This is a genomic window from Rossellomorea aquimaris (assembly GCF_000935355.1).
Lineage (GTDB): Bacteria > Bacillota > Bacilli > Bacillales > Bacillaceae_B > Rossellomorea > Rossellomorea aquimaris_B.
Genome location: NZ_JXZC01000001.1, coordinates 286,488 through 401,830, shown reverse-complemented (window position 1 = coordinate 401,830; position 115,343 = coordinate 286,488). Strand labels below are relative to the sequence as shown.

The 115,343-nt window shown below is 40.8% G+C and carries 123 protein-coding genes, 1 other RNA gene, 1 pseudogene and 3 riboswitches (2 of these 128 cut by a window edge); of the genes and pseudogenes, 31 read left to right on the top strand and 94 right to left on the bottom strand.

Annotated features, from left to right (window positions below):
* Both TV75_RS02145 and TV75_RS02140 read left to right on the top strand, forming a co-directional pair.
* On the top strand, nucleotides 1-361 hold the 3' portion of the coding sequence (locus TV75_RS02145; protein ID WP_044336996.1) for an acyl-CoA thioesterase. The gene continues 56 nt to the left of window position 1, outside the view; only the last 361 of its 417 coding nucleotides appear in the window; its start codon lies beyond the left edge, outside the window; the stop codon is at nucleotides 359-361.
* A 67-nt stretch (nucleotides 362-428) separates the two neighbouring features.
* A complete protein-coding gene (locus TV75_RS02140) occupies nucleotides 429-737 on the top strand; it encodes a hypothetical protein (RefSeq protein WP_044336995.1) in 309 nt (102 codons plus the stop codon).
* Between the two features lie 33 nt (nucleotides 738-770).
* Here TV75_RS02140 and TV75_RS02135 read toward each other — a convergent pair whose 3' ends face one another.
* On the bottom strand, nucleotides 771-1,061 hold the full coding sequence (locus TV75_RS02135) for a HesB/YadR/YfhF family protein (protein ID WP_044336994.1): 291 nt from the start codon (nucleotides 1,059-1,061) through the stop codon (nucleotides 771-773).
* A gap of 130 nt (nucleotides 1,062-1,191) precedes the next feature.
* Between TV75_RS02135 and TV75_RS02130 the strand changes: the two genes are divergently transcribed.
* On the top strand, nucleotides 1,192-1,452 hold the full coding sequence (locus TV75_RS02130) for a hypothetical protein (protein ID WP_044336993.1): 261 nt from the start codon (nucleotides 1,192-1,194) through the stop codon (nucleotides 1,450-1,452).
* A gap of 119 nt (nucleotides 1,453-1,571) precedes the next feature.
* Here TV75_RS02130 and TV75_RS02125 read toward each other — a convergent pair whose 3' ends face one another.
* Nucleotides 1,572-2,738 (bottom strand): CapA family protein, encoded by a 1,167-nt coding sequence (locus tag TV75_RS02125; RefSeq protein ID WP_044336992.1) that lies wholly within the window; start codon nucleotides 2,736-2,738, stop codon nucleotides 1,572-1,574.
* A gap of 276 nt (nucleotides 2,739-3,014) precedes the next feature.
* Entirely contained in the window at nucleotides 3,015-3,599 is a 585-nt protein-coding gene (plsY, locus tag TV75_RS02120) for a glycerol-3-phosphate 1-O-acyltransferase PlsY (protein WP_437176693.1), read from the bottom strand.
* 196 nt (nucleotides 3,600-3,795) lie between these two features.
* Here plsY and TV75_RS02115 point away from each other — a divergent pair, with 196 nt between their 5' ends.
* The 10 genes from TV75_RS02115 (at nucleotide 3,796) to TV75_RS02070 (ending at nucleotide 16,275) form a co-directional block, all read left to right on the top strand.
* Complete coding sequence (locus TV75_RS02115; protein ID WP_044336990.1) at nucleotides 3,796-5,094, top strand: purine/pyrimidine permease; 1,299 nt, start codon at nucleotides 3,796-3,798, stop codon at nucleotides 5,092-5,094.
* A gap of 190 nt (nucleotides 5,095-5,284) precedes the next feature.
* The gene (locus tag TV75_RS02110) at nucleotides 5,285-6,262 is read left to right on the top strand and encodes an ABC transporter ATP-binding protein (RefSeq protein WP_044336989.1); all 978 of its coding nucleotides are present in this window, start codon (nucleotides 5,285-5,287) and stop codon (nucleotides 6,260-6,262) included.
* Nucleotides 6,259-6,915 carry an ABC transporter permease gene (locus TV75_RS22240; protein WP_044336988.1) on the top strand — a complete coding sequence of 219 codons (657 nt, stop codon included), beginning with the start codon at nucleotides 6,259-6,261 and terminating at the stop codon, nucleotides 6,913-6,915. Before TV75_RS02110 ends, TV75_RS22240 begins: the two co-directional genes overlap by 4 nt.
* Before the next feature lie 24 nt (nucleotides 6,916-6,939).
* Nucleotides 6,940-7,839: an ABC transporter substrate-binding protein gene (locus TV75_RS22235; RefSeq protein ID WP_044336987.1), complete on the top strand. Its 900-nt coding sequence runs from the start codon at nucleotides 6,940-6,942 to the stop codon at nucleotides 7,837-7,839.
* Between the two features lie 194 nt (nucleotides 7,840-8,033).
* Complete coding sequence (locus TV75_RS02095; protein ID WP_044336986.1) at nucleotides 8,034-8,441, top strand: CoA-binding protein; 408 nt, start codon at nucleotides 8,034-8,036, stop codon at nucleotides 8,439-8,441.
* A 297-nt stretch (nucleotides 8,442-8,738) separates the two neighbouring features.
* On the top strand, nucleotides 8,739-10,709 hold the full coding sequence (gene parE / locus TV75_RS02090; protein ID WP_301280407.1) for a DNA topoisomerase IV subunit B: 1,971 nt from the start codon (nucleotides 8,739-8,741) through the stop codon (nucleotides 10,707-10,709).
* 3 nt (nucleotides 10,710-10,712) lie between these two features.
* Complete coding sequence (gene parC / locus TV75_RS02085; RefSeq protein ID WP_044336984.1) at nucleotides 10,713-13,148, top strand: DNA topoisomerase IV subunit A; 2,436 nt, start codon at nucleotides 10,713-10,715, stop codon at nucleotides 13,146-13,148.
* 263 nt (nucleotides 13,149-13,411) lie between these two features.
* Nucleotides 13,412-14,839 carry an alanine/glycine:cation symporter family protein gene (locus TV75_RS02080; RefSeq protein ID WP_044336983.1) on the top strand — a complete coding sequence of 476 codons (1,428 nt, stop codon included), beginning with the start codon at nucleotides 13,412-13,414 and terminating at the stop codon, nucleotides 14,837-14,839.
* Between the two features lie 144 nt (nucleotides 14,840-14,983).
* Nucleotides 14,984-15,751 (top strand): hypothetical protein, encoded by a 768-nt coding sequence (locus tag TV75_RS02075; protein ID WP_044336982.1) that lies wholly within the window; start codon nucleotides 14,984-14,986, stop codon nucleotides 15,749-15,751.
* Between the two features lie 65 nt (nucleotides 15,752-15,816).
* A complete protein-coding gene (locus TV75_RS02070) occupies nucleotides 15,817-16,275 on the top strand; it encodes a staygreen family protein (RefSeq protein WP_044336981.1) in 459 nt (152 codons plus the stop codon).
* A 670-nt stretch (nucleotides 16,276-16,945) separates the two neighbouring features.
* Here the strand turns inward: TV75_RS02070 and TV75_RS02065 are convergent.
* The gene (locus TV75_RS02065; protein ID WP_044336980.1) at nucleotides 16,946-17,341 is read right to left on the bottom strand and encodes a VOC family protein; all 396 of its coding nucleotides are present in this window, start codon (nucleotides 17,339-17,341) and stop codon (nucleotides 16,946-16,948) included.
* A 376-nt stretch (nucleotides 17,342-17,717) separates the two neighbouring features.
* Here TV75_RS02065 and TV75_RS02060 point away from each other — a divergent pair, with 376 nt between their 5' ends.
* Complete coding sequence (locus tag TV75_RS02060; protein ID WP_253275456.1) at nucleotides 17,718-18,200, top strand: ribonuclease H-like YkuK family protein; 483 nt, start codon at nucleotides 17,718-17,720, stop codon at nucleotides 18,198-18,200.
* 440 nt (nucleotides 18,201-18,640) lie between these two features.
* Here TV75_RS02060 and TV75_RS02055 read toward each other — a convergent pair whose 3' ends face one another.
* The 51 genes and pseudogenes from TV75_RS02055 to TV75_RS01820 all read right to left on the bottom strand — a co-directional run bounded on the left by TV75_RS02055 (nucleotide 18,641) and on the right by TV75_RS01820 (nucleotide 64,176).
* Nucleotides 18,641-18,826 (bottom strand): hypothetical protein, encoded by a 186-nt coding sequence (locus TV75_RS02055; RefSeq protein WP_044336978.1) that lies wholly within the window; start codon nucleotides 18,824-18,826, stop codon nucleotides 18,641-18,643.
* Nucleotides 18,827-19,109: 283 nt separating this feature from the next.
* Complete coding sequence (menC, locus tag TV75_RS02050) at nucleotides 19,110-20,219, bottom strand: o-succinylbenzoate synthase (protein WP_044336977.1); 1,110 nt, start codon at nucleotides 20,217-20,219, stop codon at nucleotides 19,110-19,112.
* Entirely contained in the window at nucleotides 20,194-21,036 is an 843-nt protein-coding gene (locus TV75_RS02045; RefSeq protein WP_052504392.1) for a GNAT family N-acetyltransferase, read from the bottom strand. The genes menC and TV75_RS02045 overlap by 26 nt, the downstream gene beginning before the upstream one ends.
* 13 nt (nucleotides 21,037-21,049) lie before the next feature.
* Nucleotides 21,050-22,171 carry an amidohydrolase gene (locus TV75_RS02040; protein WP_044336976.1) on the bottom strand — a complete coding sequence of 374 codons (1,122 nt, stop codon included), beginning with the start codon at nucleotides 22,169-22,171 and terminating at the stop codon, nucleotides 21,050-21,052.
* A gap of 17 nt (nucleotides 22,172-22,188) precedes the next feature.
* On the bottom strand, nucleotides 22,189-23,568 hold the full coding sequence (locus TV75_RS02035) for a YjiH family protein (protein ID WP_044336975.1): 1,380 nt from the start codon (nucleotides 23,566-23,568) through the stop codon (nucleotides 22,189-22,191).
* Nucleotides 23,569-23,588: 20 nt separating this feature from the next.
* Nucleotides 23,589-24,446, bottom strand: coding sequence for a MurR/RpiR family transcriptional regulator (locus TV75_RS02030; protein WP_044336974.1), 858 nt, complete (start codon nucleotides 24,444-24,446; stop codon nucleotides 23,589-23,591).
* A gap of 174 nt (nucleotides 24,447-24,620) precedes the next feature.
* Nucleotides 24,621-26,183, bottom strand: coding sequence for a fatty acid--CoA ligase (locus TV75_RS02025; RefSeq protein ID WP_044336973.1), 1,563 nt, complete (start codon nucleotides 26,181-26,183; stop codon nucleotides 24,621-24,623).
* 176 nt (nucleotides 26,184-26,359) lie between these two features.
* Nucleotides 26,360-27,664 carry a nucleobase:cation symporter-2 family protein gene (locus TV75_RS02020; RefSeq protein ID WP_044336972.1) on the bottom strand — a complete coding sequence of 435 codons (1,305 nt, stop codon included), beginning with the start codon at nucleotides 27,662-27,664 and terminating at the stop codon, nucleotides 26,360-26,362.
* Entirely contained in the window at nucleotides 27,664-28,251 is a 588-nt protein-coding gene (locus TV75_RS02015; protein WP_044336971.1) for a xanthine phosphoribosyltransferase, read from the bottom strand. The genes TV75_RS02020 and TV75_RS02015 overlap by 1 nt, the downstream gene beginning before the upstream one ends.
* A 122-nt stretch (nucleotides 28,252-28,373) precedes the next feature.
* Nucleotides 28,374-28,475: riboswitch (purine riboswitch) on the bottom strand.
* Nucleotides 28,476-28,593: 118 nt separating this feature from the next.
* Nucleotides 28,594-29,145, bottom strand: a complete 552-nt coding sequence (locus TV75_RS02010) for a precorrin-2 dehydrogenase/sirohydrochlorin ferrochelatase family protein (protein ID WP_044336970.1) — start codon at nucleotides 29,143-29,145, stop codon at nucleotides 28,594-28,596.
* The gene (locus TV75_RS22230; RefSeq protein WP_052504391.1) at nucleotides 29,126-29,557 is read right to left on the bottom strand and encodes a CbiX/SirB N-terminal domain-containing protein; all 432 of its coding nucleotides are present in this window, start codon (nucleotides 29,555-29,557) and stop codon (nucleotides 29,126-29,128) included. Before TV75_RS22230 ends, TV75_RS02010 begins: the two co-directional genes overlap by 20 nt.
* A gap of 36 nt (nucleotides 29,558-29,593) precedes the next feature.
* A pseudogene (locus TV75_RS22225) lies at nucleotides 29,594-29,656 on the bottom strand (hypothetical protein); the annotation flags it as partial.
* Nucleotides 29,631-29,882, bottom strand: a complete 252-nt coding sequence (locus TV75_RS22220; protein ID WP_052504390.1) for a CbiX/SirB N-terminal domain-containing protein — start codon at nucleotides 29,880-29,882, stop codon at nucleotides 29,631-29,633. The pseudogene TV75_RS22225 and the gene TV75_RS22220, both read right to left, overlap by 26 nt.
* Nucleotides 29,883-30,659 carry a uroporphyrinogen-III C-methyltransferase gene (gene cobA, locus TV75_RS02000; protein ID WP_044336969.1) on the bottom strand — a complete coding sequence of 259 codons (777 nt, stop codon included), beginning with the start codon at nucleotides 30,657-30,659 and terminating at the stop codon, nucleotides 29,883-29,885.
* Nucleotides 30,660-30,672: 13 nt separating this feature from the next.
* Nucleotides 30,673-30,897, bottom strand: a complete 225-nt coding sequence (locus TV75_RS01995; protein ID WP_044336968.1) for a DUF3906 family protein — start codon at nucleotides 30,895-30,897, stop codon at nucleotides 30,673-30,675.
* A gap of 13 nt (nucleotides 30,898-30,910) precedes the next feature.
* Nucleotides 30,911-32,521, bottom strand: coding sequence for a nitrite/sulfite reductase (locus tag TV75_RS01990; RefSeq protein WP_044336967.1), 1,611 nt, complete (start codon nucleotides 32,519-32,521; stop codon nucleotides 30,911-30,913).
* A 12-nt stretch (nucleotides 32,522-32,533) separates the two neighbouring features.
* Nucleotides 32,534-33,136 (bottom strand): adenylyl-sulfate kinase, encoded by a 603-nt coding sequence (gene cysC, locus TV75_RS01985; RefSeq protein WP_044336966.1) that lies wholly within the window; start codon nucleotides 33,134-33,136, stop codon nucleotides 32,534-32,536.
* A gap of 13 nt (nucleotides 33,137-33,149) precedes the next feature.
* Complete coding sequence (gene sat, locus TV75_RS01980) at nucleotides 33,150-34,295, bottom strand: sulfate adenylyltransferase (RefSeq protein ID WP_044336965.1); 1,146 nt, start codon at nucleotides 34,293-34,295, stop codon at nucleotides 33,150-33,152.
* A 41-nt stretch (nucleotides 34,296-34,336) separates the two neighbouring features.
* Nucleotides 34,337-35,359, bottom strand: coding sequence for an inorganic phosphate transporter (locus TV75_RS01975; RefSeq protein ID WP_044337960.1), 1,023 nt, complete (start codon nucleotides 35,357-35,359; stop codon nucleotides 34,337-34,339).
* A gap of 57 nt (nucleotides 35,360-35,416) precedes the next feature.
* Complete coding sequence (locus TV75_RS01970) at nucleotides 35,417-36,115, bottom strand: phosphoadenylyl-sulfate reductase (protein ID WP_044336964.1); 699 nt, start codon at nucleotides 36,113-36,115, stop codon at nucleotides 35,417-35,419.
* A 99-nt stretch (nucleotides 36,116-36,214) separates the two neighbouring features.
* On the bottom strand, nucleotides 36,215-36,370 hold the full coding sequence (locus TV75_RS22460; protein ID WP_113967891.1) for a YezD family protein: 156 nt from the start codon (nucleotides 36,368-36,370) through the stop codon (nucleotides 36,215-36,217).
* 86 nt (nucleotides 36,371-36,456) lie between these two features.
* Nucleotides 36,457-36,562: riboswitch (SAM riboswitch) on the bottom strand.
* Between the two features lie 163 nt (nucleotides 36,563-36,725).
* A complete protein-coding gene (locus tag TV75_RS01965; protein WP_044336963.1) occupies nucleotides 36,726-37,127 on the bottom strand; it encodes a MaoC/PaaZ C-terminal domain-containing protein in 402 nt (133 codons plus the stop codon).
* Nucleotides 37,124-37,573, bottom strand: a complete 450-nt coding sequence (locus TV75_RS01960) for a MaoC family dehydratase N-terminal domain-containing protein (RefSeq protein ID WP_044336962.1) — start codon at nucleotides 37,571-37,573, stop codon at nucleotides 37,124-37,126. The genes TV75_RS01965 and TV75_RS01960 overlap by 4 nt, the downstream gene beginning before the upstream one ends.
* Before the next feature lie 21 nt (nucleotides 37,574-37,594).
* The gene (gene fabG / locus TV75_RS01955; protein ID WP_044336961.1) at nucleotides 37,595-38,353 is read right to left on the bottom strand and encodes a 3-oxoacyl-ACP reductase FabG; all 759 of its coding nucleotides are present in this window, start codon (nucleotides 38,351-38,353) and stop codon (nucleotides 37,595-37,597) included.
* Nucleotides 38,354-38,374: 21 nt separating this feature from the next.
* A complete protein-coding gene (locus TV75_RS01950) occupies nucleotides 38,375-39,550 on the bottom strand; it encodes an acyl-CoA dehydrogenase family protein (protein ID WP_044336960.1) in 1,176 nt (391 codons plus the stop codon).
* A 45-nt stretch (nucleotides 39,551-39,595) separates the two neighbouring features.
* A complete protein-coding gene (locus tag TV75_RS01945) occupies nucleotides 39,596-40,576 on the bottom strand; it encodes a quinone oxidoreductase family protein (RefSeq protein ID WP_044336959.1) in 981 nt (326 codons plus the stop codon).
* An 11-nt stretch (nucleotides 40,577-40,587) separates the two neighbouring features.
* Complete coding sequence (locus tag TV75_RS01940; protein ID WP_044336958.1) at nucleotides 40,588-41,364, bottom strand: enoyl-CoA hydratase/isomerase family protein; 777 nt, start codon at nucleotides 41,362-41,364, stop codon at nucleotides 40,588-40,590.
* 23 nt (nucleotides 41,365-41,387) lie between these two features.
* A complete protein-coding gene (locus TV75_RS01935; protein ID WP_044336957.1) occupies nucleotides 41,388-42,464 on the bottom strand; it encodes a phosphotransferase family protein in 1,077 nt (358 codons plus the stop codon).
* 15 nt (nucleotides 42,465-42,479) lie between these two features.
* Nucleotides 42,480-42,896: an acyl-CoA thioesterase gene (locus tag TV75_RS01930; RefSeq protein WP_044336956.1), complete on the bottom strand. Its 417-nt coding sequence runs from the start codon at nucleotides 42,894-42,896 to the stop codon at nucleotides 42,480-42,482.
* A gap of 78 nt (nucleotides 42,897-42,974) precedes the next feature.
* Entirely contained in the window at nucleotides 42,975-43,541 is a 567-nt protein-coding gene (locus tag TV75_RS01925) for a TetR/AcrR family transcriptional regulator (RefSeq protein WP_044336955.1), read from the bottom strand.
* A gap of 44 nt (nucleotides 43,542-43,585) precedes the next feature.
* Entirely contained in the window at nucleotides 43,586-45,184 is a 1,599-nt protein-coding gene (locus TV75_RS01920; protein ID WP_044336954.1) for a long-chain-fatty-acid--CoA ligase, read from the bottom strand.
* Between the two features lie 51 nt (nucleotides 45,185-45,235).
* Nucleotides 45,236-45,985 carry an SDR family NAD(P)-dependent oxidoreductase gene (locus TV75_RS01915; protein ID WP_044337959.1) on the bottom strand — a complete coding sequence of 250 codons (750 nt, stop codon included), beginning with the start codon at nucleotides 45,983-45,985 and terminating at the stop codon, nucleotides 45,236-45,238.
* A gap of 18 nt (nucleotides 45,986-46,003) precedes the next feature.
* Nucleotides 46,004-47,233 (bottom strand): acyl-CoA dehydrogenase family protein, encoded by a 1,230-nt coding sequence (locus tag TV75_RS01910; protein ID WP_044336953.1) that lies wholly within the window; start codon nucleotides 47,231-47,233, stop codon nucleotides 46,004-46,006.
* 44 nt (nucleotides 47,234-47,277) lie between these two features.
* A complete protein-coding gene (locus TV75_RS01905; RefSeq protein ID WP_044336952.1) occupies nucleotides 47,278-48,051 on the bottom strand; it encodes an SDR family oxidoreductase in 774 nt (257 codons plus the stop codon).
* A gap of 182 nt (nucleotides 48,052-48,233) precedes the next feature.
* Nucleotides 48,234-49,619: an L-cystine transporter gene (locus tag TV75_RS01900; protein WP_044336951.1), complete on the bottom strand. Its 1,386-nt coding sequence runs from the start codon at nucleotides 49,617-49,619 to the stop codon at nucleotides 48,234-48,236.
* A gap of 119 nt (nucleotides 49,620-49,738) precedes the next feature.
* Nucleotides 49,739-50,380, bottom strand: coding sequence for a thiamine phosphate synthase (gene thiE, locus TV75_RS01895; RefSeq protein ID WP_044336950.1), 642 nt, complete (start codon nucleotides 50,378-50,380; stop codon nucleotides 49,739-49,741).
* Nucleotides 50,377-51,186 carry a bifunctional hydroxymethylpyrimidine kinase/phosphomethylpyrimidine kinase gene (thiD, locus tag TV75_RS01890; protein ID WP_044336949.1) on the bottom strand — a complete coding sequence of 270 codons (810 nt, stop codon included), beginning with the start codon at nucleotides 51,184-51,186 and terminating at the stop codon, nucleotides 50,377-50,379. The genes thiE and thiD overlap by 4 nt, the downstream gene beginning before the upstream one ends.
* 15 nt (nucleotides 51,187-51,201) lie before the next feature.
* Nucleotides 51,202-52,221, bottom strand: coding sequence for a thiazole biosynthesis adenylyltransferase ThiF (locus TV75_RS01885; protein WP_044337958.1), 1,020 nt, complete (start codon nucleotides 52,219-52,221; stop codon nucleotides 51,202-51,204).
* Nucleotides 52,221-52,985, bottom strand: coding sequence for a thiazole synthase (locus tag TV75_RS01880; RefSeq protein WP_044336948.1), 765 nt, complete (start codon nucleotides 52,983-52,985; stop codon nucleotides 52,221-52,223). The genes TV75_RS01885 and TV75_RS01880 overlap by 1 nt, the downstream gene beginning before the upstream one ends.
* A 1-nt stretch (nucleotide 52,986) precedes the next feature.
* Nucleotides 52,987-53,190, bottom strand: coding sequence for a sulfur carrier protein ThiS (gene thiS / locus TV75_RS01875; protein WP_044336947.1), 204 nt, complete (start codon nucleotides 53,188-53,190; stop codon nucleotides 52,987-52,989).
* Between the two features lie 4 nt (nucleotides 53,191-53,194).
* Nucleotides 53,195-54,292 (bottom strand): glycine oxidase ThiO, encoded by a 1,098-nt coding sequence (thiO, locus tag TV75_RS01870; protein WP_044336946.1) that lies wholly within the window; start codon nucleotides 54,290-54,292, stop codon nucleotides 53,195-53,197.
* Between the two features lies 1 nt (nucleotide 54,293).
* Complete coding sequence (locus TV75_RS01865; protein WP_044336945.1) at nucleotides 54,294-54,917, bottom strand: thiamine phosphate synthase; 624 nt, start codon at nucleotides 54,915-54,917, stop codon at nucleotides 54,294-54,296.
* The gene (locus TV75_RS01860) at nucleotides 54,907-55,710 is read right to left on the bottom strand and encodes an energy-coupling factor transporter transmembrane component T family protein (protein WP_044336944.1); all 804 of its coding nucleotides are present in this window, start codon (nucleotides 55,708-55,710) and stop codon (nucleotides 54,907-54,909) included. Before TV75_RS01860 ends, TV75_RS01865 begins: the two co-directional genes overlap by 11 nt.
* Entirely contained in the window at nucleotides 55,707-57,134 is a 1,428-nt protein-coding gene (locus TV75_RS01855) for an ABC transporter ATP-binding protein (RefSeq protein ID WP_044336943.1), read from the bottom strand. The genes TV75_RS01860 and TV75_RS01855 overlap by 4 nt, the downstream gene beginning before the upstream one ends.
* Nucleotides 57,135-57,148: 14 nt before the next feature.
* Nucleotides 57,149-57,727: an ECF transporter S component gene (locus TV75_RS01850; RefSeq protein WP_044336942.1), complete on the bottom strand. Its 579-nt coding sequence runs from the start codon at nucleotides 57,725-57,727 to the stop codon at nucleotides 57,149-57,151.
* Nucleotides 57,720-58,418, bottom strand: coding sequence for a thiaminase II (tenA, locus tag TV75_RS01845; protein ID WP_044336941.1), 699 nt, complete (start codon nucleotides 58,416-58,418; stop codon nucleotides 57,720-57,722). Before tenA ends, TV75_RS01850 begins: the two co-directional genes overlap by 8 nt.
* Before the next feature lie 117 nt (nucleotides 58,419-58,535).
* Nucleotides 58,536-58,643: riboswitch (TPP riboswitch) on the bottom strand.
* A 289-nt stretch (nucleotides 58,644-58,932) separates the two neighbouring features.
* Nucleotides 58,933-59,532: a response regulator transcription factor gene (locus TV75_RS01840; RefSeq protein ID WP_044336940.1), complete on the bottom strand. Its 600-nt coding sequence runs from the start codon at nucleotides 59,530-59,532 to the stop codon at nucleotides 58,933-58,935.
* The gene (locus TV75_RS01835) at nucleotides 59,529-60,665 is read right to left on the bottom strand and encodes a sensor histidine kinase (RefSeq protein WP_044337957.1); all 1,137 of its coding nucleotides are present in this window, start codon (nucleotides 60,663-60,665) and stop codon (nucleotides 59,529-59,531) included. The genes TV75_RS01840 and TV75_RS01835 overlap by 4 nt, the downstream gene beginning before the upstream one ends.
* 147 nt (nucleotides 60,666-60,812) lie before the next feature.
* Nucleotides 60,813-61,010, bottom strand: a complete 198-nt coding sequence (locus tag TV75_RS01830) for a hypothetical protein (protein WP_044336939.1) — start codon at nucleotides 61,008-61,010, stop codon at nucleotides 60,813-60,815.
* Nucleotides 61,011-61,164: 154 nt separating this feature from the next.
* Nucleotides 61,165-63,696 (bottom strand): cyanophycinase, encoded by a 2,532-nt coding sequence (locus TV75_RS01825; protein WP_253275455.1) that lies wholly within the window; start codon nucleotides 63,694-63,696, stop codon nucleotides 61,165-61,167.
* A gap of 198 nt (nucleotides 63,697-63,894) precedes the next feature.
* A complete protein-coding gene (locus tag TV75_RS01820) occupies nucleotides 63,895-64,176 on the bottom strand; it encodes a DUF6509 family protein (RefSeq protein ID WP_044336938.1) in 282 nt (93 codons plus the stop codon).
* 168 nt (nucleotides 64,177-64,344) lie between these two features.
* Between TV75_RS01820 and TV75_RS01815 the strand changes: the two genes are divergently transcribed.
* On the top strand, nucleotides 64,345-64,653 hold the full coding sequence (locus tag TV75_RS01815; RefSeq protein WP_044336936.1) for a hypothetical protein: 309 nt from the start codon (nucleotides 64,345-64,347) through the stop codon (nucleotides 64,651-64,653).
* A gap of 68 nt (nucleotides 64,654-64,721) precedes the next feature.
* Here TV75_RS01815 and TV75_RS01810 read toward each other — a convergent pair whose 3' ends face one another.
* The 8 genes from TV75_RS01810 to speD form a co-directional block, all read right to left on the bottom strand.
* Nucleotides 64,722-65,300, bottom strand: a complete 579-nt coding sequence (locus TV75_RS01810) for a hypothetical protein (protein WP_044336935.1) — start codon at nucleotides 65,298-65,300, stop codon at nucleotides 64,722-64,724.
* A gap of 43 nt (nucleotides 65,301-65,343) precedes the next feature.
* Complete coding sequence (locus TV75_RS01805) at nucleotides 65,344-66,093, bottom strand: exodeoxyribonuclease III (protein WP_044336934.1); 750 nt, start codon at nucleotides 66,091-66,093, stop codon at nucleotides 65,344-65,346.
* Nucleotides 66,094-66,268: 175 nt separating this feature from the next.
* Nucleotides 66,269-67,648, bottom strand: coding sequence for a DEAD/DEAH box helicase (locus TV75_RS01800; protein ID WP_044336932.1), 1,380 nt, complete (start codon nucleotides 67,646-67,648; stop codon nucleotides 66,269-66,271).
* Between the two features lie 133 nt (nucleotides 67,649-67,781).
* A complete protein-coding gene (locus tag TV75_RS01795; RefSeq protein WP_044336930.1) occupies nucleotides 67,782-68,177 on the bottom strand; it encodes a DsrE/DsrF/DrsH-like family protein in 396 nt (131 codons plus the stop codon).
* 80 nt (nucleotides 68,178-68,257) lie between these two features.
* Nucleotides 68,258-68,557 (bottom strand): rhodanese-like domain-containing protein, encoded by a 300-nt coding sequence (locus TV75_RS01790; protein ID WP_044336928.1) that lies wholly within the window; start codon nucleotides 68,555-68,557, stop codon nucleotides 68,258-68,260.
* 131 nt (nucleotides 68,558-68,688) lie between these two features.
* A complete protein-coding gene (locus tag TV75_RS01785) occupies nucleotides 68,689-69,783 on the bottom strand; it encodes a PRK06851 family protein (protein WP_044336926.1) in 1,095 nt (364 codons plus the stop codon).
* Between the two features lie 326 nt (nucleotides 69,784-70,109).
* Nucleotides 70,110-70,907 (bottom strand): TIGR00266 family protein, encoded by a 798-nt coding sequence (locus tag TV75_RS01775; RefSeq protein WP_044336922.1) that lies wholly within the window; start codon nucleotides 70,905-70,907, stop codon nucleotides 70,110-70,112.
* A 154-nt stretch (nucleotides 70,908-71,061) separates the two neighbouring features.
* Nucleotides 71,062-71,874: an adenosylmethionine decarboxylase gene (speD, locus tag TV75_RS01770; RefSeq protein WP_044336920.1), complete on the bottom strand. Its 813-nt coding sequence runs from the start codon at nucleotides 71,872-71,874 to the stop codon at nucleotides 71,062-71,064.
* A 196-nt stretch (nucleotides 71,875-72,070) separates the two neighbouring features.
* Between speD and TV75_RS01765 the strand changes: the two genes are divergently transcribed.
* Nucleotides 72,071-73,201 carry a CAP domain-containing protein gene (locus tag TV75_RS01765; protein WP_253275454.1) on the top strand — a complete coding sequence of 377 codons (1,131 nt, stop codon included), beginning with the start codon at nucleotides 72,071-72,073 and terminating at the stop codon, nucleotides 73,199-73,201.
* Nucleotides 73,202-73,242: 41 nt separating this feature from the next.
* Here the strand turns inward: TV75_RS01765 and TV75_RS01760 are convergent, their stop codons facing one another.
* The 4 genes from TV75_RS01760 to TV75_RS01745 all read right to left on the bottom strand — a co-directional run bounded on the left by TV75_RS01760 (nucleotide 73,243) and on the right by TV75_RS01745 (nucleotide 78,167).
* A complete protein-coding gene (locus TV75_RS01760) occupies nucleotides 73,243-73,977 on the bottom strand; it encodes a DsbA family oxidoreductase (RefSeq protein WP_044336918.1) in 735 nt (244 codons plus the stop codon).
* An 82-nt stretch (nucleotides 73,978-74,059) separates the two neighbouring features.
* On the bottom strand, nucleotides 74,060-76,642 hold the full coding sequence (locus tag TV75_RS01755) for a helicase-related protein (protein ID WP_044336916.1): 2,583 nt from the start codon (nucleotides 76,640-76,642) through the stop codon (nucleotides 74,060-74,062).
* 179 nt (nucleotides 76,643-76,821) lie between these two features.
* The gene (locus TV75_RS01750) at nucleotides 76,822-77,268 is read right to left on the bottom strand and encodes an SRPBCC family protein (RefSeq protein WP_044336915.1); all 447 of its coding nucleotides are present in this window, start codon (nucleotides 77,266-77,268) and stop codon (nucleotides 76,822-76,824) included.
* Nucleotides 77,269-77,378: 110 nt separating this feature from the next.
* Nucleotides 77,379-78,167 carry an HAD family hydrolase gene (locus tag TV75_RS01745; protein ID WP_044336913.1) on the bottom strand — a complete coding sequence of 263 codons (789 nt, stop codon included), beginning with the start codon at nucleotides 78,165-78,167 and terminating at the stop codon, nucleotides 77,379-77,381.
* Nucleotides 78,168-78,322: 155 nt separating this feature from the next.
* On the opposite strand from TV75_RS01745, the gene TV75_RS01740 reads away from it, so the two are divergent.
* Complete coding sequence (locus tag TV75_RS01740) at nucleotides 78,323-78,619, top strand: DUF948 domain-containing protein (RefSeq protein ID WP_044336912.1); 297 nt, start codon at nucleotides 78,323-78,325, stop codon at nucleotides 78,617-78,619.
* Nucleotides 78,620-78,767: 148 nt separating this feature from the next.
* Nucleotides 78,768-79,418, top strand: a complete 651-nt coding sequence (locus TV75_RS01735; RefSeq protein ID WP_044336910.1) for an MtnX-like HAD-IB family phosphatase — start codon at nucleotides 78,768-78,770, stop codon at nucleotides 79,416-79,418.
* Between the two features lie 244 nt (nucleotides 79,419-79,662).
* Here the strand turns inward: TV75_RS01735 and ssrS are convergent.
* Nucleotides 79,663-79,851: non-coding RNA, 6S RNA (gene ssrS / locus TV75_RS21320), on the bottom strand.
* 106 nt (nucleotides 79,852-79,957) lie between these two features.
* A complete protein-coding gene (locus TV75_RS01730; protein ID WP_044336908.1) occupies nucleotides 79,958-80,395 on the bottom strand; it encodes a peptidylprolyl isomerase in 438 nt (145 codons plus the stop codon).
* Between the two features lie 244 nt (nucleotides 80,396-80,639).
* On the opposite strand from TV75_RS01730, the gene TV75_RS01725 reads away from it, so the two are divergent.
* Nucleotides 80,640-80,936: a phage holin family protein gene (locus TV75_RS01725; RefSeq protein ID WP_044336906.1), complete on the top strand. Its 297-nt coding sequence runs from the start codon at nucleotides 80,640-80,642 to the stop codon at nucleotides 80,934-80,936.
* Nucleotides 80,937-81,003: 67 nt separating this feature from the next.
* Here TV75_RS01725 and TV75_RS01720 read toward each other — a convergent pair whose 3' ends face one another.
* The gene (locus tag TV75_RS01720) at nucleotides 81,004-81,525 is read right to left on the bottom strand and encodes a type 1 glutamine amidotransferase domain-containing protein (RefSeq protein ID WP_044336904.1); all 522 of its coding nucleotides are present in this window, start codon (nucleotides 81,523-81,525) and stop codon (nucleotides 81,004-81,006) included.
* A gap of 360 nt (nucleotides 81,526-81,885) precedes the next feature.
* Between TV75_RS01720 and TV75_RS01710 the strand changes: the two genes are divergently transcribed.
* Nucleotides 81,886-82,515: a peroxiredoxin gene (locus TV75_RS01710; RefSeq protein ID WP_253275453.1), complete on the top strand. Its 630-nt coding sequence runs from the start codon at nucleotides 81,886-81,888 to the stop codon at nucleotides 82,513-82,515.
* A 36-nt stretch (nucleotides 82,516-82,551) separates the two neighbouring features.
* Here TV75_RS01710 and TV75_RS01705 read toward each other — a convergent pair whose 3' ends face one another.
* Nucleotides 82,552-83,433 carry an NAD(P)-dependent oxidoreductase gene (locus TV75_RS01705; RefSeq protein WP_044336899.1) on the bottom strand — a complete coding sequence of 294 codons (882 nt, stop codon included), beginning with the start codon at nucleotides 83,431-83,433 and terminating at the stop codon, nucleotides 82,552-82,554.
* 167 nt (nucleotides 83,434-83,600) lie between these two features.
* On the opposite strand from TV75_RS01705, the gene TV75_RS01700 reads away from it, so the two are divergent.
* Nucleotides 83,601-83,861, top strand: coding sequence for a hypothetical protein (locus TV75_RS01700; RefSeq protein WP_044336898.1), 261 nt, complete (start codon nucleotides 83,601-83,603; stop codon nucleotides 83,859-83,861).
* 43 nt (nucleotides 83,862-83,904) lie between these two features.
* On the opposite strand, the gene TV75_RS01695 is transcribed toward TV75_RS01700, so the two are convergent.
* The 5 genes from TV75_RS01695 to TV75_RS01675 all read right to left on the bottom strand — a co-directional run bounded on the left by TV75_RS01695 (nucleotide 83,905) and on the right by TV75_RS01675 (nucleotide 86,941).
* A complete protein-coding gene (locus TV75_RS01695) occupies nucleotides 83,905-84,261 on the bottom strand; it encodes a YidH family protein (RefSeq protein WP_044337954.1) in 357 nt (118 codons plus the stop codon).
* 135 nt (nucleotides 84,262-84,396) lie between these two features.
* Nucleotides 84,397-85,524 (bottom strand): MBL fold metallo-hydrolase, encoded by a 1,128-nt coding sequence (locus tag TV75_RS01690; protein ID WP_044336896.1) that lies wholly within the window; start codon nucleotides 85,522-85,524, stop codon nucleotides 84,397-84,399.
* A gap of 137 nt (nucleotides 85,525-85,661) precedes the next feature.
* On the bottom strand, nucleotides 85,662-85,958 hold the full coding sequence (locus tag TV75_RS01685; protein WP_044336894.1) for a rhodanese-like domain-containing protein: 297 nt from the start codon (nucleotides 85,956-85,958) through the stop codon (nucleotides 85,662-85,664).
* A 79-nt stretch (nucleotides 85,959-86,037) separates the two neighbouring features.
* The gene (locus TV75_RS01680; protein WP_044336892.1) at nucleotides 86,038-86,400 is read right to left on the bottom strand and encodes a rhodanese-like domain-containing protein; all 363 of its coding nucleotides are present in this window, start codon (nucleotides 86,398-86,400) and stop codon (nucleotides 86,038-86,040) included.
* 139 nt (nucleotides 86,401-86,539) lie between these two features.
* A complete protein-coding gene (locus TV75_RS01675) occupies nucleotides 86,540-86,941 on the bottom strand; it encodes a hypothetical protein (RefSeq protein ID WP_044336890.1) in 402 nt (133 codons plus the stop codon).
* Nucleotides 86,942-87,179: 238 nt separating this feature from the next.
* On the opposite strand from TV75_RS01675, the gene TV75_RS01670 reads away from it, so the two are divergent.
* Both TV75_RS01670 and TV75_RS01665 read left to right on the top strand, forming a co-directional pair.
* Nucleotides 87,180-87,866: a response regulator transcription factor gene (locus TV75_RS01670; protein ID WP_044336888.1), complete on the top strand. Its 687-nt coding sequence runs from the start codon at nucleotides 87,180-87,182 to the stop codon at nucleotides 87,864-87,866.
* Nucleotides 87,863-89,266 carry a sensor histidine kinase gene (locus TV75_RS01665; RefSeq protein WP_044336886.1) on the top strand — a complete coding sequence of 468 codons (1,404 nt, stop codon included), beginning with the start codon at nucleotides 87,863-87,865 and terminating at the stop codon, nucleotides 89,264-89,266. Before TV75_RS01670 ends, TV75_RS01665 begins: the two co-directional genes overlap by 4 nt.
* Nucleotides 89,267-89,326: 60 nt before the next feature.
* On the opposite strand, the gene TV75_RS01660 is transcribed toward TV75_RS01665, so the two are convergent.
* From TV75_RS01660 to TV75_RS01605, 12 genes are all read right to left on the bottom strand, one after another.
* Nucleotides 89,327-90,247 (bottom strand): DUF1002 domain-containing protein, encoded by a 921-nt coding sequence (locus TV75_RS01660; RefSeq protein ID WP_044336884.1) that lies wholly within the window; start codon nucleotides 90,245-90,247, stop codon nucleotides 89,327-89,329.
* Between the two features lie 265 nt (nucleotides 90,248-90,512).
* Nucleotides 90,513-91,289 carry a sulfite exporter TauE/SafE family protein gene (locus tag TV75_RS01655; protein ID WP_044336882.1) on the bottom strand — a complete coding sequence of 259 codons (777 nt, stop codon included), beginning with the start codon at nucleotides 91,287-91,289 and terminating at the stop codon, nucleotides 90,513-90,515.
* An 84-nt stretch (nucleotides 91,290-91,373) separates the two neighbouring features.
* Nucleotides 91,374-92,501: an MBL fold metallo-hydrolase gene (locus tag TV75_RS01650; protein WP_044336880.1), complete on the bottom strand. Its 1,128-nt coding sequence runs from the start codon at nucleotides 92,499-92,501 to the stop codon at nucleotides 91,374-91,376.
* A gap of 32 nt (nucleotides 92,502-92,533) precedes the next feature.
* The gene (locus tag TV75_RS01645) at nucleotides 92,534-93,106 is read right to left on the bottom strand and encodes a sulfurtransferase TusA family protein (protein ID WP_044336878.1); all 573 of its coding nucleotides are present in this window, start codon (nucleotides 93,104-93,106) and stop codon (nucleotides 92,534-92,536) included.
* Between the two features lie 50 nt (nucleotides 93,107-93,156).
* The gene (locus TV75_RS01640) at nucleotides 93,157-93,636 is read right to left on the bottom strand and encodes a DsrE/DsrF/DrsH-like family protein (RefSeq protein ID WP_044336876.1); all 480 of its coding nucleotides are present in this window, start codon (nucleotides 93,634-93,636) and stop codon (nucleotides 93,157-93,159) included.
* 49 nt (nucleotides 93,637-93,685) lie between these two features.
* A complete protein-coding gene (locus tag TV75_RS01635) occupies nucleotides 93,686-93,913 on the bottom strand; it encodes a sulfurtransferase TusA family protein (RefSeq protein ID WP_044336874.1) in 228 nt (75 codons plus the stop codon).
* Nucleotides 93,914-93,992: 79 nt separating this feature from the next.
* A complete protein-coding gene (locus TV75_RS01630; RefSeq protein WP_044336871.1) occupies nucleotides 93,993-94,253 on the bottom strand; it encodes a metal-sensitive transcriptional regulator in 261 nt (86 codons plus the stop codon).
* 233 nt (nucleotides 94,254-94,486) lie between these two features.
* Entirely contained in the window at nucleotides 94,487-95,740 is a 1,254-nt protein-coding gene (locus tag TV75_RS01625; RefSeq protein WP_044336869.1) for a M24 family metallopeptidase, read from the bottom strand.
* A 140-nt stretch (nucleotides 95,741-95,880) separates the two neighbouring features.
* Nucleotides 95,881-96,840 carry an ArsA family ATPase gene (locus tag TV75_RS01620; RefSeq protein ID WP_044336867.1) on the bottom strand — a complete coding sequence of 320 codons (960 nt, stop codon included), beginning with the start codon at nucleotides 96,838-96,840 and terminating at the stop codon, nucleotides 95,881-95,883.
* Between the two features lie 23 nt (nucleotides 96,841-96,863).
* Nucleotides 96,864-97,133: a cory-CC-star protein gene (locus tag TV75_RS01615; RefSeq protein WP_044336864.1), complete on the bottom strand. Its 270-nt coding sequence runs from the start codon at nucleotides 97,131-97,133 to the stop codon at nucleotides 96,864-96,866.
* Between the two features lie 454 nt (nucleotides 97,134-97,587).
* Nucleotides 97,588-99,327, bottom strand: coding sequence for a carbon starvation CstA family protein (locus TV75_RS01610; RefSeq protein WP_044336862.1), 1,740 nt, complete (start codon nucleotides 99,325-99,327; stop codon nucleotides 97,588-97,590).
* 182 nt (nucleotides 99,328-99,509) lie between these two features.
* Entirely contained in the window at nucleotides 99,510-99,914 is a 405-nt protein-coding gene (locus TV75_RS01605) for a sporulation protein (RefSeq protein WP_044336861.1), read from the bottom strand.
* Nucleotides 99,915-100,043: 129 nt separating this feature from the next.
* Between TV75_RS01605 and TV75_RS01600 the strand changes: the two genes are divergently transcribed.
* From TV75_RS01600 to TV75_RS01565, 8 genes are all read left to right on the top strand, one after another.
* Nucleotides 100,044-100,373 carry a DUF2680 domain-containing protein gene (locus tag TV75_RS01600; protein ID WP_044336859.1) on the top strand — a complete coding sequence of 110 codons (330 nt, stop codon included), beginning with the start codon at nucleotides 100,044-100,046 and terminating at the stop codon, nucleotides 100,371-100,373.
* A gap of 254 nt (nucleotides 100,374-100,627) precedes the next feature.
* Nucleotides 100,628-101,884, top strand: a complete 1,257-nt coding sequence (locus TV75_RS01595) for a helix-turn-helix transcriptional regulator (RefSeq protein WP_044336857.1) — start codon at nucleotides 100,628-100,630, stop codon at nucleotides 101,882-101,884.
* A 322-nt stretch (nucleotides 101,885-102,206) separates the two neighbouring features.
* Nucleotides 102,207-103,439: an aminopeptidase gene (locus tag TV75_RS01590; protein WP_044336855.1), complete on the top strand. Its 1,233-nt coding sequence runs from the start codon at nucleotides 102,207-102,209 to the stop codon at nucleotides 103,437-103,439.
* Nucleotides 103,440-103,670: 231 nt separating this feature from the next.
* Nucleotides 103,671-104,504 carry an alpha/beta hydrolase gene (locus tag TV75_RS01585; RefSeq protein WP_052504389.1) on the top strand — a complete coding sequence of 278 codons (834 nt, stop codon included), beginning with the start codon at nucleotides 103,671-103,673 and terminating at the stop codon, nucleotides 104,502-104,504.
* A gap of 129 nt (nucleotides 104,505-104,633) precedes the next feature.
* Nucleotides 104,634-105,827 carry a class I SAM-dependent rRNA methyltransferase gene (locus tag TV75_RS01580; RefSeq protein WP_044336851.1) on the top strand — a complete coding sequence of 398 codons (1,194 nt, stop codon included), beginning with the start codon at nucleotides 104,634-104,636 and terminating at the stop codon, nucleotides 105,825-105,827.
* Nucleotides 105,828-106,072: 245 nt separating this feature from the next.
* Nucleotides 106,073-106,600 carry a D-glycero-alpha-D-manno-heptose-1,7-bisphosphate 7-phosphatase gene (locus TV75_RS01575; protein ID WP_044336849.1) on the top strand — a complete coding sequence of 176 codons (528 nt, stop codon included), beginning with the start codon at nucleotides 106,073-106,075 and terminating at the stop codon, nucleotides 106,598-106,600.
* Nucleotides 106,601-106,811: 211 nt separating this feature from the next.
* Nucleotides 106,812-108,728 carry a DUF294 nucleotidyltransferase-like domain-containing protein gene (locus tag TV75_RS01570; protein ID WP_044336847.1) on the top strand — a complete coding sequence of 639 codons (1,917 nt, stop codon included), beginning with the start codon at nucleotides 106,812-106,814 and terminating at the stop codon, nucleotides 108,726-108,728.
* Nucleotides 108,728-109,483 (top strand): 3'-5' exonuclease, encoded by a 756-nt coding sequence (locus TV75_RS01565; protein ID WP_044336845.1) that lies wholly within the window; start codon nucleotides 108,728-108,730, stop codon nucleotides 109,481-109,483. Before TV75_RS01570 ends, TV75_RS01565 begins: the two co-directional genes overlap by 1 nt.
* Before the next feature lie 76 nt (nucleotides 109,484-109,559).
* Here TV75_RS01565 and TV75_RS01560 read toward each other — a convergent pair whose 3' ends face one another.
* The 6 genes from TV75_RS01560 to TV75_RS01530 all read right to left on the bottom strand — a co-directional run.
* Entirely contained in the window at nucleotides 109,560-110,822 is a 1,263-nt protein-coding gene (locus TV75_RS01560; RefSeq protein ID WP_044336844.1) for a glutamate-5-semialdehyde dehydrogenase, read from the bottom strand.
* 74 nt (nucleotides 110,823-110,896) lie between these two features.
* Entirely contained in the window at nucleotides 110,897-112,012 is a 1,116-nt protein-coding gene (gene proB / locus TV75_RS01555) for a glutamate 5-kinase (RefSeq protein ID WP_044336842.1), read from the bottom strand.
* Nucleotides 112,013-112,131: 119 nt separating this feature from the next.
* Nucleotides 112,132-112,977, bottom strand: coding sequence for a pyrroline-5-carboxylate reductase (gene proC, locus TV75_RS01550; protein ID WP_044336840.1), 846 nt, complete (start codon nucleotides 112,975-112,977; stop codon nucleotides 112,132-112,134).
* A 452-nt stretch (nucleotides 112,978-113,429) separates the two neighbouring features.
* Nucleotides 113,430-114,383 carry an LCP family protein gene (locus TV75_RS01540; protein WP_044336836.1) on the bottom strand — a complete coding sequence of 318 codons (954 nt, stop codon included), beginning with the start codon at nucleotides 114,381-114,383 and terminating at the stop codon, nucleotides 113,430-113,432.
* 167 nt (nucleotides 114,384-114,550) lie between these two features.
* Complete coding sequence (locus tag TV75_RS01535; RefSeq protein WP_044336834.1) at nucleotides 114,551-115,270, bottom strand: hypothetical protein; 720 nt, start codon at nucleotides 115,268-115,270, stop codon at nucleotides 114,551-114,553.
* On the bottom strand, nucleotides 115,267-115,343 hold the 3' portion of the coding sequence (locus tag TV75_RS01530) for an ECF transporter S component (protein ID WP_253275452.1). It continues 343 nt past the right edge of the window; the window shows 77 of its 420 coding nt (coding positions 344-420); its start codon lies beyond the right edge, outside the window — the gene reads right to left on this strand; the stop codon is at nucleotides 115,267-115,269. Before TV75_RS01530 ends, TV75_RS01535 begins: the two co-directional genes overlap by 4 nt.

The window sequence follows — 115,343 nt, the reverse complement described above, 5'->3', positions numbered from 1 at the left end:
AGTTGTGTATCACGCCAATTATCTTGTATGGATGGAATTAGGAAGAACGCAACTTATCGAAGATCTGGGCTTTAAGTATGCTGATATTGAAAAAGAAGGGATTCTTTCACCTGTTATCGACCTGAATGTCAGCTATAAATCACCGGTTCGTTACGGGGAAAAAGCGTTTATCAAAACGTGGATTGAGGAATATGACGGGCTTCGCATTACATATGCTTACGAAATTTATAACGGTCAAAACCAGCTGGCCATCACGGGACAATCGAAACATGTTTGCGTCAAGCAGGAAAACTTCCGTCCAATATCGATTAGAAAGATGTTCCCTCATTGGCACGAAGCATACGAAAAGGCTAAGAAGTGATTTCTACAAAGAGGAGTTGATCCTTTTAAAATCCCATACTGAAGCATGATAGAAAGGAAGATCTTCCATGGCATTCGGGGTTACAAAACATGAATTACATGCATGGAAGCAGCGTGTAAAGCGTGGAGAGATTGCATTTCTCACTCATTACTGGCTTGATGACCGGTTTCCCCATGCACGCTCTGTAACGAAAGTCGGCTGTTGTGACATCGATACATTAATTGGGTGGGGTAAGAAATATGGTTTAAAAAAAGAATGGATCCACCAGAGGGAAGACGGTTTTCCTCATTACGATCTTTTAGGAGATATTCAATATGACATTCTCCTTACCGAGGGACTGCACGACCATATTGAACGTTTTCTGAACCGGACATAAAAAGGCTGGCATATGCCAGCCTTCCATACTTCCTTATTTTTTGTACTCATATGAAGGTTCTTCTAGCTTATCGTCGTACTCAACGTACAAATCATGACCATCAAAAAACCATAAATCTCTTTCTTCAATAAAAAATTCCCGATTCTCGACTTCGACCCGTTCCCCGATATCCACCGGTTCTTCTTTATTCACTCCTAATGAAAAACTATCATGCAGAGGACTGGAACCTCCATAGCGCACATAAAAACGGACTTGATCGCCTACCTCTACAAGCATTTCGTCTTTAAACCATGTAAGAGCTTCTTTTGAAATATGTATCTTCATCGATGAGACTCCTTTCTCTACAGGTATTCTCCCAGAGGGTTCATGTAACTTTACAAAAAAGGGTTCATTTCATATTATATACATATAGAAGACGGAACTTCTACTATTACGATCATAAAGGATGAGACAAATGAATACACAAACATTATTATATTACATAGGTGCATTTATATTTGCCGGATTAAGTGTATTAACATTCCTGCAATTGCATGAAGCCAAATATCAAATTGAAGCCGGAACTTTCATAATCATTGCTGCACTCATTTACTATGGTATGGTCACCCTATTCTTTAAGGCGAGCCGCAGTACTTTTTTCATGGCCAATGCTTTATTGGCTATTTTAGCCCTTGGAGGCATATTCTTTAATTCATTGCTATTTGGTGGACATTAAAAAACGAGCTTTCCATTGTGGAAGCTCGTTTTTTTGTATTTGAGAAAATCACGGTTAATACATTGGGACTTTTCTTCAAAACAGCATAGATTGAAGGCATAGGATCACTTTGCTTTTTATTATTCAGGTAAGCCATTCACCATATGTGAAACCATTTCTTCTTCTGAATATCTGATCATACCGTTGTTATTAGCAAAATCTAGAGGGTATATCCTGTAATTATTGTAATGATTCTCTGACACAAAGGTGGGCTGAAATTCAATGGAAGGGTACGTGACCTTAGAGCCGCCAGGGTTCATCGTTTTTTCTACTTGGACCGTAACCATTCCTCCAATGTCTTTGAAATCATCTTTCTGTCCTGAAAGAAAATTCCCTAAAGAGTAAATGACAACGGCATCACGACCATCACTCGTTTTATACGTTTGGATGGGCTGCAGGACGTGTGGATGATGACCAAAAATGATATCAACCCCGTTTTCGGTTAAGACATTTGCCAGTCTTTCCTGTTCCTCGGTAGGGAAGCGTTGATATTCATTCCCCCAATGCAAACTCAATACGACTAAATCAATGTTCATACCTTTTGCTTTCTTAATTTCTTGTATCATGTTTTGTTCGTCGATCAGGTTGACTAAATAATCTTTCCCCTTTGGAACCGGTATTCCATTTGTTCCATATGTATAGGAAAGCAGGGCAAACTTGATTCCATTCACCTTGAAGGTACGAATCCGTTCCTTATCTTCCTGACTTTTGAACGCACCCACATACGGCATGGATATCTTCTCATAATAGTCGATTGCACTTAGAAGCCCTTTTTCACCTTGATCCAATGAATGGTTATTGGCAGTCGTGACCGCATCAACCCCCACGTCCTGTAAAGATTTCACAATCTCTTTAGGACTGTTAAAAAGGGGATAACTGGAGACTCCAAGCTCCACACCGGCCGGAGTTGATTCCTGATTGGCAATCAGAAAATCAGGGGCTGCCAGCATGTCCTTAATCGGAGAGAACATAGGCGTGAAATTATATCCGTTTTCATCTTTCGCATCATTATACACTGTGTCATGGAGAAGGATATCACCGATGGCGGCAATTGAAGCACTGGACTTCATCGACTTCCCTGAGGCTTGAACTTCTCTCGTCGTATGCAGCAAAGAGTAAAGGTTCTCCTCCTGCAATCCTTCTGCAGAGGTTCTCCAGTCTGAGTATTGATTATTTACAAGATACCCAATCACTAAGAGTAAAGGTATACAAAGGAATAACCCTGCCATTAATCGCTTTTTATTCATAATCATCATCCTTTATTTAAATCTACCTCTATTTTACAAAATAATAGGGGAAAGCGGGGAATATTTAAGAAAATATTGAAGAATATTATCGTATTTTGTGAATATTAAACTATTCCGGCAATCCTTATCATTACTTGCCTTTTTATATCCATCATCTTTCTCTAACGAATCAAAGGGTATACCTATTCCATTTAACAAGCCATAAAAAAAGCGACCTATACAGCCAGGATCTCCCACATAGGATAAAGGGAGCCTGGTGCTTTGGTCGCTTTTTTTTTACAGCCATTTAATTTTTGGTTCGGTTTTATTTCTTATCCTAACTATATTCGCCCGGTGTCTGTAAACAACGAAAATGGTCAGAATCCCTACGACGATAATAAGTGGAATATCCCCAGTGAAGATCGAGTACGCAAAGGCAAGTACCGCTGCCAGCATAGAAGAGAGTGACACATACTTGGTTGCATACAAGCAAACAAAAAATACGGCCAGTAGGATTAAAAATAAGATGTAATTATAGCCTAGAAGAACACCAGCAGAGGTTGCTACTGCTTTTCCTCCTCTGAAGTTTGCAAAAACAGGGTACATATGGCCGATAACAGCAAATACCCCTGCTAATAACATATGTACATCACTCTCAAATAGCAATGGCAGGAGAGTCGCTACCGTTCCTTTTAAAATATCCATGATTGTAACAATCATACCGGCTTTCACACCCAGGGTTCTGAATGTGTTGGTTCCGCCCAGATTTCCGCTTCCGTGCTCACGAATGTCTTTTCCGTAGAACGTCTTCCCGATCAGTAATCCTGAGGGAATGGAGCCTAATAAATATGCTAATACGAGTATAAGGGCAAAAATCATCATCACTGCTCCTTTTAAATGAACTAATCCGTTCTTATTTTAACATGTTTTCCAAAGGTTGGGGAGAAAATAAGCAAAAAAATTAGTACCTGTTCATAAAAGTAGATAATATATTTAATTCCTCATAAACCTGATTCAGAAGGAGTGATGTATGTTAAAATAGACACACTTTACATAGTTGAAATGAAGGTGTACACGTATGCAATTACTTTTATCGGCGTTCCAATGGGTTGCCTTTATGGTCGCAGGCTCAATTGCCGCTCCTATTGCCATAGCTGACCTGTTTCAATTGTCTCCCGCAGACACGGCAGGATTTATTCAGCGGACCATCTTTGTTTTAGGTGCCGCCAGTCTTATTCAAGCATTAGTTGGTCATAAACTACCCATCAATGAAGGACCCGCTGGACTATGGTGGGGGGTATTCGCCATCTATGCAGGGTTTTCAGGAACTCTTTACAGCAGTCATGAAGAAGTGCTGACCGTTTTACAGGGCGGTATGATTGTAAGTGGTGTGATTTTCTTTATTCTTTCTGCAACAGGACTATTAAAGAAGTTGTCATCTTTATTTACACCAACAATCACATTTATTTACTTAATGCTATTGATTCTCCAATTAAGCGGATCTTTTATCAAGGGAATGTTCGGCATACAGCATGAAGGACATTCTCTTCAGCCGCTGGTCTTACTCGGAAGTGTGCTGACCATACTTGTGGCATTATACTTCTCAGGCCATAAACGAAAGTGGGTTCAACAATACTCCATTATTCTTGCCCTGTTCTCTGGCTGGTTAATCTTTATCCTTATGGGATTAGGTGAAAGCACGACTGTTTCTGACAGCTGGTTTTCGTTACCTGATGTGTTCGTCTTTGGACCTCCGGTGTTCGATACGGGTGTCATTGTGACATCGATCTTTATCACATTCCTGTTAACCACCAATATGATTGCTTCCATTCGAGTGATGGAAGAGGTTATGAAGGGAAAGGGGCAGCCAACGTATGAAAGATATACAAAGAGCGGCTTTGCTTCAGGATTGAATCAATTGTTCGGTGGAGTATTCTCAGCAATTGGATCTGTTCCCATTTCCGGTTCTGCCGGGTTTGTTGCCGCTACAGGAATGTACTCCGTTATCCCTTTTATTCTTGGTAGTGTGATGATCATTATCATCAGTCTGATCCCAAAAGTAATGAATCTTTTCGCAAGCCTGCCAGCTCCTGTCGGCTATGCTGTGACCACGGTCATTTTCATCAAAATGGTCGGTCTTGCTCTAGGAGAATATCGAAAAGAAAAGGACCTCGATAAAATCCATTTTGTCGCAGGTATCTCTCTCATTGTGGGTGTAGGGGCCATGTTTGTTCCCCCATCCGCTTTTAGAGACATGCCTGTAGTGGTGGCGTCCATATTAAACAATGGATTGATACTCGGAACCATCACAGGAATCATCGTAGAACAATATATCCTGTTAAAGCACAAACAACATCCTGAAACCAGTAAACATTAGTTTGCTGGTTTTTATTATCTGCTGCAGACTTTACACGATTCTTAAAAATAATATCTTGTATGCAGATTCCACATTATTCATAAACTAAAAGACAAACGCAATTTCTTGGACAACATGTTTACCTCTTGTATAATGAGGGTATCCCTTCTATGTTTAGAAAAATTTCTCAGTTCATAAAGCAGGTGGAAAAATGATTGAATTTAAGGACGTCACGAAAGTCTATGAAGATGGTACAGAAGCAATAAAGGGGATCAACCTGACGATACCAACAGGAAAACTTGTCGCCTTGATTGGTCCAAGCGGATGCGGGAAAACGACCACGATGAAAATGATCAATAAGCTTATTTCACCTAGCAGTGGAACGATCCTGATTAATGGAAAGGATACTTCTGACACCGATGAAGTTGAGCTCAGGCGTAATATTGGCTATGTGATTCAGCGTATTGGGTTGCTTCCCCATATGACTATAGAAGAAAACATCAGCCTGATTCCACGATTAAAGGGATGGAAAAAGGAACAGTACGAAGGTCGGGTGGACGAGCTCCTAAATCTTGTCGGACTGGATCCTAAAGTATACCGTAAGCGATATCCACTTGAATTAAGCGGAGGACAGCAGCAACGGGTGGGCGTTATTCGTGCCTTGGCAGCGGAACCGCCGATCATTCTCATGGATGAACCATTCAGTGCCCTGGATCCGATCAGCCGGGAGCAGCTTCAGGATGAATTGAAGAGCATTCAAAATACGATACATAAAACGATTGTGTTTGTCACACATGATATTGACGAAGCGTTGAAAATCGCTGATGAAATTGCCGTCATGCGTGACGGTAAAATTGAACAGATCGCTACCCCAGCAGAGCTCATTAAAGATCCTGCGAATGAATTCGTACGTGCATTTATCGGAGAGGACAGACTAAATGTTCAACAGCACCAAAAGCGCGTTTTTGACATCATGGATGAAAACACAACCTATTTGCTTTTGGAAGGATCAGAATACTCATCGATTCCATATGACGCGTCCATCCAGGAAGCTGCAAGAATACTTCTGAAGTCAGAAAAACATTATCTTATGGTTACAAAAGACGGCAGGAATGTCGGCAGCGTAACGGCTAACGGGATTCTTCGTGCAGTGGCCTCGGAAGGAAAAAAGGAGGTGCGTTCTGTATGAATTCATTCTCGTTTTTGTTTATCAACACGATATCAAACCGTTCTGATGCAATCTTAAATGGATTATTTGAGCATCTATATTTATCATTCGTATCTATTTTCATTGCGATTGCCATTTCTTTGCCGCTGGGTATATACATATCACGGAAAAAACAAACGGCTGAATTTTTCATCGGAATAACTGCCATTTTCCAGACGATCCCTAGTCTGGCCCTATTTGGATTTCTCATTCCCCTATTAGGTACAGGTAGTATTACAGCGATCATTGCCCTGACTGTGTATGCACTCTTACCGATACTCAGGAACACGTACACAGGGATCATCGGAGTCGATGAGGGAGTCATAGAAGCAGGCAGAGGGATGGGGATGACAAGCTCACAGCTTCTGTTTAAAGTGGAGCTTCCACTCGCCCTGCCTTTCATAATGGCCGGTATCCGTACTGCTACTGTCTTGACGGTTGGAGTCGCGACCCTTGCAACCTTTGTTGGAGCAGGTGGACTTGGAGACCTCATCTATCGGGGACTTTCTACTTGGAATAATTCTTTAGTACTTGCAGGCGCCATTCCAGCTGCATTACTTGCATTATCTTTCGACTTTTTACTAAAGCTTCTCGAAAGGATGACAACACCTAAAGGACTAAAAGCACGGAAATAAACCACATTTCAAAGGAGAGTAAGAATGAAAAAGAAACTAAAACCCTTTATTTTATTTATAGCCCTAACTATTGTGATCGCCGGTTGCGGAAATGGCGGGGGGAAGGACACGATTACGGTTTCAGGTAAGATGTGGACCGAGCAGTTTATATTAACTCAAATGATGGCAGAGCTTCTCAAAGAGAAAACAGATCTCGATGTTAAAGTGGAAGAAGGATTGGGAGAAGTATCGATTCTGACACCCGCTCTTGAAAAAGGCGATATAGATGTATATATCGAGTACACAGGAACCGGACTGGAAGCGGTTCTAAAAGAGCAAGCGGCAGAAGGAGCTTCAGCTGATGAAATTCTGTCACAAGTCCGTAAAGGATACGAGGAAAAGTTTAATGTGACCTGGTTGAAACCACTTGGATTCGAAAACACGTATACTCTTGCTTATACTCAAGATCAGGAATTCGATGCCAAAACCTTCTCTGACCTTGTACCCCTATCGAAAGATCTAAGTTTTGGTGCGCCTCATCAATTTTATGAACGTGAAGGCGATGGGTACGATGCATTTGCTGAAGCTTACGGATACGAATTCAAAGCAAAAGAAAGCTTCGATCCTAACATTATGTATGAAGCGGTGAAGAACGGGGACGTCGATATTATTCCGGCCTTTACCACCGATGGAAGAATACAACGTTACAGCCTGAAAACGACTACTGATGACAAAGGGTTCTTCCCACCATATGATGCCGCTCCAATCATCCGTCAGGAAGTCCTGGAAGAGCACCCTGAAGTAGAGGAAGTCCTGAATGAATTAGCAGGACAAATCTCTGAAGAAGAGATGAGTGAGATGAATGCCAAAGTGGATATGGATAAAAAAGATCCAAAAGAAGTCGCACGGGAATTTCTTATTTCCAAAGGATTAATTGAAGAGTAAGATGTTAAAAAAGTGTCAGGCAGGATATAGGAGGAGGAACACTTCCTTTTGTCCATCTGACACTTTGTTCTTATTCGAATAAATTTATAAAATTTTGAAAAGTTAAAGGGAAATATGGTATAAAAGAAGAATAGGACTTAAGGAACAGTCAAAGTATGAATGGATAAGGATCGATGAAGGAGTTGTAAGCACCCATGGAAAACCCATCCCGACAAGAAATCGGAAATATTCTTAAACAATCAAAACGAATTGCGGTTATCGGATTAAGTGATAATCCAACACGAACATCTTATATGGTATCAAAAGCCATGCAGGATCAAGGCTATGACATTATTCCTGTGAACCCAACCATTGAATCGGCATTAGGCGTTAAAGCCGTATCCAACCTTAAAGAGATTGAAGGACCGATTGATATTGTCAATGTATTTCGCCGCTCAGAATTTTTGCCTGAGATCGCGAAAGAATTTGATGAAATCGATTCTAACGTGTTTTGGGCGCAACTTGGTGTAATGAACGAAGAGGCTTATCGCTTTTTGAAAGAACGTGGGTATACAGTCATTATGGATCGCTGTATAAAGGTTGAACATGCTTTAACCAAATAAGCCTCACTCGTAACAAGCGGCTCTTACCGCTTGTTTTTTTTCGGATGGAAGGTTCTCCATTACCACTGAAAATAACATGCTACATAAAAGAAATCCAGGCCTCATTTAGGTCAGTCACAGGAATTACATTTGCGAAAATCAAATAAAACGCTACAATAAGCAATAGTGGTTTACCTAAAGAATGATCAAAACAGGTAAACGAACAAACGTTCTTGTGTTATAGTAAACATATACATAACCAATAATACCGTACAAGTACTAGTTTACGGTTAGAGAAGTTTTGAAAGGGGAATGTTCGTGGCCAACCAGAATAAGACCATGGATTACAATGATGATGCCATTCAAGTATTAGAAGGTCTAGAAGCCGTCCGTAAGAGACCTGGAATGTATATAGGCTCTACAGATTCAAGAGGTTTGCATCATTTAGTATACGAAATTGTCGATAACTCGGTGGATGAAGCATTAGCCGGCTTCGGAAATGAGATAATCGTTACGATACATAAGGATAATAGCATCTCTGTTCAAGATAAAGGCCGGGGGATGCCGACTGGTATGCATAAACTAGGAAAGCCGACTCCAGAAGTTATTTTGACTGTGCTTCATGCCGGAGGGAAATTCGGACAAGGCGGGTACAAGACCAGTGGTGGATTGCATGGTGTAGGTGCCTCAGTCGTAAACGCCCTCTCTGAATGGCTTGTTGTGACGATTGAAAGAGATGGAACAAAATATGAGCAGCGTTTTACAAAAGGTGGAAAACCTGAAACCACGCTTGAGAAGATCGGGAAAACGAAAAAATCAGGAACTTGTATCCATTTCAAACCTGATCCGGAGATTTTCAGCAATACGACGTATAATTACGAAACGCTATGTGAGCGTCTAAGGGAATCTGCCTTCCTGCTAAAAGGATTAAAAATCGAAATCATTGATGAGCGTCATGATCAGAAGGAAGTCTTTCACTTTGAAAGCGGCATTCAGGCCTTTGTTCAATACCTTAACGAAGAAAAAGATGTACTTCATAACGTTGCTTTCTTTGAAGGGGAACACCATACGATTGAAGTGGAATTCTCTTTTCAGTTTAACGACGGGTTCTCGGAAAACATTCTGTCTTTCGTAAACAATGTTCGTACAAAAGACGGAGGTACACACGAAGCCGGAGCAAAGACAGCGATGACCCGTGTCTTTAATGAGTACGCCCGTAAAGTCGGGATTTTAAAAGATCGGGACAAAAACCTTGAAGGGACCGACATTCGTGAAGGACTTGCCAGCATCGTCTCTGTGCGTATACCGGAGCATCTCCTACAGTTTGAGGGGCAGACGAAAGGAAAGCTTGGTACGAGTGAAGCGCGTTCAGCTGTGGATGCGGTTGTTTCTGAGCATCTTCTTTATTTCTTAGAAGAAAATCCAGATACAAGTTCCCTTCTTATCAAGAAATCCATTAAAGCCGCTCAAGCCCGTGAAGCGGCACGTAAAGCAAGAGAAGATGCACGTAACGGAAAGAAACGAAAGCGTTCTGAAACCGTTCTATCTGGTAAATTAACACCGGCTCAATCGAGAAACCCTCAGCGTAACGAGCTTTACCTGGTGGAGGGTGATTCAGCAGGAGGTTCGGCTAAGCAAGGTCGTGATCGTAAATTCCAAGCCATTCTTCCACTTCGGGGGAAAGTCATCAATACGGAAAAAGCCAAGCTTCAGGATATTTTCAAAAATGAAGAAATCAATACGATCATCCATGCCATCGGTGGCGGGGTCGGCCCTGAATTCAATGTCGACGATATCAATTATGACAAAATTGTCATCATGACCGATGCCGATACGGATGGAGCCCACATCCAGGTTCTGCTATTAACCTTCTTCTATCGCTACATGAAACCATTATTAGAAGCAGGGAAAGTTTATATTGCCCTTCCTCCTCTCTACAAAGTGAGTAAAGGAGCAGGGAAGAAACAGAAACTTGAGTATGCTTGGACGGATGAAGAGCTTCAAGGAGCCATTTCTAAAGTCGGTAAAGGCTATATGATCCAGCGCTACAAAGGTCTTGGAGAAATGAACGCCGATCAGCTGTGGGAAACGACAATGGATCCTGAAACACGTGCACTGATACGTGTCCGCATTGATGATGCGGCCAGAGCCGAGCGTCGCGTCACCACTCTCATGGGTGATAAAGTAGAGCCGCGCCGTAAATGGATAGAAAGCAATGTAGCGTTCGGTTTGGAAGAAGATGGTAGTATTCTTGAAAATGAAAACATAACGGTCGCAGAGGAGGGGTAATACATGACAACTGTAGAAAGATATCAAGACTTGCCTCTGGAGGAGGTACTTGGCGACCGATTTGGACGTTATAGTAAATACATCATCCAGGAACGTGCATTACCAGATGCACGCGACGGATTGAAACCTGTACAAAGACGTATTCTTTACGCCATGTATGTGGATGGAAACACCCAGGAAAAAGGATTCCGTAAATCAGCGAAAACCGTCGGTAACGTTATCGGTAACTATCACCCACATGGTGACACATCGGTGTATGATGCCATGGTGCGTATGAGTCAAACGTGGAAAGTGCGAAAATATTTAGTCGAAATGCATGGAAATAACGGAAGCATTGACGGAGATCCGCCTGCTGCCATGCGTTATACAGAGGCACGGCTTTCTGCGATCTCCATGGAGCTCTTGCGTGATATAGATAAGAAAACCGTGGACTTTGTACCGAACTTTGATGATACATCCAGTGAACCCACTGTTTTGCCGTCACGTTTTCCGAACCTTTTAGTCAACGGATCTACCGGTATCTCAGCAGGATATGCAACTGACATTCCACCTCATCACCTTGATGAAGTCATTGATGCGACAATCATGCGTATGGAAAAGCCACAAAGTACGGTGGATGATTTAATGACGGTCTTAAAAGGACCTGATTTTCCAACAGGTGGCATCATTCAAGGGGTAGACGGTATTAAAAAAGCCTATGAAACCGGAAAAGGAAAAGTGGTTGTTCGTGGTAAGGCTGACATAGAAAATATCCGTGGAAGCAAACAACAGATCGTCATAACGGAAATTCCCTATGAGGTAAACAAAGCGAACCTCGTTAAGAAAATGGATGAATTCCGCGTGGATCGCAAAGTGGAAGGAATTTCAGAAGTTCGTGACGAAACAGACCGCGATGGAATGCGCATCGTTATTGAGTTAAAGAAAGATGCAGATGCCACAGGCGTCTTAAACTATCTCTATAAGAACAGTGATCTTCAAATCGCCTATAACTTTAATATGGTTGCGATACATAACCGTCGTCCTAAACTGATGGGACTTCGTGAACTATTGGATGCTTATATTCAACATCAAAAAGAAGTGGTGACAAATCGTACCAAGCATGATCTAAACAAAGCGAAGGATCGCCAGCATATTGTCGAAGGCTTAATGAAGGCTCTGTCAATCTTAGATCAAGTGATTTCAACGATTCGTGCCTCGAAAGATAAACGAGATGCGAAGGATAATTTAATCCAGCAATTTCAATTTACAGAAGCACAGTCAGAAGCAATCGTCAGCCTACAGCTATACCGCTTAACGAATACAGACATAACAGCTCTACAGGCAGAAGCGGAAGAATTATCGAATACGATTGCTGAATTAACGGCTATCCTGGAAAGTGAAAGTAAGCTTTACAGTGTAATCAAAAAAGAATTGAAGGGCATTAAAAAGCAGTTCTCCGATGCTCGTCGCACTAAAATTGAAGATGAGATTGAGGAAATTAAAATCAACCTTGAAGTACTCATTGCAAGTGAGGATGTCATGGTTACCGTTACCCGTGATGGGTATATGAAACGGACAAGTCTCCGTTCCTATTCTGCTTCAAACGGGCAGGATCTAGCCATGAAAGAAACAGACAGGTTGCTTGGTCAATATGAGATGAATACGACGGATGTCCTTTTAGTATTCACGAACAAAGGAAATTACATCTATTGCCCTGTACATGAGCTCCCGGATATTCGCTGGAAAGATCTTGGTCAGCACGTGGGGAACATCGTACCGATTGATCGAGATGAACAGGTTCTAAAAGCAATACCGATCAAAGAATTTGATCCGGCCCATTATTTATTGTTTGTAACGAAGAATGGAATGATCAAGAGATCTGAGCTTCCTCAGTACAAAGCACAACGATACTCCCGTCCTCTAGTAGGAATCAATTTAAAAGGAGACGATGAGCTGATCGATGTACATTTGACCGATGGATCGCACGATGTATTCATTGCCACACACTTAAGCTATGGACTTTGGTTCTCGGAAGAAGATGTGAACATCGTCGGACCGCGTGCGGCTGGAGTGAAAGGGATTAACCTTAAGGATGACGATTATGTCGTATCGGGGAAAATCATAAAAGATCCAATGAAGGATTATATTTTCTTAGCTACACAGCGTGGGGCAGTGAAGAAAATGAAATTAGCAGAATTCGAAAAAACATCCCGTGCCAAGCGTGGAGTCATCATGCTGAGGGAATTGAAATCAAATCCACATCGCGTGGTTAGTATAGAAGTAGTAAAAGACACAGATAAAGTAGGACTGATCACAAAAAAAGGAAAAGCAGAAGAGGTGCTCCTTACAGACCTTAGACCGAATGACCGATATTCAAATGGATCATTTGTGATTGATGAAGGGGATAGCGGATCAGTTTGTGAAACGTGGACAGAATCACTGCTTGAAACAAAAGAATAGCATGCAATAAAACGACCAGAACTGCTTCTGGTCGTTTTTTATATCCGTATAGAATCATTAATGAATAATAATTGTATAATCATTCGGCATTGTTGTACAATACCCGTAAAAAATTGTACAACAATTAATATTATTTCAAAAAGATGAATTTATCAGTTGAATAGGCAATTTTTTTTTGATAGATTAAGAAAGTGTCTGAATGGGTAAACATACATAGGTTTAAACATTATTTGTCATAAATACAACATCTAGGGGGAACAATTATGGAGTTATTCACAAGTTTAGTAGGTACCTTGAATGATTATATGTGGTCATACATCCTTATTGTGGCGCTGATCGGATTGGGATTATATTTCTCATTCCGAACACAATTTGCACAGTTTCGTTACTTAGGAGAAATGGGAAGGTTATTAACAGATAAGACCACGATTTCAGCAGAAGGAAAACGAGGCATCTCTTCCTTCCAGGCTTTCACAATCAGTACCGCATCCCGTGTCGGTACTGGTAACCTGGCTGGGGTAGCGACAGCGATTGCCGGCGGTGGACCAGGAGCAGTATTCTGGATGTGGCTGATCGCCCTTTTGGGAGGAGCGACCAGCTTCGTGGAGAGTACACTTGCTCAAATTTACAAAGTGAAAGACGGAAAAGACGGCTACCGTGGTGGTCCCGCTTACTATATGGAAAAGGGATTGAATGCCCGCTGGATGGGGATCCTATTTGCAGTTATCATCACATTCTGTTTCGGCCTTGTATTTAACTCAGTACAATCCAATACGATTTCACTTGCAATGGAAGAAGCGTATGCATTTGATCGTATGACTGTCGGCATCATCCTCGCCGTATTAACGGCTCTTGTCATTTTCGGTGGAGTAAAACGAATCGCCAGTGTAACTCAAATTGTGGTACCGATCATGGCTGTTCTTTATCTGATTCTAGCTTTCTTTATTCTGATCACCAACATTACCATGCTGCCAAATATGTTTGTGATCATTTTTGAAAATGCATTTGGTATCCGGGAAGTAGCAAGTGGTGGGGTCGGTGCAGCCATCATGATGGGAATCAAACGTGGTTTATTCTCAAATGAAGCCGGAATGGGTAGTGCACCGAACGCAGCAGCATCTGCTGGTGTCACTCACCCTGTTAAACAAGGACTTATTCAAACTCTAGGTGTTTTCACTGATACATTACTAATTTGTACAGCAACAGCCTTCATGATCATCCTGTCTGACCAATACACAACAGGAATCGATGGCATTCAGCTGACGCAAGCAGCATTAAGTTTCCATGTAGGGGAATGGGCAGATACATTTGTCGCTGTCGCTATCTTCTTATTTGCATTCAGTTCGATTATCGGAAACTATTACTACGGAGAAACAAATATCGAGTTTATTAAATACAGCCCTGTCACTCTATTCATCTACCGAATGGCCGTTCTTGGCATGGTGATTTTCGGAGCGGTTGTCAAACTTGATATTGTGTGGAGCCTGGCAGATTTATTCATGGGTCTAATGGCGATCATCAACTTAATCGCTATTACGCTATTAGCTAAGATCGCCATATCCGCACTAAAGGATTACCGTGAACAGAAGAAACAAGGGAAAGATCCTGTTTTCTACTCCAACTCTATTAAAGGCTTAAAAGGAATTGAGAGCTGGGAAGCAAAACCTGAAACGACAACAGAACAAAAATAGCATGAAAGGACCAACCTTATTCGTGGTTGGTCCTTTTTGAGTTTTTTTGCTAAGAAAGATGCGAAAAGTAAGGATTTGATTACATAGATTTTCCTTCTTTGGTGAAAATAAAAGGGAATCATTTTCTATCGAGGAGAGAGAATCATGAGAAAAGAATTACTATTTGCTTTCGGTGCTTTCTTTGTTATGTCCCTCCATGCCATAGCTGGGAACTTTTCCAGTGAACCTCTTGAGAAACAGCCTGTGAATGAAATGACCGTTAATGTTTATAAAAAAGATGTAACCGGAGATGGTAAAAAGGATACGATTACACTTAAGGCGATACCGTTTTCTCCTGATGCCCTGTTCCTGAAACAAATCTGGGCGGATATTAAAACGTCTGAAGGCAGTGAGATTCGAATTGATTACGAGGGTGGCTATGAGCCGAAAATCCAATTCGTGGATCTAAATCATGATGGAGTAAAGGACATGCTTTATTCTTCAGCTACAGGGGGAAGCGGTGGACTCTATAATGTAGCGCTCCATACATTAGCTGATAATAAATTGGTCGATATCGGGTTACCTGAGCCATTAACGATTCAGGCTCAATTTGAAGATGATTACAAAGCTTCTATTACCTTTGTAGATACAAATCAATCCTACACTGTCGATTTACGTGACCGCAAAGAAGATTACGATCGATTGGGGATTTACACGGACGGAACCTTAAATGAACCTATGGAATTAATGGTTCTACCTTATGCATTTTTTGAGCCGACGAAAATCATCGGCAAACCTGGTAAGGGTTTAAAAGGTTATCAGCAAATAAGCGGTGCCTATAAGGCGGATGGTATCGGAACGGCCACATCTTATTGGTATTATGAAAATGATCAATGGAACCTGATGAAGATAAAATGGAAAGCAAATAAATAGCTGAACCATTTCTAGGCTTTTATCATACTCTGTTGTAAGCCCATTTTTGTAAAGGAGGCTTAAACATGAGTGAATTCAAGCCTGAAAAGCTAGCTGTTACGTATTTGCCACCAGCTTCAATCTTCAATCCCATTGATAACCGAAAATACACATTGACTCATTCTGATACTACGGGTGAACTATTTTTGAGCGTCGGTTGTCACTTTGATCTGGAGAAGATCAATCCATCCATGAGAGACGAAGTGTTAGGAGAATGGAGAAGAGACCTTGGTCAATACACCCTTCGAGGAACCGTGTATGTGAGTGGGGGGGAATTTGATCAACAGCTTTCCAAAGTACGGTTTATGATTTTCAAAAAGGAGCTCCCATTGGCGCTGGCAGCAATGGTGAACGGGGATAAAGGGTTTTACACGTATTATCCATGGCTTCTGGATGCACCCATCATCATCTGCTTTGAATCCGTATTCACGGAATTTCAGCAAACGCTTTATTTCGGGACACCAAGACAATATTTATTGAAATAGTGCTCAAGCACTCAAGCATAAAGAGGTTCAGAAATGTGAACTCTTTATGCTTTTTCTTTGGGTTGTACATGAAGAGGAGGGAGGTAGTTAGATTTATTTAGTAATAATCGTTATTAGTTCAGGTCGTAACAACCAAAAGATTGCTTAATATGATAGAAAGTCGATAGCAATGAAATAGACAATCAACGTTTATATTATGTAAACTAATTCAAAAAATGGATTAACAAACAGCTGGATTGGAATGTTAGTTAGCAAATTGATATCTTAATACCAAAAATGAATTATCAGACAAATCAAGATAAAAATTGAAAATAGTTATATTAGCAATCAAATTGAAAATAATCTTACAGAGATCAAGTAATTCTTAATATAAATAATGAAATCGCTGATCAGACTAAGTTCATCAGAAAACATAACGAATAGATAACATTAGAATCAAATGAATGATAATTAAAGAACAGATTAAATCGGTCTTATTTTTTTCTTTTGTCTCATTATTAACAGTATACTTTTGATACGAGACGGAAATATATTATTTTATTTGGGTACCGATAATAGATATTATGTAAACTATAAACAAATCTTAAGCAAACGAAAGATAACGTTATCCTCTACCTCCCGTTTTCGATATAACTCTGTGCAACTCACTTTTCCTTATAAGCTTGAATTATTATGGGGCCACAAGTTCGACTTTAATTCTGTCAGGGTCTTCAAAGTAAACAGCATAATAATCATCTCCACCTGCAAATGGATGCTGGTCTGTATATAGAATGTTTATTCCCTTATTTTTTAATTTCATAGTCATATCATCAATGTGTTCTCGTGACTCTGCATGAAATGCTAAATGATTTAAACCTACTCGACATCTATGATATGGAACGTCCAGAAACCGTTCTTCTGTTTGTACAAAAACAATATATGTATCTCCTAATCTCCAACTTTGACCACTTTCCCATTCTTGGAAAAGACTATAGCCTAGTTCCTCAAGAAGCCAACTCCAAAAATCAATTGAACTTTTTAAATCCGATACATATATTTCAATATGATGAAGCAATCCTTTTGGCATAAAGCCTCCCCCTTTTTTCTATTTTAAAACCTTTTCTTGAATTACTGAAAGATGACCTCTAATTCAGCAATCGTATTCTTTTATAGAAAGATCAAAAATATCTACCACTTATTTAATTCGAGACTTCCTTGCTCAAACCCTTCTTGCCTTGCTCAAACCCTTCTTGTTTCATGTGGGTGTTGTTGTAAAGGACAAAGGCTTTGGCCAAAACAGATCCGCCTGCATTTTTTTCCTCACACGATAATAAATTCTTATCATAGAATATTGATAAGATCTTATCTCTCCATTCACAAATTGGTTAAGAAAGCTGTGATTTGACAAGATGAAAAACTGTAATGATAATTACTTCTCATTTCAAAATCTACAGGAAAATGGTATGTCATTTGACAAGGTCTTTGAACATATTGTAAAGTTCATGCGAGTGGAGCCAAATGGTAACTATCGATTAATGGTGGGGACTGATTCTCAAGTTCATCAATCACATACCACCTTCATAACAGGAATTGTGATATTAAATGAAGGAAATGGTGTGTGGGCATGCATTAGAAAAGTGTTAATCCCCAGGAGAATGCTGCAATTGCATGAGCGGATTTCCTACGAATTGTCTTTATCCGAGGAAATAGTTTCGTTATTTACTGAGGAAAGAAAAAATCAGTTGATTGATATAATCCTTCCATTTCTTTATGAAGGAGCTACATTTTCAATGGAAGGACATATTGATATTGGAGCTGGAAAACAGAATAAAACAAGCAAGTTTGTTAAGGAAATGGTCGCAAGGATGGAAGCAATGGGTGTGGAGCCGAAAATTAAACCCGATGCCTTCGTCGCTTCCAGTTATGCCAACCGTTACACAAAATAAGAGACATACTATTACATTTACAGCTAATTTTTTCTCATTTTCGTTGATGTTGTGCATTATAAAATAAATCATTCTGATTCCGGCCATATAAAAAGGATCTGCAGTGATGTCCTTTTCCGAACACTTGAGTTTGGTGATGCCCCCTCTCCCCTCCTCGATATATTCCCGTCTATATTGATTTCAGTTTTTTCATCTAATCTTCAAACAAATGAGCATCTCCTCTCACATAATCTGATTAAAACACATAGAAATTATGACTCCTGCCCAAGCACAGTGGACAAAGTTGCATAGTATAGAGTAAGTCGAGGTCTACCTTGACAATTTTATATAAGTTAGGGGGATTTAGTATGTGGTTCCCATTTTTTAATCAGTGTGAAAGAAGCAGAAGAGATGATTTTCATCGTTGCCGTTTTTGGGACAACTTGATGTTCATCCACTGTTCATGCGATGATGACTATGATGTTTGCGATAAGCCAAGAAGAAGAGAATTCGAAGAACAAGAAGTGAAATGTTTTAAAATAATGGACAAACACGACTGTAAATGTCATAAAAAAGATCACCATCGCGATTGCGGATGTAAAATGCATGAACACCATTGTGGATGCCATAAGAATAATCATCACCATAAATGTAATTGTCCTAAATGCAACCGCAATTTCTAAGTGAAAACCCCTATTCCACTGATCGTTTTATCTGATAAAGGGGTTAGTTAATTACTCACTCTCTATGAGCATGGGGCTCCCCATGCTCAATTTTTTCGTGTAGTTTGTGATATATTTTCAAGTTAACGCTTTTTAATATCTTTGTTTTTCTCGATTTTACGGCCATTTCCTCACCAACTTGCCTAATAATACATTAAAGAACAAGTGTTCGCTTAATGATATCTGTTTTGAAATTCGACTGATCTCATTAAAAATGAAAAACTTTACTATACATAGTCAACGCTTCGATCTGGTCCAAGTCCGGTTTGTATCCAATACCGGGCGCTTCAGGTACAACTATATATCCATTCTCCATTTCCACCTCAGGTTGAATGATATCCCGCTTCCAATAATGAGAAGATGGTGCCGTATCGCCAGGCAGGGTGAAATTCCCTAATGACGTGATGGCAATGTTGTGAGACCTTCCTATTCCTGCTTCAAGCATCCCCCCGCACCACATAGGTATATCGTGCTCTATGCATAGATCATGGATTTTCCTTGATTCAGTAAGTCCTCCTACACGTCCTATTTTCAAATTAATGATTTTACAGCTTCCGAGTTCAATGGCTTTTCTTGCATCCTCAAAGCTGTGAATACTCTCATCTAAACAGATAGGCGTTTTAAGTTGAGACTGCAGCTTAGCGTGATCAATGATATCATCATGATCCAACGGCTGTTCAATCATCATCAGATCGAATTCATCCAGAGCTTTGAGGATTTCAATGTCATTCAGTGAATAAGCGCAGTTTGCATCGGCCATGAGTGGAATCTTCGGAAATTCCCGTCGAATCGACCTGATGATCCCGACATCCCATCCTGGTTGAATTTTCACCTTGATCCTTTTATAACCTTCTTTCAAATAGTCTTCAATTTGTTTGAGCATACGGGTCTCGGATTGCTGAATGCCTACACTTACTCCCACTTCTATTTTATCTTTCGTCCCCCCTAGTGCTTTTGCTAACGGGAGGTTGTTTTCCTTTGCATATAGGTCCCAAACAGCACCTTCGATGGCCGCTTTCGCATTATAATTGCCTCTGATTTTCTTAAATCTTCCGGACACCTCATCAGGATGTTGGACCGCTTCCCCCTGAAGAAGAGGAATCAAGTGGTCACACATCATATGCCAGTTGGTTGCCACCGTTTCTTCGTTATAGATCGGCTGGGTGATCGCGACCGACTCCCCCCATCCTGATAAACCTGATGCTGATTTCACTTCAACGAGAATAATCGTTTTATCCGTTTCTGTCCCTACACTCGTCGTAAAAGGATTCAGTAAATCCATCTTGATCTGTCTAAGAATGATTCGTTTGATTTCCATTATGATGATCACCTTTCTCCATGAGGTATAGGTATTGTCCGTGGTGTTCTTTATCTTTAACGAGGTCTGTCACGATCCAGCCATGATTTAGATAGTGAGAAAAGACGTCTCTTGTATTTTTTCGCCAATCCATAGAAAGTGAAAGGTCAGCCCTTTTAATCTCCTGGAAATGGCCCGGAACCGAAACGGAAATGTGAGTATGGGTGAGGGATAAATTCACCTTATCTACAAGCCAACCAAGCTCACATTCTTTTAAGTCAATAGCAGAAGCAAAATGTAGGTCATTTCCTCCCACGTTATTACTCTTCGATTGACGTAACCGCCACTCTACAAGAAACCGGTCCGTCGCTATTCCTGCATTCAATTGATCGGACATTTCTCCATATATATTGGGGATATACGTACGCACAACAGCTCCAAGTTTATGTAAGTTCAGGTTACCGTTCACAGTTTCCAACGGATCATACGTCCAGGTAATGACATCATACCCCATCTCAGCAGCCGTATTTTTTTGTGCTCTTTTCAGCATTTCTCCAATCCCGAATTTCCTGAAGTCGGAATGGATCCCTAAACTATGGGATACAAGATACACTTTTTTTCCATCAAAACCAGGAAAACTATATTGAAAGCCAATGAGCTTATCCTGATAATAGGCTCCAAGAATGAACCCGCCGTTCTTCACCACGGCTACACTCTGATTAACCGGTACAGAATCTTCAAAACTCCACACAAGTGACTCTAATCTTCTGACATCTTCTAGATCCTCTACAGAGTGCAGTGTCCGGATCTTCAATGATGCTTGCACTTCATGTTTCACGATCTTTACCTCCTCATTCCCAGTCTTGCCGATCAGCTACTACTAACATCTGTATCAATATCTTTGTTCCATAAACCAGAGATTCTTGATTAAATCGCATGGAAGGATGATGCAATCCTGGTGAAAGGCCACATCCCAGCCCAATCATAGTAGAACATAACTCAGGATTCCTGATGGAATAAAAATGAAAGTCTTCTGCGCCAGGAGAGATACAGTCTGATGTCACATTCTCCTCTCCAAGGACCAGACGAATGGCGTCACGGGCAAGCTCTATTGCCCGTTGATCCTTTACAGCCGATGGCAGAAATTCTTCCACTTGATAGGTGATGGTGGTATCCGACTCTTGTTGTATACCTGAAATCGCCTGTTCCGCCTGTTCCAATAATGCTGTCATGGTGTCATTCGATTCAGCTCTTAAATCGAAGGTGAAATGCGCATGTTCAGGAATCGAGTTGGATGATTCGCCTCCGTGCAGCTCAGTGATCTTAATGGAATAATGATCGTTGACATTCAATCTGATTTGCTTGATCGTTTGAATCAATAAAGAGGCTGCCTCCAGTGGATTGTTCCCTTGTTCAGGCCTTGCTGCATGTGCAGGAATTCCTTTAATGGTTCCCTTCAACGTCGCAGTAGAGCTATGAACGATGACGGGAGCAGCCATTCCATAAGGGACTTCCATTTCAGGTCGAAGATGAATTCCACCAAGAAACTTTACATCATTGAGTACATTTTCTTCCATCATTTTCAATGCCCCCGCTGCCTTTTCTTCAGCAGGTTGAAAGATGAAGCGAACAGTATGCTTCAGTGGTTTCTTCGATAGAGCAAGAGCTGTATACAATACCATCGTGCTATGGGCATCATGGCCACAAGAATGATTCGGTTTAACCACTCCATCCACTTCTTGAAGCAATGCATCCATGTCGGCACGAAGAGCAATGACATTTGACTGCTCACCCTCTAATTCAGCAATGAATCCGTAATGACCTTCGAACGTTCTAATAATAAAGCCTGATTCTGAAAGTTTTGTTTTCAGATAGGTGGATGTTTTTTCTTCCATCCAGCTCGGTTCAGCCAGTTGATGGAGCTCCTCATATGTTTTTAGAATCTCATCATGATGTTCATCTACAAAGTTCATTGTGTTTCTTCCTCCTATCAAAAAATCATGTGTGCAATCACTACCACAATAGGCAAAGTGATGCATGTCCGGATTAAAAAGATCAAAACCAAATCTACGATACTGACAGGAAGCTTCGAACCAAGAAGCAATCCACCCATTTCAGACATATAGATTAATTGCGTAACAGATACACATGCAATTACGAATCGGGTAAGTTCACTTTCAATTCCACTACCGATGACAGCCGGAAGGAACATATCAGCAAAGCCGACGACCATTGTCTGGGCCGCTTCACTTGCTTCAGGAACCTGCATGATGGAGAGAATTGGTTCAAAAGGTTTCCCGAGATAAGTGAATAAAGGTGTATACTCTGCTATCACCAAGGCTGCTGTCCCTATCGCCATAACGATTGGTAAGACCCCAAGCCACATATCCAATACGTTCTGAACGCCTTCTTTCACGACAGAAACCGGACCATTATTCTTTTTAGCTTTCGTTACTGCTTGATGAAATCCCCATTTAACAACGGAGAAATCGGATGGAATACCTGTTTCATTCTTTAACTCGGTTCTTTCATAACCAGTATCCGGTTTTCTCGACAACGGAGGTATACGTGGCATGATCAGTGCCGCTACAAGCCCGGCAAAGATAATCGTTGCGTAATAGTGAAGGAAATATTGCTCTAAGTTCAAGTAAGAAATGACTACAATAGTAAACGTAATGGAAACAACCGAAAATGTAGTGGCAATGACAGCCGCTTCACGCTTTGTATAATACCCTTCCTCATATTGCTTGGTCGTCAGAAGAACGCCTATTGTGCCGTCTCCCACCCATGATGCCAGGCAGTCGAGTGAAGAGCGTCCTGGCAATGTAAAAACAGGTCTCATGACTTTCAGCAATAAGGCACCAAAGAACTCTAATAACCCAAAATTAAGAAGGAGCGGAAGCAGTAAACCAGCCAGAAGAAAAGTGGAAAATAAAATAGGAATCAGATCATAGATCAAGAGCCCACCCGTATTTTCTGAGAAAACCATCCCGGGTCCTAATTGATAAATCGTCATCACAGCAAACACTGTTCCAAGGACACGTGCAGCGAGCCAAAACGGACTAATGATCAAAAGAGTGCTCAAATAACGACTTTTTGTAATAAAAGCTGGTTTGATCGTTAACGCTACGAGTGACCCTATGACAGAGAGTGCCATAATCAGTACAGTCATACCAGGGATCGCTTCATCTAAATACAGATTAATTTGTCCGGCTAAATAAGCGACGGGAATCGTTATGCCATCTTCTGTTGTAATTGGTACAATAAATAATAGGATTCCAATTAATGATGGAATCAGGAATTTCCATATGTCACTGGTAGTAAATGATTTCGCTTCTATCTTTTCATTCGTTTGTGATACCCCGTTCATATATTCTCCACCCCTCGGTTCTATTCAATAAATAACCCCTGATTTGTATATAATTGCTCCAGCTTTCTTTGACGAACGCTTATATTGTCTTGATCTCGATGTTGCAGACCGGTTAAGATGATTTCAACTAAACTAACGACGGATGCAATCGAATGATGTCCTGAATTCATCCCTTCTTCGGTTGTGAGTGTAAGGTCAGAAAGCTGCCCGAGAGGTGATAGTTGTCTGTTCGTGATTGCAATGACGTAGGAACCCTGTTTCTTTGCCTGCTCCGCAAGCTCAATGGACTCTGTGCGGAACCGGGGAAACGAAAACGTAACGACAGTAGAATTCTGATCCAAATCACATATATCTTCAGGAACAAATCCTGTTGGACTGGAGATGAATACATTTGCCCTGTATTGTTTTAACGTATAATGCATCCAATAAGCCGCAGCATAGGAACTTCCAAACCCACCGATATAAATTCGCTCTGATTGTATTAAGCGATCAATGATGTTCCATATTTCTTTCAAGTCTAATTGATTCATCAGCTGTTCCAGTACGGACCTTTCTTTCTCGATGACCCTATTGAATACACTCTCCGCATCATCTTCTATTGAGGATGGAGGAAATGATTCATTTTCATCAGCATGCTTCTTCTCCAACCAATCCCTCCGCACCACTTCCTGCATTTCAGAATATCCTTTAAAGCCTAACGCATAGCCTAACCTGATCACAGTTGTTTCACTTACACCAACTTTCCTCCCCATCTGAAAAGCCGTCAGTAACGCTGCCTCACCTTGATGTTGAAGAATCAACTCAGCCACCTTTTTTTGACCGGCCGATAAGGAAGAATAGTTCTCTTTAATGATTCGTACAATTGACTTTTTAACCATGACTACTCCTTTCTGCTCAATGAAGGAAATCCTTCTTTTTTAATAGTATATTGCATTATATACTTCAAATTCAATGAGAAATTTTATTATTCAGATTTTTCCGCTGTCACTTCATTAAAAAAAGAAAGGTAGATTTGGATTTTCACAATCCAAATCTACCTTTCTTGCATCAATTTATACCAGTTTTTCTTTAGACGGTAACCTTTCCCTCAACAGGAACTTTTGAATCTTACCACTTGCATTCCGGGGAAGTTCATCTACAAATATATATTCACGCGGCCGCTTATAATCGGCCAGAACTTCCCCACTTTTCAGAAAGGAATCTAGATCTTCAGAAGTCAATGAAGGGCTTTTGGACACAACAACGGCAATCACCTGCTCTCCCCATTTTTCATGGGGCTGACCGAGGACGGCAACATCTACAATATCTTCATGTGCGTGCAGTGCATCCTCTACCTCACGGGGATACACATTTTCTCCTCCCGATATGACCATATCATCCACCCGATCCGCAACGTACAGATACCCATCCTCATCCATATATCCCAGATCACTTGAATGATACCAGCCTTTATACAATGCTCTTTCCGTCGCTTCCTTGCGATTAAAATATTCAAGCATGGTACAGGAACCGCGAACAATGATTTCCCCGACTTCACCAGGCTGGCAAAGATCATCCGGTTCGGAAGGTCCGTTTTCATTTGGTTTGACTACCCGAATTTCATGGTTATAGGCCGCCCTTCCTGCCGAGCCTGTCTTGGTTAGCTGCTCATCCTGGAGAAGGAAGGTAACCGCTGGACCCATCTCGGTCTGACCATAGGCTTGTATCAAGTCAATATTCATTCTCTCATGGAGAGCCCTCACAAGTACCGGAGCCATTGGGGCTGCCCCATAGAGACCGATCCGCAAAGAAGAAGTGTCGTAATCACCCACCCCGTGTTGCAGAAGCATGTTCCACATTGTCGGCGCAGCGAAAAACGAGCTGACCTTTTCCCGTTCAATCACTTCTAATACCTTTTGCGGTTGAAACTGATGGACGATAATATTCTTCGCTCCCGCTTGAACGCGTGGAAGGAAACAGCAATGAAGCTCGGCACAATGAAACATAGGGGCTGTAACAAGTCCTATATCATTTGGTGTCAGACCCATGACAGACGTACATATCAAGCTTTGCTCAGCCATATCCCTATGTCTGTGCAGCACTCCCTTTGGTCTCCCTGTAGTACCGCTCGTATACATAATCGCATATGCGTCCGTTTCTTCCACAGAGATGTACATTAATTCACTCGAACATGGATTCACAACATCTTTATAGCTTTGGGCAAAGGCAGGGGCACCTTCACCAACATACCAAAAAAGGGTCTGTGGAAAGTCCTGTGAAATCCGCTCAATCGGCAGTGTGAGATCTTCTTCAAATATGACGACCTTTGGTTCTGCATCCTCTAAAATGTAGTGTATTTCCTGAGCCTTTAAACGAAAATTAATCGGGTTGATCACAGCACCGATCTTCCCGCACGCAAAGTACACAGTTGCTAACTCCAGCGTATTAAATAGATACGTCGAAACCCGGTCTCCCTTTTTTACACCTGCCTTGAGCAACGCATTGGCTGCACGATGAACTTCATCCTGCCACTGTGCAAACGTTAACCGTGTGCCTGTTTTCTCTTCTACAATCGCCTCCTTGTTGCGAAATTTTCCTACCGTTTGATCAAATATGGATCCTGTCGTTGAATACATATTTCTCCTCCTTTTAATAAAGGTATATCCTAGTCACTGCAGCATTCCCTAATCAATAAAGTTCGAGACAGTTGTACATATACTCTTCTTTAATATCTGATAATTCAGAAATAAACTCACAAAGAAAAACGTCACCTTCCAATAGTGAAAAGGTGACGTTCTTTCTACCAAAATGATTAAGAAGCTTTCTGCTCATTTAACACAACATTTAGCTTGCGTTTAGAAAACACGTTAAAAAACATATTCAGTCCAATGGCTGTTATACTTCCAGCAACAATTCCGTTATCCGTCAAGATCCGGATGCTTGATGGCATTTGCGCGAATAATTCCGGAACAGCGGTTACTCCGAGTCCCATCCCGACTGAACATGCGATAATCAATAGGTTTTCCTGGGATGCAAAATTCACATGGCTAAGCATTTTAATCCCATATGCTACGACCATCCCGAACATGGCCACCATCGCCCCGCCTAATACTGATGCAGGGATCACCGTCGTTAAAGCACCAATCTTTGGTACCAACCCAAGGACCACGAGAAATGTTCCTGTTGCATAAATCACACTGTTTCGCTTCACTCCTGAAAGCTGGACCAAGCCTACATTTTGGGAATATGCGGTGTAGGGGAATGCGTTGAACAATCCACCAAGAACGATGGCTAATCCTTCGGCACGATATCCTTTCGATAAATCCTCTTCTGAAACCTTCTTATCGGTAATATCAGCCAGAGCAAAATAAACCCCTGTAGATTCCACTAAACTCACCATTGCAACCAGTATCATGGTAAGGATTGCCGTTATTTCAAACGTCGGCATTCCGAAGTAGAAAGGTTTTGCCATATGAAACCAGGATGCATCCCCAACCGCACTAAAATCTACTTTACCTAAAACAAATGCAACGGCTGTTCCTGCCATCAACCCCAGTAAAATGGAAACAGACCGGACAAAACCGGTAAAGAATTTATAAAGGATTAAAATAAAGAACAACGTTCCAAAGGCTAGAGACAAATTTTCCAATGAACCGAAATCAGCACTCCCTTGTCCCCCTGCCATATTGTTCATAGCTACTGGTATCAAGGTAATTCCTATAATCGTTACTACAGAGCCAGTCACTACAGGAGGGAAGAAGCGAACCAGCTTTCCAAAATACTTACTGATGACAATAACGAATAAACCTGAAACCAGAATCGAACCGTAGATCGCTGAAATACCATACTGCCCACCAATCGCGATCATGGGCCCTACTGCCGTAAACGTACACCCAAGAACGACCGGAAGTCCTATCCCAAAGAAACGGTTTTTCCATACTTGCAATAAGGTGGCGATACCGCACATGAAGATATCGATGGATACCAGATAAGTAAGTTGTTCTCCCGTTAATCCTAATGCTCCTCCTACGATCAGTGGAACGATGACCGCTCCCGCATACATAGCGAGAATATGTTGAATCCCGAGTGACGCCAGTTTAATAGGCTGATTTTTCATTATACCCGCGCCTCCTCTTGCTTGAATATCACTTTCCCATTTTCAAGGGATTGGATTTCCGCTAATGATTCAACTCTGTATCCAGTTTCACGAACGAGCTTTCCGCCGTCTTGGAAGGACTTTTCTATGACAATCCCGATGCCGGCAACATGTGCGCCTGCTTGCTTAACTAAATCGATCAACCCCAAGGCCGCCTGTCCATTTGCTAAGAAATCGTCAACCAATAAGACACGGTCATTTTCTTCTATGTATTTACTGGAAATCGAGATTGTGTTTTCTTCCTGCTTCGTATAGGAGTAAACCGTTGATGTAAGAACCCCTTCTGAAAGGGTTAATGATTTACGCTTTCGTGCAAATACAAGTGGAACATTCAATTGAAGAGCAGCCATCACGCCAGGAGCAATTCCGGACGACTCAATGGTTAACACCTTCGTAATTCCCAGATCTTTAAAACGGCGTGCAAATTCCTTCCCGATCTCCATCATCAATTCAGGGTCCACTTGATGATTCAGGAATGAATCTACCTTTAATACAGTATCTGAAAGGACGACACCTTCATCTTCAATTTTGTTTTTTAATAAATTCATAATCAAAACGCTCCTTTATTGTATTAAAACCTGGAAGTCTACAAAAAAACCCAAAGGCTATTGTGCTCCGGCTAGAGTGAGACAATGACCTTTGGGTTAGGCAAAGAGCGTCCGTGATGTCGGACAATCCATTGCTCACTCATAGTCGAATCATTTACGGTAATCCGGTAGAAACTCGCGAGCCATATCCCCGCTATTATATGAGTGAAAACGAATATTGATTTGATATTGGATAGTATAACGGGAACTTGACAGTTTGTAAAGGTTCATTTCTTAACAATATGTACGTAATTTATAAAAATGTTCGTAAAACGAGTGAACGGGCATAAAGTTTCATCCACTTTACACCCGTTCAGAAAGTTCCTGTAACAGCTTCCTTTTCTCACCATCAGTCAAGTCTGATGCCTTGATTTCTTTTCTCTTAGAGGCAATGAAAGCAAGCCTTTCTATATAGGAATCATCAAATGATTGGAAGAATTGATTGGTAAGCTTTTTAGCTAAGAATGGACTTGCTCCGCCTGTTGAAACGGCAATCGTTAAATTTCCTTTTTGTTTAAAGGATACCATTTGCATATTTCCGCAATCACCATCATCCACCACGCATAAAAGTTGGTTTTCCTCAGAGTGAATTTTCACTTGTTCATTCACCCATCTTTCATTCGTGGCAGCGATGACGATGAAAGCATCTCGTAAATCATCTGGTTCCACTTTTCTTTTGACCCATAAAATTCTACCCTCTTCATGTAATGCTTGAATTCCATCATCAGCATCGGGACTAATGACTGTAATCCTTGCCCCCTGTTCTAAGAATACAGTGAGTTTACGAAACGCAACTTTCCCTCCGCCTACAATCGTTACTTGTTTTCCTTTCACATCAATCATGATTGGCAGCATGTGATTCTCCTTTAACGAAGAGGGTTTCATTCACCCGGTCCAGGAATGCTTCTTCCACAAGGGGATCATACCCTAAATAATTCCCCAGGATGATATGCTCATTTTCGGTTCGGCTGATCTCCCTTTCAATTCCTTTCATGAGTAACCCGGTAAACAGCAAGTAGGGAATGAAAATGACATTTCTCTCTGTTTTCCTCACAGATTCCAAGGTGTCTGAAAAGCTTGGTGAGGCTACGGTTAAATAACAGGTCCTCACATCTGCTAACTCAGTCTTGACTTGCACAAGTTCAGCCAGGGCTCCTAAATCCTTTGTAACATCTGGATCTGAACTCCCTCTCCCGATCAATACGGCAATGGTAGAAGAGTCAATTGTGGCAGCATCATGTATTTTCTTTATGACACTTTCAGCCATCTTATCGTGAACCCCAATAGTCTTACCATACGTTACCGTAATCCAGGGATATGAGTCTTGACATTTTCGAATTTCATCTGGAATATCTTTTTTTTGCATGAACCGCTGTCAAAAGGAGAAGCGGTACGACGGATACGTGTGAAGCCCCTCTTTTCACACATATTTCAAAACCTTCTTCAATGGAAGGTGATGCAAGCTCAAGAAAACTTATTTCCTGAATATCCGCCTTTACATGCTTCTGGCATCTTTCAATGAAAGCAATGGCTTCTTCACGGGCTTTTGCAATACGACTTCCATGACAAACATATAAGACCGCTCGTGTCATTTACAGTGCCTCACTCATGATCGATTTCTTATCAAATGCTTCTTCAAACCATTGAATCTTCTCCCGGAAACGGACCACTTCTCCGACGATGATCATGCTCGGATTTTCAATTTTTTCTTCTTTTACAATATCGATAATCGTATCCAGCGTGCCTGTTACGGTTCTTTGCACTTCCGTTGTTCCCCAATGGACCAGTGCCACGGGCGTATCCTTGCACTTCCCGTTTTGAATGAGTTTTTCTTTAATGTAAGGAAGATTGCCGACCCCCATGTAAATAGCTAGTGTATCGATTCCTTTGGCCAGACTTTCCCACTTTTCATCTTCTTGCTGATTATTTTGTTTATGCCCGGTAACGAAGGCTACGCTTGAACTGGCATCCCGGTGTGTAACGGGAATCCCTGCGTAGGCAGCCGCTGCTATGCCCGAAGTGATACCAGGGACGATTTCAAAGGGAATTCCTTTTTTTGCGAGAGCTTCTGCTTCTTCTCCCCCCCTTCCAAATACGAAGGGATCTCCCCCTTTTAATCTCACCACTACCTTGCCACCGGCAGCGTAACGCACGAGAAAATGATTGATCGTATCTTGTTTCATCGTATGATAGTTTGGCAGTTTCCCGCAGTAAATCAAATCGGCTCCTTTTTTCGCATAGGAGAGAAGCTCTTTATTTACCAGACGGTCATATAAGATGACATCTGCTTTTTGTATTGATTTCAATGCTTTTAATGTGATTAATTCAGGATCCCCTGGACCCGCTCCCACCAAGTAAACCTTCCCCATCCAATTTTCCTCCTTAAGATTTGATGATTGTTTCCTGTTCATGCAGAACAAACCCTGCACCATTTCCACGGATTCTACGTTTCTCGTAAAGAGAGATGTCTACCACATCAGGCTTTTTCAAAAAATACTTCTCTAATTCAATTTCTACTAAATCAAAGGCTTTCTCATCTGATTCTGCCGCCACTACGACAATCGTGACGAAGTCGTGAGTAGTCACTTCAAATCGATACAAGTTCATCCGGTATGCCCCCTTACGCTTCCTGAAGTAATTGATCTAACGATTCTTGAAGGGGAGCGGTACCGACCCGGTTGATATAGTCAAAGAAGGCTTCCCCCGGTTCTTTTGACTGTTTAAAATGAAGCAGCAATTGCTTTACCACACCTGTCAGATTACCGGCTTCCACTTTCCCTTTTAGCTTTTCGTTCAGTTTTCCACCGTCTTGAAGAGTTCCGCCAACGTATATTTCAAATGCTTCGATCATCTTCTTATCTTTTGTTCTCATTTTAATTCCTTGAAGCCCGATATCAGCGATTTGTCTTTGACCGCATGAGTTCGGGCACCCGACCATGTGAATCCGGACAGGGACATCCAATGAAAGTTCCTGGTCCAATTGATTGGCAATTTGTCTCATTCGTTCCTTCGTCTCCACTAAAGCCAGATTACAATACTCGATTCCTGTGCAGGATACGGAATACCCGATGAAGGATAGAGGAATTGTTGAAATACGATCAAAGATTTTCTCAGAAAGCAAAGCATCGACATGTTCATCTGGTATGTTGGGAATGATGAGATTCTGAGAATTACAGTTTCTAAGTTCGCCATTCCCATATTTCTTGGAGATTCTCGCAAGCTCATATACTTCATCGGAATTTAAGCGTCCAACCGGTACATTCAGCCCCACATAATTGAGTCCTGCCTGTTTCTGTGGGTGCACTCCGTAGAAATATCCTGCATTCCAACCTTCCACGGCATCCACTCCCGCCGGTAATAGCTCAACATACTGTAATAAGGTTTCTTTGAATTTCTCAGGTCCCCAGTCGGCCATCAGGAACTTCAACCGTGCCAAATGTCTTTTCTCTCGATAACCGAAGTCGCGAAAAATCGTGGTAACGGCTATTGCGACTTCCTTCACTTGGTGAGGAAGGATGAAAACATCCAACTCTTGGGCGAGGAATGGTCTCGCGGACAATCCTCCACCGATCTTCAGATGGAAGCCGACTTCTTCTTTACCGTCAATCAGCTTTTTCGCAGGAACAAAGGAAACACAATTAATCTCGGCATTCGACGCATTATTGATGTTTGCGGAGATGGCTACTTTGTATTTTCGCGGTAAATTTGAAAAATCTTCATTGTGCTGGAAGAAATCATACACTTCTTTCACAATACCCCTTGTATCGAAAAGTTCATCAGGATCGATCCCTGCAAGGGGGTTCCCGACGATATTACGTGTGATATCACCACATGCACCCGCAGAAGACAATCCGACCTTTTCCAGACGTTCAAAGATGTCGGGAATCTGTTCAATCTTCAACCAGTGAAATTGGATCGCCTGGCGGGTAGTGATGTCATAGACATCTCTTCCATACTCTTTACAAATGGCAGCGAGCTCCAGAGCCTGTTCATGTGTCAGGATGCCCGACGGGACGTTCACTCTCATCATGAAATAGCCGTCTTCCTTTGGTCTTTGCAGATACAAACCTGCCCATTTAAACTTATCCCACTCTTCTTTCGGAATTGAAGAGAAGCCGTTTTCCGCATAGTAAGGAATATCTTCAAAGATAGACAACCCGTCTTTCTCCAGTTTCCATTGTTCCGTTTTGTTCAATTTTTCATTTGACTCCCATGATTTTGAATATGCCATGATTCTCTCCCCTTATATAAGCTGTTTTAGATTCAATACAGTTAGTAAGTGCTCCACGCATTCTTCAATTGTATATTTCTCCGTATCCAATACCACTTCCGGTTTTTCAGGTGCTTCATAAGGAGCACTGATTCCTGTAAAATGAGTTATTTCCTCTTTTCGTGCTTTTTTGTACAAGCCTTTTGGATCGCGTTTTTCACATTCTTCTAACGAACAATGTACGTACACTTCGATAAATTCATCCTTCTCCACTAAATTTCGGACGAGAGCACGGTCTTCCCTGTATGGTGAGATAAAGGCCGTCAGGACAATTTGACCGCTATCAATGAAAAGTTTGGACACCTCTCCGATTCTCCTGATATTCTCCTTTCGATCTTCTTCCTTAAACCCCAAATCCTGATTTAATCCGTGACGGACATTATCCCCGTCCAGAACATAGACCTGATTTCCTTGTTCGAAAAGGGAGTGGGCCAATGCATTGGCGACAGTCGATTTCCCTGAAGCGGATAAACCCGTGAACCACAAAATAAAACTTTCATGTCCATTTTTTTTACGTCTCTCCTGTTTCGTTACTGACGTTTCATGCCATACGACGTTTTCTGTTTTTTCATTCAACCCGGTATCCTCCTTAAGACGTTTGTCCCGCTTCTTGTTTTAGACCTTTAATCAACACTTCGATCACTTCAGGGCGACTGAACGTCGAAGGGGGGACCTCCCCGTTACGGAGCATTCCTCTCACTTTTGTCCCTGATAATATAACGTGATTGCTCTTATCATGAGGACAGGTCTTCGTAGTTGCCATCCCTTCGCACCTCTCACAATAAAAACTGTGCTCGAAGCGGAGAGGGGTGATCCCTATCTCTTCTTTACTGAACTGATCAAATATTTTCTGTGCATCATAGGTACCATAATAATCACCGACACCTGCATGATCTCTCCCGACGATGAAATGCGTGCATCCATAATTTTTCCGTACCAGTGCATGGAAGATGGCTTCCCTTGGACCCGCATACCTCATGGCAGCAGGGAAGACTCCTAAAAACACACGATCTTTAGGGTAATAGTTCTGTAACAGAACTTCATAGCTCTCCATCCTGATGCCCGCTGAGATATCATCTGCCTTTGTTTCGCCAACCAGTGGATTTAAGAAGAGTGCATCCACGGTTTCCAATGCCGTTTTCTGAATATACTCATGGGCCCTGTGAACAGGATTTCTCGTTTGGAAACCGACAATCGTTTTCCATCCCCTTTCCTTGAACAATTTTCTCGTTTCACTTGGGTCGAATGTATACCCGTTGAACGTTTTGGAAGGACGTATAATCAGGCTGATTTTCCCACCTACGTACACATCTCCCCGTTGGAATAATTTCTTGACACCTGGATGGACCGGATCGGTCGTTCCATATACGAGAAGGGCTTCTTTCTGTTTGTCCGGTTCATAAATATCCTCAACTTCAATGAGGCCATATGTTTCCCCCTTATATACAAGGCGGCTCTTTAAGCCTTTCTTTACGTCTCCTGCTTTTTCTTTTGCAATGGGCAGGGTAATCGGGATGCTCCACACATTGCCATTCTGCAAACGTAAACTTTCCACTACATGTTGATAATCAACTTCGGTCAAGAATCCATTTATAGGGCTGTATGCACCTATTCCAATGAGTTCCAGATCACTTAACGCGATTTCGTCTAATGGGATCTCATGTAGAATATCCTCATAGGGTTCTTCTGGTAAATACGATTGAACAAGCGTTCCTCCGTGGGGCTGTAAACTCATCATTTATCCTCCTTAACATATTGTTTTACTCGGAATTCAGTTTAAATTCCGCCTCCGTCTTCGTGAACGGATCGCCTTTCTTCATTGATCACTCGCACGAGGGATAGTGCTCCCACAGTTGCGATAATGACGCTTATTGGAACAACGACCGAATACAGATCGCTATCGATCACGAGCTTTACTAGAAAATATGAAATACTAAGCGAAATCAGGGGTGAAACCACCCAAATTTTAACGATTTTTTTGACGATTTTCTTTTGCAGCATATGTTTGCCGTTCTTCGCCATCCCGATGCCTATGATAGAGGATGAAGTAACCTGAGTGAGCGGGATCGGTAATCCATACAGTGAGCTCACCATCACTAGGATCGCTCCTGTAGAGGAAATGACAATTCCTTCGGCTTTTGAATAGTGTGTAATTTTTTTTCCGTTTGTTTCCACTACTTTTTTGCCAAGTAAGATCGCTCCGAGGGCAACGAATAAACCACCCAGCCAAATCCCCCGGGATGGGGACAGTAAACCCGCACCCACCAATGGACCGACGGCGTTGGCTACATTGTTCATCCCTGCTGAAAAGGCTTCAAAGAACCCGGCGATGATCAAAAGGTACGCAAGCCACCTTTTTTCAAAATGGATACCTCGCTTTTCAAGTTTTACTAAACCTATACCGAATACCCATGTAACCCCTAAGGCAATGACCGGGACAATCACCCAAAATGACATGATCGTTAAAAGGGATTTCACATAAAGAACTTGATATGCGACTCCGACTCCTACAACCGCTCCGACCGTCACTTCACTTGTAGACAGCGGAATTCCTATCACATTTGCCAGAAACAAGGATATGGTGGCGGATGACAAAATGATGACCACAATTTTGATGGAAAGTAAATGCTGCGGGATAATCCCTGAACTAATGGTTTTAACAACCTCTCCGCCACCTAAAACCGCCCCGCTAAGGACACCTCCAGCGCAGATCCATAGTGCTACCCTGATATTCTTTATGGCTCCTGCACCATACGCAACCCCCATCGATGCTGCCGCTCCGCTGGCACCAATGTTCATAGCAAAGAACAAACTTATGATCAGGGCGAATATTTCAAGCAAAGAATATCACCTCTTTTAATGAAGACCGCATTCGGTTTTACCTTTTCCTTTCCATCTTCCGGAGCGGAGATCATTGATGTCTAAGGCCTGTGTTGTGCAATGGAAGCATCCGATACTCGGATACCCCTGATCATGAAGTGGATTATAGGATAGGTTATGCTTATGAACATACCTCCAAATTTCCTTCCACGTCCAGTGAATTAAAGGACAAATCTTAATGGATTGAAACTTTTCATCCTTATTGATGAATTCAACCTGACTTCTTGTAGATGATTGTTCTCTTCTTAACCCTGAAATCCAAGCATTTCCTTTGGATAAGGAATCTTTTAGAGGGTCAAGCTTTCGAATTTGACAGCATTGATTGGGGTTTTTCTCCCACAACTTATCTCCATATGTTTCTGCTTGTTCTTGGAGCGTTAATTCAGGCTTTTTCATATGAATGGTGAGACCAGGATACTTCTGCTTCACCTTTTCAATCGTTTCGTAGGTTTCCTTGAAATGCACTCCTGTATCAAGAAATACAATGGTTGCTTTCGGCTGTACTTTGGTAAGGAGATCGATTAATACGATCCCTTCAATGCCAAAACTGCATGCATAGACGACACTTTCACCATAATGGTCATACGTCCACTCGAGAACATTTAACGCTCCTTTATAGACCGGATCAATTTCAAATTTGATGGATGGTTTTTTCCAAGTTTGATAAGTTAACATGATACACCCCTTTCCCGCTCATTCAAACAAAAAGAGGCGATAACAAGATATAGGGATTTCCTTTATCTGTGTTATGCGCCTCTAGTTTGTCTAGTCAGCTTATTTAATTCGCACTTTCTCGTTTTTCTCCAATTGAATGACTTTACCGTCCTGGACCACAATGGTAATCGACCCGAAACTCATCGTCTTCAACATCGAAGTGATCTTTTCGACTACTACATCATACTCTGCTTCTTGATTTTTTTCTTTAGTCACATGATTCCCCCAATTTTTATCTTATCCAGAAAAATCATGAATGAAAAAAACAACCCTCCATTTTGGAAAGTTGTTCAGGTAAGGATACCTTATCTTCCAAAATGACTTCACATTTTGCTGGAATTAGCACCTTACATAACGTAGGTTGCTGGGTTTCGCGGGGCCAGATCCCTCCACCACTCTGGATAAGAGTTATTAATTTTAATATTCTAAATAATATCATATTCTACGGGGAAGTCAACCCGAGTTTTTCCATCGGATTTGTGTCTTTTTGCTTATTTTTCTTGCAAAGCCTTCATTCTCTTTATTTCTATTCGCTTTATGAACGCTATAGGACACTATTTTACCCCGGTGATCAAAATAATTGAATCATTATTTTACCTTCGAGCACTTTCTTCTGGTCCTGGTTGACCGCAAAGACTTTAAAATGTAAAATATCATCCTGTTTCTCTGATACTTCTGCCTTCAATGTAATGACATCGTTCAATACAACCATTCCTTTAAACCGGACGGTGTACTCTTTGATATATCCTTCTTCAAAATAATCACTAAAAAGCTTGGAGACATTTCCCATCGTCCACATGCCATGGGCAATAACCCCTGGAAGACCCAATTTATGTGCCTCATCATCGATTGTATGAATAGGGTTATAATCCCCAGATGCTCCTGCGTATTTGATTAAGTCGATTCTCGAGACTGGAGCTAATTCAACAATGGGAAGCGTTTCACCTATATTTAAGGATGATAGTGTAGTCATATTCCCAACCTCTCTCTAACCGCTTCTGTGATGATGACAATCGCCTCGGAGGTGAAGATCCTTTTCCCTCCTGATTCTTCACCGATGTCTTCTATTACAAGAAAACCAAGTGTTCCACCCGATCCTTTCCGTTCATAGTAATCTTTTATTTTCGTGTAACACCGAATGCATTCCCCGACCTTCAGTGGTCTTTCATAGTGAAATGATTGTTCACCATGAATTAACCCGACGTTCGGTAAATGAAAACCTTCAATCGTTCCATAGTCGAGGACTCTGGGAAAAGTGGGGGGAGCGATATTGCCCCTGTATCTGGATCGTTTTCCTGCTCCTTCATCAACATAAATGGGGTTGAGATCACCGATGGCTTCGGCAAATTTACGGACTGCTCCTTTTTCCACATAGTTTTCTACGGAAGTTGAACGCTTACCAATATAAGATTGAAACATATCCTTCACCTCTTTCTCCCTTTAGGCTTTCGGCCCGCCAGCTACGTAGAGGACTTGACCGTTAACGAATGACGAGCTTTCATCCGCGAAAAACGCCACTGCATTCGCTATATCTTCCGGCTGGCCGCTTCTTCCTACGGGAATTCCTTGAAGACTCGCTTCCACCAGTTGTTCAAAGGGTATTCCGATCCGCTTCGCCGTTTCCCTGGTCATTTCCGTTTCGATGAATCCGGGGGCGACTGCATTGGTCGTAATCCCAAGTGGACCAAGCTCTATAGCCAGAGTTTTCGTCAAACCTTGAAGGCCTGCTTTAGCCGTGGCATAATTTGCCTGTCCGCGGTTACCCAGTGCAGAAGTAGACGAGATATTAATAATACGACCATACTTGTTCTTCACCATATAACTTTGCGCTGCCTTCGCTACGTTAAATGATCCTTTCAAATGCACATCCATGACCGTTTGCCAATCTGTATCGGTCATTTTAAATAGCAAATTGTCTCTGATGACTCCTGCATTATTGACGGCAATATCAACGGAGCCGAAAGTTTCATAGACTTCTTTAATGGCCTCTTCTACTTCTTGGGATTCTACTACATTCGCAACTTTTGTATATATCTCATACTCTTTTAATTCCTCACTGACTTCCATTAACGCCACTTCATTCACGTCAATGATGGCAACCTTTGCCCCCTCTTCTGCAAAGAGATTTGCAATCGCTTTACCGATCCCCCGGCTCCCGCCTGTTACTAAAGCTACTTTTCCTCTGAATCTTTTACCCATTCACATTACCTCCCCATCGCTTTAAACAAATTGGCCCACTTTCACATGCCCTTTCAATAGATTCCGTGATATGATAAGTTTTTGAATTTCATCCGTACCATCATAAATCCGCCACAACCTTGCTTCACGATACCAGCGTTCGATGGGAAGCTCTCTTGTGTAGCCCATCCCTCCGTGAATTTGAAGGACCCGATCCACTACCCGATTGCCCATGTTCGATCCGTACAGCTTGGCAATCGATGCAACATGGCGATTATCTTCTCCTTGATCCAGCGTGAATGCTGCATTTAGCACAAGCCACCTGGCAGCTTCAATTTCCACGGCAGAATCAGCGATCTGCCATTGAATCGCCTGTCGATCTGCGATTGGCTTTCCAAATGTCTCCCGTTCCTTTGAATAGTCGATCGCCATTTGAAGTAAGCGTTCCGCTGCCCCTACCGCTTGTGCCCCTACTATCCAACGTGCGAACCCGATCCATTCCAGGCCCAAATTGTAGCCACCATCGATTTCACCCAGAATATTTTCCTCAGGCACCCGCACGTCATCAAAAAACAGACTGGCCGGTCCCCATTCCCCCATGGTATGAATGTATTCAGATGTCCACCCCATGCTCTGATCGGCAATAAAACAGGTTACTCCGTCCCGACCCGTCCGCCGATGCTTTTCCTTATCGGTCACCGCCATGACCATGACAAAGTCTGCTTCATTTCCGCCCGTAATAAAGGTTTTTTCACCATTTAACACCCACTCATTTCCATCCTTCACTGCGGTCATCCGGATGTTTTGAGTATCGGATCCGGCTCCCGGTTCCGTCATGGCGAAGCAGGATTTTTTCTCTCCGTTTATTGTGGGAATCAAATAATTCTTTTTCTGTTCTTCGTTTGCGTAGTATAGGATGTTATCTGCATAACCACCGAAACTGAAAGGCACAAAGGTCTTGGAGATTTCCATATATACAATGGCCATCATCATTTGCCCGAGATCCGCTCCGCCGTACTCTTCTGGTGTATTGATCCCCCAGAACCCTGCTTCCTTCGCTTTCAACTGCAGCTCATTTCTTTTTTCCGGGGAAAGACTTGGTTTTCCTTCCCGTTCATTTCTTAGCACTTCATTTTCTAAAGGTATAAGTTCTTTCTCAACAAATTTACGGATGGTTTTTTGAATCATTCTTTGTTCATCTGATAAACGTAAGTTCATCCTGGTTCCCCCTTATAAAGTGGATCGTATATCAACGAGTAAAACCTAGAATTTTGGTTGCAGGATTACCTTTCCTACGGTTTTTCTTGCCTGCATGAGCGAATGGACCTTAGCTACTTCTTCTAGCGGAAACACATGACCAACCGTTACTTTCAATTCACCGGTCGCGACATAATGAAAGATTTCATGAAGGGTTTTCTGGGTCAGTTCAGCATCTTTCATGAGAGGAGGGAGGAAGAACCCGATAACAGACTGATTTTTTGCCATCAAGGATGACGGATAAAATCTGCTCTGTTCCCCGCTTGCTACTCCGTAAATGACCATCCTTCCGAAATAGTCGAGACATTTTAACGTTTTATAGAAAATGTCACCGCCAGCCATCTCCAATGCCAGATTTACACCCTTTCCATTTGTTGCTTCTAAAACGTCTGCTTCCCAGCCATCTTGAGTGTAGTTGACTAATACGTCTGCCCCCATGTCCCCGGCAAGATGTAATTTTTCTTCTGTACTGGCCGTAGCAATTACCTTACCTGCGCCAAAGCGTTTTGCCATTTGTACTGCAAGCAGGCCAACGCCACCAGCAGCTGCATGGATAAGGACCGCTTCTCCCTGCTGCAATCTTCCCAATGTTTTCAAAATGTGATAGGCACTTAAACCTTGAACAGGGATGGCGGCCGCTTCTTTGAAATCCAACCCGTATGGGAGGGGGATAACCGAACGCTCATCTGTCAGGGAAAATTCTGCATAACCTCCTGAATCCATCATGGCTACAACCCGGTCTCCCTTTCTTACTCTCGTCACATCTTCCCCTATTTCAGTGACGATTCCCGCCACTTCAGAACCCGGGATATAGGGGAGTGGGGTTTTTACCACGTATTGGCCTTCCCGTCTTGCTGTATCAGCGTAATTGACTGCAGATGCATGAACTTCAATAAGGACTTCTCTCCCCCGAGGCGTCGGGATATTTATATCCACACTCTCTAATACATTAGGGCTTCCAAACTCTCTGAACTGAATGGCTTTCATCCTGGTTCCTCCTACCTTCCTGAAAAAGATGGTCTTCTTTTTTCTTTAAATGCTGAAACCCCTTCACCATGATCTTCTGTTGAAATCATCATTGTTTGTGTGATTCGTTCTTGTTCAAGCATTTCATCCAATGATGTAATGAATGAACGATCAATCATTTTCTTCATCATTCCATAGGCTTTACTTGGCCCCATGGCTAATTCTACAGCCCACTCAGTTGTTTTCTCTTCCAGTCTTTCAGAAGGTACAATACGGTTTACCACACCTAAGTCATACATTCTTCCAGCACCCACAGGTTCACCTGAAAAAAAGAATTCTTTCGCTAAATGGGGACCGATGATGCGTGGAAGAAAATACGAACCTCCGCCATCGGATATAAGACCTACTTTAGAGAAGCTTAAAGCAAACTGACTATCTTCTGAAGCGATAATCAAATCGCAGGCCAGGGCCAGATTAAATCCTGCACCTGCAGCAAAGCCGTGTACCGAGGCGATGACCGGTTTATCTATTTCCTTTATCGATTTAATGCATGTATTTAAGATCCCGATATGTTCATAGACTTCTGTTGATGTGGCGCTCCCCATCGTTTTCACGTCGCCGCCTGCAGAAAAGGCCCTCCCGGAACCGCGGATCACAATAGCTCTGATTTCCTGATCATGTTCTGCCTGCTCCAGTGCTTCAACGATTCCCGTCAGCATGCTCTCATCAAAGGAATTCAAGCTATCCGGTCTGTTTAATGTCAATGTAAGCACCCGGTCAGTGGTTTCTATTAGTAAAGAGGATTTCATCGTCTTCGTTCATCTCCTTGTCTTTATTCCTGGCGATCAAATGCAGCTTGATTTCCCAAAGTGATCAAAGATTCCGCAAACCGATCGAATTGAGAAAATCGTGAATCTCTCGTTTGACCCATCTTAAAGCGGTAATAGATTTGTTGCACAATGACTGCAAGCTTAAAATATGCAAAAGATAAATAAAAATGGATCTGATTTACGTCCCTTCCGCTTTTCCTCGCATATTCTTCGATAAATTGTCTTCTGCTGTAAAAACCATCCATGATCGTTACAGGAGGCTTTCCAAGACCGAACTTTAACAACCCGGGATCATCATTCTGTATCCAATACCCCATAGCCACACCTAAATCTGCAAGGGGATCGCCAACGGTCGCCATCTCCCAGTCAAATAACCCCACCATGGATGTCATGTCGGAAGAAAACATGGCATTGTTTAATTTAAAATCATAGTGAATGATTGTCGATTCAGCATTTTCTGGTACATTGTTTATCAACCAGTGTGTCAGTTGATCTACTTCATGTATTTCACTTGTTTTGGCACGCTCGTAACGTTTGATCCATCCGTGTACTTGCCTTTCCATAAAATGTTCGGGCTTGCTGATTTCATGCAGAGTTGTTTTTCGGTGATCAATGGAATGAAGTTCCACCAGTTTAGAAACCATTTCCTCCGATATTTTCCTGCAGTCTTCCGGTGCCACATGGAGATGCTGGGGAAAGGAAGTATCGAATACTTCGCCCTTTTTTCGTTCCATGATAAAAAATGGACTTCCTACGATACTTTCATTATCAGAGAACACATATGGCTCCGGTGCAGCCCCGAAAAGTGGTTTAATTTCTGAAAGGATCCTGAATTCTCTTTTCATATCATGAGCCTTCGGGGCGACGGGACCTAAAGGAGGGCGCCTCAGTACACCTTCCCATTCACCTACTTTTAATAGATACGTAAGATTTGAGTGTCCTGCAGAAAATTGTTTAATAGATAGCTCTTCATGAAGGAGGTTGGGGAAATGCTCTTTCAAGAAGTATTTTAAATCGGTTACATTCAGTTCTTCTCCTTGTCGCACCGATACCGTTTCATACCCTGCTTTTTCAGACATAGTCTCCCTCCTTAATCAAGAATATTCAGTCTTTTCCGATCGTAGATGAACGCTTAACTGTTCTTTTAATAACTCAGGGATCATTTTGCTTTGCTGCTCAAGAAAATCAAAATAAACGATCACCGCATTTCCCTTTGCAATCAATCGATTGGTGTCCGCACATAAGATATCATGCTCTAACTGAAAGCTCTTTGATCCAATTTTTGATAGATAGGTGGTGATTTTTAGTTCTTGATTAAAATACCCTTGTGACACAAAGTCACATTTTGTTGAAGCCAGAATAAAACGCCAGTCTTTCACATCCAGATCAAATCCGAGTGATTGAAAGAATTTTATTCTTGCTTCTTCTAAATAAACAAAATACGTTGCGTTGTTGATATGACCTAATGCATCCGTTTCGCAAAATCTACTCGTTACCGTGATGGTTTCCATTTACACGACATCTCCTTCCATAAATACTAACCAGTCGGTATGTTAATCCTAAAGGAAATCCTGTAGATGATTTCCCACTTACTCTGACTCAATCCCTTTTAATACCATATCGACAAAAGTCCGGGCAATTTCCTGATCGGATTTCGCACCATGGGGTTTATACCATTGATAGCTCCAATTCATCATACCGAGAATTCCAAAGGCTACAATCGATACGTCAAAGTCCTTATGAAAGTCTCCGTTCGTCCTACCTTCTTTCAGGAGAGTTTCAATATTATAGCGATACATATCCCGCTTAGGCTCAATTGCATCCAGACTTTCTTGACTCAGGTGCCTCATTTCTCTAAAAAACACTTTGGCACTGGCCCCTTGCTCTTTAATGTCCAGAATGGAAAGGTGGACAATATCATACAGTTTTTCCATGTAGCTCTTCCGGTCATCCTTAAGAACTCTTTCCTGTTTAGATAATAAGCCATCAATGTAGCGCATGTGAATTTCCCTTAACAGCTCCTCCTTACTGGAAAAATAGTAATAAAATGTTCCTTTCGTTACACCAATGGATTCTACGATATCCTGGATGGAAGTAACGGTAAACCCTTTTTCATCAAATAAGCGTACAGCATGTTCCGTAAGTTTTTCTTTCATCTGAAATCCTCTCAATCTGCAAATATCACCTGAATTATATCATATTACCCGACGCTTTCTCGCAGAGCTCTTCTTAATATTTTCCCAACACTCGTCTTAGGAAGCTCATCACGGAACTCGATGATTTTTGGTACCTTGAATGAAGACATATTCTCCTGACAGAATCGAACCAATTCTCCTTCGGATGCCTTTTCCCCTGACTTTAAGACGACCACTGCCTTAACGGTTTCTCCTCTATAAGAGTCCGGGACTCCGATTACGACAGCTTCCTGTACGCTTGGGTGCTCGTAAATGACTTCCTCGACTTCCCTTGGATACACATTGTATCCTGATGCAATGATCATATCCTTCTTTCGGTCGACGATCGATACATACCCTTCATCATCCATCCGGGCGATGTCCCCTGTGTAAAGCCAGCCATCCCGCAGGGCGTGGGCAGTCTCTTCAGGTAAATTCCAGTAGCCTTTCATGACTTGAGGGCCTTTTATAATGAGTTCGCCCACATCCCCTAAAGGAACCTCCTTAGTACCGGTCGCTAAATCGACTACCTTATAGTCTGTGGATGGAAAGCCTATTCCGACGGTTCCCGGCTTTCTTTCTGCAAAAGCTGGGTTGCAATGAGTCGTTGGTGAAGCCTCTGATAAACCGTATCCCTCTAATATTTTCGCTCCTGTTTTCTTCTCGAATTGATTCAATAACTCTACTGGCATCGGCGCACTTCCGCTATTACAAATCTTTATAGAATCAATTCCGTACTCTTCTGCCTGGGGATGATTGGTGATCGCCACGTACATCGTCGGCACACCCGGAAACAGGGTCGGTTGCTCGTTCTTAATCGTTGTTAATACTTCGGTCAACTCAAACCTTGGGAGTAAGATCATTTCATTTGCTGAATACACTGCAAAGTTCATACAGGAATTCATCCCAAATACATGAAAGAACGGGATCACACTCAGGCTTCTCTCTTTTCCTGTTTCGATGCTGTCTTTAAAGAAGAGTTGACTTTGAATCACATTTGAAAGAATGTTTTTATGAGTGAGCATGACTCCCTTTGATGCACCGGTTGTTCCACCTGTATATTGAAGGACTGCCACGTCTTCTTCAGGATTTATCGATACTCGAGATACTTTACCGTCCCCCACCCTTAAAAATTCATCAAAGGAGTAGTCCGAAGCACTGTTTTCCCCTTGCAGACTGACTGCGATAATCGTCTTGATCTCTGTTTCCTGTTGTATGGATTTGACCATAGGATAAAAATGGTCCAATACGACGATTGTCTCTGCCCCCGAGTCATTAAGCAGATGGATTAACTCCCTTTCAACCGACATCGGATTCACCTGTGTGACAATTCCCCCGGATGTAAGGATCCCATAATAAGAGATCACATATTGCGGACAGTTCGGGAGCATGATCGCCACCCTGTCTCCTTTCTTCACTCCAATTTGTTGAAAGGATGAAGCAAGCATGGTGACGGCACCTTGAAGTTCACCATAGGTAATCCGCTTTTGATAAAAGCTTATACATGGATGAGCCGGGTATGAAGAAACGGTAAGTTGAAGCATTTCCGGGATTGAAAAATCGATTGCAGGAATTTCAGTCTCAAACGTATCAGGGTAATGACTGAGCCAAGTTTTAGTTGTCACATAATCATTCCTTTCATTTCAGATTATTCATGTACCAATTCGTCATGATCCCTAAAAGATCAACCCTCCACCATCAACAGATAATGTACTGCCTGTTATAAAGGATGCCTCATCTGAAGCTAAAAACAGAATCGCTGACGCTACTTCTTCTGGATTTCCAATGCGCCTTAGTGCATTGGATTGAGAAATCGCCGACCATTTCCTCTCATCCTTCTTCCAGTCAGTGATGATGTTCGTATCAATGACTCCAGGCGCAACTGCATTTACACGAATATTATCCTTCCCATACTCCAGGGCTGCATTTTGTGTCAGTAGTATGACACCACCCTTTGCCGCATTGTAGGCTGACACGTATTTCCGTCCTTTCAATCCGAGAAGGCTCGATACATTCACAATGACACCGCCTTTCTTCATCAGTTGCGGTACGGCGTACTTCATTCCCAGAAAAATACTTTTTAAGTTTGTATCGAGTACAGAATCCCATTCGTTTTCTTCCAGATCGATGCCCCTGACTTCCGACTGTCCGATCCCTGCATTATTGATAAGGATATCGAGTCCTCCGAAATGTTCCACCGTTGTATGTACGAGGGATTGAATGCTTGTACTTTTCCGTACGTTCGTTTTGACGAAGAATGAACTCCCTTTTTTTTCCTGGATGAGTCTAACCGTCTCTTCACCACTCGCATCATCCAGATCTGCAACGACGACAGAAGCACCTTCTTCTGAGAACCTAAGGGCTGTAGCGCGCCCGATTCCTCCTCCTCCTCCCGTAATAACTGAAACCTTCCCTTTTAACCTCATCATCATCCACCTCTCTTCCTAGCTCTTTACGTGAGAAGCTTCATCGTGTTTTCTCAATTCCAATTTTGCCAATTGGGCAAGGTGCACTTCATCCGGGCCATCGGCAAGCCGCAGTGTACGGGCATTTGCCCATTGAGCTGCCAATGTGTAGTCATCCGATACACCAGCTGCCCCGAACGCTTGAATGGCCCTGTCAATCACACGCAAAGCCATGGAAGGAGCCACCACCTTAATCATGGCGATTTCCTGTTTTGCAACTTTATTCCCAACAGTATCCATCATATAAGCCGCTTTCATCGTTAGTAGACGGGCCTGCTCAATTTCAATCCTTGAGTTCGCAATCCATTCTCTTACGACTCCCTGCCCGGCCAGTGCATTTCCAAACGCCTTCCTGTTTTGAACGCGCTTACATAATTCTTCAAGGGCTCGTTCAGCTGCACCAATTAAACGCATGCAATGGTGGATCCGGCCGGGACCTAAACGTCCCTGTGCAATGGCGAATCCCTTTCCTTCTGCCCAAATCATATTTTCCAAGGGAACTCTCACCTCGGTAAAGGTGATTTCTCCGTGCCCATGGGGGGCATGATCGTACCCGAATACAGGAAGCATACGCTCTATTTTTACACCTGGCGTATTCAAAGGGACGATAATCATTGATTGCTGTTCATGACGGCCCGCTTCCGGATTGGTTTTCCCCATCAAAATGGAAAAGCTGCACCGTGGGTCCCCGGCACCAGATGACCACCATTTCCTGGCGTTAATGACGTATTCATCTCCATCCCGAATGATACTCGCCTTAATGTTCGTTGCATCGGAAGACGCGACATCAGGCTCGGTCATAGAGAAACATGAACGGATATCACCATTTAGAAGTGGGATAAGATATTGTTGTTTTTGAATGGGGGTGCCATAACGTTCCAGCACTTCCATATTCCCTGTATCAGGAGCATTGCAATTAAACACTTCAGGCCCAATCAGGGATCTCCCCATGATTTCACATAGTGGGGCGTATTCTACATTATTGAGCCCGGCTCCGAATTCGCTTTTGGGAAGAAATAGATTCCATAATCCCTGTTTCTTCGCTTCGGCTTTTAATTCTTCCATTACTTTAGGAACTCCACTCCAGCGGGATTCTTGCTGATTGAGCTGTTCTTCATAGAAGGACTCGTTCGGGTACACGAATTCTTCCATAAAACGCAATAGTCTATTTTGATATTCTTGTACTTTAGGAGAATAAGAGAAATCCATTCCATCCTTCCTTTCTCAACTAGGAACTCTTAAATTGGTTAAAGTTACATGGCAGACGAACCACCGTCAACGACGAGAACTGAACCAGTGACAAAATCAGCTGCACGAGACGCAAGGAAAAGTGCTGCTCCTTTTAAATCATCTTCGGTACCGAATCGATTTAATGGTGTGCCGTTTAAAATGGCTTCCCCTGCATGAGATAGAATTCCTTTTGACATTTTTGTCGGGAAGAAACCCGGCGCGATTGCATTCACATGAATCCCGCGGGATCCCCATTTCACGGCTAGATCCTTCGTGAAATTGATGACCGCTGCTTTACTGGTACTATAGCCAATGGCATCCATATAACGAGGGTCTGTCCCTTGAAGTCCTGCTACGGAAGCGATATTAATGATTTTCCCTTCCTGTTGCTCAAGCATTACTTTCCCCACGGCCTGTGACATAATAAAAGTACCATTTACATTCACATTGATTACTTTATGCCAGGCATCAAGGGGCATATCTTCTGCAGGTGCCCCCCAGGAAGCACCACTGTTATTCACTAAAATATCAATGCGGCCAAATATCTTCTTTGTTTCATCTACAACATGCTGTACATCCTCAGGATTTGTGACATCACACTTCAATGCCAGTGATTGGACACCTAGTCCTTCTAATCCTTTCTTCACATCTTCACATGCTTCAACGTTTCTCGAGCATACTACAACGCTTGCCCCCGCTTCAGCAAACCCTGTCGCGATTTGTTTTCCCAATCCTCTGCCTCCCCCTGTCACAAGGGCTACTTTACCTGTAAGATCAAATAATTCCTTCACATGCATGTACGTGCCTCCTCATCTTTAGAGCATTTCAATCACACACCTAAGATACTAACCGGTCGGTATGTTTAATTCTATAGTAAAGAATATAGTCTGAATTTTCAATCATAACCACTCTAAATAACTAAATTTATTTGTATGCAAAAGTAAAACTGGCTCATATATGAATGAGCCAGCCCACTTGTTTAAGCTTCTGCTTCAATGATTTCTTTGTTATACGTTTCGCTATCCAAATCCCCTGTCACTTTACTTGTTATCACTCCGGATGTCATCGCACCACTTACGTTAACAGCTGTCCGCCCCATGTCAATCAAAGGTTCAACAGAGATCAATAGACCCGCTAACGCTACTGGAAGATCCAGGGCGGATAGAACAAGGATGGCAGCAAATGTAGCTCCGCCTCCAACGCCTGCAACACCGAAGGAGCTGATGGCCACCACTACGATGAGCGTAAGAATAAAGGAAGGGGTTAATGGGTTGATCCCGACAGTCGGTGCAATCATCACTGCAAGCATGGCAGGATACACCCCTGCACAACCATTCTGACCGATGGATAACCCGAAAGATCCCGAGAAGTTGGCAATCCCTTCTGAAACACCCAATTTATTCTTCTGTGTTTGAATATTAAGTGGCAGTGTACCGGCACTGGATCTCGACGTAAAAGCAAATGCTAATACAGGAAATACTTTTTTCATGTAAGTGACCGGATTTAAGCCAAATAGAGTAAGCATGATTAAGTGAATGGCAAACATGATAATCAAGGCCACATAAGATGCTGCAACAAATTCTCCAAGCTTCATGATAGCATCAAAATTACTTAATGCCACTGTCTTAGCCATGATGGCCAGCACACCGAATGGAGTGAGTCGTAACACTAAAGTCACAATTCTCATCACTACAGCATAGACGGAATCAACAATCTTTTTGAAGAATTCAGCAGCTTCTGGCTCTTTGCGCTGAGCTCCCAAGTAAGCGATACCGATGAAAGCTGCAAAAATTACGACTGCGATCGTCGAGGTTGCTCTTTGTCCCGTAAAGTCCAGGAACGGATTCGCAGGTAAAAGCTCGAGAATTTTTTGAGGATAACTCTGACCCTCTAAAGCTGTTGCTCTCTCCTCTAATTGAACACCCCTTGCCGCTTCAGCATCTCCTTGATCAATTTGGATCGCTTCCAGGTCAAAAGCCACAGTCGTAGCGATTCCGACAGCTGCAGCAACGGCAGTTGTGCCTACCAGCAATCCAATGATCAATACAGAAATCTTCCCTAAATTGTGAGAACGCTTCAATTTAGTGAAGGCTGAAATAATCGACACAAACACTAAAGGCATGACAATCATTTGCAGTAGTTTAATATAGCCGGTTCCGACGATGTTAAACCATTCAATCGATTGTGTTACATTTTCATCACCGGCTTCATATACCCACTGTAATCCAAGACCAAATAGTATCCCCAGACCCAGAGCGGTAAACACCCGTTTTGAAAACGAAACATTTTTCTTTTGCATATAAAGTAATACACCAATGAGAACAAGAAACACCAAAATGTTTAACAAAACAAACCAGACATTCATTCTTACCCCTCCCTCTTATCGTTGATGATGATACAAGTTAGACCGAGGTCTACTGTATAGTATGATGAGGGAGAGAGAGATATGTTGCTATAGTGGTTTAATTTTTTATTCTGAACCGATCACAATCGTAAAAGCTTTTGTTGGACAGCTCGGGCTATCTTTTCCGTGCTATAGGGATGTTTTGAAATCGCTGAGATGACTGCGACACCGTCCGCACCTGCTTCAAATACTTTAGATGCATTACTGTATTGAATGCCTCCAATCCCGACAAGGGGGATATCGATACCATTTGTTCTTATTGATTGGATGACTTTCGGACCACGGACCTCTCTACAATCATTCTTTGTATTGGTAGGAAACATAGGACCGACTCCTAGGTAGTCTGCCCCGGACTCCACAGCTGACCTCGCTTCATTCACATCATGAGAGGAGACACCAAGTATTCTATTCCCTATTTTCCTACGGACTTTATCGATAGGTTCATCCTCCTGACCTATATGTACTCCATCTGCGTTCATTAATAACGCCAGCTCCACATCATCATTCACGATGAAAGGAACACCGTGTTTACGACATAAACGCTGCAGCTCATGAGCCAGCTCAACTTTCGCTTCACCTTCTAAAGCTTCCATACCCTTTTCACGGAATTGAAACATGGTCACTCCGCCTAAAAGGGCTTCCTCTAATACATGTGCCGGATGCTTCTCACAATTAGGGCTTCCCATCACAAAATATAACTGCAAACTTCTTCTGAGGTTCATACATTCATACCTGCTTGGTACGCCCAATGATTCGTCGGACCGTGTTCACTCCCAATACCCAGTGAGTCACTGATCGCGGCAGTTATAAAATGTTTGGCTGTTTGGACAGAATCATAGACCGTATGTCCCTTGGCTAATTGTGCTGTAATCACAGCAGAGAATGTACACCCTGTTCCATGTGTGTGGGGTGTGAAGACTCTCGGACTGCTAAACTCATAAAATCTTTTTCCATCAAAGAGGATGTCGGTAGCTTGTAAAGATTGAGCGTGAGATTGATGCCCACCTTTAATCACCACATGTTTCGCCCCCATCTGGAACAATACCATCGCCGCTTTCTTACGTTCAATATCGTTCAAAATGTCCATCCCTGTCAATGCCTCGGCTTCAGGGATGTTCGGCGTGACAACCAACGCAAGGGGGATCAATTCATTGACCAGAGCGTTAACGGCTTCCCTCTCCAATAAAGTTGCTCCCCCTTTTGCTACCATGACAGGATCTACAACGAGATTCGTCCAAGAGTGTGATCGAACAAAGTCGGCAACATGATAAATAATGTCTTCGTTCACCAGCATGCCCGTTTTGATGGCTTTGGGAGATAAATCTTCAGCAATCGATGTCAATTGATCTATGACAGCCTCTCTAGATAATGGATACACACCCTGTACACCTCTTGTATTTTGCGCCGTCACTGCTGTTATGGCAGACATCCCATAGACATTCAGCTCCTGAAACGTCTTGAGATCTGCCTGGATCCCAGCCCCACCGCCACAATCAGATCCGGCAATCGTCAATGCTTTTTTAATCATGATGTTCTCCTCCCTTTATCCCAAATAACGATGATAAACCGATTTTGCTTCCCTTACATCTTTTGTTCCGTGAACGAGAGCACGTCCATCACGAAAGAGTACGATTCGATAAGATTCGACCTCGAATGAAATCAAATATGGATTTCTAACAACTTGTGTCCCCTGGAGTTCTAACCATTGTGATCGTTCAATAAGATCGATTCCATGTTTTGAAACTGGACGGATCTGAACTGAATCCCTCCCACAAAGGACGGCTGTTTTGGTTTGATTTTCGTATTTCAGACTGGGGAATGTATTATGCTCTCCACATGAAGGGCATCCATCCCTTTTCAGTTTGCTCACATCAAGCGAAGTATGCTCATTTTTCCATAAATCAAAAGAGACCACTTTATTCCCAAGTGCCTCCATGTCTTCTACAAGTATCTTTAATGCATCAGTTGTTTGATAAGCCACCACTGTGGAGACGGCAGGGCAGATGATGCCCGCTGTATCACATGTCATCCCACCGATTGGAACAGTGCCGATCAAACATTGAAGACAAGGGGTGATACCGGGAAGAATAGTGAATGATAGTCCATAACTCCCAACACACGCACCATAAATCCAAGGAATGGAATATTTTTGAGAGATATCATTTATGATCATTCTTGTATCAAAGTTATCCGTTGCATCGATGATAAGATCTACGTTCTTGGCAAGTCTCAACATTTCTTCGGGCATGGCATCCAGTACATGCTCTTCAATTTTCACAGTTGAATTAATCGCCTGGAGTCTTTTTTTTGCCGCAACAGCTTTGGGGATTCGATTTCTTGCATCTTCCTCGTTATATAGCTGCTGACGTTGTAAATTACTCCATTCTACATAATCACGATCCACAATCGTCAACTTCCCGATACCAGCACGCACAAGGGCTTCTGCATTGCCTGTTCCCAGTGCTCCCGCCCCGATCAGCAACACATGTTTATTGCTTATTAACTTTTGTCCCTCTGTTCCGATGGGGTGAAACAGCGTTTGTCTTGAATATCTATCTTCTATCAAACACTCATCCCCTCCACTGGGCTGCTTGCTGTTGCATAACGTTTCTTCGGAATTCTTCCAGCCTCAAATCCGAATCGCCCCCCTTCAATCGCAAGCCTCATGGCATTCGCCATCATAACGGGATCGTTCGCAGAAGAGACGGCTGTATTGAGTAATACAGCATCAGCCCCGAGTTCCATCGCAAGAGCAGCATCTGAAGGAGAACCAATTCCAGCATCCACAATGACCGGTACTTTTGTTTGCTCAATGATGAAACGGAGATTGACTGGATTGATGATTCCCTGTCCAGATCCTATAGGGGAAGCGCCCGGCATGATGGCATGGGCCCCTAACTCTTCCAATCTCCTTGCAAGAACAACATCATCAGACGTATAGGGAAGCACCGTAAAGCCTTCTTTTATTAATTCTTCTGTTGCTTTCAGTGTTTCGACGGGATCGGGCAGCAGCGTTTTATCGCATCCGATCACTTCTACCTTAATCATGTCACAGAGCCCTGAAGCTCTCGCTAATTGCGCATGCCGGACTGCTTCCTGAGCACATTTAGCCCCTGCTGTATTCGGTAATAATGAATAGTTTTCAAGATTCAGTTTCTCCAAGAAATTAGGTTGACCAGGCTCAAATATATTCATGCGCCTTACTGTGAACGTAAGAATTTCTGCACCGGAAACCTCGACAGCTCTTTTCTGAATATCAAAATCAGGATATTTTCCCGTTCCCAGTAAAAGTCTTGAATGGAATGTGTACTTTCCGATTTTTAACATTTCAACCGCCTCCTACAAATTGGACAAGCTCAATAGTATCGCCTTTTTTTAGTTCAGCCTTTTCATGCTCATTTTTTTCAAGAATGTTTTGATTCTGTTCAACAATAATCACTCTGTTTTCAAGTTTAAAATAGTGAATTAAATCTGCAATCGTCGAAATTGTGTCTGGGACCGTGACCACCTGTCCATTTATACGTAATTCCACTTTCTCAACTCCTTTGGTATTCATCTATTGGGTGAGTATCCTTACCTTCAATAATATCTGCCATCATCACTCCTGTTATTGGGGCGAGGAGAATACCATTACGGTAATGCCCCGTTGCAATGGAAAGACCATCCCATTCCTCACTTCTCCCGATAAATGGAGATCCATGATGTGTGTGTGGACGTATGCCGGCCCAAGCCTTTTCCCACTCGGCGTAAGCTAAATCAGGCAATATGCTTGTCGCCAGCTGCATGAGGTTCAATAAACCATCTACGGAAATGGTTTCATCAAAGGTATGGGGCTTCTCTGTCGCCCCTATTAAAAGTCTTCCACCCATTTTCGGAACAATGTAGCAGCCATCAGTGAAAATTGTACGTTCTACTACTTTCCGGGATACTTTTACTGAAAAGCATTCTCCTTTGACTGGATACGTATTGAAAGTCTTTTTCAACTGTTTCAGTAGAGATTGACTCCAAGCACCTCCCGCTACGATCGTTTCGTTAGCGTAAAAGGGACCTATAGATGTTTGAATCCCCGTAATCCTGCTTCTTTCTATTATAAAATCATAGACGTCCGTAAATTCTTTTATTTCTGCACCTAAACTTGCCGCTGCCAAACCTAACGCTTGTGTAAGCTTTAGGGCTGAGACATTTCCATCCTTTGGAATATATAAACCACCAGCCACATTTTTTGAGAGATAAGGTTCGTAGATAGATAGGCTTCCAGGAGATAACCATTCAACCTGTTCCTCTTTTGCTGCTATAGATGCAACTTTCAGTAAGTCATGGGCTTCTTCCTCTGTTTTCGCTAGTTTAATCATTCCATTTTCTACATACTCAATGTTCATTCCGCTGATTTCTTTGAGTTCCTCAGCTAATGTAGAATACATATTCCGGCTTGCCATCGCCAAATGATACATAGGACTCCCCCCATGTAATTCTGTTTGAACGCCAAGCATGCCTGCTGCGGCTTTCGAAGCTTTTCCCGCCAATTGATTCCTCTCAATCAGGAGAACTTTCTTTCCTCTTTTGGATAACTGATAGGCAATGGAGCAGCCAATCACTCCTCCACCCACAATTATGACGTCATACTGCTTTACCAAACTACCTCACCTCCTTATGTAATTCTTTATAATAGGATCGGGCTGAATCAATTGGATCTTTTGACAGGAAAATGCCTGATAAAACCGCCACCCCTCTTGCTCCAGTTTGCATTATTTCACGTATACGATTAGGTGTGATGCCACCGATAGCGATAGTAGGGACAGGGATTGATTGAACCAAATTCACCAAACTTGCTACTCCCACGGCGGTTTTCCCTGGTTTCGAAGAAGTAGCATATACATTTCCATAGAGTAGATAATCCGCTCCCTTATCCATTGCCAGTTGTGCTTCTTCAAGGGAATGGACAGAAGCACCTATTTTCAAGGAAGGAAAAGCACTTTTCACCAAGCTGATATCCGCACTTTGATGGCCAAGCTGCACCCCTCTTACATGCTTCATAAAGGCAATGTCTGCACGATCATTGACACATAATTTTGTTAATGGGACTCCTGCTTTTACTAATCGATCGATGGCCACAGCCATTTCTTTCCCCGTCCACTGCTTTTCGCGAAGATGGAGCATGTCGAGATATGGATAAATGGACTTGGAGATTTTCACTAATTCTTCCACAGATTGTTTTCCTGTTGATATCACATGTAATTGTTTTCTCGTTTCAATTTCCATAGCGAACATCTCCCGCCGGAAAAATAGGTAGATGGGTAGAAAAATAGTAACTGAGCACAATCATGAAGAGAATGCTCCCCAAGAAATATCCATCATATTTCGAAAAGGTTACTCTGTAGTAATAGGTTCGCTGCCCACTTCCTTTAAAACCCTTTGTTTCCATGGCCACAGCAATTCGGTGCGCTCTTCTGATGCTCTGGGCAAGCAGGGGAATGGAATACGATTTCAATTTATGGAATACGTGCTTTATTCCTCTACGTTCTTCAACTCCCCTGACTCTCATGGCGTTTCGTATCGTGAAGAATTCTTCAATCATAATGGGAATCAATCTAAATCCCGCCATAAAACTATACGCATACTTAGGTTTTAATCTCAGCTGCTGCATGAGGGAGTAGAAAAGCTTCACCGGTCTCGTTGTAAGGGCAAATAATAATCCCAAGATAGCGAATACGATGGTACGCAATCCAACATGGATCCCCCGATAAAAACTCTCTTCGGTAATGTGGATCAATCCAAGTTTCATCCATGTTGTTTCACCTTTCCCAAATAAAATCATTGATGAAGCTGTAGAGATGAAAACAAGGAAAAAGGGTAGGATCATTAGACTGACGGTTTTATATGAATATCCTGAGAACACCCATAACAGGAGAAAAAACAGTAAGCTCAAATATAACAACCAGTTAAGATAATGAATAAAAAGCAGGAATACAAAAAGCCCGATCAAGGTCATTAGCTTGAAGCTGGGATTGATTTGATGAAGCCAGGTTTCTCTGTGCTCGAGTTCTATATTCATATTGCTTTACTACCTGTAATCTCATTATTGAAATCCTGGGTGAGGCGCCCGTTTTCAATGATCCATACTCTGGATGCAAAGTGAGTAATGATATTTTCATCATGGGTCACCATCAGAATGGTAGACCCTTCTTTTTGATAGTCTCGAAGCATCTCAAGTAACGCAAACGTATTTTGGGAATCCTGGCCAAAAGTCGGCTCGTCCAATAACAGAATATCTTTATTCCTGACAAGGGAGGCTGCGACGCTTAATCTGCGCTTTTGCCCCACGGATAAATGATAGGGATGATGATGTTTGAATGGATCAAGCTTGAATCGCTTCAATAGTGCATGCACTTTTTCTTCCACTATCCCTTCATCCCACTTCCCCCGCCGAAAGGTATACGCAACTTCATCAAACACACTGTGTGTTACAAACTGAAACTCGGGATTTTGAAAAACAAATGTACATTCTCTTGGAACATTCTTCCCTTTTACCTGTCTTCCATATAATTCATACTTCCCGGTAGTCGGGATGAATTTCATGAGACTGTGGAGTAATGTAGATTTCCCGGCTCCGTTCTTTCCGGTGATTGCAATCCACTCACCTTTAATGCTGCCGGCATTTTGAAGGTGGATCTTCACCTCTTTTTGTACATACCCTTTGAAGTTCTCTAGCTTTATAGTCGTCCTTCCAAACGGGGCAACCTTCTCCGGTGGGTGGGAAGAAAGATAATCTTTCCACGCTTCCGGATACCATACCCCAACTGATTTCAATGTTTCCTTAAAATTTGATAAGATGTGAGACTTTGGACCATCAGCCGCTATCCTTCCACAAGCATCGAAAAGAATAATACGGTCAATGATTTCCATTACGTGATCCAGCTTATGTTCAACAATAAGTAACGTTTTATCTTTACATTTCGTTTTCACTGTTTCCCATACAGATTTTGTACTCTCTTCATCCAACATGGCTGTAGGTTCATCCAGAAATAGCGTATGGGGATGGAGCGCAAGGGCAGAAGCAATGGCCAATTTTTGTTTCATCCCCCCTGATAGAGATGAGATTTTCGTATGGGAATCCCCCAGACTTAAATTCACCTTCTTTAACAGTTTTTTAATTTCCTCTGGCATTTCGTCTCTTGGAGTTTGCTTGTTCTCCAAAACAAAGGCAATTTCCTCATCAACATAAGGCATACAAAATTGAGCGTCCGGATCTTGAAAGACATACCCGAAAGATTCAGGACGTTCAATCGATTCAGCTTTCATCGGTACATCTATCGAATGGGGGATCACACCGGATAGAACCTGAAGGAGTGTGGATTTTCCACAACCAGATGGCCCGAGTAGCAATACCTTTTCCCCGTCTTTTATCTTAAGGCTTACGTCTTTAAACATCAGATTCTCTGAACCGGAAAATGTAAGCCGCAGATTTTCAACATGCATGGTCCTTCCCTCCTTTACTGATTAAGGGCATCGTAATCTCTTTGGTCTGCACGTCTTACCAAACTGGTTACCCCCGTTTTCTCCAAAGCCTTAACAAGATAAAAGGCTCCTATGCCTGCTATCAAGATGGAACCTATTAATCTGGCACCAATAAAAAGTGATAAATTCCACAGAACGAGGTCTCCCATGTATCCTTTTAAATAGTCCATCAGGATTGATCCAATTGCAGAGCACACTGCTGCTGTACAAATGATGAAGACATCATGACGTTTATAGCGGGTGATAAGGAAAATGAACTCTGCAAACAAACCTTGAATCAGACCGAATAGGAGTACCTCGAGGCCCCATTCACTTCCCATGAGAAATTCCCCTGAAGATGCTGCAATCTCTGCCAGAAGTGCCACGCCAGGTTTCTGAATGATTAAAAAAGCCACGGTCGCCGCCATGAACCACATGCCATAGATCAGTTGATCAGCATGCAATCCAAATGGCTTTAACAGGTTGTAGACCGGTCCCCAAAGCTTATAAATGATTCCAAAACCTATGGAGATAACGACCGTTACTAAAATGTCCGTCAGCTTTAATTTAGACATGTATTCCACCTTCTTTACCAAGAGATGACTGAAACGGCCAATTCTCCAGAGTGTATGCCATTTCCCAAAACTGTAATTCATATATGCTGCTTAAAATAAAATTCTCTCTCATTCTTTCCTTATCTGTTACCGTCATCGTTTCAGCCAATCCATCCAGTCGATGGATCTGTTCTTCCACTAATTCCCGAAACCATTCTCCGCCATACGCTGCGATCCACTCCTGATAGATGGCATCCTCAGGTGTGGATGATTTCAAGCGTTCACCGATTTCATAATACAACCAGTAGCAAGGAAGTATTGCCGCCAGAATATCTGCAAGGCCTCCATACTGTGCGGAACGATACATATGCGACGTGTAGGCATAGGCAGTGGGAGAAGGTTTAAACTGCTGTTTTTCTTCTTCCGTAATTCCTAAACGGTTTGAGAAATTTTCATGAAGTGAAAGCTCTGCTTCATTTGTCCCCACAGCGTGTGTTGCCATTCTCGATGTGGTATGTAAGTCTGTTGCCTTGGCTGCCCCAAGTGCCTGCACCTTTGAAAAGTGCGACAGGTAATAAGCATCTTGCAGAATGTAATACCTGAAGTTTCGAAGGGGAAGGGTTCCATCGCCGATACCTTTAACAAATGGATGTTGAAAGCTCGCTTCCCAAATTTCCTTCACTTCATTTCTTAAGTACGCTGTAAATGACATAGTATCTTTCTCCTTTTCCAGACGATCCGAAATAGGCAACAAAAAAGCCACTTTCCATTATGCATACAGCATACAGAAAGTGGCTTGAGATCAGAATGTTAGATTACGATTCTACGCGACCGTCAAACACCACTTCCCTACGCTGGTCTCAACCAGATCAGGTTCAAAGGGTCTTAAAGTCACACTTTAATCTCAGCCTTTAATAAGGCACCCCTAGTGGATCGTCCTATGAAATTTTGTATTCGATGCTATCGTACCACGATTCTTTTACTTGTCAACACCAAAAAGAGATCCTTTCATCATTTTCACATTTGTCCTTTCCAGACAAAACCAATGATGGCAAAGGATTCCCCTTAATAAATTTAATTGAAATACTTTTTAGAATAAGGTTCTCACAAAGCAAAATTAAGCACTTATTAAAAATATATAAAAATACAAGGGATCGATTAAACATGTATAAACACTACATTAAAAGCAGGGACGGACCTCCACGTTGGAGGTCCGTCCCTGCCCATCATTTAAACCATCCTTTTTCTTTTGATTGAGTGATGGCTTCGATTCGATTTTTTACTTCAAGCTTGTCTAGAATGGTTGAGATGTAGTTTCGGACGGTACCCGTTTTGAGGCTGAGCTCATCGGCTATCTCCTTCGTGTTTTTCCCGTCGGCAACCAGCTCCAACACTTCTTTTTCTCGATCTGTGAGAGGGTTTTCTTCACCGTACACATCGTCCATGAGCTCCGGAGCATATATACGTTTACCGTCCATCACAAGGCGGATCGAGTTCGCCAGTTCCTCACTTGGACTATCCTTTAACAAATAACCTTTCACCCCGCCCTTTAATGCACGTTGAAAATAACCGGACCTCGCGAAAGTTGTCAGTATGATCACTTTGCAATCTTTTCCCTTTAATTCCTCTGCGGCTTCAAGACCGGTCTTTTTAGGCATTTCAATGTCCATGATACAAATATCCGGCTTCAGCTCGTGGACGAGGGCAATGGCTTCTTCTCCATTGTCGGCTTTCCCTACCACTTCCATATCATCCTCCAAGCTCAATAATGAGCCTAAAGCCCCTAGTAACATTCGCTGGTCTTCTGCAATCACAATTCGAATCATTCCATTCCCTCCCTGTCTGTCTGCTTGATTACTTTCGGCACTCTCATTATCAAAGTGGTTCCAACCTCGGAAAAAACGTCTAAGCTCCCATTCACAAATTCCAAACGTTCTCTCATCCCGATTAGACCGCTGCCTTTAGATTGTGTGTAATCTCCCTCGATCCCCTTACCATCATCCTTCACTATGATGGTCATATCTTTATCCGACTCTTCAATGATAAGCTCACAGTACGACGCCTTGCTGTGTTTGACAACATTTGTCACGGCTTCTTTTAGGCACATGCTCAAAATATTTTCCAGAAAGAGTGATGCCTGGGGCAGAATGATTTCATCATCCATCACGAAAGCAATTTCAGCTGCCTTTAATAGCTGTTTAATCCGGACGATTTCGTCTTTTAGTCGGATCCCCCTCATTTGTGAAACCATCGTCCTTACTTCACTTAAAGCGGTTCGTGCCGTTTGTTGAACATCCTTTAATTCATTCCGGGCCTGCTCTGGATCCTTGTACACCAATTTTCTGGCCAGATCGCTTTTCAGGCCGATGAGAGAAAGCTTTTGACCCAAAGTATCGTGCAGATCACGGGCAATCCTTTGGCGTTCTTCCTGCTTGACCAAGTCTGAAATACGTTTATTGGCATCCTCCAACTGATCTTCGAGCTGCACCTGTTTATTGCGATTATAAATATTAAAAGGTAACAGAATGACGCTTATCCAAATGATCAGAATAAAAGGAAATTGGGATAGGAATAATTCATCCTGTATAACAAAATTATAATTGATCGATGCTGTCGTTAATACAAGGTGGATAATATAAAGGGTTAGAAATGCCACCCGGTTTTTTATATTCCCATTATAGTAGGCAATATAAAAAGCAAAATAGATAAAATTAAATTGAATGGTCATGGTAATGGATATGGCAATTAAAATCGACGTCCATAAATAAACCGGCCAATCCTTTGAAATAAAAGCAAATCGTAAGGAAATAAAGAACATGATGGTCAATGAAATCCCTACAACAATTTCGATCGTAGAGGAGGACTGAAAGATAAAATAAAATGGCAGGATGCTGATGATGCTCCATATGTATGGGGAAATTCCGGAACCTTTTTGTATATTGATTAACTTTTTCGGCATTTGCACGATGCAGACCTCTCTTACTTTCATTATTTTAAGCTTGTCTCCTATATTATTACATGAATTATCCCGATTTTCATAACAAGTGGTTGGGATGTTATGAACCATTAGAGAAGTTAATCATAGGAAACCCTAGACTCTAAAATACTAATATTTCCGATTTTGTATCGCTTTTTGCTTTTGCATGATCCCATAGGATTTATGGATGATATCTGTTAACACATCACCTTTATAAACTCTTCCGATTTTCGTGTTTTGCTGATAGTATTCAACGATTTCATCCAATTTTTTTGATGTTTCCTTATCAACCCTTACATTAAGTTGCATTCTTCCTTGATCTGACAAGGTTCGCCCTCCTTTTCTATCTTTCTGTTAGTAACTGCTAGCACTTTGTTATCACTAGTATAACAGATGCTATCAATTGCATATACCGGCAAATGACCTATAAAAAGTTGATTCAATTTGAAAAAGCCCGAGCGTCAATCCGCCCGGGCAAGTTTTATTTGTTTTCAATCGAGATTTTAACTGGTACGATATCCATTCTCACATTGAGATATGAGTAATCGTCTTTGTTTCCATCTTTATAACCCCAAAAACCTTCCGTTTGATCTCCTTTTTTGAAAGTAAGTTCGAATCCTTCATCTTCAGAAAAACTATAGCTTTTCACTTCATCCTGTCCAAAGTTATCAAGAAGGCTATAGCTTAAATAGTTTGCAAGAGAAGGATGCGGCGTCAATACTCCTGTATGGGGAGCAGCTTTGTATTCGTAGTATTCATAGTCTTTTGTTGAGACCTTATGATCACTGATCGTATATTCCTTTGTATTTAAATTTAATTGATCACCAGAGGTAATCCATGACAAATGTACATTTTTATACGTATGAGAAGATTGTGATAAATCTGACTGACTCAAATCTACTACTGAAACGCCGCCTCTCCCTTTTACTTCAATGGTTTTGGCTTTGTTATCCACTATCATCGCTGTATCTTCATCGATACCATAGGAGTATTCATTTTTTTCTCCATGTTCAGCAGTGGTTGCGATTAAACGTCCCAAACGTGCTTTTTTATCAAAATGCTGATCAACGATACCGTACGGGAAGAAACCTAATCCCTTCTCAAGATATCCAGGTCCGCCTTCTTGTTGAGACATGCCGTCATACGTATCCGTAAACCCTTTCGATAGAGTGTCATAGCTTCCACCACCCGCGATCATGACATCGCTCATGATTGCAGCTCCTGCACTAGTACCGCCAAGAACGGCTCCATTACGATAAATTTCCCACATATTTTCAAGAGCCAGTGATTTGGATCCATCTTGATTTAACAATGATTGAGTGATATCCGTTTGATCTCCTCCAACAAACCAGATGGCATCATACTCTAAAATACTTTCTGCTATATCTGGATTATTCTTATTCTCCATCCACTTAGACTCATCTTCTTCTGTCCCTTTGAAGTCATGATTTGATAGTGGAAGAATGTCGATATTTTCTTGAGGTACACCATATGTTTCCAGATCTTCTTTAAATGCATGTGAAGACTTTAAGCTGGAACTTGCAGCAGGGATAATCCCTATCTTCCCGTTTTCCCCAGCCCGATTGATAAATTCTCTGTACACTTCTTCATTACTACTCCCCAGAGCTCCTCCAACAATCACCAGGCTGCCTTTTGTCTCAGCATCAAAAGAACTTTCAGGCACTTCTAATGAGGATGCATGAAACTCCTGTGTAAGCTGGTCTTTCTTATTAAAATCGACGGATACAGGTGAAACATTCATTTCCACATGCAATAGGGAGTATGAATCTTTTTGACCATCCTGATATCCCCAATACCCGTTTGTTTCATCTGTCTGTTTGAACTCTAACTCGAAACCATTTCCTTCAGTATCATAAATATAGCTGTAAACCTCACTTACAGCTTCATTGTCCACCAGGGAATACGACAGGTAATGTGGTAATGTTCCATATGATGATAGAACTCCTGTAGCCGATAGAGGTTTAAAGTTATAATATTCATAGTCTTTTGTTTCAACCTTATCCTCGCTTATGTTAAATTCATTCGTTTTCACATCGAGCACATCTCCAGGAGACATATAACTAAGATCAATGTTCTTTATTTCTTCTCCTGTTAAGGTGGATTGAGATACATCCACTACCGTAATGTTACTTCTGCCCAATACTGAAATCGTCTGTTCTTCATTGTTGACCACCATCGCAGTATCTTCATCAATTCCATAGGAAAAGTGGTTTTTGTTCGTTTCGTAGCGGATGGCTGTAGCAGCTAGTCTGCCTAGCCGTGATCTTTCATTGAAATGTTGATCTACTATTCCCCACTGAAAGAATCCAAGCCCTTTTTCAATATAGACGGGTGCATATTCTTCTTCGGGATTCGAAACGTCTTCAGTTATAAACTCTTGACGAAGCCCTCCTAAACTATCACCGCCTGTAATCATCACATCACTCATGATGGCTGCTCCGGCGCTTGTCCCACCAAGGACGGCTCCCTTTCGGTAAATATTCCAAATTTCATCTAAAGCTTTCGTGTTTTTCCCATTGTCCTTTACTAATGTGTCTGTGATTTTAAGCTGATCTCCTCCGACAAACCAAATACCTGTCATCTTCTTGATTTTTTCTGTTATTTCTTTCTTTTGAGCATTATTTTTCCATTTACCTTCGTCTTCCTCTGTACCTGAGAAATCGTGAGCAGATAGAGGAAGGATTTCAATCGATTTTTCATCTACTCCATACGACATCAAATCTTCCTTGAATTGATTTGATGACTTCAGGGAGCCTGAAGCAGAAGGAATGATTCCTATTTTCGCTTTCTTTTTACCTCCTGATAGTTTAATGAACTCTTCGTAAACAGCCGAGTTGCTGCTACCTAAAGCTCCTCCGACAATCACTAGATTCCCCTTGATGCCGCTCTCGTTTTCCTTGGCAAATACACTGGAAGTTGCCAAGCTCATTATAACTGTAAATACAGCTATAACAATGAATAGTTTCATCGCTTTACCCAAATGACCATTCATCAACATTTCTCCCTTCTATTAATCTATTTTCAATTATTTATTATGCAATTTCCATGCCAACTCTGAAGTGTCTGAATTATCAGTCACATAAGAAAGAAAGGGTTAAAATAGGCTATTTATGGTGAGGTTACAAATCAACCAATAAAAAAACCTCTACATTCGTTTGGTTTCGAACGTAGAGGGTATAGCTCATATCGATTACCCGATATTTTCCTCGCAATATGAAAGAATGAGACTTTCTTCATCTTCTTCTAATTCAAAATCAAGATATTTCTCAGAGTTTCGTTCTACAATGGTCGACTGTACGACCCTGGCACCGTCTTCGTCCCGGACAAAAATGGCTTTTATGTAAATACCCTGTTCACTAAATAGCTCATCATCCTCGGGTACTTCAATATCAAGTATAACTTCATAACGCTCTCCGCTTAGTATACCAGTAGGGTCTTTAAGCTCCTCAGCACTGTGATTGGTAATATTCATTCTTCTAACTTCCTTTCAATCTAAAACAAGTTTCTTACATCATTCTATTATACACCTTTATTCACTCATTTTAAAAATCTAATCGATCATAACCAAGTAAATGAATAGGCTTCTTCCTCCATCTTCGTTATAATACTGAATAGAATCAACGTTTAAGGAGAGAATGCAATGAACTCTAAAGAGAGGCAAGAGAAAATCATTCAAAATTATCAAAAGGACGAGCATATGATGATTCTTGTATTTGCACAGTGGTGTGTGAATCATGACCTGGACCCTGCTGCCCTTTATCAGAAAGCCTATCCGCATCAGGGAGAAAACCCCGCATTATTGCAAGGAATTGCCTTAACGGTCCCTAAAGAAGAGGCTGAAGAAATTCCCGATACGACTTTACTTGGTGTCCTCTCCCTATTTGGAAACGATGACTTGGCACATGTCGTAACAGAAGAAATCAACAACCGCCCTGGTAATAGAGGATAATGAATGATCGACTACAAACCGATAAAGCGCCCCTCGATCATGATTAATCGAGGGGCGCTATTTTTTCTTTAAGCCTCATCCACCGTTTGAAGGAGATGAAAAAGGAAATCATATATGAGCTCATAGGCAGCAAGCATCGTGAGTTCTTCATGAAAATCCGGGATATCGTTTAAAGTAATGTTTAAATCCCATAATCCATCCTCACCATTAAACAATAAGTCATAAGATGATTCGCCTTTTAGGGTTTTATCCAAGTACTGCTCGATTTCACTGCGATATTTCTTTTGGAGCTTTAATCCCAGCATCGCATCATACGTACCAAACACGTCATCCACTTCTATCGAAACAGCATCCACCCCAATCATATCAAACCATTCCAGTTCCAGGAAGATGAACTCGTTTTTATGTTTTTTCAGATAGGTGATCGGATGATTCAGAAAATGAAATGATTCTTGTGCGATTAGTTCTTCTGTTTCCTTCTCACAACGCTCGATATAAGCTTCTTTGAATCGCGAACTGGATTCCGGTGTCACTATCTTGCCAGCATCCACCAATTCATGTTTCAATGCAAATTCTTTTTCCTGTGGAAATAAAGCAACGCTACCATTCGATTCTTCGATATACTGCAGCAACCTCTTTCTTAACATCCTTTACCCTCCGCAAATGTATTCTTTCTACTTCTTTTATACACTACTCCAACTCTAAGTATACAGGACAATGATCACTTCCGAGTATTTCAGTGTGGATCTCTGCGGTCTTTATAGCGGGTGCTAAACGGTTTGACACAATAAAGTAATCAATTCTCCACCCAATATTCCGTTCCCGCACATCACTCATATAGGACCACCAACTAAAGGCATCATCTTTTGTTGGATGGATATATCGGAAAGAATCCGTAAACCCTTCCTGCAGGAGCATGGTCATTTTCTCGCGCTCTTCATCTGTAAAACCTGAATTCCCCCGATTTGATTTGTCATTTTTCAAATCTATTTCGGTATGTGCGACATTCAGGTCCCCACATAGAACGACAGGTTTATGATGTTTCAAATCAGCAAGATACTTCCGTAAAGTATCCTCCCACTCCAGACGTTCACTTAGCCTTGACAGATCCCTTTTTGAATTAGGTGTATATACATTCACCAAATAAAAAGAATCATACTCACAGGTAATGATCCTTCCCTCAGGCTCCATATCTTCATTAATGCCATAAGAGACAGACAGTGGCTTCTGTTTAGTGAAAACGGACGTTCCTGAATATCCCTTACGCATCGCATAGTTCCAATATTGATGGTATCCCTCTAGCTCTAATGAGATTTGCCCTTCTTGAAGCTTTGTTTCTTGAAGGCAAAAAATATCTGCGTCCACATGTTGAAAATAATCTAAAAATCCTTTTTTTACACAGGCTCTAATTCCATTTACATTCCATGATACTAATTTCATATTAATCTATTTAACTCCTTTACTCATAGCCATACCCTTTATTATCCTACCATAAAACCACCCGAAGATATTCATTATACTGATATAACATACTCATTCACGCGATGTTATTCTGATATAACTTCATCTCACCCTTGAAATTTTGGCAGAATAAAAACCATGCGTGTGCATGGTTTTATCGTCTATTTTTTTGATTATTAGATTTAGAAGAGGACTTCTTTCCTGTTCTTCTCCCTGTAAAGGCAGGCTTCGTTTCTGTTGCTGTCCCCTCCGAATATTTTGAAGGTTTTTGCTTTAATGAATTAGAGGATTTTTTGCTTGTTATTTGTTTATCTTTGAACTCGCCCTTTTTCCTTGTCAGGGATTCCCGGTCCTTACTATTCTTATTCCCTTGTCTGTTAACTCCCTTTTTCTTAGAGGTTGTTTTCGATCTTAGAGAAATGGTATTCCCAAGGTTTTGCTTTTGAATTCGACTATTCAGCTCTGTTTCAATTTCGTCCAGAAGGATTCTTTCTTCTGAAGAATAGAGTGTATAAGCTAAGCCTGTTTCACCTGCTCTCCCGGTTCTTCCAATTCGGTGAATATAGATCTCGGCATTCTCAGGCATGTCATAATTAAATACGTGAGTGACCCCCTCGATATCCAACCCCCTGGAAGCTACGTCAGTCGCAACCAACATTGGGACTTCACCGGTTCTAAATTGCTCCATTACCATTTCTCGCTTCTCTTGAGGGATGTCCCCATGAAGTTCAGCCACTTTATATCCTTTTGATTTCAGCACTTGATATAATTTCGTCACCCGTCGTTTCGTTCTGCAAAAAACGATGGATTTACTTGGTTGAAATGCCTCTATCAATTGAATGACGGTGTCTTGCTTGGCACGATCCACTGTAAAAATGGCATATTGATTAATGGAAGAGGACCTTTCAGCTTCCACCACCTCGATAAATTTGGGTGTTTTCATATATTTGCGACCCAATTTTTTGATTTCAGCAGGTATCGTTGCAGAAAATAACATCGTTTGACGATGAGCTGGCGTTTTCCTTAAAATTTCTTCAACTTTATTTAGAAACCCTATTTGCAGAAGTTGATCTGCTTCGTCAATCACCAAAAACATAAGATGAGATAGATCGAGATTCCCTCTTTTCAGATGATCCAATAGCCTCCCGGGAGTTCCAACCACAATATTTACATTCTGTTCCAGTTCCTTGATTTCCTCCTCATGGCTTTTTCCACCATAAACGGAGAGAACGCTAAACCCTTTATTTTTCGTTGTGAGCTTTCTTATTTCACTTGTTACTTGAATAGCAAGTTCACGTGTCGGTGTAATAATCAAACTCTGAACGTGATGAGTGTTTGATTTACTTTTCTCCAAAATAGGTAAAACGTAAGCAAAGGTTTTACCAGTCCCGGTTTGTGCCTTGGCCATGAAATCTTTTCCTTCCAAAAGGACCGGGATCACATTTTCTTGTATGAGTGTCGGTTTATTTATACCGTTAGTAGATAAGGTTTTCTGAAGGCCTTTTGATAGTCCCAGAGTTGCAAACGAGTTCAATGATCATTCCTACTTTCTTAAAACGAGATTTGACTTGTCTACTAATAGTGAAGGTTTCGTGATGAAAAAGCAAGAACAAAAAAGGATCCCAAAAAGGAATCCCTTAAGTTTAATCACGTATTGATCTATTCAATTAGAATGTTAATGTTACGTCTGCGTCTTTTGCGAATTCAAGGAATGTGACGGCTCCACCCACTTCAATTCCCTCCACAAATGCTTCTTTATCTAAACCCATCACATCCATCGTCATTTGGCACCCGATAAAGGATACTCCCATCTCCTTTGCCATTTCAACTAACTCAGGAATACCGGGTACATTTGCTTTTGCAAATCCTTCTTCGAAATGTTCTTTTCCTTCTGGCATCGGAAGCTGTTTGTGACCTTCTTTATGGATAAGATTTAATCCTTCAAATGTAAAGAAAATGGCTACTTCTTGATCGGTGGCTGCTGCCGCAGTTGCAATATTGAACACTTTGTATGCATCAAATAATCCACCGTTACTTGCGATAATCGCTACTTTTTTACTCATTTTCATTCCTCCAGTTAATTTATATATCGTTTATTAGAACAGAAAATCACATTATTCCTGAAGTGATATTAGAAATGTGGTTATTCTGTCGGGCCTTCCCACGACATCATTCCACCGGTCATATTGATGACGTTAAACCCCTGACTCTCAAGAAATTGAGCCGCTTGTCCACTTCTGCCGCCTGAACGGCACACCATAATATATTCTTTCGTCTTATCTAATTCATCCATACGACTTTCAATAGAACCTAATGGAATATGTTTGGCGGTAGGAATCATTCCTGAAGCCACTTCATCATCTTCACGAACATCTATCATATTTAATGATTCTTTTCCATCAATTAATGAATCTTCCACTTGTTTAGCAGTTAATTGTTTCATTGATTATTCCTCCTCTGCGTTATATGAATAACAACTGTATGTACATATAATATACCTACATGGGTATATTGTCAACCAATTAAAAACGCGATTACCTAGAGATCATCGCGTCCTTAAGTTTACACAATATACTACTTCCTTATAAACTCATTTATTTCCTGAAAGATTTCTTCTTTGATCGCATTCACCTTTGAAAAGTCCATGGCTCCTATATAAATGGATTCAAGTTGTTCACGAAGGCACTTAGCTTCTTTAAGATAAGAGATTGCTTCTTTCATTTTATCCTTATAGGCTTTTGTCGTTCGTTCTATATCCTCAGCAAATTTTTCATCTGTCCCTTGGGTAATGCATCTTTCATACATATCGATGATTTCATCAGATTTCCGATCAGGAAAATATTCATGTGGTGCAGTACTATCAAAAATGGCGATTCCTTTTTCCCTTATGATCAACATATCAAGACTATTAGGGTCAAATCCACAATGATATACCTCTACATCATAGCCATTCTCTTCACCGGCAGAAGCAATTTTCTTTAACATCGTGGACTTTCCGGATCCTGCACGCCCTTTGATAAAGTAGCGCTTACGGACATCCTCTGTTAAATTCTGGATGTAGTCAACCGCCCCATCAGGAGTCGCGGCACCTAAGAACCGATGTTTGACTGTCGAGGGTTTAGGCAGGCTGGTATTTTCAAAAAAGAGTGAAATTAACTCATTTGTTAATTCATTCGCTTTTTCGAAGTTCATGTTGGAAATGTAGATGTCTTCTATGTCGTCATGGGCACTCAGGGATTCTGCAAAGGTGTCGTAAGCTTTCTGAAAGAATGAGGCAATTTTATCATTTAGGCCAAGGATTGCTTTTTTGTTACGGGACAGTTCTTCCCGGTCCCAAGCCACTCCCAGATTCACATACTCTTCGATGACACCGGGTGCTTTTGGTTCTATAATATGAGGAGCTGTCCCATCCACAATCCCCACACCAAACTCCGGGAGGAGAACACCGTCGATGGATTGATTATCGGAAGCACAATGTAGATAGTCCACGTTTAATCCTTTTTCCTCAAAACGTTTTCCAATCGACTTCATTAATGAGGACTTACCTGTTCCAGGTCCACCCTTTAAGATATAAAGCCGCTCTAACCCACTTAATACAGAATCATATAGGCTGTAAAAACCTTTTGCCGTATTTCCTCCTGCATAATAGTGACGAATCTTTCCAGTCATGAAATCACCCTTTCACATCATTTATTTAAACATATGATGTGGGATCTAAATAGGTGAATACCCACTTGCAAAAGCGGAAGCGGCTTGAACAGAGGCTTAAAACCTCGAGCCTCTAGCCGCTGGAGCTGGACGATCAAAAGCGGAAGCGGCTTGAACAGAGGCGACAAGCTTAAGTCGATTCTGCCGGGAAGGCGTTTTTTGCCTTCCTGGCTGAATTGGCTTAAGACCTCGAGCCTCTAGCCGCTGGAGCTGGACGATCAAAAGCGGAAACGCTTGGACATAAAAAAAACACTTCCACAATTGGAAATGTTTTTTATATCCCAGAATCAATCGTCACCGTTTAGGAAATCACCGATTCCACCAAGTAAACTTCCCTCACCAGTCGAACGACCTCCGCCTTGGGGAGCACTTGCATAGATTCTTTCAGCTAATCGACTAAATGGAAGTGACTGAATCCAGACGGTTCCAGGTCCACGGACCGTGGCAAAAAATAATCCCTCTCCTCCAAGGAAGGCAGATTTAATTTTTCCGACATACTCGATATTGTAATCTACATCTTTCGTCATGGCCACTAAGCAGCCGGTATCTACCCGTAACACCTCGCCAGGTTGAAGTTCTTTTCTATGAATCGTTCCGCCTGCATGAAGAAAGGCTAATCCATCTCCTTCAAGCTTCTGCATAATGAATCCTTCGCCGCCAAAGAAGCCAGTTCCTAATTTCTTTTGAAAATCGATTCCGACAGATACTCCCTTTGCTGCACAAAGAAATGAATCCTTCTGACATATCACTTTGCCACCCAATTCACTTAGATCAACCGGAATGATCTTTCCTGGATAAGGTGCAGCGAAGGAAACATGCTTTTTACCCATACCTTCATTGGTGAATACGGTCATGAACAAGCTTTCGCCTGTTAATATACGCTTTCCTGCACCAACAAGTTTACCAAAAAACCCCCCGCCGCTTCCCTGGGAACCATCCCCAAAGATCGTTTCCATCCCGATCCCGTCTTCCATCATCATCATTCCACCAGCTTCTGCTACTGCACTTTCTCCTGGATCTAATTCTATTTCAACGAACTGCATATCATCTCCATGCAATTTGTATTCAATTTCGTGTGAATTCATTCCTTGTTCCTCCTTATAATTTCGAGCATATTTACCTATTCTTCAAGACTGATGCATTTCCCTTCTCTGATTCTATTTTCGCAATAATGAGATTTCACCAAAAAAACACACTCCGTCACAAATCTGGCTCGTGACCAAGTGTGTTTCCCCATTATTATGGCTTAGGAATGTTTTTACCGTAAAAAATTTCGTCCATTTCCATTTTTACTTTGTCTGTAATTTCATCCATTTCACTTTCATCCAGTCTGTCTTTTGTATACCCAAATAAATAGTTATTTAAATCAAATTCTTTCAGCTTACATTTTGTATGAAATATATTCTGGGGATACACATTTACATCAATCATGTCATACTCATCTTTAATTTCCTCTGGAATGTAATTCTGAATGGAATTAATATCATGGTCGATAAATAATTTTTTTCCATTAATGTCACGTGTAAATCCCCTGACCCGATAATCCATCGTCATGATGTCTGTGTCAAATGAGTGAATAAGATAATTCAACGCTTTAAGTGGAGAAATCTCCCCGCAAGTAGAGACGTCGATATCTGCCCTGAAAGTAGAAATTCCTTCATGAGGGTGATACTCGGGATATGTGTGAACCGTAATATGACTCTTATCAAGATGCATTGTAACAGTGGATGGCAGCGGTCCCGGTGATTCATCAAAATGCTCCGTCGGAACTTCGACTATCGGTCCTTCTGAAACCAGGATTGTCACACTTGCTCCTTGGGGTACATAATCCTGCTTTGAAATATTTAAGACATGGGCTCCAATGATATCCGATACATGCGTCAGGATCTTGGTTAATCGATCAGCGTTATATTGCTCATCGATGTATTCAATGTATGCTTCACGCTCTTCTCGGGTCTTTGTGTAGCAAATATCATACATATTAAAACTCAGTGACTTCGTTAAGTTATTAAATTCATGTAGTTGAATCCGTTCTTCATGAGATAATTTCATTGTTTATTTCCCCTTGTATGTAAGTTTGGTTTGTATCTCGTATGTTTTTATCTTACCCAGAGCCACCCATACTAAAACAGGTTCTTTAGATTGAAGATGGTTGAAAATGGGTATGTGGAACATAGTGACTAAGCATTTCTCTTTTTACTTATATACTAATTTGGATACAATGGTAGGTAGAATGGAGTGTTAGATATTGAGACGATTATTTTTTCTTATCATGATAGTTGTTGTTGCCTATATATCGAAACCTGCTTGGGAGGAGAAAGTGGAAGCGACGGAACTCGATTCTGTGCTTTCAAAACTGGAAGAAATCAAGAACAGTCCTAAAGTAAAGGATGCCTTTGATCAATTATATAATGAAGTAAACCTTCTTCTCATAAAATTGGACGAGTCTTTTCGAGATCTCGAAAATCCCTCAAACCCCAAAGAAGAGAATCCTGTAGAAAAACCAACTTTAATGGTACCAAGTGATCAGACGTTCTCTATCTATAACATTGAAATGGGAGATTCCAAAGAGAGCGTTGAACAGGCACTGGGTGAAGCAAAGAGACAATCGACTAATGAATACGGTGTTTCCTGGTATGCTTATCACGAAAACTACCGGAATTTCCTAATGGTTTCTTATGATGAAAAGGAAATGGTTAATGGTCTTTACACCAATCAGGCCCTCCTTTCTTCCTCTTCAGGCATTGAAATGGGAGTTTCCAAAGAGGTGGTTCAGAATGTGCTTGGTGAACCCCTCACAAATATAAGAAAAGGATTAACTCTTTATCAGCTTCAAAACAATGGAGAACAGGAAGTATATCAAGTGGATGGAAGCTTCGTAACTGTGTTTTACGACAAGCATGAAAATGACACAGTCACAGCCATTCAAATAATCAATGAAAGCCTTGAAGCAAATAAGAAAAATTTCTATACGGAAGCGAGTACAGAATTGAAAGAAGGATTTGAATTCCAGCTTTTCGATTTAACAAATGCTTCGCGTGTCGAAAAAGGATTCAATGTCCTTACTTGGGATGATCAAGTCAGGGACACCGCTAGAAAACATAGTTTGGATATGGCGGAGCAGGACTACTTCAGTCATACGAATCTGGAAGGTGAATCCCCTTTTGACCGTATGGAGGAAGATCAGGTAGCCTTCCGTACCGCAGGAGAAAATTTGGCCTACGGTCAATTAAGTTCAATCTTCGCACATGAAGGATTAATGAACTCAAAAGGTCACAGGGAAAACATCCTGCAACCTCATTATGAACATTTAGGTGTAGGAGTCGCATTTAACGAAAAAGAACAGCCTTATTTCACAGAGAACTTTTATAGTAAATAGTAAAAAAGCAAGTGAGCATCTCTCACTTGCTTTTTTACTGATTATTTAATGTTTCCCTTTGGATTAGACGGTGGAACATCGCATCCATTTTCATCGCAAGCCATTCCCTCCGTTCCAAGAGGTTGAAGTGGTGAAGCTTCATTTTCTTCCTCCCAGACTTTTTGGATGGAACTCAAGAAAACGTCACTTGGCTGAGCACCGGAAATGGCATACTTACGATTGATCACAAAGAATGGGACACCTTGTACACCAATTTGTCTTGCCTCTTCTTCATCAGTTCGGACATCTTGAGAGAAATCACTACCTTCTAGAACAGCCTTTGCTTCATTTTCCTCTAAACCGGCTTGTTTCGCAAATCCTAAAAGGGTTTCCTTGTCACCAATATGCTTTGAAAGTGTAAAGTGAGCATGCAGCAGCATTTCAGTAAGTTCTGCTTCTTTCCCCTTCGTTTCCGCAAATTTTGTCAGGCGATGGGCATCAAACGTATTCGTGGGGATATTGGTATCAAAACGAAAATCCAGACCAACAGTTGCCGCTTGTTGAGACATGGTGTCTGTCATATTTTTTGCTTGTTCAAGAGACGTACCATACTTTTTCGAAAGAATCTCTTGAATGCTCATGTCTGTATGGACTGGGGCATTGGGATCCAGCTCGAAGCTTTTAAAAACAATGTCAACTTGATCTCTTTGAGGAAATTGTTGAAGTGCTTCTTCTAAGTGGCGCTTCCCTATATAACAAAATGGACATACATAATCTGACCAAACTTCAATTTTCATATTATACACCTCTGTTTACATTTTCGATTCACATGTGATCGTATCATAAATCATGCATTCATCCTTGTGATTTGCTCACGGCTTACGAATAAGGAGGCTTTCTTCTCGTTCTTCTTTTCACTCTGGCTGAATGGCAGCGATCACATATAGGAAACCCAAAATTTGGAGGAAGTTTCTTTCCACATTGTTTACACGTTTGAGTCATGCTGGTGACCTCTGTTCTGAGACTTTCGTGAACTCCATCAGCGATCTCACTTCGAATTCGCTCCCAGTAATATGCCTCTGTTTGTCTACCTAAACGATATAAGAACAATAAATGCAGACCAACAGCTTTATAGGAAACCTCTTTCTGTTCCAGGTTTTTATTTTTGATAGCTGGTTCCGGTAATTCTTCTCCGTCTACAATGGAGTACATACACTCTAACCACTGCTCGGTTAACTGAGCCTCTTTTTTCGAAAAAGGAAGATGTAAAAATCCGTACAGGTCATTTAATGTAAGCTTCGCTTCAATATCGGTCCCTCGGATTAAATCATATAATTCTTTTTCTTCGTATAGAGTCGCTTTCTCTGTTCCATAAGGACTTTTGAATTTCTCCCAAAAATAGAAAAACGAGTCAAGGTCATGATAATAGCGTTGAAAACGCTCAAACACACCACTAGTCGGTGCGATGGCAAATGTTTCGAGAGAGCGATCGGGCTGATCTAAAAGATCTCTCATCACTTTGATATCCTTTGTGAAAGCGACTTTCCCTTCATTATACAGACCTTTTCTACCAGCCCGTCCGGCAATCTGCTTTACTTCCTGGGATGTCAGCCTTCTTCTTCTCGTTCCATCAAATTTATCGTTTTCCAGGAATACGATTCTGCGTATAGGTAAATTCAGACCCATTCCGATTGCATCTGTTGCTACAATCATGTTCGTTTTTCCTTTAATGAATTGCATCATTTGCCTCTTCCTTGTTTCAGGAGGCATACTACCATATATCATACTTACTTTATGACCATTGTTTTGCAGCCTTGAAGCCGTATCCAATACTTTCTTCCGGGAAAAGCAAACGAGAGCATCTCCTTTTTTCGCATGCCGCAGTTGAAATTCTCTTGATTCCACTTGCAATGGAATTTCTCTTTTATAATTATGAACCTCAAGGTCACCCTCCCCCACTAATTCCAATAGCAGCTCTCGTACATTTTCACTCCCGATGATATGGACCTCTTTCGCCCTCGCTTTCGTAATGGCACGGTACCAGGAGAAACCTCTATCCTGATCGGCCAGCATTTGAGCTTCGTCAATCACAATCACTTCATATTCGTCTTTTTCGCGAAACATTTCCACTGTAGAGGAAACATGTTTCGCATCGAGAACTTCTTTTTCCTCTTCTCCCGTTTTCAGATTACATGGTACTCCATCAGCGTTTAATGTATCGAACACCTCCAGTGCCAGAAGACGGAGTGGAGCCAAATACATGCCGCTAGCGGCTTCTTTCATCCGGCTGATGGCATGATGGGTTTTCCCTGTATTGGTTTCCCCAATGTGGAGAATATACTTGATATCCCCCCGAAATGAAGGACTGTATTCCCTTCCGAAAATATCTTCCAGCATTCTCTGTTCTTCTTCTTGCTTCCGTTTTAATTCCGCTAATTCAGCAGCCTTTCTTTTCTCCCGTTCTTTTAAATCATTCTTATAAATGGAAAGATGAATTTCCTCATCAAATGGAACTTGAACAAGCTGGTATAAATCCGCTACATACTCATCTTGAATCATGGTGAAAAAAGTTGATTTCAACGTTAGGAGGAAATGGTGACTAAGTCTGCTCAAGCGTTCTTCCGATAATTGTTGATCGAATACTTTAACGTAATCCGTCAATAATTTTTCCGGCATATGATCAAGAAGAGACCGGTATACAACTTGCTCTGAATAATAGAAGACGAATCGTTCATATGGATAAAAATAGGTTTCATATTCCCACACATGCCCATCCCAGTTCTCGCTTTTCTTGTGAATGGAGCCGGTGAATTCCTTAAGAAAGTCAGATACCGTTGTAAAGGAATCACTGACGAATCCCCCTATTTCTTCCAGCTTCTCTTCCAGCATATATGATTCCGTATGTCGATATTTTGTTTTTGTTCTTAAATCATTTACAAACTTCTTTGCAAATAAATACCGTAACTCCACATACCAATGTAGCTCAAACTCTTCCATTTGAGTGTTTATGAAGGAGATGATTTCTTTTTGGATATCTTTTTGGAGGGCTGCCTGTTTTTTTTCCTCATTTTTTTTAAGATAGTTTTCTCTTACATGTAGATGGCGCTCCTCCCACTCGTCTGTTGAAGGTGGATTTCCCTTTAACCAGGTCAAAATATGAAATGGCTCAAAATCTCTAATTTCATTGCGAAATAATTTGTTTATCAGTTTCTTATCTGTTCCCTCGATATCATAGCCTTTATTTCTTAAAAAGGCTTTTTTATGGCTGCGAAGAACATCGTTGGTTACTTTGTTAAGCCAGATATTCGTCCAGATTTGATGAAAGAAGGCGCTTCTTTCAGTAACATAATCCCAGAATTCAGGGCATTTTTCATGTTTCTCTAAGTAAAGTGTGATATCTTCTTCTATTTTTCGTTTTGTCTCTTCGATTGCTTCTTCTCTAAGTATGTGAAGGTTTTGCATGGTAAGACCCCTTTATTTGTTTACAAGTTATCTTTATATGTACTTTATAGTGTATGTAATTCTTCTCTATCTAACAATCCTCATGCTTACAAATAGTTCATTATAGCATACAAGCTGCCCCGGAATGATGATAAATTGAATCAGAAGTAAGCATGGCCCCATACATAAGGGCCTGCATTTTATGTCAATTCTCTTTCGATTGTTTCTCTAACCGCTTCAGTTAGCTCCCTTGTAAGTTCATGGACCATTTTAGCAAATGTAGATTCAAGAATTTTAGCCAGTGAACTTGTGGATTCAATCGTTAAACATCCCGTCATAGCCGTATTGGAAGAGTTTACTTTTTCAGCTAAAAAAAACCCTTCACCCGTAAATTTTTGATTGATACCCCTTAAACGGAACTTCACTAAAGATGATTCCTTCCATTCTGTTACAAGTACCTTCACATGAACCTTTTTGCTCACCACCCCATATTGAACGGTGAATTTCCACGTCGATTGAACGTCAGAAAGAATAGTATGTTCCTTGTATCCAGGAACAAGAGGAGCCCAGGCATTCATATCACGTATATATTCCCATACATGTGATTGTGAAGCATATACGTTAACTTGATGAATTCCCCTTAGCATAAGAGTACCCCCTTCCTTATTAAATGAGATATACGTGCATATTATGAAGGGGTGGATGCCATTATGACTGATGGGGGCAGACAAAAAAAGAAGCTTCGCTACGAAGCCTCTCATTCCATATTATTTACGATATCGAGAACTTCATGGAGTTCTTTAATTTCATAATCAGGGACAAGATCTTGAGGGGTTTGCTGATGGCGATTAATCCAAACCGTTTTTATACCGAGCCTTGAAGCCCCTAGAATGTCTGTATTTAAATTATCTCCCACCATGATCACTTCTTCCTTTCGAAGATTTAGCCTCTCTAGTGCATGAAGGAACATCGCTGGATCTGGTTTTCCTTTCCCAATATCTCCTGAGATGATAATTTCTTCAAAGTAAGGTACGAGTTCGGGAGTCTTATCAAGTTTCGTGTTTTGTAAATGGGGAGAGCCATTCGTTAATAACAATAGTTGAAAATCCCCCTTCAATTCATTTAACACTTGAAAGGTATCTTCATACACGTAAGGTCTCTCTTTTCTTTCATTACGAAATAGCTCGGATAATTCTGACCCAAGCTCTGCATCTATAATACCTAAAGATTGCAACCCTGACGTCCAAGCTTTTTTGCGGTATGTAGGAACGATTTCTTTCATCTTAAGGAAGCCTTCATCATGTTCATCCAAAAAGTCCCCCCAAAGTCCTTCAAAGGGATTAATACCGATATTTTGTGTAAACTTATATGTATCATAGGTTGCATATAACTCTCTCGCAGCCTCTCTAACGCTAAGTTCTAAGCTTTTAGAATCTACCCCCACCTTCGTCTGTGCATAACCGCATGTGGCTTTAAACGCTTCTTCAATACTCTTGGAGTCCCATAATAATGTGTCATCCAAATCAAACATGATGGCTTTAATCATTTTCTTCTCTCCCTTTTTTGATTACGTTGAGTTATATTTTAGATTACTAGCTATGCCGGAATTAGTAAACCGGCAAGTGAAAATAAGTTTCAACGTTTTTTTCAATGCTTTTAGGGAATATAAATAAAAACAACATTCAATGAGGTGGAATTAATATGTGGATTGTATATGCAAGTATAGGGTTAATGGCGATTGCTTTAGTGATGTTGGGAGTCTCACTAATGAAAACGGTAAAGGCGACCCGGCCCATAATCAATGATATGAATCAAACGGTGGCAAGCATTCAAACCAGAATGGACAAAATTTCTTCTGAAGCGAACCAGCTTCAAGAAACACAAGGAGAAATTCAGGGGGATATAGAATACAAAAAGACGACTATTACCAACACGATTCAAGAAGTGAAACGAACACCAGAAGTACTGAAGGGATTTTTAAGCAGCATGAAGAAATAAATGATCGGTCACCTCGCTCTAATGTGAGGTGATTCTTTATGTAGCTCATTTAAATTTACATAATGAAATTACCGTTACCCCCTTCGCTTCCATCTCCCTATTTAAACATGATACAATCGACTACATTAGACTATGAGGAGGACTCGGCATGAAAAAATGGGCATTTGTTTCTGATTTTGACGGAACGATCTCTAAAAAGGATTTTTATCATCTAGTACTGGAGAAATACTTTGCAGAGGGACATGATTTATACAAACAATGGAAGTCAGGCGAAATAAAGGATATCGAATTCCTGCGTCAAGTTTTCACATCCATCAATCAAGAAGAAAGCCAGATTATAGATGACATCCATTCTCTCGAAATAGATGGACACGTCCCTTCCTTCATCCGTAAAGTGCAGGCACAAGGAGGAGACTTCTATATATTAAGTGCAGGCACTGATTACTATATTCATCATGTTCTTCAACGACATGAAATCACCGATGTGAAAGTATATTCGAATGAAGGGTATTACAAAGAAAAGAATGTACATATGAATATTGATCCTGAACATCCTCATCACTCTGAAAGATATGGAATTGACAAATCAAAGGTTATTACTGATCTTAAAAATGAGTATGAAACCATCTATTTTGCAGGTGATAGTGAACCGGATAGCCATCCGGCTAAAGTAGCCGATGTAACCTTTGCAATGAAAGCATTACAGGCTATTCTAAAGGAACACCATACTTCTTTTATTGAAGTGAATGATTTCACTGACATTGACCGTTATCTAACAAATAGTGGTGTGCTGTGTTAAATAAATCGTTTTGCTAATTAGACTAATGGCGTGTTATACTAACATTGCCTCTCCCGAACATTCGCTTGTTGCGGGACACTTAACCATGTACGGACGGGAGGGGCCTCGATACAAAAACCTTCAGACTGAATTCCTATCAGGAATTCGGTCTTTTTTAATTGGCTGTTTAATTAAAGACAACAAAACTTTTCATGGATATGAAAAAAGCCAGCCCCCGATTGGGAACTGACTTGAGGTACTAATGTAAGGAGCCACATTTGCCGTAATTTGATATAAGAAAGTTTTAAACCACCACTCCTCAAAGTGGGTGTTTGCAGAAGGTTTCCTGTCGTCCTCAGGTCGTGGAGGCTTGACATTCCAACTTCGATGTAAAACTCCCTATTACAGTTTAAAGGTTAAAACTTCGTTATGATTACGTACAACGCAGCCTGTATTAGTATAATACATCATCATGAATATCATTTCAACTATTGTTTTTCTTTACCAACAATGGAACATTCGTTAACAAAAGAATCGGACCAAGGTCCGTCCCTCTTTCATTACGCGTCGTAAACTTCCATTTTCTCCATTACATCACCATTTCTCATTGATTTAGCGATGTCGATTCCTGAAGTCACTTTTCCAAAGACCGTATGAACACCGTTTAGGTGAGGTTGAGGCTCATGTACGATGAAGAACTGGCTGCCTCCTGTATCTTTACCTGCATGTGCCATGGATAGTGAACCTTCTTCGTGTTTATGTGGGTTTCCTTCTGTTTCACACTTAATTGTGTATCCAGGGCCGCCCATCCCGTTTCCATTAGGGCATCCTCCCTGACTCACGAAACCAGGAATGACACGGTGGAAGCTTAAACCGTTGTAGAAACCTTCGTTTGCTAATTTTTCGAAATTTGCCACTGTTCCAGGTGCTTCATTTGGAAATAGATCAAATTCGATTTTTTCACCTGTTTGAAATTGTATGTATCCTTTTTTCGCCATAATTAACAGCTCCTTTTTTATATTAGGTCAATCAATATAATATCATTGAACAATTCTAATGTCACTTTAAAGGTCCGTTTTCAACAGGAAAACAATCCTTTGAACGTACCACTTCAATTATTTCCACCGTTTGTGCCTGCTGTTTTCACTCTCCCCTAAATCTTCGGGTACAGGTTGTCATGAAACACCAACCTGTTCGAATAAGCTTTAATAGAAGTCATTTTTCTTTTAGGGAGTGAAACAAATGATCGAAAATTTATTGAGTGGTATTTCAATCGATCCCCAAGTCACTGTACTCGTTCCAGTGCTATGGGTTTTAGGGTATGCATTGAAGAAGACTCCTCACATTCCGGATTGGTTGATTATCTGGATCTTGTTGCTCGCAGGGGTTGCTGCCAGCGGCTGGACTTTGGGATTTGACTTTAATGGAATTGCCAATGGGTTCATTGCAACGGGTGCAGCCATTACCACCCATCAATCTGTTAAACAGACGTTTTTCTCTCGGGTGAATGATCGTAATAAACGAGAAAAAAAGAAATAGGTACGAAAAAGGACTGGTCCATGTGAACTGAAACACAGTTTCTTGGCCAATCCTTTTAATATTGTATTTAGTTTGCTAACACTTCAATGAATTCTCTCATATAGTCTGGTAAATCAGGTGGCCTGCGGCTTGAAACGATATGACCATCAGTGACGACCGGTTCATTCACCCAGGTTGCCCCAGCGTTTTCCATGTCATCTTTTATTCCAGGAGTGCTGGTGACTTTTACACCTTGAAGAATTTTGGCTGAAATCAATACCCATCCCGCATGACAGATCTGACCGATAGGTTTCTTACTCCTGTCCATGCTTTGTATCATCGAAATGACATCTTCATAGCGGCGCAGCTTATCGGGAGACCATCCACCCGGTACTAGTATGGCATCATAATCTGCAGGATCGATGTCTTTAAACGCATATTCTGAAACAATCGGAACCCCGTATTTTCCGATATATTCTTGATCGGCATTTTCTCCTACAATATGTACAGTTGCTCCTTCTTCGCGCAGGCGCAATACAGGATACCACAGTTCAAGATCTTCGAAATCTGCACTTACTAATTGAATGACTTTTTTCCCCGTTAACCTCAACAGGATCCCTCCTCACATATCTTCACTATCATTGTCTAAGTTATATTTAGATATTGCAACCAATAAGCCTTAATTATACGGGCTATACTTCTTTATAGCTTGAATGATTGTTTTCGTTTGGAAATAAGATACAAGGAAGGCAACCACTGTCATGATGGAACCAAATGTGTATATAAGTCTCGAAAATTGCTTACTTGAATTTTTCCTCAAAAGAATCACCTAACCTTAAAATTGTAATAACACTCTCCTATCATTCCCATTTCGAAAAAAAGTATGATATGGAAAAGAACCGCCAATCCAATCATATAAAGCCATGACCTGGCATATGTTGATAGTACTTTTTATGAAAGGGGTGATCCAATGTATCCTCCCCACAATTCATTTAATCCTGCTAAGAGAAGTGAAGATTGCACCTTACCCTTTTGTTCACAAACCAATGATCCTGCCCCTCTCTTTATAGCCGAGGCGTATGATAACGCACAAAAGAAAATAAACACTGTTAACTTAGAATCGTATCGGGGTAAATGGGTTATTCTGTTTTTTTATTCGAGCGATTTCACCTTCGTTTGACCGACTGAGCTGGCAGCGGTCGCTGCTATTCACCCTAAATTTCAATCACTGCAAGCTGAAGTTCTCGGAATAAGTACGGACAGTGTTTACGCCCACAAAGTTTTCACTGAAGTATCTCCGTCTGCATCCAGAGTGCAATTTCCGTTAGTAAGTGATCGAAATCATCAAATCAGTAAAGCTTATCGGGTATTAAATGAGCGTGCTGGTGCTACGTTCAGAGCCACCATTATCATCGACCCTGAAGGCATCATTACTTCAAGAATGATCTACCCGCCTGAGGTTGGGCGTAATACGTATGAAATATTGAGAGTACTGGAAGGTATACAGTTTGGAAGAAAAACGGGAGCAGGTGTTCCAGCCAATTGGCTGCCGAACCAAGCGGGAATCCAGAAAGATCCTGACTTCATTGGAAAAATATAAAAGCCGTCCCGATTAATAAATGGGACGGCTTTATTATTATGCTTCCAATAATTTAATAAGAGCTTGAGTTCCGCTATTCTCTTCACCTTTAAGAGCTAAATCTTCATATAATGAAAGGGCCAGCTCTAACCCAGGTGTCTTAATATCCATTTCCCTGGCTGAATCCAGGGCAATCTTAAGGTCTTTGATAAAATGCTTTACATAAAAGCCGGGAGCATAGTCTTCCTCGATCATTCGTGGAACCAGATTACTAAGTGACCAACTGCCAGCTGCCCCAGACGTGATACTCTTGAGAACATTATTTGGGTCCAAACCTGATTTTTTGGCATAAAGAAGGGCTTCACTGACTCCCATCATGTTAGAAGCAATCGTGATTTGGTTACACATCTTCGTATGCTGCCCCGCCCCAGTCTTTCCTTGATATACAACATTTGTACCTAGAAGATCTAAAAGAGGCTTTACCGTTTCGAATGGTTCTCTGTCTCCTCCTACCATGATTGAAAGCCTTGCTTCTTTTGCTCCGATGTCTCCCCCTGAAACCGGGGCATCCAGTGTAAAAACCCCTTTATCAACCCCACATGTGTAGATTTTCTCTGCTAATCTTGGAGATGATGTGGTCATATCGATGGCAATCGAACCCTGTTTCAAGTGATGAAGAATTCCGCTTTCACCAAGGTAAATTTCATCTACGTCAGATGGATAACCAACGATCGTAATGACTATATCCGAAACTTCAGCAACTTTTTTTGGAGTGTCTGCCCATTTTGCACCGTTTTGTATAAGTTTTAATGCTTTCTCTTTGGTGCGATTGTAAACGACCAACGGAAAACCGGAATCGAGTAGATGCAAAGCCATGCTTTGTCCCATTACACCTGTTCCAATAAATCCTATGACGCTATCCTTGGTTAAATCTTTCATTCCCTTCTTCCTCCCTTTGCATTTCTTCTATGTATATTTTTAACTAGAACTCTATAATTGTCCACTCCTGGTTTAATTTGAATCAATCACTAATGTTTAAATTCATGTATGCGGGGAAAATAAAAAGCATACTAAACAAACTATATCATTTGTAGGAGGAGAAAAAGATGAGAGTAAATAAAACCTTACTTGTTGGTGCAACAGTTACGGCAGGTTCATTAGGATGGATTTTATCATCGAAAGAAAAGCGTAATCAGCTGCACAATGTTAAAGAAGGACTGGTTACGAAATTCAAAAAGAGAAGAAAAGAAGATCTTCCAGTAGAAAAAGGCGGTAATCCTGATCCCGCAAATATCGAAGACAATTCGATGGTGAGTGAAGGAGCCATGACATCGGTTCAATATTACAATGACAAGAAACAAAATTAAAAAAGCTGAACGGGGGAGCGAATCTCCTCTGTTCAGCTTTTTTTCAATTAAGTGTAAAAAAATAAACCGTTACAAATATAAGAACAACCGTTGCAACAATGGCCATCATCTTAATAAAGGCATCTGCGGATACAAATGTTTGTGTGTTTATATGCTTTCTCGTTCTATAATAGTTAACGGTTGACCCAATAATGATAACTAATCCGATGATGAGAGAGATAGCACTAATGGCAACGGCGATCCGGTCTTGGACCGCACCCCCTTCAAGGGAGTTATAATGCAGGCTTGTTGTTAAGAAACCAATCCCTATAATGGCAATGGCTGTTCGTATCCATGCCAAAAACGTTCGTTCGTTTGCGAGGTGCTGCTGAATATATTTTGATTCTTTTGTTTCATTCATGCTTTCCACTTCCCTGGTTCTTCCATTCGATACAACCATCCCCTCCAATGGGGGGGATGAATTGTACTTTGAATGATTCTTCCCTCTTTTAAACCGGCATCATTTGTTGCTTAGAGGTTAAGCATAGCTTACTTTTTATCTGACAGCACACCGGTTTGGTCCGGTTTCCATTTCCCTTTTTTCATCTTCTTCAGGATCCATTTTACCCATGTTGGTTTCACGAATCTTTTCATAGCTATTCGGCTGGGGAGGAAGATTTTCTGTGACCGTTTTTCTAAATTCCTCTTCATCTTCAATATTCAAACCGTGATTTTCCTTATATAGATCACTTAAAAGATGTGAGACTGATCCATCTTCATTCATCTCGTCTATCGTCATAAAATGTGCAGGTAATACAGTTAAATGATCCTCAAGGGTTTTGTATCTGGAATACAACGTTTTTCTCAAGTCCCCTACCCAATCTTCTGCTTTTCCAGCTAAATCAGGTCTACCGATCGAATCAATAAACAGAATATCTCCTGTCAGCAAATAGCGATGATCGACAATAAAGGAAGTGCTTCCTATAGTATGTCCAGGTGAGTATACAGATTTAATCGTTGTGTCGCCCACTTGAATGACAGTATCATCATTTAATACTTTATATTCGTACTGAACTTCTTCTGCATCTTTAGGTGGTAAATAATAAGGGGCATTGTATTCATTGCTCAAAGTTCGACCGCCCGAAATATGATCTGCATGCAGATGTGTATCAAGTACCGCTTTAACGGAAAGTTTATGGTCTTGAATAAATTCCTTATAAGGTTCTAGCAGTCGGCTGGGGTCAACGAAAGCTGCTTCTCCATTTGAGACGATCGCATAGGATAAGCATCCTTTTCCTATGCGGACAAATTGATAAAGTGCACCGCCTGAAATATCACCAATTTTTATAGGCTCTAAGTATTCACTCCAAGCCTGCATGCCTCCTTCAACGGAATAAATGTTGTCCATGCCGGCATCAACAAGCATTTCTGCCGTTTTCGTCGAGGAATTTCCCTTGGCACAAATAACATAAATGGCTTCATCATTAGGTAGTGTGGATTGAATAGATTGAAGATTGTCTTTCAATTCGGAAAAAGGCTTGTTAATGATCTTTACGTTCTTGCCTTCAACCTTCCAATCATCAAAGGCATCTTTCGGGCGGACGTCCAGAATAAACATCCTGTCTCCATTAAGTATCTTTTTAGTTAGTTCCTTAGAAGTCAATTGTTTTACTGTAGTTTTCATATTATGTTCCTCCCTTATCCTATTTTCATCCCATCGTAAATAAATTATCCTATTTTCCACATTTTAAACCTATTGGGGTATTGCAGAAATAAAATATTTACTATATTTAATGAAAATCAGGGAAGAAAAGGAAAGAATTATTCAACTTTCCCTTCCCATGCGAGCATTCCACCATCCATATTTATTACATTGAACCCTTGATAGTCGAGAAACCTTACAGCTTGACTACTTCTACCACCTGATTGACAAACCACAACGTACTCCTTATTCTTATTTAATTCATTCATACGGAATTCCAGTAGACCTAACGGAAGGTGAATACTATTTGGAATTTTCCCGTTCTTCACCTCTGCAACCTCTCGAACATCAATGATATTTAAAGGTTCTCCAGCTGACAATCGATCCATCACTTCATTTGGTGAGATTGTTTTCATATACATTCCCTCTCTTTGTTTAAGGTTGATTCTTATATTGAGCACTTGCTATTCAATTAAGATGGTTCTTTAAGAATAGTTAATTGGACCAGGAATTCATTCCGCCCTTAACGTTTGTAACAGATGTGAAACCTTGCTGTTTAAGCACTTTACATGCGCTGGCACTTCTCATTCCACTTTGGCAGATGACGATGGTTTCTTTGTCCTTTGATAATGTGTGAGCGTTTTGTTTTAAAGATTGTAATGGGATATTCTTAAATTGCCTGATGTGATTCTGTTTGAACTCTCCGGGCGTACGAACATCAATAAATTGCTTATCAGTGTCACCAAGTAATGGTTTTAATTCAGCCGTAGAAATTTGTTTGATGTTTTTTCCTGGTTTCTTCATCATCAGAAATAGAAAAATGAGTACAGCTAAAATAATAGCTCCAATAAAATCCATAATATCACCTCTTCTGTCTACATTAATCTGACTCTCAAAAGCATTTACTTTATATATATAATATACCCCATTAGGTATTTAGTCAAGTCCTGTTTCTCCATAGAAAAACCGACTCTATCCTGAGAGTCGGTTCGATATTTTATAGATAATAATAGTATCGTTTATGTGGGCCCTTAAATGGAGTATTTACAATCTGCCCCCCAAGGAATCCTAATCCCAGACCGATTAAACCTGCACCGATTGGATTAATTCCATACCCGTAGCCTGCCGGCCCAAATGGAGGTGGTCCGTAACCGGGCTGGGGAAACCCTTGTGGCGGAAATCCTTGTGGACCAGCTGTACTACCATAAAGGCCTTGATTATAATAACCTGGTCCTCCACCGAATCCCCCTCCATAAGCCTGGTTACCATCCCATGGTATATAGTCTTGGTAACCGCCTTGAGGATTGCCGTCATATCCAGTCCCAAGGTTTGGAAATCCCGATCCCGAATTGAATAGGTTCATCAAATTCTTTCTGTATATGGTTCTCCTCTCAAACATCTTCGTCACTCCTCTTTATTAGCCTATTAAGAAATGGGAAAAAGGGAAGGGCAAATGTCCATGTTCCAGAAATGTAGTGAGCCATGAACTGATTTCCACTCCTGGACCCTGCTGTAATTCATGCTAAAATAGAGAAAACTGATACGGTAAATGTTTTTTATATCATAAAAAATTCACTAATTTCGACTATAATAAAACTCATGCAATTTCCTATGTAAACGGACGGGAGCGATTTACGTTGAAAAAATGGAATGTCTTGATTGTAGATGATGAACCTGAAATGCGACAGCTAATCAAACTATATTTAAAAAGGGATCATTATTTCTGTTTAGAAGCAGAGAATGGTTTGGCCGCTCTTGATCAGTTGAATAAGACCCATGTGGATATCATGGTCGTGGATATTATGATGCCCTTCATGGATGGGTATTCGCTGCTGAAAAAGGTTCGGGAAACGAGTCAGATCCCCTTTATCTTCCTTTCCGCAAAGGGCGACGATTTAGACAAAGTGAAGGGACTAAAGCTGGGAAGTGACGATTATATGGTTAAGCCCTTTAACGCCGAAGAACTTGTGGCACGGATTGAAACGATTCTGAGAAGAGCTTATGGAACCCAAACTAGCCAACATTCGATGATTGAGCGGTTTGGACCCGTGTCATTTAATTTAGCATCCAGAACCGTTATCGTAGGTGAACTTTCACCTCGATTGACCTTAAAGGAATATGAACTTTTCTTATTCCTTGCTCGTAATCAAGGTAGAGTGTATAAGAGGGACCAGCTTCTTGATCAAATATGGGGAAGTGACTATGAGGGAAGCGACCGTACAGTCGACACCCATATTAAAACCTTACGACTTAAATTAAAAAGTTTTGGCCATTTGATTGTCACCGTCTGGGGTCTTGGCTATAAGTTCGAGGGATCAACTTGAAAAACGTAAACCTGACTCTCAATAAAAAAGTTTCTCTTCTATTATTAAGCAGCATATTTTTAACCATTGTCTTTTCCTTTCTTTTTATTCATTTTCTCTACAAGGATTTATATATTGGGACCGTCAAGGAGTCACTGCTATATCAGGGACAAAGAACAGCAGCTCACTATCACTACGGTGATGTAAGCGGAAGTGTAAGGGATAAAATTCTATGGTATAACGTGATTTCTCCTTACGAAGTGTCAGTTGTCGAGAACCTTGACGACTTAACGAAAAGTTTTCCATATCTTATTGACCAGGAGCCTCTCATCAATAACGATGACAAAAGTGAATTGATCAAAGGTAATCAGGTAATGAAAGAAGGATATGTAGAAGAGTTTGACCGGAATGTGATTGGAGCGATCTTTCCTCTTATGAATGAAGAAAGATTAATGGGATATTTACTTATTTATATCCCCCTCGCAGAAATGACGGAAGTCTTTAGCAAGGGGATTCCTATATTGGTACTCACTGGTGTAATGTTTTATTTTGTACTGTTCCTTTTCATTCAATCTTCTTTAGGGTCATTATTTAAACCTGTCCGGGAAATGCAGCTGTTTTCAAATAAAGTGGCCAAGGGGGATTTTTCGGGCAGGCTCAATGTCACCTCTAAAGATGAAATGGCGGAGCTTGCCCTAACCTTCAATAGTATGGTCGACTCACTTCAACATCAAGAGGAACGAAAACGTCAATTTCTTTCGAATGTTGCGCATGAATTAAGGACTCCACTTACTTATATTGGAGGATATGCAAAGGCATTGACTGACAGGGTACAAACGAATCCTGAAGAAATCGAAGAAAGCCTGCACCTGATTCAAAAGGAATCGATAAGAATGCAGAAGTTAATTACAGAGCTATTGGAATTAAATAAATTGGAGGATGCCTCTTTTTCTTTAGATATTGAACCGATTGTTCTCTCTCAGCTCATAATGGATTCTTTGACACTTATCCAGCCTCATGCTGAAAACAAAAAAATTAATCTAGAACATCATTTAAATGAAGAATCGATTATAAATGGGGATCCCAACCGGGTTATGCAGGTGTTTTATAATATTTTTGATAATGCATTGAAATATTCTCCTGAACAGAGTCGGATAACCATTCATTCCTACGAGGAAGAAGGAATGGCCGTTGTACAAATAGTGGATGCCGGCATTGGCATTTCGGCAGGATCTTTGTCTCAAATCGGGGAAAGATTTTTCCGATCGGATCTGTCGCGAACCAGGGATACGGGAGGATACGGTCTTGGTTTATCTATTGCGAAAGAGATCATGCATAAACATCAAGGTTCTTTATCCATTGATAGTGAGGAAGGCAAAGGAACGACGGTTTATCTAAGGTTTCCTTTACTTGAAATATAACCAAAAGACTGAGTCACATGCTGACTCAGTCTTTTTTTTATTTCAAATACAGGTAGACAATTACCCAAATAGATTTTTAATTGACTTAAAGAAATTAGCGATGGCATCTAACAAGCCAGTAAAGAAATCAGACACTTTTTGTCCAAAGCCTTCATCATTCACAATATCTTTAATCGTGGTTTGGATATCTTTTGTTAAGTCGTCCAATTGTTGTTGTACATTATCAAAATTTATATCAAGTGACCTCATTTTTTCAAACAGGTCAATTAATAGCTGGCGATCCTCAGGACTTAGCTCGATGTTCAGAGATTGAAGCTTTTCTTCAACGATTTTTTCAACTTCTTCTTTTGTAGCTGGATCTTGTTCGGCTATTTCCTTCTTGATTTCAGTTAACAGTTTGCTGACTTCTTCTTTATCGATCCCTGCTTCCTTAGCAAGTTCAGTCGCCACGGTCAACTCCTCGTTGGCTACCTCCATGCGGACCGTATCAAGCTTCTCTCCACTGACATCATACGCTTTATAGATCCCCACTAATGCAGAGTGTCCGCTTACCTTTACTGGAGAGGCTACATCTACTACTGCGTTCTCAACCCCCGCAGTTAAAAGAGCATTTGAATACATAGAATTCGTCACTTCCGTGATATTACCGGGCGTCACAATATTAACCTTTAAACCTTCACCTTTATCCTTACGTGTAATCATCGCGGAGGAAAACATACGGGCATTTCGGTTTTCACCGTCAATATATTTCACCAAGTCTTCTCCTGTGGCCGTAAACTCTTCTACTTCTGTTCCTTCCTCAATTCCTAATTGAGCTTGAACCTCTTTCTTTTGTTCACTAGTAAGTGTTTGTCCATATACAACGATAGGTAATCCGAATTTTTCATTAATGCTTTCTTTATCATTATCTGCCGCCGATGCCGGCTGTATGAGGCCCACCATTAGTGAAAACAGTAAGGCAATACCAATCCATTTTTTCATCAATCATTCTCCCTTTTCATGTTTGATGGATAATAGAGCTATTCCATTCATCCATTGTACTAGTGTCATTGAGTATGTTCATCCATCCAGAGTCTTATTTCTTGCAATTGATTAGACGCACAATACTAGAGGAAAGTTACAATACTTTTTTAAAGATATTTTAACAACCACGAAGCTATAACACAAAAATAGCTTAGTTCTTTTCAACAGAAATCTTCTTTTCAGCAGAAGATGCATTGTGAATAAGAACTAAGCTTTAAACGTTTTATAGTATATCGAGCCAGATTTTAATCGCTGTTCCCAAAATTAAAACGGCTAGAATCATTTGAAGAATCTTTGTATTCATTTTCTTTCCTGCCATCGCACCCAGTGGAGATGCAATTAAACTCGCTACCACCATGATCATAGCTGGTAAGTAGTCCACTTGACCTGTCGATATCTTACCAATCGTTGATCCAATTGAAGATATCAACGTAATAGCCAGGGATGAGGCAATCGTCATTCTTGTAGGGATTTTAAGTACAACCAGCATGATCGGAACTAACAGGAAGGCTCCGGCCGCTCCAACGATACCTGCTCCAATACCAACGATCAAGGCTAGTGTTGCAGATAACCATTTGTTGAATGTTACGTCCTCGAGTTTTACATCATCTATCCCTTTTTTGGGGATGAACATCATGACAGCTGCAATTAATGCAAGCATTCCATACACAATATTTATCCCGGCTTCACTCATGAATTTCGACCCGTACCCGCCAATGAAGCTACCGATTAATATACTTATACCCATGTAAGTGATAAGAGTTTTATTAAGATAGCCTCCTTTACGGTAAGCCCAAACGCCACCAAGCGTGGCAAAGAATACTTGAACTGCGCTAATACCTGAAACTTCGTGAGCAGTGAATGTTGCTACTCCAAGCATCGGTGGAATATATAGGAGCATGGGATATTTAATAATACTCCCCCCGATCCCTACCATTCCTGATATATAAGAACCGATAAATCCGATTAGAAAGATTGTAATAATAAAGGCCAAATCCATCGTGTGGTTCCTCCTCTTCTAGTAAAACGGGAACCTCTCTGGCAGGTTCCCGTTTTGATTATTTGTTTAAATTAGTACGATTGATTATCGAACTGCACAGCGGTTTGGTCCAATTTCCATCTCACGCTGTTTCTCTTCATCAGGAGTTACTTTACCCATGTTCGTTTCACGAATTTCTTGATAAGCGTTTGGCTGAGGTGGAAGGTTTTCAGATACCAGCTTTCTGAATTCATCTTCACTTTCGATATTCAAACCATGGTTCTTTGCAAATAATGTTCCTAACTTTTCACCTACTGAGCCATCTTCATTTATTTCGTCAATAATCATAAAGTGAGCAGGTAAAACGGTAAGCTCCATAGAAAGTTCTTTATACCGTTTGTAAAGACTTTCTCTAAGGTCTGCTACCCAATCTTCTGCTTTCCCGGCAAGATCCGGTCGTCCGATACTATCCACAAATAGAATGTCACCTGATAATAAATACTTACCATCAATCACAAATGAAGTTGATCCGATTGTATGCCCCGGTGAGTACAGAGCTGTAATATCAATCGTTGTATTTCCAATCACGACTTTATTCCCATCTTCTAGTGCAGCATATTCAAAGGTAACTTCTTCAGCATCTTTAGGAGGTAGCCAATAGGTAGCATTTGTTGCTTCTGCTATGTTACGTCCGCCAGAAATATGGTCGGCATGCAAGTGAGTATCAAATACATTCGTAATCGTTGCACCTTTTTCTTTTGCAAAGTCAATAAAGATATCAGTCATACGAGTAGCATCGACGATCGCTGCTTCACCATTTGAAACGACCATATAGGAAAGACACCCTTTACCTAAACGCACAAATTGATAAAGCTCTCCTCCGTTTGTTAATTCACCCACTTTCACAGGTTCCAAATGTTCGCTCCAAGCTTTCATTCCGCCTTCAAGGTAAGAAACGTCCTTTCCTTCGTCTGAAAGCATTTCCGCTACCATAATTGAAGAACCTTCTTTCGCACACACGACAAGAATGTCTTTGTCCTTAGAAAGTTGATCCATAATTTCTTCTACACCATCTAAAAGGTCGAAGTACGGGATGTTCAGGTATTCGAATTTTTCGCCTTCGATTTTCCAATCTTCAAAGGCATCTGCATTACGGACATCTAATATGAATAAACCTTCTCTATTCATTACTTTTTGAGCTACTTCTTTTGAATTCATTGGTTTGACTGCCATTAATTTAACCTCCTAATGATATTGTAATAAATTTACTTAATATCCGATTCAACGTCTCCAGTCCAATCGCTCATTCCCGGAACTACATTGATCACATTTGAAAATCCTTTTTCAACTAACAATTGCGCTGCCATGTCACTTCTGTTTCCTGTACGGCAAACCACATATATGTCCTTGTCTTTATTCAGTTCGTCTGCACGTGTTTCAAGCTCCCCAAGTGGCATTGAAATAGCACCAGGAATATGTTTGAACGCATATTCCGCTTTTTCACGGACATCTAATACAACGATATTTTCATCGCCTAATTTACCTGCTAATGTACCATTATCTGTTACTGACTCATGTTTGCGTTCTACTGTATCTTCACCACTTGATTTACGCACAAAATGCTTCAGCACATCTCCTTCTTCAATCGTGCCCAGATAGTCATGACCGGAACTTTTTGCCCATGCTTGAAGATCAGCCTTTGATCCCTTGTCTGTTGCTTGAATTTCAATCACTTGGCCTGCTTCCAGGTTATTCATGGCCTTTTTTGTTTTAACAATAGGCATCGGACAAGCTAATCCCTTTGCATCCAATACGAAGTTTGATTCAATTGTGTTCATACATAAAACCTCCAATTACCTTATAGGGTATATTTCGTTGCAAAAAAAAATTAGATGAATAAGTTCACGTTACCATTTTCAGCATCCGCTAAATATGCAGCCACTCCAGCATACTCAATTTCTTCTAATAATTCGTCTTTGTGTAATCCTAATAAATCCATTGTCATGGTACAAGCAACCAGTTTGATATCTTGTTCCCTTGCCATGTCAATTAAATCAGGTAAAGGCATCGCATTATGCTTCTTCATAACACCTTTGATCATTTTAGGGCCCATACCCATGAAATTCATGTTTGATAATCCTAGCTTATCTGCGCCACGAGGCATCATACGCCCAAACATTTTCTCCATAAATCCTTTTTTCACAGGTACCATTTCTTCTTTTCTTAAAGCATTTAATCCCCAGAATGTATGGAAAATGGTTACGTCATGATCATAAGCTGCAGCTCCGTTCGCAATGATATATGCAGCCATCGCTTTATCATAATCTCCACTAAAGAGAATAATATTGGTTGTTTTTCTTTCTGACATTGTATCTCCTCCAATTTACTATATGGGGTATTGATCCCCTCAAAAAAATTTAACCTTTTTTAATCCAGAATGTAAATACATCATTTTCTTCTTTTGAATCTAGCAATTCATGTCCAGTAGATTTAGCCCAAGCTGTTAAGTCACTTTTGGCACCTTTATCAGTTGTTTGAACCTCTAAAATTTGACCAGCCTCGATTTCTTTAATTGCCTTTCTGGTTTTTACAATCGGCATTGGACAAGCAAGTCCCTTTGCATCTAATACTTTATCTGCGTTCATTTATAATTCCTCCTAGAAAATGATTTAAAATACCTATAAGGGTATATTATATGATATAAAAAAAGAAGTCAACTCTTTTTTATCGACTCTTTACTAATAAATTCACTGCTTCTTTTACAAGGTCTTCTGTACTTTCACCGGTTTCTTGTGAATCCCGTACGCATTCAACAAGATTCATACTGACGATTAAGCCTACGGAACGATCCAGAGCTGTTTTGGCTGCGGAAAGTTGTGTAATAACGTCTTTACAATCTTCCCCTTGCTCCATCATTCTTACGATTCCTCGGAGCTGCCCTTCGACACGTTTTATTCGATTCTTAACTTGTGAATTGTATTCCATAAAGACACCTCCTGTTGGCTTGTTGTTTCTTGCTACATTTACAATAATATACCCCACTAGGTATAAAGTCAAGGGATAATCAACAATTTTTTTAATTGGAATAGATTATTATAGAAGTTTATTTGGAACTTGTCTGGACGAAAGGCTGTGCAGTCAAAATCAAAAAAGAGCTTGAGTACAATTCTTACTGTACTTGAGCTCCTGATTCCATAACCGATATTTCTTTCATTTCATTATATAAGATAGAAGGACACTTGCCTTTTCGCCATGTATTCCAATCGATTCTGAATGAAGGCAACGGGCTCTTCTAGATAAATCGGGACAACCTGATTCCATTCAGGAACGTATTGCTTGATATTGAACTCCATGGCATAGCATGTATTTTCTGTTAGAGGCAGGTCACCTTTTATTGGGATATCTCTTTGTTGATCATACAATCCCATTAAAGCCCCTGCTTCATGACAGTGGTTTCCTAAGGGATGAGAATAAAGCATCGCCTCTATACCCTCTTCCCTTGCCTTTCTCATTGCCTGTCGAAATACTTCGTTTCCTGTTCTGCCCACTCTCATTTCTTCTGACACAACGTCCTCAAACCTTAAGGCTGTCTGTAGCGCTGATTGAATTCCTTCAGGAGCTTCTTCTTCGCCTGGATAGAGAACGTATGCAAGCTGCTGAGTATCTGTCGCTAAACCTAAGTAACGAATACCGAAATCCACATGTACAATGTCCCCACATCGTATGATTTCCCCCTCTAATCGATCCATATCAGCTCCTTTCCTTTGTAAATCTACAGTAGGGTAAAATGAGGTTTCTATTCCTAAATCCAAGACGCGTTGTCTTATCCAATCGACTACATCTTCAGTCGTTGTGATACCTGGATGAATCACCGCTCCGGATAATGCTTCTGCTGCTATTTGCCGAGCCAGTTCCGCAATAAAGGGATAGGCTATGAGTTCCTTTGATGTCCTCATCGAAAGCCAATCAACAATGATGTGTTGGGCAGATACAAATTTATGAGAGTACTCATACAGTAGCATGCTTACATGTTGATATAACGAATGACTTAAACCATCAGCTGCGGCAAAGGTAGCGGAATAGTTCAATGCAATTGTATCCGGATCATGATCTTTTACCAGTCGTTTGAGGCACTCCCATTGATCACAAACTTCAGGATTCCATACCCGTTCATAAAAAGGCTCAAAATTTGGATTAGGATGCAGTACCCACCTTTTCACCTGTTGATTGCCGTCGAGGAAGAACACTAAGATCGTCAATCTCCTCGAACCGTCTATGGATGCTGGATAAAGAGTCTTCAGCACAGGATCTTCATTATACTCCCGGCCCGCAATAATCCACATATCAAGATTATGTTTTTTCATCAACGATGGTAGAAGGGTATTAAGTCGGTGAAATAGCCAACGATTCTGTGTTTCTTCTCTTTTCTTCAAGGGGAGAATTCCCGGTAAATCCTTCTTATCACTACTCATGGGTGTCACTCCCTTATTCCATAGTTTTCATTACACACTTTCGACAAAAAATGATTTATCCCTTCTAAGAAATTAAAATGACCATTAGAGAAAATATCCTAATGGTCATTGTTTGAAAAATTTATATGTATATTCTCATGCTAAATGCTTCGTTCCCCACTAAATACCTCTTGCTGTAGATTGTCTACAAATTTTTCAAGATGACGGAATGAACAGATATCTTCTTCTAATAAAGGAATCCGAAATAATGTTTGGTTTGTAAACTTCTCTATCATGATTTTTAAATATAGTTTCTCCTGATCTCTCCTTTTTTCCAAGAACTTCCCATCTGCCTGAACGGGAAGGATCTTATTTATGATCAGTCCACCAATTTTCAATCCGTGATTCGACATCATTTCAATAGCCTTTTCAGTTTCAAGAATCGGAAGCCTTTCAGGAATGAGTACGAAAATGAACCCTGTTCTTTTTTGATCAAGAAGGATCCCCCGAACTTTTGAAAACTTTTCACGTCGTTTTTGCAACACATCATAAATGGGATCTTCTACTGGCTCACCATCATTTAAAAGTTGAGAATAATTCTTGTTTGTTTTCTTTCTCCTCTCAAGCATACCGTCCATCCAAACTCCCATCAGTTCAGGAAGAGACAATAGTCGGATCGTGTGGCCTGTTGGGGCTGTATCAAAGATGATTTTTTCAAACTCATTTCCTTCTTCGAGAATGATGGAAACCATTCGATCGAATAATGCAGCTTCTTCTGCCCCGGGTGCAGAGGCAGCCATATCAATTTGGCGATGTACCTCATTCACCATATTTGATTTGACCATTCCCTTTAGATTTCGTTTCACTCCGTTGATGTATCCCTGTGTTTCGATTTGTGGATCAATTTCTATTCCCCATAGATTTTCAAGTAATGGTGTTTTATATCCCTTGATATCTTGATGGAATATGTCACCTAAATTATGAGCAGGATCTGTTGAAATGATCAACGTCTTCTTTCCCATCTTGGCAAACATTACGGCTAAAGCAGAGGCAGATGTTGATTTTCCTACGCCTCCTTTACCTCCCACAAATAAAATTGACTGGTGCAGTAATTCATTCATATACCTACCCTCCTCAGTTTACTTTAACAACATCTGATGCCATCCAAGGGAGAGTGCTCCATTCCCATTCTCAAATGCCAATCATGAAATTTCTCTATTATATATGGATAAAGTTCCAATGTATAATAAAAAACGGGATTCGGCAGGCCAAGCATATCTGAATAGAGCAATAATAAGAATAAATCATCCTCATCTCTCAATTCCCTGGCAATTTCTGTTTTGTGAGGAAGACGAATCATGTCATCATAGAGCTGTATGATTCTTTTGAACTTTTCTTTCAGAGAGCTATCCATTCGTGTTCCCCTCCTTATAGATGTTTCTGTAATGTGGCATGATACTTGAGATTGTCTCTTAGATAATGACCATTAATGAAAATGGCCTCTCTTTTAATCGAGAAGAGAAATGATAAAAAAGCTTTATAGAGAGGTATATGCTTTCTTATTACCTGCCTCACTAAATAATAGATGATAGAAAAGAGATTTCTAGGGTCGCAATATAGGATGGACACGGCCTCCCCATATTTTTCACTGGTTTCACAATAGAGTCTTCCAAGAGAACTTCTTTCATGATGATGATGAGAAAAATCATGTTTCATTGTGATGAACCCGTCACCACTTACCCCACCACATCAACCCATGCCTACTTCAAGCTCTGAGCGAATCATCAGTACCTCTACCATACATAATCCCTCCTTTAAAAATAAGAAGAAAAGGGGACTCGAGACCCCGAGTCACCCTTATCACCTAACTAAGCAGAAAACTGTGAAGGGTCATCTCCCTTTTTAGACAGTGAAGATGCCGCAGTTATAAGAATCCACAAGGTGAAAATGAGAATGATACTTCCAAAGATAAAGAGCAGCATATTCCCTTCTGATTCACCGACACCTGACCATTCAAACACGACTTGGTTAATCATAGCCCATAAGGTCATGAACATAAGGAATACCATTGGAATCAAGGTGGCGATATAATTCCTTCCTTGGCGCTTAAGCCAAATGGTAATCAGAAGTAAACTGATTCCCGCAAGCAATTGATTCGATGTACCAAAAAGTGGCCATAGAAGATATCCACCCGACCCGAATCCTTTAGGTCCTTGAGGTAATAAGGTTAAGGCTGCGCTTGAAACAACGGCTATGGTAGTAGCAACATGAGCATTTGTTAAAGGATTCACGTTGTACTCTTCTCCCAGCTCGGCAATGATATAGCGCATAAGTCGAACAGAGGAGTCCAATGTTGTTGCGGCGAAGCTCACAATGATCACGGAAACAATCGTAGCTGCGATATCCGCCGGAATTCCTACACCTGTTGCAAGTTGTCCGGCTCCTTGGATGAAGACACCCAGCCCAGCTCCGCTTGCTGCAGCAAATCCGCTGTATGTCGCTTGAAATTCTTCCACATTCGGAAAAAATGTAATACATGCAATGATCGCAATCAGTGCAAGTGCCCCTTCACCTACAGCACCTAAATATCCTACAAAGCGTGCATCCGTTTCTTTATCCAGCTGTTTGGATGATGTGCCGGAAGAAACCAGCCCATGAAACCCGGAAATGGCACCGCAGGCAATTGTAATAAATAGTAACGGGAACCATGAAACATCTGCAGCTCCGTTTGTCATTGGTGCGGTGATTTCAGGATTTGTAAAAAGGAGACCAAGATAAAGCAGTCCTAAACCAACGATTAATTGATGTGAGTTGATATAATCACGGGGCTGTAATAACTTCCAAACTGGTAGAGTTGAAGCTATGTACACATAAATCATCAGAATGACGATCCATACAAAGAAAGCCATGCTTGTTGAACTCAAGCCAAACAATGAGGTTGCCTCTTGTCCACCAAAATATCGAACCAGATCAATTTGTAAAAATCCCACCCGGCTTGCAATGACGGCTGATGCGTACATCACAGCCAGAGCCACGATTGAAGGCAACAACATACTTCCATTGCGCTTATAGACCGAATACCCAATCCACACTGCTAATGGAATCTGAATGAACACCGACACCACACTTGCTGGGAAAGTAATGAATAGATTTGCAATTACCCAGGCAAATACTGCGTTAACCATTAACACAAGAATTAAAATAATGAATAGAAAAAGTACTTTTGCTCTTTTGCCTATTAATTTATTGGCTAAAGAACCAACAGATTGCCCCTTATTTCGAACTGAAAGAACCAAGGTCCCAAAATCGTGCACGCCGGCAGCGAATACGGTTCCTAATATGACCCATAGAAAAGCAGGCAGCCATCCCCAATATACGGCAATTGCAGGGCCAACGATCGGAGCCGCCCCGGCAACAGAAGTAAAATGGTGACCCCAAAGGACAAACTTATTCGTCGGTACGAAGTCGACCCCATCTTTATATTGGTGAGCCGGTGTGACATAATTCGGGTCCAGCCGGTACACCCGCTCAGCGATAAGCTTAGAATAATATTTATACCCTAATAAAAAGACAAGCCCCCCTATTACCGCTAACCATATTCCACCCATCAAATTCCTCCCACTCATTTAATTTAGTATACGTTCTTAAATATCTGAATTTTTCGAATGTATACGCTTACTATATTTTACATTGGGCTAATATGGATTTCAATGAGAACTTTTACTCTTAATTGACATAGAAGCCAAATTAAAAGACAGATTCAATAATAGAATCTGCCTTACGTGAAATGTTAACGGACAATTATACTATCCTCATCTGTAGGATCTACCGCTTGGGGTATATCTACTGTCGTTCTTAAAATGGTTTTGTTTGCATCCGTTGTTTTGGGATGATCCGTAGAGGTAGGAAACGTGAAAGAGATCCTCTTTTCTTCACCCGCACGGATTGTACCTACCTTATCAAGGATAATCGTATCTAAATCTTTTTCATGATAGGAAAAATCACTATCTTTTTTATCCTCCTCATATTTTTCAAGAAGCAATAATTGAATTTCGTTAATAGGCTGTTCGGACATTCCCCCGACTAAGACGACTTCACCTTCAATCGGATCCCCGGGAGAAATTTCAGTTTTGTGCACGATTGTATCCACCTTTACATGTCCTATGCCTATGCTGGACAAAAATTGTTTAATCATATTTCAGCCACCTTTCCTATAACTACTTGTCTTTACCCTATTATATACCCGTCTTATTCGTCTATTCCTACATATTCTGCTAGTATTCGGCAAAGAATATGGGAGAAACATTGAAAAGGAGTGAATAAAATGAAAAAAATGTTTGTATCTATCTTAGCTGTCTTTTTGATTAGCCTGAATGTCGGCACAATTGCAGCAGCAGAAGGTGAACCACAAACGCCGAAGGTGAACCTTACTGAAGAACAAAAAGCAGAGCTTGGCAAATTGCATGAACAAATGTATTCAACAAAGAAAGAACTTGTGAAAAAATATGTAGAGTATGGCGTCTTCTCAAAAGAACAGGGGGACAACGTACTTAAAATGATGGAAGCTAAGTTTCAAAAATTGAAAGAAAATGACTATATGATGAGATGGCATCCACATCAACACCATGGAAAACAACTTGATCACAAAGAATAGGAAAATGTGGAGGGGGCCTCTTCCCTTCCCCCACACCCCTGCGTCTCCTCCCCCAGACGAAATGAGAAAGAGTTTCTCACAGTTTCATTCTCCCTCAATAAAAGCATCAGGAATAAAACACCATACAAAATACCCACAAAAAATATAATTATAGGAATATTCAAAACATTTACCCTTTTTATATGTTACTATTTTAATAGCTCAATCACATGAAGAAATGAACTATTAAAGCCCGGTTAGAGGAGAAGGATCATATGACAATCGGTTCTAAAATCCGCTTTCATAGACTAAAACGAAATTTAACTCAAGAAGATTTATCAAAAGGGATTATTTCCGTATCATATCTTTCCAAACTGGAAAACAATCAAGTTACTCCGTCAAATGACATAATTAATCTGCTCTGTGACCGATTAGGGGTAAACAATCTGCTTGATAACCCAAACCATTTGAACAAGCTTCTCGAGAACTGGAACCATGCATTGTTGTGGAGTAAATCAGAGGAAGCCAAGTCCATCAACGAGGTCATTAAAAAGGAGCTTGAACAAACGGATGATCTTATACCTCATTTATTCTATAAAATCCTTTGCTTCCGTGTCCAATTGATTAAAGGGAACCTTCAGAAAGCTTTAGAGCATATGGTACAGATCCAATCCAATTATAAAGATCTCTCAGATACGCTGAAATTCTATTATCACAAATACAAAGGAAATTACTATTATTTGATTGAAGAGTACGATAAAGCCCAAGGGGAACTGAAAGAAGCTGAAACCTACTACGTACTTGGCAATGTGATTAATGAAGAAGAACGGGCAGATTTATATTATTTATTCAGCTTAGTCTTGACCCGTTTAGGTACATACCGTTTGGCAATCTTTTATGGGGAGAAGGCACTCTCCATTTTCCAGGGCGTTTATTACCAGAAGAGATGCGCTGAGGTGCATTTGATATTAGGGATTTGCTATCGGCGGATACGTTATAGCGAAGAAGCGATGAAACATTATGATTGGGCCAATTTCATTTCACATTCCATAAACTATACGTCATTAAACTCCAAGGTGGAGCAGAATTTAGGCTATTTAAAATCATTTATGAATAAGAGTGAAGAAGCCATTCAGCATTATTTACGAAGTATTGAACTTAAAGACTCAGACGAAGAAGGAAAGTTGTACTCTATTCTTTCTCTGGTCAAAGAATATTACAAAAAAAACCAATTTACCGAGGTGCGTTTCTGGTTACCTAAAGGATTACACCTTTGCTCTAAACAAAAGTATCCGGATAAGTTCTATCAATTATCTTATTATCAGTTTGCTTTAAATGATTTCCCACATGGTTTTGAAGCGTTTATGAAGGAGTATACACTGCCCTTTTTTAAAAAGAGCGGCTACCATCTGTTATATGCCGAGTATTCTAAATTCCTTGGTCAGTATTATCAGGGGGTTAGAAAATATAAACATGCAGCATTTCATCTAAATGAAGCCAATGTCATTTATGAAGAAATGTTAACTTTATAGGAGGTGAAATGATGAAAAAGCTAAAAAAATTATTACTAATCACGAGCCTAACTGCTATGGCACTCTCCGGTGTTGTCGTAATAAATGGCAATGAAGAAGAGTTCCCGCCCTTCTCTAGTAAACTATAAAACCATAAAGGACTGCCCATCTGGGCAGTCCTTTTTCTTTTGTTATTATAGCTTTTATGAAACACAATTTCTTCCTCAGGTTGTTATCCACTTCAATACCATTTCTTCATTACGTACTTCATAAACATAATCAATGAAATTTTCTGAATAAAGAGATATAGTTAGTATTGAATACATATTGAGGGGGATTTCAGATGAATCATGCATTTGAGAAAAAGTTGGAGAGATATGCAGATTTAATCGTACAGGTAGGACTAAATCTGCAAAAGGATCAGGAATTACTGATTTCTGCACCAGTTACAGCGTACAAGTTTGTTCGTCTTGTTACTGAAAAGGCATATGGAGCCGGGGTTTTAAATGTATTAACGGACTTCTACGATGAAGAATTAAAGAAAATCCGCTTAGAGAATTCATCCGAGGAAGGCTTGAAAGTCTTTCCTGATTGGAAAGCAAAAGGATATATCGAGATGGCAGAAAACAACGTGGCCCTCTTGAATTTAGCTGCACCAAACCCTTCCCTATTAAGAGATACAGATGCTAAAAGGGTTGCTATATTGAACAGAGCCTCAGCGGAAGCCATGAAAGATTTTTCTGCTTATATAGGCGGGGGAAAAATAAGCTGGTTGATAGCTGCGTTCCCTACGGTCGAATGGGCTCAAACCGTTTTCCCGGAACTTTCCCAAGAAGAAGCAATTGATAAACTATGGGAAAACATTTTTTATACAACAAGAACGGATCAAGTGAACACAGTTGCCCTATGGGAAGCACATATTAACAACCTAAACAAGAACGCCGAACGTTTAAATCAAAACAAATATAAAAAGCTTCATTATAAAGGACCTGGAACAGATCTTACAATTGAATTCCATCCTCAAACGGAATGGATCAGTGCTCAGTTTACAAATGATCAGGGTATTCCCTTTGTTCCTAATCTACCAACGGAAGAAGTGTTTACTATTCCGGTTAAACATGGTGTGAATGGTGTAGTTTCAAGCACAAAGCCACTTAACTATAGCGGTACGTTAATTAAGAACTTTTCGCTCACGTTTAAAAAAGGAAAAGTTGTAGATTTCACAGCCGAGGAAGGGTATGACACCTTGAAAAATCTACTAGAAACAGATGAAGGGTCTTCCTATTTAGGAGAAGTGGCATTGGTTCCCCATAACTCCCCTATCTCTAATACAAACATCGTCTTTAACAACACACTTTTTGACGAAAATGCATCTTGTCATATAGCGCTGGGACGAGCCTTATCCGTCTGTGTAGAAGGTGGTAAAAGTATGTCGGCTGAACAATTACGGGAAGTAGGTTTTAACGAAAGCATGATTCATGTTGACTTCATGATAGGATCGGATCAGTTAGACATCGACGGCGAAAAGGAAGACGGGACATTTGAACCTGTTTTCAGAGCTGGTGATTGGGTTTAAAAAATGATGATTATGGGAGAATAAAGCTGAAGGCTTAAATGAATCATTTAAGCCTTTTTTTAGTTCAATCAACACAATTTCACTTCCAATCAGGAATGTAAACGTATAAGCACTGCATCACTTTTTGGTAAAAGTTACATATAATATGACAAATAAATTTCTTTTTTAACATATTCAATACTTCTCGAATCCTTTACAATAGAAGTATACCTTTTTAAAGGAGCGATTTCCTTGTCAATTAATCATAAACATTTGTTTTTGTGGAGTGGTATCATCTTCACCCTCTTCACTTTATATATTCTATTTCGCACTACAAATGTTCAATCCAGTGAAAAACCTTTAACCGCTGAAGAAAAATATCCCACTGTCTTTGTACACGGGTACAAAGGTACATATAATTCTTTTAGAACGATGTTAGAACGCTTTGAAAATCAGCATGGCTGGGGTCAAAAAACGTTGGAGATTTATGTGTCTGAAGATGGGAGTGTAGTGTATAAAGGATCTCTTTCCACAAATCCCACTTCACCTCCACTCGTTCAAGTCATATTTGAAGATAACCGTGCATCGTTAGAGAAGCAAGCAATCTGGTTAGAAAATGCAATGAAGCTCTTATATCACCAATTTGACGTTTCAAACGTAAATATCGTAGGACACTCCATGGGTGGGCTTGCCTCGACTAAATATATTCTAAATACAAGAGATCACTCGTTTGTTCCGAAGACCCATAAATTCATTACGATTGCTACACCTTTCCTTGGAGTTACGAAGGAATCTTATGACCAAATTAATACAGGCGCAGCTGTTATTGATCTAAAACCTGAGTCACATGCATTAAAGGAGTTATTTATCAATCGTCATCTAATCCCTTCCCATATAAATGTATTATCCATTGCTGGATCAGGTGATGATGTGGTAAACGTTCCAAGTGCTATAGGTAGTCAATCACTATTTGAAGAAAGTCGTTTTCAATACAAGATCGTGTATGATCCATCTATTTCTCATAGCGGCCTACATGAGACGATTAAAGTAGACCGGCTTGTTGGAGATTACCTATGGAGTAAATAAGAGAATATTTACTTCCGTACTCAGATAGAGTTTCTATTCTGATACGGAAGTTTTTTTCTGTGCAGTTGCGTAAAATCCCTTTACGTTCTATACTACACAAGACTAAACCTCAAGGTTAGGATGAGTAGAATGACAAAAGAAAGAATCATTAAAGCAAACCCTAAGTACATACAACAATTCCAAAAAGGTTTTCCCCTCTTAAATAAAGAAAATGTGACAACATCGATGGAGAGTGTACAAGACGGAGAAATTTTCAAGCTTGTTGACAATAAGAATACCTTTATTGCGAAAGGCTACTTCGGAATTCAGAACAAAGGGAGAGGCTGGCTTCTGAGCTGGAAGGAGCAAGAAGCAATTGATAGAGACTTTATCTTTAAGAAAATCCAAGCTGCCATCAATCAACGACTTCACTTCTTTTATAATGAAGATACTACAGCATTTCGTGTGTTTAATGGTGAAGGAGACGGCTTTGGGGGCATCACCATCGACTACTTTGATGGCTACTACCTCATTCAATGGTATTCAAAGGGAGCCTATTCTTTTCACGAAGAGGTTATGCAATCGTTAAGAAAACTAACCGATTTCAAAGGCATTTATCAGAAAAAGCGGTTTGCACAGGAAGGAAAATATGTGGAGGAAGATGATTTCGTCGAAGGGACCCGCCCTTCATTCCCTCTTCTCGTCAAAGAAAATGGCGTTCAATTTGCCATCTATTTAAATGACGGTGCCATGGTAGGTGTTTTCCTTGATCAACGTGAAGTGCGTAAACGAATTCGCGATTCTTATTCTAAGGGAAAACGGGTATTAAATACGTTTTCTTACACAGGAGCATTTTCTGTTTTCGCTGCACTCGGTGGTGCCTCACAGACCACTAGTGTAGATCTTGCTAATCGCAGTCTAAGTAAAACGATTGAACAATTCAGCATTAACGGAATCGATTATGAAGCACAAAACATCATTGTGGAAGATGTCTTTAAGTACTTTAAATATGCCGTAAAAAAAGAACTCTCCTTTGATCTTGTTATTCTTGATCCACCAAGCTTTGCACGTTCAAAGAAACATACATTCAGTGCATCAAAGGATTATAAAGATTTGTTAAAAGAAGCGATTGCAATAACTGAAAAAAACGGTACCATTGTGGCATCCACTAATTGCAGTACCTTCAATATGAAGAAATTCAAAAGCTTTATTGAAGAAGCCTTTAAAGAAACCACTGGTAAATACAAAATACTTGAGGAGTACACCCTGCCGGAAGACTTTAAAACCCTCAGTCAATACAAACAGAGTGATTACCTTAAAGTCGCTTTTATTCAAAAATTATAATAGATAGATAATAGATAGGGACGGACCTTTGAAAGGTCCGTCCCTATCTATTTTGTATATCTGGAGGTGAGTCCTGCTCCATTCGTTTATTTCTGTAAAGAATGGTGGTAAAATTTCATTTATAGGTTTAAGTTCATATCATCTGTAAATGACAGAATACTCTGTCATTATTTCCTCGGAAACCGCATAAAGCGACACAAAATAAGGATTTGTTGAAGAATAAGATCGAATTAGGGGGATTACTGGTGAAGAAAGCTGTTTTTCTGGATCGTGATGGAGTAATCAATGAGGTGAAAACCCAACGAGTGACATTTGTTAATCGACCAGATCAATTTTATTTCCTTGAGGGAGTTCTTGACGCTATTAAATTATTGACAGAATCAGACTTTCTGATTTTTGTCGTCACCAACCAGGGTGGAGTTGGGTTGGGATATCTCTCTCATGAACAATTACGATCCATACATGATCATATGGTTATGGAAATTGAAAAGGCTGGTGGATTGATTCAAGAGGTTTCCTGTTGTACTCACAAGCCGCACGAAGGTTGTAAATGCAGAAAACCCGAAGCAGGGATGCTTCTGGACTTAGTCCAAAAGTATGGTTTGGATATTGCCCAATCTTATATGGTAGGTGATCGTGATGTAGATATTGAAGCGGGCCACAAAGCGGGATGCACAACGATCTTACTTGCCGACGGTCCTTCTCCCCTATTTAACGCCGATTACATGTTTACAAACTTAATGGAAGCTGCTGAATTCATCGTCAATAAGTAAGTCCCTCTTAGTCCCTAGGGGATGGGACTCCTTTTTCTTATTCCATCGTTTTAGTGAACAACTACATAAATGCTATATAACCTTAGAAAACACCCTTATGATTTTTGCACAGTTGGGTGTTTTTTGTATATACCGTGCCTGTTTTATCGTTTTCAAATTAGGGAATTCTATGGTAAAGTACTATGGAACTAGTGAGAACGGGAGGTATTCGATGAACCAGCAGGAATTGTTACAAATTATACGAGATCACTATCCCTTTGATGTTCTAACCACAGAACAGTTAGACTACATTATTTCCGGTTCTAAATACACTACCTTCAAGAAGGGTGAATTCCTTTTTCATGAAGATGAGACAGTAGAAGAATTGGATATATATTTCCTTGTCTCGGGACTTGCGAAAAATGTCCTGCATCGATCAAGTGGCAAGCAGTATTCCCTCCGATTCTATTATCCTGGGGACTTAATCGGGATCATGATCATGCTTACAAGCGGTGAAATGACCTTTTCCGTACAGGCAATAGAAAATTGTACCGTGTTCCGGATTCACAAGGATAGGCTCCTGGAGGTTATGACCAAGAACAACGACTTTTCAAAAATCATCTTCGAGAGCATCGGAAATCGTATGAAAACTTTGTACGATGAAATAAAAGCGAAGTCTGCTACGGATACCGACGATGAAAATATCAGCCTGTTTCGTACCAAAGTCCATACTTTAATGGATCGCCCCACTTTCATTGACGGCAATGCCACTGTTCTTGATGCAGCAAGAAAGATGAAAGAAGAAGATACATACGGTTTAGTAGTAGTGGATCAAGATAAAAAAATGCATGGCATTCTTACCCAACGGGAAATCCTGTCTTATATTACAAACCCAAGTGTCAGTGAAACAGTCAAGGATTGGATGAAGAAAAAACCGTTCTGGATTCGTGATGAATCTTTTGCTTATGAAGCTCTTTCTTATTTCAAACATGAAGAAGTGGATTTTGTACCGATTATTCGCAATGATAAAGTTGTTGGGGTTCTGACAAGTACATCGTTTCTCAATATACAGGATTCAAATTATTTGGACCTATCCTATAAAATCCAAAAAGCCGTTTCGAATGATGAACTCGTTGAACTGGCAACTGTAAAAAGTAATACCTTTCAACAGTTCATTAAAGACCTTCTTGTTCAGGATAGTTTTGGCTACGATATATGCGAAGTGATTTCAAACTATAATGATCGCCTTCACCGAAAAATCATTCAGTTGACCGAAAAAGAAATGCGTCAGGAAGGCTTTGGCTCTGCACCTATCAATTATTGTTTTATCGTCATGGGCAGTCAGGGCAGGAGTGAACAAGGCTTTCATACTGATCAGGATAATGGAATCATACTCGATGATTATAATCACTTATCGGATCTCAAAAAGGTTGATTTGTATTTCCAGGCATTCACGGAAAAACTCAATTTAAAGCTTGCAGCATGTGGTTTTCCTGAATGTACTGGCGGGATCATGGCGAAGGAACAAAAATGGAAACGTTCCTATACCGATTGGAAAAAAGCGATTGATGAATGGCTCTTTGAAATAGACGCACAGGAAGTTCAAAATATTACAATGTTTTATGATTTCCGTCCGATTTACGGTGATTACTCCATCGCAGAAGAAATTCGAAATTATTTAGCGGAAAAATCGAAACGATCTCTAAATATGCAGCAATTATTAAGAAAAGATGCCCTTCGTTTCAAGCTTCCTGTCGGTCCTTTGGGACGGGTTAACCTGAAACCCAGGAATCATTTATTTAATATTAAAAAGTCAGGACTTTTGCAGATCGTCAATATGATACGTATTCATTCTGTGAGGTATGGAATTAAAGAAGTCAATACAATTAAACGTGTTCACGCATTGAAAAATATGCAGGCGTTCCATCCCAGGGATGCACAAAATGTTAAAACAGCTATGCATATACTCCTCACTCTGCGCACAAAGCAAAACCTTCTTGAACTTAAAGAAGGAAAGGCATTAAGTAACGATATTGATGTACGTACTCTTTCAAAAGAGGATCGTCAGAAATTAAAAGAATCCATCCAAATTGCTAATCGACTTCAACAAGTGATGGAAATTAGTTTTAATAGGAACCGGGTGGTTTAATGAACGATATTGGAATTAATGTGGGCTACCGCATTCTGAAATATTATTTATGGCAGCAGTTTTTCTTTCGCTTTCAAGTGAAAAAGGAAAAAGAAAAGCTTTCCTACCATAAATTATCTCGTGCCCTAAAAGAATTTGAAGAGGAAAAACCCACGCTTCAGCAAAAACATTTATTCGATTGTGACTTTACAATATTTGACCTTGAAACCACGGGCTTTTTTCCTGAGGTGGGAGATGAAATCATTTCCATCGGAGCGGTAAAGATCAAGGAAGGTAAAGTTCAAGGGAAAGACACGTTTTATCAAGTCATCAACCCCCTTCAAACGGTGTCTAGGAGTACGAAGAGATTTACGGGTCTAAGACGAAAAGACTTTCTAAACGGGGTTACACTGCCGATTGGATTGCAGCGATTTTTAGAGTTTAGCAAAGGTACCATCCTTGTTGCCCATCCTGCTAGTTTTGACATAAACTTTCTTCGGAAACGTATTTTCAAGTGGCAGCTACCTTCATTTAACCCCGAATATGTAGACTCCTTTTCACTTGCAAATGGATTATTGGAACGGGACGATTGTTACCTGGACGCCCTTGTAAAGAAGTTTGGCATCGACTACCGGACCCGTCATCATGCACTGAATGACGCGATCATGACCGCCGAAATCTTTGAGGAACTATTAAAAATCTGTTATCAGCAAGAAGTCCACACGATAAGGGGATTGAATGAGTTCATACTGGAGGATACCAGCTCAGGGTTCTGATCAGAATTCTTCCCCTGCTACCTGATAAATGAGAAAAAACGCTTGAGAAAATATCTCAAGCGTTTTGCCATGTTTATTATCGGATTTGTCCTGTTCCATGCATCATATATTTGACAGTTGTTAACGCTGGCAGCCCCATTGGTCCTCTAGCGTGTAATTTCTGTGTAGAGATTCCGATTTCTGCACCAAATCCTAACGCTCCTCCATCAGTGAAGCGAGTGGAAGCATTATGATAAAGAGCGGCAGCATCCACGAGCATCATGAATTTCTTCGCCGTTTCTGTGTTTTCAGTGACGATGGCTTCTGAATGCTTTGTCCCGTATTGTTCGATGTGATCGACTGCTTCATCCAAAGAAGATACAATCTTCACGGCAATATCCAAGCTCAGGTATTCGTTTGCCCAATCTTCTTCTCCAGCAAGCTTAGCATCTTCAATCGCTGCGACAGCTTTTTCATCACCATGAATGGAAACATTGTGTTCTTTAAGCTTTTCTACAAAAGCATCCTTATTCTCTTTAAACCAGTCATCATGAAGGATAACGGTTTCAGCAGCATTACATACCGCTGGACGGTCCGTTTTTGCATTGATGATAATGTTTAATGCTTTTTCTACATGAGCTTCCTTGTCAATATAGATATGACAGTTTCCTACGCCAGTCTCAAGAACAGGTACAGTTGCATTGTTTACAACAGCATTGATTAATGCACCGCCACCCCTTGGAATTAACACATCAATATGCTCTTTCATTGTGAATAACTCGCTTGTTGCTTCTCGGTCGGTTGTATTAATGAATTGTACTGCATCTTTAGGAATATCCGTTTTATCAAGTGCTTCATGCATGACGTCTACAATAGCTTTGTTCGAGGTAATGGCATTTGAACCACCTTTAAGAACAATGGCATTACCGGATTTCAGGGCTAATCCTGTCGCATCAACTGTTACATTAGGACGTGCTTCATAAATCATTCCAATGACACCTAGAGGAACCGTCACTTTTTGAACTTGCAGTTGATTTTCAAGTGTCCAATCGGATACGATTTTTCCAGTTGGGTCTTCCAAGTCAGCTACCTGACGAAGCCCATTTGCAAAGTCTTGGACACGTTCCTTCGATAGAGATAAGCGATCCATAAATGCAGCTTCGAATCCCTTCTCTCTACCTCTTTCAAGGTCTTTTTCATTTTGAGTCAGAATGGATTCGTAATTAGCTTCTAAATGATCGGCAAGGATATGAAGAGCTTTATTTTTTTGTTCCGTTGTTAGCATACTTAATGTCTTTGAAGCTTTCTTGGCTAGCATCGCTTGTTTTTTTACATCGGTTTTTTCTATAGTTAAATTCATCAAATACCTCCTGAATATTTATAAAAAGAATTCGAACGGATTTAGCAGGATATGAAGGAGAAAAAACCCTTCGCTTATACTCCTACTGGAATGGGTACTTCTACATGACACACAAGGTGATCGATTTCAACTGCGACTTGATCGGCTTTGATGTCTGTAGGATTCTTCAGTTGACCTGAACGGAAATTCACCATTCCCAACCCGATTTCTTCATTACGATTGTCAAGAATTCGAACGACGGCCCCTTTATCAAATCGGCCTTTTACAGTATAAATATCATCTATTGTCAAACTTTCCTTCTGCTCTAAAATGCGCTCTTTCGCACTCGCATCTATGGTAATTTCACCTTCTGGACCTGAGTTAAACGCAATCCACTGCTTTTTAGAGTCAAGGTTGACGGAATCTTCAGTAGATTCAAAATACGTCCCTTTAGCTGTGTGTTGGACAGCATCGTAAATGACGTTTGAATGCCCTGATTTACCAAGGAACGCCGGAATGCCTGAAGCCATTGTGATTTTAAATGCATCAATCTTAGACCTCATACCACCTGTTCCTACTGCACTTCCCGGCTCACCAGCCATATCTTCAATATCTTCAGTGATTTCCGTAACACTCTCTAACAGTTCAGCATCAGGATTTTTACGTGGATCAGAATCATATAATCCATCAATATCAGATAGAATGATGAGTTGATCAGCATCCACTAATGCCGCAACTTTGGCTGAAAGTGTATCATTATCTCCAAATTTCAATCGGTCGATCGTTACGGTATCATTTTCATTTACTATTGGAATGATTCCTCGTTCAAGAAGGACATTGATTGTGTTTCTTGCGTTGTTGTATCGGTCTTCATCAGAAAAATCACTACGAGTGATCAGAATTTGAGAAGCCACGTAGCCGTTGGAGATTAACAGATCAGAATACGCTTCAATCAATAGTCCTTGGCCGATAGCTGCTGCTGCCTGCTTCTCCGGAAGAGAGCTTGGGCGTGTTAAGCATCCTAATTTTCGATAGCCCGCAGCGACGGCTCCTGAGGAAACAAGCAATACTTCATGACCGTCATCCTTTAATCGAACAACTTCATCAACAAGTCGCTCCAGCTTCCTGCGACTCATTTCTCCATGCAAGCTTGTTAATGAACTACTTCCAATCTTAATTACGATACGTTTCTTCTGATTATTTTGGGACATTCAATCACTCCTAGTAAAAAGGTCCGTCCCTAGCCCCTCTTTATGTGTGTAGGGACGGACTTGTATTTCTTGTTTGGTTGGTAATGTTTATATGGGGTGTTTAATAGTCGATGTTTGTTTTAGCTAGTTACTAATTGTTTGGACTGTAAGGATGAGCTGATTTCTTTCGAACGTTTTTCTGCTCCCTTGACAGCTTCTGAGATAGCCTTACCTCCGCCGAACTCTGCTAATGCATCAAGTCCTGCAGCTGTAGTACCATTTGGGGATGTTACATTTTCTCTAAGTTGAGTTGGTGTTTCTTCTCGCTCAAGCATCATTTTAGCTGCGCCAAAAATGGTTTGAGCTCCGATTTTACGAGCTAATTTAGGGTCTAATCCTGCTTCAGCACCGGTCTTTTCGATGTGTTCCATTAAATAATAGAAGTATGCTGGACCACTACCGGCAATTCCAGTGAAGATGTCCATTTGACTTTCTTCGATAACGAAAACTTCTCCGATGCTTGATAATAATTCTTTTGCATTATCCATGTCTTCTCTAGAAGTAAAACGTCCTGCACTTATGGCTGTAGCAGATTCTTTCAACATACTTGACGTATTTGGCATGACCCGGATAACTGGCTGCCCTGCCGGTAGCTGCTCTTCCATATGAGAGGTGGTGATTCCCGCCAGCACTGACATAATCACCGTATCGTTCCTTACTAAGTGATTAATGGAATCTAATGCTTTATCAATATCCTTCGGTTTCATCGCCAGGATAAGAATATCTATTTCATTAAAAGGTAGATCATCTTTTGTTAAAGCTGTTATATCGTATTTGGCTTTCATTTCCTGAAGTCTTCCTTGATTGCTTCGATTTGAAACAATAATTTGATCAGATGGGATTTTTCCACTTTGTACAGTTCCTGAAATCATAGCTTCAGCCATGTTTCCTGCACCTAAAAAAGCAATTGTTTTATTTTTTAACAATCATATCCACTCCTGTTCCTATATTTAATGATTAGTTTTTAATCGTGCATTCATTTTAATAAATAGTAATAATAAGAAGGTTTTGTTTGTTATTAAAATCACTGGTTCATGTCTCAAAAAACCTTTGTTGGCGTGTGTTTTGTTCACAACGTTTATAATCGTAACATGCTGGTAAATGATATCAAGGGCAATATAGGAAGTAGTAAGGAATTGGCCGAAATAGCTAGTGGAAGCGTTATCATCGTCATTTATGTTAGTCAGATTCCGTCTAAAGGCTATATATTGGCTCAGAGAGCCTATAATCAGAATTTTAAAATTCTGCCTCTACTTGAAGAGGCATCAATTTTTATATGATGAAGACTGCTATATCAATTCTAAGGGAACGTTTCTTTCTTCCATTTGTACAAAAAAAGCCCGTTAAGTCATTTACCAGCTTAACGGGCTTTACAAACTCATTCAGTTGCAGCTTCATCCGGGCTTTTTCCATTTAGGAAGTCTTTTAGTGCTTTCGTGTTTTGTTCAAAGTCGATTTCAAGTACTGATCCTACACCGCTATAGCTTCCAAAACCATAACTACCTTCAACAGGAATGGTGAGCTTATCCATATCACTCGTGTTACTCAACAAGATATCCTTTGCGATGGAAATCTGATCCAGCTTACTCATATTCGTCTTAATATAAGGTTGAATCGATCCTGCCATTTTCGGAAGCTTAGTGACGCCGCCTATTGAGAGGACCTCATCTTTAAGAGCATTTATGACTTTTTGCTGTCTTTCAACCCTTCCAAAGTCCCCCTCTGCATCAGCACGGAACCTGGCATAGCCTAATAACTCTTTCCCATTTAAATTTTGGACTCCAGGCTGGAGGGAAACGCCGATGTTTTCAGACATCGCCTTTTCAACATCCATCTCAATACCTTCAGGAGCAAGTATATCTACGGATTGTTCAAATCCTTTAAAGTCGACCACCATAAAATATTGAATATCAATATCAAAATTGTGTTTAATGGTTTTCCTGAGCAATTCGGGTCCACCTAAATAAAAAGCTGTATTCAGCTTGTAGTTTTTGTATCCTGGTATTTCAACATAGATATCTCTCATAAAAGAAACAAGCCTGGTTTCATTTGTTTTCGGATCAATCTGTGCGAGCATCATTGTGTCGGTTCTTGATTTCTCCTCGCCCCTGCTATCGACTCCTAATAACAAAACGTTAACCTTACCGTTTTCATCTTTCACACCATTGAATTTATAATCTCCTTGAAGCTGATCGTTTCCAGCCATTTTATATCCACTATAAAATTGATAAGCAGCATAGCCGAGTAAACTAAAGATAAGTAAAAATAATACCAAAATCACTTTTCTTCCACGTTTTCTCTTTTTAGTCTTGCGATCTAATCGTGAATCCATTTCTTCACCTACTTTTAAGACATTCATGAATTACTGATGATAGTATGAAATAGTACTTTATCCAAATACAATTGACAATCGCAGAATGCTGGATGAACTAACATATTTCTCCATACCGTTTGAAAGTATATTTTATCATAAATATCCTAAAAAGTATTTATTTGTTCCTAGCATGATAAATGTAGTGAATGAAAATGCCTCCCGGTAAGCTTTCGTACATCATGTTCATCCTCTTTCTTGTAAGAAATGAGAAATGAAGTAGAAGGCCCGCTGGATTTATCCAAGTCTTGACCAGAGGTGACATCCTCCCTTCTTAAAGGATTCCCTAATAATAGAGAAAGTTCATGAAATACTCCTTTAGAGCCTACTGGCAGAATATCAATGATGGAAGAGTGAAGTACACAGTCCATGAATAGGGATAGGGGGGCAACAGAAGCACCATTCGTGATTACTTCATTTCCTACTAATGGCGTTCCGATAAGGGCATGGGCAAGGTTATGACAAGAGGTAAAAGGTCTCTCTTTTATTCTCGTCCCAATACAAGTAACTCCAAGAGCAGATTGATGTAGAACGATATTCGATTCAGAGCTTCCCGTTATGGGAATATCCTCTTTGTTTAATTCACTCAAACCTTTCTTCACACCACAATAATAACTCTCCCATGCAGAGTTACTCGTAAAGTTCAATATTTGAACAGCTTTTAGGGTTGCTCCCACGGACAAGCATTCCATCACTGCTACACGAAAGCAGTAATACCCCACAGTCTCCGGATCAACAATAACCGCATCCCCTTCTTTACTTCCTATCCCTCCGCTGCAATCTGAAGCCAGGATCAGCTCTTCTTCATCTGAGATCGATATGGATATAACATCCCGATTTTGAATCATGCGATTTTTCCCCTCCTAACTCTTGAAGCCAGAGGAGGGAACAGGAAGTGGGCAATCGTCAAATTAATGAAAC

Bases quoted from the DNA above. Each gene is read 5' to 3' on its own strand.
- TV75_RS01785 (WP_044336926.1), bottom strand. From the start codon at position 69,783: ATGACTGGAAAGATTCGTCACTATTATGCAGGAGGAAATACGGCAAAA.
- TV75_RS01750 (WP_044336915.1), bottom strand. From the start codon at position 77,268: ATGCTAAGGGGAATTCATCAAGTTAACGTATATGCTTCACAATCACAT.
- TV75_RS01735 (WP_044336910.1), top strand. From the start codon at position 78,768: ATGAAAAAATGGGCATTTGTTTCTGATTTTGACGGAACGATCTCTAAA.
- TV75_RS22220 (WP_052504390.1), bottom strand. From the start codon at position 29,882: ATGACACGAGCGGTCTTATATGTTTGTCATGGAAGTCGTATTGCAAAA.
- menC (WP_044336977.1), bottom strand. From the start codon at position 20,219: ATGGAAATCAAACGAATCATTCTTAGACAGATCAAGATGGATTTACTG.
- TV75_RS01950 (WP_044336960.1), bottom strand. From the start codon at position 39,550: ATGAACTTACGTTTATCAGATGAACAAAGAATGATTCAAAAAACCATC.
- TV75_RS01730 (WP_044336908.1), bottom strand. From the start codon at position 80,395: ATGGCGAAAAAAGGATACATACAATTTCAAACAGGTGAAAAAATCGAA.
- TV75_RS01695 (WP_044337954.1), bottom strand. From the start codon at position 84,261: ATGAATGAAACAAAAGAATCAAAATATATTCAGCAGCACCTCGCAAAC.
- TV75_RS02035 (WP_044336975.1), bottom strand. From the start codon at position 23,568: ATGAACGGGGTATCACAAACGAATGAAAAGATAGAAGCGAAATCATTT.
- TV75_RS22235 (WP_044336987.1), top strand. From the start codon at position 6,940: ATGAAAAAGAAACTAAAACCCTTTATTTTATTTATAGCCCTAACTATT.
- TV75_RS01860 (WP_044336944.1), bottom strand. From the start codon at position 55,710: ATGAATATAGAACTCGAGCACAGAGAAACCTGGCTTCATCAAATCAAT.
- TV75_RS02080 (WP_044336983.1), top strand. From the start codon at position 13,412: ATGGAGTTATTCACAAGTTTAGTAGGTACCTTGAATGATTATATGTGG.
- TV75_RS01850 (WP_044336942.1), bottom strand. From the start codon at position 57,727: ATGTCTAAATTAAAGCTGACGGACATTTTAGTAACGGTCGTTATCTCC.
- TV75_RS01595 (WP_044336857.1), top strand. From the start codon at position 100,628: ATGACAATCGGTTCTAAAATCCGCTTTCATAGACTAAAACGAAATTTA.
- TV75_RS01810 (WP_044336935.1), bottom strand. From the start codon at position 65,300: ATGTTAAGAAAGAGGTTGCTGCAGTATATCGAAGAATCGAATGGTAGC.
- TV75_RS01970 (WP_044336964.1), bottom strand. From the start codon at position 36,115: ATGTTAACTTATCAAACTTGGAAAAAACCATCCATCAAATTTGAAATT.
- TV75_RS01655 (WP_044336882.1), bottom strand. From the start codon at position 91,289: ATGGATTTGGCCTTTATTATTACAATCTTTCTAATCGGATTTATCGGT.
- TV75_RS01705 (WP_044336899.1), bottom strand. From the start codon at position 83,433: ATGAAAGATTTAACCAAGGATAGCGTCATAGGATTTATTGGAACAGGT.
- TV75_RS02075 (WP_044336982.1), top strand. From the start codon at position 14,984: ATGAGAAAAGAATTACTATTTGCTTTCGGTGCTTTCTTTGTTATGTCC.
- fabG (WP_044336961.1), bottom strand. From the start codon at position 38,353: ATGGGTAAAAGATTCAGAGGAAAAGTAGCTTTAGTAACAGGCGGGAGC.
- TV75_RS01745 (WP_044336913.1), bottom strand. From the start codon at position 78,167: ATGATTAAAGCCATCATGTTTGATTTGGATGACACATTATTATGGGAC.
- TV75_RS01940 (WP_044336958.1), bottom strand. From the start codon at position 41,364: ATGAAATCCTCTTTACTAATAGAAACCACTGACCGGGTGCTTACATTG.
- cobA (WP_044336969.1), bottom strand. From the start codon at position 30,659: ATGGGGAAGGTTTACTTGGTGGGAGCGGGTCCAGGGGATCCTGAATTA.
- TV75_RS01775 (WP_044336922.1), bottom strand. From the start codon at position 70,907: ATGAATTCACACGAAATTGAATACAAATTGCATGGAGATGATATGCAG.
- TV75_RS01835 (WP_044337957.1), bottom strand. From the start codon at position 60,665: ATGCCGAAAAAGTTAATCAATATACAAAAAGGTTCCGGAATTTCCCCA.
- TV75_RS01760 (WP_044336918.1), bottom strand. From the start codon at position 73,977: ATGAAAATTGAAGTTTGGTCAGATTATGTATGTCCATTTTGTTATATA.
- TV75_RS02015 (WP_044336971.1), bottom strand. From the start codon at position 28,251: ATGAATTTATTAAAAAACAAAATTGAAGATGAAGGTGTCGTCCTTTCA.
- TV75_RS01685 (WP_044336894.1), bottom strand. From the start codon at position 85,958: ATGAAAACAATCTCACCAAATGAAGTGATGGATCGATTGTCAGCTGGA.
- tenA (WP_044336941.1), bottom strand. From the start codon at position 58,418: ATGTCATTTACAGCGTACTTAAGAAATGAAGTGAAGGAAATTTGGGAA.
- TV75_RS01825 (WP_253275455.1), bottom strand. From the start codon at position 63,696: ATGAATGGTCATTTGGGTAAAGCGATGAAACTATTCATTGTTATAGCT.
- thiD (WP_044336949.1), bottom strand. From the start codon at position 51,186: ATGATTAAAAAAGCATTGACGATTGCCGGATCTGATTGTGGCGGTGGG.
- TV75_RS02070 (WP_044336981.1), top strand. From the start codon at position 15,817: ATGAGTGAATTCAAGCCTGAAAAGCTAGCTGTTACGTATTTGCCACCA.
- TV75_RS01660 (WP_044336884.1), bottom strand. From the start codon at position 90,247: ATGAAAAAATGGATTGGTATTGCCTTACTGTTTTCACTAATGGTGGGC.
- TV75_RS01590 (WP_044336855.1), top strand. From the start codon at position 102,207: ATGAATCATGCATTTGAGAAAAAGTTGGAGAGATATGCAGATTTAATC.
- TV75_RS01640 (WP_044336876.1), bottom strand. From the start codon at position 93,636: ATGTCAGAAAGAAAAACAACCAATATTATTCTCTTTAGTGGAGATTAT.
- TV75_RS02040 (WP_044336976.1), bottom strand. From the start codon at position 22,171: ATGAACTTTGTAGATGAACATCATGATGAGATTCTAAAAACATATGAG.
- TV75_RS01975 (WP_044337960.1), bottom strand. From the start codon at position 35,359: ATGAACATTGGTGCCAGCGGAGCGGCAGCATCGATGGGGGTTGCGTAT.
- TV75_RS02060 (WP_253275456.1), top strand. From the start codon at position 17,718: ATGTCATTTGACAAGGTCTTTGAACATATTGTAAAGTTCATGCGAGTG.
- TV75_RS02065 (WP_044336980.1), bottom strand. From the start codon at position 17,341: ATGCCAAAAGGATTGCTTCATCATATTGAAATATATGTATCGGATTTA.
- TV75_RS01815 (WP_044336936.1), top strand. From the start codon at position 64,345: ATGAACTCTAAAGAGAGGCAAGAGAAAATCATTCAAAATTATCAAAAG.
- TV75_RS02030 (WP_044336974.1), bottom strand. From the start codon at position 24,446: ATGGTTAAAAAGTCAATTGTACGAATCATTAAAGAGAACTATTCTTCC.
- TV75_RS01805 (WP_044336934.1), bottom strand. From the start codon at position 66,093: ATGAAATTAGTATCATGGAATGTAAATGGAATTAGAGCCTGTGTAAAA.
- TV75_RS01680 (WP_044336892.1), bottom strand. From the start codon at position 86,400: ATGGATTTTATTGGAGCTATTATTTTAGCTGTACTCATTTTTCTATTT.
- TV75_RS02110 (WP_044336989.1), top strand. From the start codon at position 5,285: ATGATTGAATTTAAGGACGTCACGAAAGTCTATGAAGATGGTACAGAA.
- TV75_RS01560 (WP_044336844.1), bottom strand. From the start codon at position 110,822: ATGAATTTAACTATAGAAAAAACCGATGTAAAAAAACAAGCGATGCTA.
- TV75_RS01580 (WP_044336851.1), top strand. From the start codon at position 104,634: ATGACAAAAGAAAGAATCATTAAAGCAAACCCTAAGTACATACAACAA.
- TV75_RS01755 (WP_044336916.1), bottom strand. From the start codon at position 76,642: ATGCAAAACCTTCACATACTTAGAGAAGAAGCAATCGAAGAGACAAAA.
- TV75_RS01965 (WP_044336963.1), bottom strand. From the start codon at position 37,127: ATGACTACACTATCATCCTTAAATATAGGTGAAACGCTTCCCATTGTT.
- TV75_RS22240 (WP_044336988.1), top strand. From the start codon at position 6,259: ATGAATTCATTCTCGTTTTTGTTTATCAACACGATATCAAACCGTTCT.
- TV75_RS01790 (WP_044336928.1), bottom strand. From the start codon at position 68,557: ATGAAACAATTAACTGCTAAACAAGTGGAAGATTCATTAATTGATGGA.
- TV75_RS01615 (WP_044336864.1), bottom strand. From the start codon at position 97,133: ATGGATAGCTCTCTGAAAGAAAAGTTCAAAAGAATCATACAGCTCTAT.
- TV75_RS01925 (WP_044336955.1), bottom strand. From the start codon at position 43,541: ATGAAAGAAAAACTTACGGAACATGCTGTACGCTTATTTGATGAAAAA.
- TV75_RS01540 (WP_044336836.1), bottom strand. From the start codon at position 114,383: ATGGATTCACGATTAGATCGCAAGACTAAAAAGAGAAAACGTGGAAGA.
- TV75_RS02135 (WP_044336994.1), bottom strand. From the start codon at position 1,061: ATGAAGATACATATTTCAAAAGAAGCTCTTACATGGTTTAAAGACGAA.
- TV75_RS01535 (WP_044336834.1), bottom strand. From the start codon at position 115,270: ATGATTCAAAATCGGGATGTTATATCCATATCGATCTCAGATGAAGAA.
- TV75_RS01840 (WP_044336940.1), bottom strand. From the start codon at position 59,532: ATGATTCGAATTGTGATTGCAGAAGACCAGCGAATGTTACTAGGGGCT.
- TV75_RS01630 (WP_044336871.1), bottom strand. From the start codon at position 94,253: ATGGAATACAATTCACAAGTTAAGAATCGAATAAAACGTGTCGAAGGG.
- TV75_RS01865 (WP_044336945.1), bottom strand. From the start codon at position 54,917: ATGGAAATTGAAACGAGAAAACAATTACATGTGATATCAACAGGAAAA.
- TV75_RS01740 (WP_044336912.1), top strand. From the start codon at position 78,323: ATGTGGATTGTATATGCAAGTATAGGGTTAATGGCGATTGCTTTAGTG.
- speD (WP_044336920.1), bottom strand. From the start codon at position 71,874: ATGAAATTATCTCATGAAGAACGGATTCAACTACATGAATTTAATAAC.
- TV75_RS02010 (WP_044336970.1), bottom strand. From the start codon at position 29,145: ATGCTGCCAATCATGATTGATGTGAAAGGAAAACAAGTAACGATTGTA.
- TV75_RS01600 (WP_044336859.1), top strand. From the start codon at position 100,044: ATGAAAAAAATGTTTGTATCTATCTTAGCTGTCTTTTTGATTAGCCTG.
- TV75_RS01635 (WP_044336874.1), bottom strand. From the start codon at position 93,913: ATGAACGCAGATAAAGTATTAGATGCAAAGGGACTTGCTTGTCCAATG.
- TV75_RS01690 (WP_044336896.1), bottom strand. From the start codon at position 85,524: ATGAAAACTACAGTAAAACAATTGACTTCTAAGGAACTAACTAAAAAG.
- TV75_RS01880 (WP_044336948.1), bottom strand. From the start codon at position 52,985: ATGTTAAAAATCGGAAAGTACACATTCCATTCAAGACTTTTACTGGGA.
- TV75_RS02055 (WP_044336978.1), bottom strand. From the start codon at position 18,826: ATGGTGATGATTATTCTTATGGCATCCACAATGGTGTTCATGCATTTT.
- TV75_RS01915 (WP_044337959.1), bottom strand. From the start codon at position 45,985: ATGAGGTTAAAAGGGAAGGTTTCAGTTATTACGGGAGGAGGAGGAGGA.
- TV75_RS02140 (WP_044336995.1), top strand. From the start codon at position 429: ATGGCATTCGGGGTTACAAAACATGAATTACATGCATGGAAGCAGCGT.
- TV75_RS01605 (WP_044336861.1), bottom strand. From the start codon at position 99,914: ATGATTAAACAATTTTTGTCCAGCATAGGCATAGGACATGTAAAGGTG.
- TV75_RS02115 (WP_044336990.1), top strand. From the start codon at position 3,796: ATGCAATTACTTTTATCGGCGTTCCAATGGGTTGCCTTTATGGTCGCA.
- thiE (WP_044336950.1), bottom strand. From the start codon at position 50,380: ATGAACCTCAGAAGAAGTTTGCAGTTATATTTTGTGATGGGAAGCCCT.
- TV75_RS01625 (WP_044336869.1), bottom strand. From the start codon at position 95,740: ATGAGTAGTGATAAGAAGGATTTACCGGGAATTCTCCCCTTGAAGAAA.
- parC (WP_044336984.1), top strand. From the start codon at position 10,713: ATGACAACTGTAGAAAGATATCAAGACTTGCCTCTGGAGGAGGTACTT.
- TV75_RS02095 (WP_044336986.1), top strand. From the start codon at position 8,034: ATGGAAAACCCATCCCGACAAGAAATCGGAAATATTCTTAAACAATCA.
- TV75_RS01570 (WP_044336847.1), top strand. From the start codon at position 106,812: ATGAACCAGCAGGAATTGTTACAAATTATACGAGATCACTATCCCTTT.
- TV75_RS01945 (WP_044336959.1), bottom strand. From the start codon at position 40,576: ATGAAAGCCATTCAGTTCAGAGAGTTTGGAAGCCCTAATGTATTAGAG.
- TV75_RS01565 (WP_044336845.1), top strand. From the start codon at position 108,728: ATGAACGATATTGGAATTAATGTGGGCTACCGCATTCTGAAATATTAT.
- sat (WP_044336965.1), bottom strand. From the start codon at position 34,295: ATGAGTTTACAGCCCCACGGAGGAACGCTTGTTCAATCGTATTTACCA.
- TV75_RS01610 (WP_044336862.1), bottom strand. From the start codon at position 99,327: ATGGGTGGAATATGGTTAGCGGTAATAGGGGGGCTTGTCTTTTTATTA.
- TV75_RS01960 (WP_044336962.1), bottom strand. From the start codon at position 37,573: ATGTTTCAATCTTATATTGGTAAGCGTTCAACTTCCGTAGAAAACTAT.
- TV75_RS01905 (WP_044336952.1), bottom strand. From the start codon at position 48,051: ATGCATGTGAAGGAATTATTTGATCTTACAGGTAAAGTAGCCCTTGTG.
- TV75_RS02130 (WP_044336993.1), top strand. From the start codon at position 1,192: ATGAATACACAAACATTATTATATTACATAGGTGCATTTATATTTGCC.
- TV75_RS01725 (WP_044336906.1), top strand. From the start codon at position 80,640: ATGATCGAAAATTTATTGAGTGGTATTTCAATCGATCCCCAAGTCACT.
- proB (WP_044336842.1), bottom strand. From the start codon at position 112,012: ATGTCCCAAAATAATCAGAAGAAACGTATCGTAATTAAGATTGGAAGT.
- TV75_RS02020 (WP_044336972.1), bottom strand. From the start codon at position 27,664: ATGAAAAATCAGCCTATTAAACTGGCGTCACTCGGGATTCAACATATT.
- TV75_RS01675 (WP_044336890.1), bottom strand. From the start codon at position 86,941: ATGTTTGAGAGGAGAACCATATACAGAAAGAATTTGATGAACCTATTC.
- TV75_RS01900 (WP_044336951.1), bottom strand. From the start codon at position 49,619: ATGAATGTCTGGTTTGTTTTGTTAAACATTTTGGTGTTTCTTGTTCTC.
- TV75_RS01935 (WP_044336957.1), bottom strand. From the start codon at position 42,464: ATGTCTGAAAAAGCAGGGTATGAAACGGTATCGGTGCGACAAGGAGAA.
- TV75_RS01910 (WP_044336953.1), bottom strand. From the start codon at position 47,233: ATGGATTTCTCTTATTCTCCTAAAGTACAAGAATATCAAAATAGACTA.
- TV75_RS01820 (WP_044336938.1), bottom strand. From the start codon at position 64,176: ATGAATATTACCAATCACAGTGCTGAGGAGCTTAAAGACCCTACTGGT.
- TV75_RS01620 (WP_044336867.1), bottom strand. From the start codon at position 96,840: ATGAATGAATTACTGCACCAGTCAATTTTATTTGTGGGAGGTAAAGGA.
- TV75_RS01645 (WP_044336878.1), bottom strand. From the start codon at position 93,106: ATGAACACAATTGAATCAAACTTCGTATTGGATGCAAAGGGATTAGCT.
- TV75_RS01700 (WP_044336898.1), top strand. From the start codon at position 83,601: ATGAGAGTAAATAAAACCTTACTTGTTGGTGCAACAGTTACGGCAGGT.
- plsY (WP_437176693.1), bottom strand. From the start codon at position 3,599: ATGATGATTTTTGCCCTTATACTCGTATTAGCATATTTATTAGGCTCC.
- TV75_RS01995 (WP_044336968.1), bottom strand. From the start codon at position 30,897: ATGAACTTGTATCGATTTGAAGTGACTACTCACGACTTCGTCACGATT.
- TV75_RS01990 (WP_044336967.1), bottom strand. From the start codon at position 32,521: ATGGCATATTCAAAATCATGGGAGTCAAATGAAAAATTGAACAAAACG.
- TV75_RS01855 (WP_044336943.1), bottom strand. From the start codon at position 57,134: ATGCATGTTGAAAATCTGCGGCTTACATTTTCCGGTTCAGAGAATCTG.
- TV75_RS02125 (WP_044336992.1), bottom strand. From the start codon at position 2,738: ATGAATAAAAAGCGATTAATGGCAGGGTTATTCCTTTGTATACCTTTA.
- TV75_RS01930 (WP_044336956.1), bottom strand. From the start codon at position 42,896: ATGGAAACCATCACGGTAACGAGTAGATTTTGCGAAACGGATGCATTA.
- TV75_RS01795 (WP_044336930.1), bottom strand. From the start codon at position 68,177: ATGAGTAAAAAAGTAGCGATTATCGCAAGTAACGGTGGATTATTTGAT.
- TV75_RS22230 (WP_052504391.1), bottom strand. From the start codon at position 29,557: ATGGCTGAAAGTGTCATAAAGAAAATACATGATGCTGCCACAATTGAC.
- TV75_RS01650 (WP_044336880.1), bottom strand. From the start codon at position 92,501: ATGGCAGTCAAACCAATGAATTCAAAAGAAGTAGCTCAAAAAGTAATG.
- TV75_RS02025 (WP_044336973.1), bottom strand. From the start codon at position 26,183: ATGTATTCAACGACAGGATCCATATTTGATCAAACGGTAGGAAAATTT.